The sequence below is a fragment of the Paenibacillus sp. 79R4 genome, assembly GCF_013393165.1.
In the GTDB taxonomy this organism is placed as follows: Bacteria; Bacillota; Bacilli; order Paenibacillales; family Paenibacillaceae; genus Fontibacillus.
In genome coordinates this window covers 288,358-403,700 of sequence record NZ_QJOT01000001.1, presented here as the reverse complement: position 1 = coordinate 403,700, position 115,343 = coordinate 288,358, and the positions used below count along the sequence as shown (strand labels likewise).

Here is a 115,343-nt window from a genome sequence, read left to right as displayed (position 1 = left end):
AAAGTTGCGGGCAACGTTTAATGCCCCCGACAGGCTGGCCGCCGCACAGAATTGATCGGGTTTGCGCATAGCAAGCTTAAAGGCTCCGTAACCTCCCATCGATAACCCCGCTGCAAAGGTATCCTCCCGCCGGTTCGAAATCGGAAAGAAAGAGCGGCAAACCTGCGGCAGCTCCTCGCTGATAAAGGTCCAGTAACGAGGGCCTTCGGCCATATCCGTATAGAAGCTCAAACCCGCCTGCGGCATAACAACGATCAGCCCCATCGAGGATGCATACCGTTCGATCGATGTGCGGCGCACCCAAGTGCTGTCATCATCCGACATGCCATGAAGCAAATATAACACCGGGTAAAGTACGGTCTGGGCAGTTTCCGCCCTGCCTGTCTGGGAAAACCCGGGTTCAGGCAAAATAACCGACATCGACGTCGTGATTCCCAGCACCTCCGAAAAAAATCGGCATTGAAGATAAGCCATAAAAATCCCTCCTTAAAATTATCAGTGAATCGATCAACACAAACCGGCTTGGCGCAGCCCTCCGCTGTTATACCAATTCACCTGCACCTGGCTGTCCAGACATGCTGAATCTGTGCACGCGGTGCCGCGCCCGCTTGTTCCTTTGTACAAGCTTAGGGAAGTGCCCTTTAATGTCCTTGATTGAGGGCAAGCGAAGTGGGGTTTGCACCTTCCGGCTTAATCCTTCAAATGCTCCGCCAGAAAGGAGAGCGTCAGATCAAAGCATTCCCGGGCCTCTGCAGAGTCCAGCTTAAATTGATATTCATGGGAAACCGCCCCATGATCTAATGAATAAAACAGGGATGTCACGGGAACTCCCTGCAACTTCAGCTTCTGTTCCAACTCCCGGCCATGCTTCTCGAAAGAACCTGTATTTCCGTCCGTAATAAAGGTGGGCGGATAGTCGCGCGTCACATAATTCACTGTGGACGCTTGCTCGGCTTTTGCTCCCTCTCTCCAATTCCGCTCGCCGATATAAGCCCACCCGATTTGCTTGAGAAAGAAGTTCTCCAGTCTTCCTGTCACATCCGCTAATCTCTTCACATTATAAGGACCGCAATAGAGCACGGCCGCCTTAAGCTGATCCTTGGCAATAACCGGCGTTATACCCATGCTTTTTGCTAACTTGGGATGGGTCTGTACAGCCAAAAACTGGGAGGCTATTTGGGCGCCGGCGGAATCCCCACCTATGACCAGGCGATCCAGGTCCAAGGCAGATAATTGCGGGGCAATCGCATTCAGATATTCATATACCTCGCCGAATTGAATGATGGGAGCAGGATATTTCGCTTCGGGGGCCACTTCGTAGTTGATGCTAACCACGGTATATCCCTGGCTCGCCATCATAGTGCACCAATATGCCGTTCCCGACTTGTCCCCAGTCACGAACGCACCGCCGTGAGCCCATAAGAGGGTTGGATTTTTCCCCTTGCTCTCCTTGGGATAGTAAATATCCAGCGTATTGGACTTGAATTTTGAGGGATATGTCAAATCGCGTTGTACTTCGACCCGAGCTTCATATTCTTCGTAATTGTCGGGTGCAATGGCCGGCCCCGGGTCCGGTTGATGACGAAACCAATAAATAAATGGAGCGGGAGAAATATTGAGGAGGAGAAAAATTCCAAGTAATAGCACAACAAGAGCGAGAACGCCCCACCTGACCAGTTTCATCTCTTGCTTCCCTCCTGCTTGTTCATAGTGTCCATATTTTATGCTTTTAGGGCAAGGATGTCTGCTATTTATCCGACCCAATCCTTGTCGTTTTACGACTTTATAGAATTTCCCCACAAAAAAGGCGATCTCTTCGTCCCAGCATGAACGAACAAATCGCCTCTCTCCTATTCCCGTAGGCCGTAGCGCCTCCCAGGTTTTATCCTCATAAATTCAGCATCCGTTTTATATCGGCCACCTCTCGATCATCAGGCTCCTGCCCACCGTACCTGACCCGGTAATAAAGCGTGACTAACGGCTCTATAGCGAACTTGTGAGTCGCCTGCTGCCCAGGCTTCCCTCGTTGATCCTTCTTCTCATTATCATGATGGCGCAGCATATCCCGAGCCATTTCCAGCGGAGTAAGCCCAGGCTTTAATTCGCAGCCTTCGCTGCGCCTGGCTAAGAGGTAACGCCGATACAAGAAACGTACTCTCTCCTGATTGCTATGCATATCCTCATAACGCTCCTGACGTCGTCCGAACCGGGACAAGGCCGTCCGCCAATTGCCCAATCTCTGCTTTCTCTCTTCCCAGGAGAAGATCGAGGTCTCCTCGTCACGGTATCCCTTTTTCTCCCCGCTCAGGTCCTGTCTGCGCAACAAGGCAAGTATGCGGTCGATGCTGCGCTTCCAGAAACCTCCGGCGTTTTTATATAACCAGTAGAGCGCAAAGCCAATTATAGCTGCGATCACGGCTCCGCCAATTACATAGAAGAGGATATCCAGAATCTGGGATAGCAAACCCGGTTTCTGCACTTCTCCCGGGAAGAACATCGCCGGCGGCTCGTGAACCTCCTCCGGTTCCAGCTCCTTTGGCTCTCCGGGTGAGCGCGTGAGCCAAGCGACAATATATCTTACGAGGTTCAATAGCAGATTACCGATCCAACGCCCGGCTCCCGCAGCCAGCAAGACGACAAATCCGAGGATAATAACTATAAAAAGCCTATTATGTCGACGCAAGCCCCTTGGCAGTGGAGAATGGTCGGACAACGTTGTATAACGCAAGTATTCATGATTGGTAATGAACAATGCAATCGCCAGGCAGCCTACCCCAAACCAAGTGATCAGGCCAAGCTCTCCGCGCAGCAGAGCGAGGCGGGAATAGGCGATACCGGCTACAAAATACAGCGCAACCCCATACCAGTACAGCTTGGCCAAACCGGCTCGAGCGGTGGCGGTCATACCTTGCAACGCAAATAGCGCCGCACAGAACCCGACCAAGGGAGAGAAGACCGCTGTCCCATTTAATAAAAAGACAGCCGCACCAAGCGCGCCGATCAGAATAGCGGCTCCAAGCTTTTTCCACAATACAGGGACATAGCTGCGAACCGCTGCCCCGAGAAAAGAAACAAACGGCAGGATCACCAGCCAGCCTAAGGGCAGATACTGCGGACTTAATACAATAATTCCGGCAAGGTAGATCGGCATTAGCACGACCATCTCACCCAGGCAGGACAAGCATAATTTCAATGTTTTTGTAATGTAAGCGTTACCCGTGTTTTGCATTTAGAAATGCCCTCCATCGTCATTGCCATCCTATTGGCGTCAAATGGGTTCTTCAAGCTAAATCATAGCACAGCTATGGACTTCCAAACAATGACATAGGGCTCTGCCTCATATGAGGAAGAGCCCCGGATACTAAATTGCTGTAATTTTACTATAATCCTGAAGACTCGGCGCAAATGGCTGCCCTCTCTTCTTCCTGGTCCCATACTCATGCACGGTCATGGCCCGCAGCCCCTCTTCCAGTGAGTACGACGGGGACCAGCCAAGCAGGTTCCTGGCCTTCTCATTACTCAGTATACTGCGATCGATATCCCCCGACTTCTGAGGCATAAATTGAACGGAAAGGCTATGCTCGCATAGCTGCTGCAAGATTCCACTTAGCTCCAGCAGGGAAAGCCCTACCCCACTGCTTATGTTGAAAATCTGTTGTGAACCAGCGCCCAGCGCTAGTGTATTCGCAAAGGCTACATCCCGAACATAGACGAAATCCCGGGTCTGGTGCCCATCACCATATATAATCATCGGCATTCCTCCGGCCATCCGCTCAATAAAAGCCGTCACCACACCGTCCTGACCGGTTCGATGCTCACGCACTCCATATACATTCGCATAGCGAAGAATAGTATAATCAAGATGATACTGCTCCGAAAATGAACGGATATAACTCTCTGCTGCATATTTCGACAACCCATAGAAAGATTGCGGGTTAAGATCACATTTTTCCTCGATCGGATAAATACCGGGGTTCCCGTATACCGCTGCCGAAGAGGCAAACACCATTTTCCTCACCTTGTACCGGACACACATGCGAAGAACATTAATCGTCCCCACAATATTCACTTCAGCATCCAGATGAGGATTCTCGAAGGAGCGGGGCACGCTAACCTGGGCGGCCAGATGAATACAATAATCGGGCTCCTCCTTGGCGAAAATTTGCTCCAGCTCTTCCGACACAATATCGGCCTCATAGTAGGTAACCGACTGGTCATAGGGCAGCTTATGATCGCCTCGCCGCTGATCGACTACAATGACCTGATACCCCTGTTCGAGCAACTGGCTTACAGTGTGGCGGCCAATGAACCCTGCTCCCCCGGTAACTAACACCTTCATCTTCTTCTACTCTCCCATTCTTCATAAAATCCGTCTCAACACTTTATGAATGAGAGGATTAAATTATGCTTTACCCACATATTCATAGTTCAGATTCAATCTTTTATAGATAGGCGAAGGAGATTAGTAATTATGACATTTAAAATATACCGGAGAGGCCCCTTACTGAAGCGAAATTTATATAAATCAAGGTTTTTAATATACTTGTTGCTCTTTGCTCTTTCGGCCATTGCCGTTCTTGCTATAGTCTCTCCTTATCGCAGTACAACCATTAATATTAAGCAGGCTGGAGCCCATGGAGACGGTATCCGTGACGACAGCGCTGTATTCATTCGCGTTCTTCATCAGGCTGTCGGACGCAGAGGCCCGACGCGGATCATAGTTCCTGCAGGAACCTATCTGCTTAATGTGAGGGCCCCGCTTGAGCTATCCAGCAAAACCCGCCTTATTGGAGAAGACAAGCCTGTATTAAAATTTAGCGTCCTGCCTTCAGAAGCCTTTGGATATGAAGCAATCCGCATCTCTGGTCAAGATGTGCTTGTTGATGGTATCGATCTGGATGGATCAGGCCGCTTCATCCGCGGCATCGGTATTCATCCCGGGTCAGCGGACGTCACGATCGCCAACTCGGTCATTCGAAATATGAGACAAGCAGCCGATCCGCAAAGCCCGCTCTATTCGGCGGTCGTCTCCGGCATCATGATCTACGGCGATACTGAGGACATTAAGGTGCTCACCTCGCTTATCACGGACATCAGCGCGAGGCACTTGCAGCCGGTTGCCCGGGGGATCATGGTCTGGAACGGATCAGGTGCGTCTCCAGCCAGGCGTGTAACCATCTCTGGCAACGAGATCTCACATATTGCTCCACGCGAGGATGCAGACGGCATCTTCTTCGATGTCCCCCCTAATCCGGCGGAGCTGTCCGGGTCGATCATTGAGAACAACCGGATTCATCATGCCGCCAAAAGAGGGATCAAAATATCCGCTCCCGGAGTCGTCGTGCAGAACAACCACATCACTAACCCTTATTCAGGGAATAATCATTATTTATTTGACCCCGATCAACCTCTATCGCAGGATATGTATTCGGCCATCTCGATTTATGCCAGCCATGTCACCGTCAGCGGAAATCTCATTGATGGCATAGGGAGCTATTATGCTGCGATTGAAGCAGATTTTGAAAATCTGGACCGGATCGTGATTGAGAACAATCGGATCGATGGAGAACAAACGGAGCAAGCGGAGGAAATGACGACAGGAATTCGCCTTGGAGCTTTGAATCGCTCTAGCGTTCGCGGCAACATCATTCGGCATGCAGGAACATCCATTCATGTCATAGGTCAGCATGCGGAGTATGATAACCATGGTCTTGAGAGCATGTTAACCGACAATGATGCAGCTGATAATACAAACAAAACAACACCTGCCAACCCTAAATAGATTAATTAGGGAGACAGGTGCTTCTTTTTTCAGAATCATGTCATTAGAAGGCAACTATCCATTTATTTGACGACAATATTTATCGCTCTGGGCGGAATGACGATCTTCGCTTTGCCCGCCGTGATATTGTTGCCAATACAGGTAATATTCTTCTGTACATATCCGCTTAGATACGTAGTAAGATCAATTCCCGTGCCTTTCCTCACGACAATAGAGTTGCCCTGGATCACTCCCTGATCGGCATTCTGCCATGTCCAGACGCCTCTCTCCCCGTTGCTGATATTGTTGTTCAGCAGCTGGAAGCCGCGAATATTTCCCAAGCGAATCGCCGTAGTCCCCGCGATACTGCTCCTGTCCCCCATACTGATCGAATTGCCCTGGATCAATGTGTTCTCGATCAGATCGCCGGCACTTACCTCAATCGCGGCGTAGAAGCTGCCAACCCCGCTAATGATATTATTCGCAACCACATTGTTGCTTCCATAGATGCTTATTGCCGAATACATATCAGGGGCAAACGTGCCTTTCTTCGTGCCTTTATAATAGTTGTTATTCAGGAACGGATTCTCAATTTGATTGCTCTGGACTTGCATCCCCAGAGCATAGACCTTGATCGCTCTTTTACTGCAGTAAGTGAAGCGGTTGTTGGCAATCACACTTCCGGTATTCTCACCTTGGTTATTATCCATCGCCGGGTCCTCGTAATAAATGCCATCCCCGTCATCCGCCGGACTAATATGGTGGATATAGCAGCCCGATATTAATATTTTCTTGCCGATTTTCTCCGTACTGCCCCATGTCGTCGTCACGAAGATTCCCCTTGCGATCAGACTTCCTTGAGAGACATTAATAGCTGAAATGTTATAAATCTCCGTGTTTGAGATTGTAATCGAATTCGTATTGCCATAGATTACGATTCCGGACACCACCCCGGCGTAATAATCGCTTTTTCTATCGGTACTGTGCGTAGCATTGGCTACAGAGGAGTTGTTAATCACAATATTGGAGCTGCCCCCGCCTATAGCCAGCACCCGATTCACGCGATTATTCCCATCCAGCGATACGTTGTTAATATTGATATTGCTTCCCTGTACCCGGATCATATCCCAGCCGAACCCGCTGGAAGCGGCCTTAATGACCGATGTCTTGCCATTGCCGATAATGGAAGTATTCGTCCCTATCGACAGTGTCCTGGCCGGGTCAATGATATACACCCCGTCCGGGAAATAAACCGTATCCTTGCTTTGGGCTGCCTGCTGCAGTGCTCTCTGAATGACTGCCGTATCATCCGTCTTTCCATCTCCCCGCGCCCCTGCTCTTTTTACGTCAATCACGTTAATCTCCTCCCGCTAATACACGTAATAACGAGCACTGCTGCATATTGAGCCGCGAACATATCTTTAGCTTTATTTAATAACGGGAGATAAAATGGAACAATCGGCATCTGACCTGCAGGTTGGCCTAACTATTGTGGAGATTATTTGACATTAGCTCGATTTCAGCCACAATTGGGCAGGATTGCTATCCATATTTTAGAGAAATCGGTACATTTCGTACTGCTGGATCGGATCCCTCTGAAATCCTAAATGCTGCAGGAATCCATGCAATCCGGCATTATTGGAGAACGATATCTGGAGCCGTGTTAAAGCTAATTCACGAACGGCGCTGTTCAGCAGCATTGGGGCTATTCCGCGTCCCCGCTCGTTCTTGTCAACCATCAACAAGCTGATCCGCCCCTGACGGGTAATAGCCATAACAGCGGCGGGATTGCCTTTTATCAAAGCCCCATAAAATACATATTTGTCCGAGCGACAAATATAATCGAGATCATTTTGCCAATTCAGATGGAAATATTCCCGGCCTTGGACTGCCTCCACGAACCGATGACTGTCAAGCTGTGCGATATTGGCCATGCCATGACCTGAGGCCTCCATTTGCGTTGCTGCAGTCAAGCCGGATAAGTTGGTCAGCGTATAATAAGACAAATCATACAGCCTCTGATATCCATGCCGGTTATAGAAGGCTATCGCCCGATCATTCCCCTGAATGACCTCTAAATATAACTGACGGCAGCCTTGATCAACGGCCTCCTGATGATGCAGCCGCAACAACTCCTTGCTTATCCCATGTCCACGCAAATCAGGACGGACGGCAAGCGCACCGCAGCGCATCGTCCGGATCCCTTCATACAGCTTGATCCCTCCAAGTATGATGCCAACTGCTTCACTCCCGGACATCGCGACAAAAGAATGCTCTCGCGCATTTCCTTCCTGATCGAAGAAGTGGGCGAAAAACTGTTCCATGGTAAGGTCAAGCTTCACGACATAGTCGACGAATCCAGCTTGAAAAGCGGAGAACAATACTTTCCTGTCCTGTTCTGTACCGCGATAATATTGGAGCATCCCCTTACCTCCTATTAAAAAGTCACTGATCTCGGTTGAGCCTGTAGGAATAGCACCGCATCATTCATGCGGCATTAGCAACCTGCTCCCAAGCTCCCTTCCTCAAGTTATGAAACCGCCGGCACTTCCTTCCCTATCTCGGGAATCTCCATCCATTCGACACCGTTCCCCCGCTGCAGCAGCTGGTCGGCGGCCATCCTCAGCTTCTCGCCCTGATGACAGGAGATCAGCAAATAATCGGTATCCACCGGATTTTCGTTCAACAACTCCTCCAGCAGGGTCGACATCGAGACGGTCCGATCCAGAACAAGCCTGGCCAGCGTTGACAGCAAGAGTTCAAACTGATCGGCTGCCGCAGAAGGTTCAATTCTGACCGATTCTCTGGGGCCATAGATCAGATGGCCATTGCAGATCAATCCCGTCTCGACCCCGCTGCGCAGCGCTTGATCGGCCACCGTAGCAGCGTATCTGATGCCCCGTTCTATCCGGGCCGGGTCATTAATATTTCGCCACATCGTATCGCTGTCCTCCAGATTAAGACAAATCATAAGCCGATGATCAGCTGTATAATCGCGCTTATGAACCTGCAGCGCACCGGTACGTGCCGTCGCCTTCCAATTGATCGATCCCATAGCGTCGCCGGGGCGATATTCGCGAATTCCCGAAGTCAAGAACGGATCCTCCACGATCCAGCGTCGTACAGCAAGCTCTCCAATCCAGCTATGATTTGGCAGCGGCAGCTCCTGCAAATCTAGGATTTGCGGATATACAAGCAGCTCCAGATTCAGCGGAAATTTCTGCGCCTTGGAGATCAGACCAAGCGGATCACCTGTCGTCAGCGTAGCCGAATCCAGATGGAAGAGGCCGCGCCGCGAGCATATAACCTGATGATGTCTCTTAATTCGACGATACGAACGAAGATAGAACAGACTGATATGATTCTGATAGATGTCCCCGGAGTAGATGTCCAGGTTGGCCTGATCCCCAAACCGGAGCCCGGATTGAATGCTCGACTCCAGCCGCAGCCAAGGCAGCGGCAGCCATTTCGCGTTGGAGATCACCTCCACCATTTCCACCGTATCCCCTTCGAATACGGCGTCCTTGGTGAAGTAGCGCGTATAGCTCAACCCTCGCATCGCCCTGCGTTGATAAATCATGGCCAACAATCCGATTAGAACGGAAGCGCTAACAATTAACCAGGTTAATTGCATGTCAACCACCTACTTCCCTCTTCCTGTCAGTACATCCTCCGCAGGAACCTCCACTTCGCCGAGCACTTGCCGCACGATAACATCGCTTTGTCGATCATCCGGACGGAGTCCGTGGCGAACGAGTAATCGATGGGCCAGCACCGGCTCGGCAACTCGCTTGATATCGTCCGGAGTTACATAATCCCGGCCTTGCAGCAAAGCGATTCCCTGCGCGGCACGCATCAGAGCAGTACTGGCGCGCGGGCTGGCACCAAGCCTCACATCAGGATGCTTCCGCGTTGCCTCCGCAATGCGAACGATATAGCCCAGCAAATCCTTAGACACGCTGATTCCTGCCACAAAGCGCTGGACAGCAGCGACCTCGGCACCTGCAGCTACCGGAATAAGCTCTTCCAGCGGATTCTTCACCTGGAAGCGTTGCAGAATATCCACGCCTTCCTCATGCGTAGGGTAACCGACCTCAATCCGCATCAGAAAGCGGTCAAGCTGCGCCTCAGGAAGTGGAAATGTCCCTTGATTATCGACCGGGTTCTGTGTGGCCATTACGAAAAACGGACTGGACAGCTCATGGGTCAGACCGTCTATCGTCACCTGGCGCTCCTCCATACATTCCAGCAGGCTGGATTGGGTTCGCGGCGTCGCCCGGTTAATCTCGTCCGCCAGCAGCACCTCCGTGAACACAGGTCCCGGCCTGAATTCAAATTCACTTGTCTTCTGATTATAGAAATTAATCCCGCTTAGATCAGAGGGCAATAAATCAGGAGTAAATTGGATTCTCTTGAACTGCCCGTCCAGGGAACGGGCCAAAGCCTTGGCCAGCAATGTCTTGCCCGTGCCGGGCACATCCTCCAACAACACATGTCCATTGCCGAACAGAGAGGACAGCAACAACTCAATGACCTCTTCCTTCCCCACGATCACTTCACTAATATTGGTATGAATTCGCTTCGATATCGATACCGCTTCCTGCAAGTCCATAGTTCCACCGCCTTAATAACTAGATTAGGATTACAATAGAATAGTTTAGTTATGTAAATTTTTTCTTCTATATATCATACCAAAAAGCCCGCTGCGATTATAGCGGGCCTTCCGATGAATATTGGGCTTACACTCTGGCTTCGATGCCGCTTAGGATGGTACGCTCCAGCGGGAGCAAACTGCCCTCGGCTGCAGCTTCCTGATAAATATCCTGAAGCTGGTCGCGCAGCTCCTTCGCCTCGGCCAAATAAGCGATCGATTGCTTCATGGAAGTGGAATAACGGTTCTTAAACGTTAGAACGGCATCTGCAAACTTCTCATCCGTCCCTTCGGCGATCGCGAGCTGATATACATCGAGGATCTGATCTCCTTCGCGCACCGGGAAGTGCTCATGGGGAGCCGTACTGTCGAATATAGCAACCCCCAGCTCCGGGAAGATCAGCATATCCAGGCTATTCGGATCAAAGCCGCAATGATAGATTTCCGTATCAATGCCCTTCTGCTCAGCGGAAGCAGCCAGACTTTTAAATAGAGTCGATTTGCCGGAACCCGGACGACCCTTTACATAAATGCGTGTCTGTAAACGATCTGTCAGATTAGGCACGAAATCGATAGCTCCTCTCCAGGTCGCCGCACCGAGGAAGCGATGGACGATTTGCGACTTTTTGCCCGCTCTTACAGGTTGTAAATACTGCTCCGACCATTCGGTTGCCAGCGTATTCATCGCCTCGCGATCCAGATGATCAATAAAAATCTTCTCCCATTCATCATGAATACGCAGCGTCTTTAAAAACGTATCATATGCCTGCTCATAAGCTATGTCGATCTGCCCCTGCAATCGTTCAATCTCTTCGGAAGAAGCCTCCAGCTTACCTGTATCAAGTACGGAACAAAGGTCGATATATCTGATGTCCGCTCCGGCCGGCTCCGCATCTGCCGACCAGGCATCCCCATCGACGATCCCAAACGACAGATTCGTAACGATAATCCCCTCCAGGGATTCGTGGTCCAGAGGCTGATGAATTCTATGCAGGTTGAAGCCGCGCTGCTCTAATGCCGCTGCAATCCGCCCCATCATCGCCTCCGTTCCCCCAGGAAAGCCTTGCAGCACGTAAATGGTGCTGAGTCCCTGAAATACCGAATCCGCCAAGCTGACTAATCCTTGCGCTGTATTTCCCCGCATAAAATAATGAAGATCCTGCTCTGCCATTTCCAGTTCTGCCCCTTTCTCTTTGCCGAAAATCAATACCCTACACTTTATGCATCAGGTTACGACTGTGTGTTAGCCTATGACTTCCGAAAAAATTCGCGACAAGGAACCCGAGATGAAGCTCTACCTATAGGCATCGCAGGTTTGCTTGAACTGACCGGCAGAACCTGCGCATAGCTGGATCACAGCTTCAGCCATCGCTGCAGATCCACAACGGAATGAAGAGCATATTGCTTCTGCACCAGAAAGCCCGCCTGAAAGATGATCAAAGCCGGCACACTGGAGACTTCCCAATCCTGCGCCAAACCTGGCGCATAGTTGATATTTATTTTAGATACAGGAATCGTTCCGCCAGCTCCAAGAACAATCCCCAGCATTCTCTCCGCAAGCCTACAAGTCCCACAAAGTGGTGTATAGAACAGTACCGCCTCTCTGGAACCGGCCTGCTCCCATCTACCCCTCAGTTCTTTTGCTGAAATCTCCTGCAGTGCCATAGCCATATTAGCAACTCCTTAAAGAACATTATGAAGATCCAATTGCCCAATTCGTTCTCGTGATTTTGCCCGTAGCAGAGCTTAGCTGCTGCCACCCCGCTTGCGGTAACTGCTCGGCGATATTCCAGTGACCCTCTTAAACACACGGGAGAAATAGAACATGTCTTGATATCCTAACGCCTCGGCAAGCTCCTTTACGCTCCTTTCCGTGTTCAACAGTTGATTTTTCGCCTCGGCAATTTTTAGCCGATGAATAAATTCATTGAGCGGATAGCCGCTGTACTCGTGGACAATTCGCCGCAGTGTAGATACGGATATATGATGGCGGTCTGCAATATCCTCCGGCTTCTGCTGCACATAGACAGAACGGGCAAGGTCTTCAATAACTTTTAGCGTCAATGTCCCGCGGTGGCCGGCCTGGGTCTGCTCAATCTGCACCACAAGCTCGTACAAGAACAGCTCCAGCATCATGGCTGCCCTGTCCAGGTTGCCCGGCTGGTTGCTGTCAATCAGCATAAGCATCATCTCCATCCGGTGCAGCAATGCCTCATCAGCAACACCGTGCTTCACCTGTTCAGGGTTATTGAGCCAATTCTGCAGCCATTCATCAACCCGTTCGCCGTATACTGTGAAATAGTATTCATCCCAGAAGCCCCCTTGATGGGGACCATAACTAAATACAGCCCCGGGATACAGACAAAACCAGGAGCCGGGGACTACTTTCTGCCTTTCTCCCTCATTAACTTGATAAAATCCCTCTCCGCCCGTTATCATGACAAACGCCCAATGAGCGAATACAGAATTCATTCTTTGCAGCGTCCTCCCGGGCAAATGCCCAGCGCTATGGAAGGCCAATGATTTAAGTTTTAGCTTGCTTGGATCCACGAGCGGCTCATAGGTGCGAATCGGGTATGGGCTGATCATATAATCCATATATTTTGTCATCCTGAACATTCTCCCTTACAAATTCTTATGATAGATTGTAGGTAATTGAACAAATAAACCATGCCGCTGTGAATGAAGTACATAATATTGTAGCAAATTCGCTGCGGGGATGAAAGGATGTAAGCGTAAACAATGAAACAGGTAAAAATCGGTCTCATCGGCTGCGGCTCCATCTCTGAATGTCATTTGAACGCCTATCAAGCAAATCCTCATGTCCAGCTATATGCTGTTTGTGATCTGAATGAGGAACGGGCTAAAAAAGCAGCAGAAAAGTATAATGTACCTCATGTCTATACCGATTATCGCGATCTGTTGGCTAACTCGGAAATAGACGCTGTCAGCATTTGTACCTGGAACAATTCCCATGCAGAGATCAGCATCGCGGCTCTTGAAGCCGGTAAGAATGTACTCTGCGAGAAGCCGCTCTGCAAAACTGTAGACGAGGCTCTTCGCGTACAGGAAGCCGTACATCGCACTGGCAAGACGCTGCAGGTCGGCTATGTCCGCCGCCATGCTTCCAATATTGAAGTACTGAAACGGTTCATCGATGCCGGCGATCTGGGTGAAGTTTATTTTGCCAAAGCCAGCTTGATCCGCAGAATTGGCAATCCCGGTGGCTGGTTCTCCGATATTGAACGCTCCGGCGGTGGGCCGCTGATCGATATCGGCGTACACGTTATAGACCTATGCTGGTACCTGATGGGCAAACCAAAGGTTAAATCGGTTACTGGTAATACGTATCGCAAGGTAGGCAACCGCTCCAATGTTCTGAACTATGATTTCTATAAAGCAGCGGACTATGATGCTTCCCATAACACGGTTGAAGATATGGCCAACACCTTGATCCGCTTTGAGAATGGAGCTTCCCTGATGGTTGATGTCAGCTTCAATCTCCATGCGACACAGGATTCGCAATCGATCAGCATCTACGGCGATAAAGGCGGCGCAGAGCTTGAACCACAGCTGAAGATCACCACCGAGCGACATAATACGATGATTAATATCGATCCGCAGATCACATATCCAGGATTCGACTTCCAAGGGGCTTTCAACCGTGAAGTGGACCATTTTGTAGAATGCTGTCTGGGGAACACCGAGACGATCTGCCCTGTAGAGGATGGAACTCAACTGATTCAAATTCTGAATGCCATCTATCAATCGGCCGCAGAAGGAAAAGAAATTCAATTCTAAGTTCATAGAGTGTTTTGATTTTCGCTCAAGCGTCAGAACGAGTCCTGCTGTGAGCAACACAAGAGAATAAAGCTCGGCTGGTCGTTCTGATGCCTTCGGCAGCCTACAAATATCAAGGAGTGTGAATCCAGGTGAAATTGACGAACAAAATCGGTGTTATTGTAGACAGCTTCGGAATCGGCGTTCGTGAAGGCTTGAAGAAAGCAAAGGAAGTTGGGGCGGAAGGCGTACAAATCTACGCGGTATCGGGCGAGATGGACCCGGATCAGCTTAGTCCAGCCCAACGTAAGGAATTGCGTCAATATATCGCAGACCTGGGGCTGGAGATCTCGGCGCTTTGCGGTGATCTGGCCGGACATGGCTTCCAGGATGCAGCCGCCAACCCGGCAAAAGTCGAGAAATCGAAAAGAATTCTCGACCTGGCTATGGACCTCGGCACCAACGTGGTGACCACTCATATCGGGATTGTCCCGGAAGATCGCAATGGACCAATTTACACGGCAATGCAAGAAGCCTGTGAAGAGCTGGGCGTCTATGCGAACAGCTTGAACGCTTACTTCGCTATCGAGACCGGGCCCGAACCGGCAGCCCATCTGAAGAGCTTCTTGGACACGCTTAGCACCCGCGGCGTCTCCGTCAACTTTGACCCTGCCAATATGGTTATGGTCACAGGGGACGACCCGGTAGAAGGCGTCAAGACGCTCAAGGATTACATCGTGCATACGCATGTCAAAGACGGACATCGTCTCCGTCTTGTCGATCCTAAGGACGTCTATGGCTATCTTGGCTATGATGCTATGAATCATCAGAAGATTGCCGAAATGGCCAGCTCCGGTGCTGCCTTCGAAGAAGTTCCGCTCGGGGAAGGCAAAGTGGATTTCCCTGCCTACTTCGCCGCTCTGCAGGAGATCGGCTATAAAGGCTACCTGACGATCGAGAGAGAAGTCGGAGATAACCCTGCCGCGGACATCGAGAAGGCTGTTAAGTTCATTAAAGCTTACCGCAACTAGATTATAATGCGAGTTCAAAAAGTTCGGTTTTCAGCAACGGGAAGGTTGGATGAGGCTAGAGACTCGAACAACCTCTTATAGCAAAAGGAGTGACTTGTCATGAAACTGGGAATTAGCTCTTATAGTTTATATCAGGCCATGGAAGCAGGGGCTATGGATATACTGAGTGTCATTGATTGGGTAAAGGAGATTGGAGCCGAGCATATCGAGATCGTTCCTCTGGGGTTCAACTTGGCAGACAATCCTCAATTAGCAGATCAAATCGTGGAACGTGCCGCAAAGGCAGGAATCGAGATTTCCAACTACGCCATCGGCGCCAACTTTATTACAGATACGGAGGAGGCCTACGAGGCTGAGATCGAGCGAGTGTTAAAGGAAGTGGATGTCGCTCACCGGCTTGGCGTTAAGTTAATGCGCCATGACGTCGCTTCCCGTCCTGACACCTCGATCGTGAACTTCAATTCCGATCTGGAGCGAATCGCAAACGCCTGCCGTAAAATCGCTGATTATGCCAAGGGCTTTGGCATTACAACTAGCGTTGAGAACCATGGCTACTACGTTCAAGCCAGCGACCGGGTTCAAACGCTGGTGCATACTGTGGGCCGGGACAACTATAAAACAACGCTCGATATCGGCAACTTCGTCTGTGTTGATGAAGATCCGATCCGCGCGGTCAAAAATAATATCAGCATCGCCTCCATGGTGCATGTGAAGGACTTCTATATCCGTCCTGCCGACCGCAACCCGGGAGAGGGCTGGTTTCCGAGTGCAGCAGGCCGTTACCTGCGCGGAGCCATTGCCGGACAAGGAGACCTCGACGTGCCGGCCCTGCTCGGTATCGTCAAGAGCTCGGGCTACGACGGATACCTGTCGATCGAATATGAGGGTATGGAAGATTGCAGACGCGGAGCGAAGATTGCCTTCGATAATGTAAAGCGTATCTGGAACGAACTGTAGTCATAGAGAAAGGGGCAGCCCCGGTCGTTGACTCGCCGTATTTTCCAAAGTTAGCTCTTTGGCGGCGGGTTCGACTTAGGGCTGCCCCTTTTTTTTATTTGGTCTGAGCCGTATTCATCAGATCTTGGATTGGTCGCAGCTCGCGATTCACGTCATACGGATAACGATTCAACACCTGCAGCAATAGCTTATGCAGCTTGCCGTTATTATCGATTTGCTGCAGAAGTTCTTCCATTTTCGCAATAAGCTGTTTATATTCCTGAATATGATCCGCACCGTATACCTCGAATTCGAAGAAGGAATTGCCGAACACCGTTGCCCGCTTCACGCCCTGGAATTTAACATAACGCGCCTGCTTCGCATCAAAGGTAATTATATCGAGATTGCCCTTGGACTGGATCACGCCGTCTTTATCGCCGGATACGCTGGTCCAGTGGGTCTTGTCCGTGGACACCAGCAGCTTGAATTTCTCGGCATAAGCCGCTTGCCAGCGGATAATGACCTTGCTGATATCCTTTGTATCACCCAAATCAACCATAAACCAGGCATCATCTACATAAGCGCTGGACCATCTGGAGGTTGGGGAGACATCCCCGTCAACCGCCATATCCGGCGAGTAATACGGAAATTCGGTAGCGGAAGATTCCGCCTTTTGATGCAAGGCCAGATTATCGCTGTTCTGCAAATCGATCGCCTTGTTGTAAATCATGACATTATCCAATACACCCTTAAATGCGTTCGTTGCGCTGCCGATCCGGAGCGTTGGCAGGACAAGCGTATTCATTTTAGGATAGGTCTCTTCCAGCCGTTCTACATACTCGTCTATATTAACAAATAAAGTCACACCTTTATTGTCGCCCTTGAAGGTCAGGTGCGTCCATTTCCCCTCCGGAACAGAGTAGTTAAACGTGCTGTCATAATGCTCCTTCGTAAAGCCCAGCTTGCCTGTATTTCCCTGCTTCAGCTTCAGCGTTCCTACGGGGGATTCCATCAGAACCGCATCGGCCGGGTTGCCTGGATCGGGCTTAATCCACATGGAGGCTGTCCAGTCAAAGCCAACCGCTTCGATCGGAGTTTCAATATAGCTTTTCCCCCCATTCAGCCGGACGCCATTTTCATATTTTCCCTGTGTTATATCAACATTCACGCCGTTGCCATCATAATGGTTGCCGGAGGCATCCTCCAAACCTTTTTCGAACAAATATTGTATAACGCTGTTCTCATCATTGTTGACGGCAACCGTATGCGACAGATTGGCATTTGGCGCATCGCCGATCTTCTTCTTCCGCTGCTCGAACCGTTCGAAGGATCTGTCATCCCTTGTTCCGGTCCACATTTTCTCTGCTACAACCTGAATGCCCGGAAGCATACGATCATGTGAATCATCCATCGACAGTCCATTGACTTCGGAAGCATCATTCCATAAGCAGAACATGCCGCCTTTGACGTGGGGATGGCCGAGTGGCAGCGTCGTTGTCTCCCATTTGACCGGCTCCCATTCATTATATAGGAACTGGGTATTCAGATAGTTCCCGTATAAGGTCGGAACGATGTACATATAAGTGTTCTGGGCATTGATGACATCATAGCCAAGATCCACCGCTTGCTGCGGAGCGCCATAAGGTTCGTGCCAGATATCCATCGTGGCATCCGTACTGATCGGCGTCATTCCGTTATATTGCGTCAGTCCGCCCCATAAATGAGGGCGTTTGCCTTTGCTGTTAATATGCTTGATGAGGGTATCCATGTACCCGCGGAAAACCTCGGTATCACCATTATATTCATCCGTGCCAATGTTGATATCAGGCCCGATGAAGGTCGGGTCATTACCGTCCAAGTATTCATCCAGCAAGGACTTGACGAACTGAACCGTCTCCGGCTTGGTGATATCAAGCATGTTGTCGTCCCCTGACGACGGATTACCCAATGCCGGGTTATAAGTAGTAAATACACGGGAGTGCCCCGGCGTATCGATCTCCGGAATAATGTTTACGCCATACTCCACCCCCATGAGCTGCAAATCTTTGAATTCCTGCTTCGTATAATGGCCGTTTGAGCTAGCCAGTCCTGGATAAGTGCTGCTCTCCAGCCGGAAAGCGGCTCTTGTGCCGTCTTTGAATGGCGTGCCAACACTATCGTTCAAATGAATCTGGAACGTGTTCATCTTGTACCAGGACAGCAGCTTCACATAACTTTTCAGAAAGTCCATCGTATAGAATTTGCGTGCCACATCGATCATAAGCCCGCGCTGCTCGTATTTGGGGTAATCCCTTGCCTCGCCGCGCGGGATGGTCCGATCCGGATGCTGCTTAATAATCTGCAAGGCCGTTCTTGTGCCGAAAAAGACGCCTTGGGCAGTAGATGAAGTCATGGAGACGTAATCCTCAACCCGGAACAAATTCCCCTCATCGCCAAGCCATGTCAGGGAAGGATCAATTGATAAGTACAGATCGCCTTTCTTCGGCTCTCCATACTCAACCTTAAGATCGAATCCGGTAATATCCTGCAGATCCTGGCGCGTCAATTCAGCGGCATTCTGCAGAATATCCTGGTCCTTCGCATCCACAACGATCCGCGATGACTTCGTCAGTGTATAATCCCCCTTGTTGCCGTACCATTCTCGCAGCGAGGGGATCACGTCAGGCTCGGCATTCCGATCCGCTGTTTGTTTATGCCGTCCCGGAACTATAAGGGGGATATTCTCGGAGAGCAGCTTGCGGTCCGGATTTTTCTTATCCGTAACCTGGATGAGCAGATTGACCTTGGCATCCACTAAGGGCTCGTGAATATTGCCTTCCAGATCAATTACAGGCAGTCGGTCGCTGCCATATAAGGCAACCTCATAATCTTCAGGAACATGGGCCGCAGACCAATCAAGCTTCGTCTGTCCGGCAGCTACCGTAAGCGCAGCTGTTACGCTGTCCACAATGGTCCGCAGATCATGCAATTGATACACTTCGAATTCATAAAAAGAGTATCCATACAACGTGCCTTCAACCGGAGCCCGCTTGACCCCCTGGAACTTTACGTATCTTGCCTTGAGCAGCGGAAAATCAACCGTCTCTACGCCGCCCTTGCTTGTGATGATGCCGCCGTCCGCTCTTGCATTCTTCCAATGCTTGGCATCATCTGATACGAGAATCTTGTAGCTTTCCGCCGGCGTCTGCCAACGGATAACGACGCGGTCGATCTCCTTCTTCGCACCGAGGTCCACGTAGAACCACTGATCATCCTTGTAAGGGGATGACCATCTGGTATTCCCCTTCCCATCAACAGCCAGCTCCGGCTTCAAAGCATCCACTTCATTTCCCGAGGCGAAGACCGGCTTGTTCAAGGCCAGATTCGTCTGCGAGGACGAACCCTTCACAGCTTGCTTGGAAGCAGGCTGGGCATGGACGGTTGCCGACGGAGCTACAGGTGCCAAAATCATAGCCAACACCAGCATGGTTGAAATGGCCTTCCAAATGATTTTCTTCATAGTCCCTCCATATGCTTTTGGATTTGATGAAACAGTTTTGCTTGACATGGATGCAGGAAAAAACCATTTTACCTTAAAAAGATGGATGAATAATCCACCTTTATCTTATAACAGGGATTTTTTCGCTGACAATATACATCTCTTTACATCGCAAAAAACCGCCTGTACACCAGACGGTTAGACGGCACTATAATTATGTACGAAAATAGGCTGCTAAAAGTTAACAGGGTCGGCTGCTTCCTGTTTCATAATTAACAGTCAACCCTGCTCCTATACCTGGAATAATCTAGACCAATCCCGGAAACTTCAGCGAAATGACCGCCCCGCCTTTGCTGCCATTGCCGGCCTGAATGAATCCCCCGCAGCGCTCCACAATCGCACGCGAGATGGCGAGCCCTAGCCCGGACTCGCCGTCCTTGCCTTTGACAAAGCGATGGAACAGATACGGCAGCAATTCCTCCGGTATGCCCGGTCCGTCATCGCTAACATTGATGATGATCTGCCCCTTGCATAACTCGGCATGAATATAGATATGATGCTGCGCATAACGCACGGCATTGGAGACCACATTGAGCATCGCCTGCAGCAGCTTATCGCGGTCCGCGCACAGCTTGACTGCTCCAAGACTCCCGTATTCCGTATGAAGCGCAAGCTCCTGCCTGACCAGCAGAGGATTCAGGCGCTCTACGGTCTCCGTCAACAGTTCCTCCAGCGAGATCTCCTCGCTTCTGAATACATCCTCTTCGCTATCCAGCTTAGCCAAAAGCGTCATCTCGGTAACAAGCTTCTTAAGTCGGGCGCTCTCATCCATAATGATGTCCAGCCCTTTCCGGACATTCTCTCCCTCAAAGACGCCGTCGCGAATCCCCTCCGCATAACCGGAAATAGACATTAGCGGCGTTTTTAATTCATGGGATGCATTTTGAAAGAACTGCTTCTGGACTTGATTGAAGTGGTTCAGCTCGGTGGCCATTTCATGCACCGATTGAGCGACCGAACCGATCTCCCCTCCCGCCTTAATGAGGGCCACATCCGTGAATTGACGTTGTTTGACTTTATTCAGTTCATTGCGAAGCCGGATCAGCGGGTTAATCAGCCTTTTTGTGATAAAGATGCTAAGTAGCAGCATGGCGACACCAGCAGCGCCGAAAATAATAAGCAATCGCTTCAGCAAGGCCTGCTCAATCGTCTGGACCTTGCTAATTGGGGTGTACAACGTTAGTTTTCCTTGAGGCGTTAATTTTTCTACCGAAATGAAGTTCTTATCCGATCCGGCCTGGATGCTCTGAACGCTGGAAGCCATGTTGGTTGTAACCGCAGCCAGTGTCTCCACTTTCTTGGTTGTATAGGTGATTGGAGACGCCGCAATCACACTGCCCGTCTGGTCAGTCAGAACAGCGCTAATGTCCGGGGAAGGAGCCGTCATTGGAAGCTCAGTCGGCAATTTTCTCATCGAGACGTCGGTGACCTGGGGATAATCCTCCTTAAGTATAGCTGTCATTTCAATACTCATCGCTTTCAAGTCTTCCCTTTGCGCTCCGATCAGGTGATCCAGCAATACATAGTGAATGACAATTCCAGCAACTGACAATACCAGCACCAGCGCAATACCAAAAGCCAAATTGATCTGATGTACGAGTTTCATTACGCCCTTCCACCTCCATCATGTCTCATCCGGTAACCGTGTCCCCATATCGCTTCGATGGGAAGGTCTCCGATTTTTTTGCGCACCCGTTTGAGCAAATGGTCCACTGCCCGATCGCTGCCGAAGTAATCATCCCCCCATACATAAGCCAGCAATTCATCGCGTGTAAAAGCGCGGTTCGGATTGTCGGCAAACACCCGCAGCATCGCAAACTCCTTGCTGGTCAGGTCCACTTCTTCCCCGTCCCAAAAAGCCCGTCGCTCATCCGGCAGCAACAGCAGCCGGCCAAGCTCAATCTGTACAGGCGGAGATGGGATTGCCGACTCCTCAAGCTGATTTAACTTGTACCAGCGCTGGAGCTGTCTTTTGACCCGGGCTACCAGCTCGCGCGGGCTGAACGGCTTGACCAAATAGTCGTCGCTGCCGAGCTCCAGGCCCAGGATCTTATCGACTTCGCTATCCCGTGCAGAAATCATTATAATAGGCACTTCCGCTTCGTTGCGGATGCGTCTGCAAAATTCATATCCGTCCATGCCAGGCAGCATAATATCCAGTACCCATAAATCAGGAGGATGGCCTCTCCATAGATCCCAGGCCTCCTCCGCACTGCTTAAGCCGATGGTACGGTAATTCTCCTTCTGTAAATAGGCCTCTACCAAATTTCGAATATTTAAATCGTCATCGACGACGGCAATCACATATTGATGATTCATTTTCATGTCCTCCAGCAGTTTCTCCTATATCAGTATAACAACGAATTCCGCTCGACAGCGTACCTGCCATCGTTTTTCCACAAATTCACCAATCGGCTGACATAGACGTTTCTTACACTAATACATGCAAGCGCCGATGGGATACCCAGCGGGGCAATATCACTTCAGCTATAGGAGAATAAACGGTGCCAAAAAACAGACGGAATTCAACTCGAAAAATAACGGCAACTATGAAAAAGGCGTGCCTGGTGACCGGTTTTATGCTGATATGCTGGTTCGTATTTTTAGCCTGTTCCAGGGCTGCGATACTGACCTATGACGTGATATGGGGAGGTTTTGGCTATTAGCAGAAATACAGAGAGGGCCCTACTGCTCAAGACAAACCGAACCAAGGCTTCCGCAAATCTACGGATGCTTGCAACAACTAACTTTTAAAGGAGTGTTCACTCATGAACCTGCAAAATGTAATTAAAAAAACCGTACTTTCCGCCGTTATGTTATCCGCAGCCGCTGTCCCGGGAATCACCCATGCTGCAGACAACGCTGCAAAAACAGTAATCCCTAGTGTGAAAACACAGGCGGCCACGATGTTAAGCATGGATGGCAAATCGCAAAACATCACCATTGCCAAAATAGCTGATCCGCTGGAGCTGGCCAAGCAATACGCTCCCGATACGGTGGAGGATTGGAAGCAAGCGCTGGAACAGTTAGGGAAAAATACCGTTGCTACAAAAACCATCGAAGCGAAGCAAGTAAAAAGCCTGTCTGAAATAAAAGTAGGCGACAAGGAGCAAGCCAAAACATTACCTGGACAAGCCTCGGTCGCTGTATTCGTCTCGAAGGACAAGGCCACTGTAGCGGAGGATGCCTTCTCGAAGGGCTGGGCCGCCCTGGCCAAGGCGGAAGAATCCAAGGATGCTGCCGCTATTCGAGAAGCGCTGGACGGACTGTTAGAGCAGCTCAAACTGGTTAACGCCGAGCGGGATGCAGCGGGAAAATAAGAGGTTCTACAGTTCGTTGAACCGATGCACTGGCACATAAAATAAAGCAAACTGCAGCATAAAATTAAAACAGGGCCGGCCCCGTCATATTCCATGACGAAGAGCCAGCCCTGTTCTATTTTTTGTATATAAAAATATTAAGCTTCAGTCTCCAAAGGATACTCTTCCATATAGCTAAGCAGCTCATCCACTGTTGTGAAGGCAAGTCCGGTTACTGTGTCCGCACAGCCATAGTAGATGGCGATCCGGCCGGTTTCTGCATCGGTCAAGGCTGCACAAGGGAAGGTTACGTTCGGAACATCGCCTACGCACTCATACAATTCCTCAGGCCCGAGAATATAGTTGCGGGAACGCGCCAGTACTTTCCAAGGCTCGTTAATATCCAGCAACGCACAGCCCACGCGGTATACGAAGCCGTTCGCCGTATTGATAACGCCGTGGTAGATCAAGAGCCAGCCTTTATCGGTCTCAATCGGAACGGGTCCTGGGCCAATTTTCTTGGATTGCCAAGCAGAGGCATCCCCGTTTACTGTACCCATTACATAACGGTGTTTGCCCCAGAAAGTAAGGTCAGGACTTACACTGTAGAAAATATCTCCGAATGGAGTATGTCCGGTATCGCTCGGGCGGCTGACCATAGCGTAATAATCGCCAATTTTGCGCGGGAACAATACGCCGTTGCGGTTATATGGCAAGAAAGCATTCTCTAATTGATGGAAGGTTTTAAAATCGGTCGTATAAGCAATGCCGATCGTAGGACCATGATATCCATTACACCAGGTGATATAATAACGGTCATCAATCTTGCAGACCCGTGGATCATAGCGATACTCACGCTTGGTTACTTCTTCATCACCTTCAAATTGAATCGGTTCATGATTGATCTCCCAATTCACGCCATCTTTACTGAAGCCGGCGAAAATATCCATACTGACGGATCTGGAGTCACAACGGAATACACCGGCGAAGCCATCTTCAAAAGGCACTACAGCCGAGTTGAACACACTGTTGGAGTTCGGAATCGCATTCCGCGGAATGATCGGATTGGCCGAATAGCGCCATACTGGAGAGTTGCTGCCAGCAGGCTTGTCCTGCCAAGGGATGTTCGTCAGTTTTTCGCCAATAATTCTGCTCATTTTAATTCTCCTTTTCAGTTAACGATAAGTATTAAGTAATGATAAATCATACTCAAGAGCACTTTCGCACTCCGAATTGTAAGTGACGAAAGCCTAATTTGCAATTGAAGAATCACGACATCGCGTCGCGGTTCATCCAGCTGCTTGCGGCTTTTTAAGCCGTTGCTGCGTTTATCTCCGGTTTACAGGATGCCTTCCTTCATGGCCCGATATACGAGCTGAGAGAAGAGGCTGTTCGACCAAGCGAACCACTTCCGTGTAAAGATCGTTGGATCATCGACATGGAAACCTTCGTGCATAAATCCGGTATCCGCATCAGTGCTCTCCAGCATCGCGATCATTGCGAGCTTCTCTTCCTTCGTCTGCGCCGTGATTCCCTGCATGGACAACGCCATATGCCATACGTAATTCTCCGGGGTATGCGGGCTGCCGATGCCTTTAGCTGCTTTTCCTTCAAAATAGAACGGATTCTCTTTGCTCAGTGCAAAACGTCTCGTATTCTGATAGATCGGGTCATCAGCCGTTACGTATCCGAGATACGGAATGGAGATCAGGCCTGGTGTACCCGCATCATCCATCAGGCAGTAGTTGCCAAAGCCATCCGTCTCATAGGCATAGATCGGGCCAAACTCCGGATGACGATAAATCCCGTACAGCTTAATGCCGTAGTCTACCTCGAACTCCAGCTCTTTCAGCTCAGCCAGGAAGTCCATATCGCGGAATACCCACTCGGCAAACTCCTGCATCTGCCGCAGGGCTACAACTGCAAACATATTGCCTGGAATGTTGTAATGGAAGTCACAAGCATCGTCGCTCGAACGGAAGCCGGACCAGATCATTCCCGTATAGTTGACCGGCATGCCAAGCCCCTTGTTGCGCAGCGAATCTTCCGGGATTCCATTGTTACGGGTAAAGCGATAAGGCGAATTCTCAAAATGATGCTGTTCCGTCTTGAAGACTTCTACGATCTTTCTCATCGCTGCTTTGAAGCCGGCATCAAAGATGTCCGTCTGCTCCGTCTCTTTCCAATACGTATAAGCCAAGCGTACAACAAAGCACAGAGAATCGATCTCGAATTTGCGCTCCCATACCCATGGGGACATATCGGTCTCATCCGTCGTATTCCAATGCCAATCATTTGCGGATTCATTGAAAGCATTCGCATACGGATCAATATGAATATATTGAATATGGCGTTTGATTAACCCGCTGATGATACGCTGCAGATCTTCATCCTGCTTGGCAAAGGGGACGTACTGAATGACCTGCTCAACCGAGTCGCGCAGCCAGGAAGCCGGAATGTCACCGGTAATAACAAAGGTCGTTCCGTCCTCCATCAGCTTGGTCGTCGTCTCCAGCGTATTCGGGAAGCAGTTTTTGAACAATTGCAACAGCTTCGGACGGTGAGCCAGCTTCACCTCTGCTTCGGCTAATACATCCTTGATTGCCGCCGGGAGCTCCAGCTTAGGCATCGGTATTTTCGGGAGTCTGAATTGCTCCATGTCGTCACGCTCCTATAGTCTAAAATAAATGGTATTAGTTAATTAATCCGTATCCGCTTCATCCTCCCGTACCCATAAGTCAGCGCTTAGCGTGTCATTGACATGCCTGCCGACCAGAATACGGAATTGCCCCGGTTCAACTATCAGCTTATAGTCTTGTCCGATATATTGCAATTGTTCGGCACCAACTGTAAACTCGACTGTTCTGCTCTCACCCGGCGCCAGCTTGATCTTACGGAAGCCCTTCAGCTCCCTGGCCGGTCTTGTAACAGCGCTAACCACATCAGAAATATACATTTGGACAACTTCTGCACCTTCACGGTCGCCGACATTAGCAACCTCCACACGAACCGTCGCTTCTCCATCCGCAGGGATTGTCCGGGGTTCCACCGTAAGATTGCTGTAGCTGAACTCCGTATAGCTAAGCCCGTAACCAAACGGATAACGTGGCTGCGAATCGTCCTCCAGATAACGCTTGCCTCTGGAACGTTTGCCATGATAATAAACCGGTAGCTGTCCGACATGCTTCGGCACGGAAATGGTTAACCGTCCCGAAGGGTTCACATCCCCAAACAGAATATCAGCTATGGCATGTCCTCCTTCTTGACCCGGGTACCAGGCCTCCAGAATCGCATGCGCATGGTCTTCAATCCACGGCTCTGCAATCGGACGACCGTTAATATAGACAACGATGACAGGCTTGCCAAGCTTATATACTTCTTGAATCAGTTCAAGCTGTACACCTGATAATTCGAGAGACATACGGTCGATCCCTTCACCGCAATCCATATCGCTCCAGGAGTGTTCCGTCACCTTGGAGGCTCCTGTCTTCAGATCGATCGTGCCCTCGCCAAAGTCGCGTGCACTGGAACCGCCAACAACCATAACAACCGTATCGGCTTGGCCGGCCATTTCAAGCGCATTGTCAAAGCCCTCTCTCGATTCATCCTTAATCCGGCAGCCCGGAGCATAAAGCACGCGCTCTGGCTCAGCCGAGAGCTTGCTGCGGATTCCGCCCAGCACGGTTGTTACATTCGTTGCCGGTTGAGGAGAAGTGTAGTCTCCAAGCTGGTTATAGCCCATATCGGCATTGGGGCCGATTACGGCGATCCGGCCGGACTTTTTCGACAGCGGAAGCACCTGGGCTTCATTCTTCAGCAGAATGATTCCCTCTTCAGCAAGCCTTCGGGCGAGGTTCACATGCTCCTCACACCCTATGACTCGAGCCGCGCGCTCAGGATCCGCATATGGCGCATCGAATAAACCGAGCTTGAACTTCAAATCAAGCACCCGGCGAACCGCAGCGTCGACAATCGCTTCGTCCAGCTTGCCCTGGCGCACGGCTTCAAGCAGATGATGACCGAACATTTCACCGGACATCTCCATATCAATACCGGCGCGAATAGCCTGAACCGCCGCATCCATTCCGTTCTCTGCGGTATCATGACCTGCGGCCACCATATCGATCGCGCCGCAGTCGGTAATAACCATGCCTTCAAAACCCCACTCTGTGCGGAGGATATCCTGCAATAGCTCATGATTTGTTGTACAAGGAATACCGTCAATTTCATTGTAAGCCGGCATGATTGAGGCTGCGCCCGCCTTCACCGCTTTCTTGAACGGAAGCAGATCCACCTCCAGCAGTTCACGCTTGCCCATATGCACCGGCCCTGCGTTTCTGCCGCCTTCCGAGCTGCCATAGCCGACGAAATGCTTCAAGGTTGCAGCTACGCTATCCTCCTGATCCAGCGACTGGCCTTGCAGCCCTTCCACCGAGGCCACCGCAAGCTCGCTGATGAGATAGGCATCCTCGCCGAAGCATTCCTCCGTCCGCCCCCAGCGCGGATCACGAACTACATCCAGCACGGGCGAATAAGTCGCTGCCCCGCCCTGGCTGCGCGTCTCGCGAGCCACAGCGCGGCACATCTCGCGATAAAGCTCCACATTCCAGGTGCTGCCCAGGGTGAGCGGCACAGGAAATACGGTAGCTCCTATCGCCATATGGCCATGTGAGCATTCCTCGCCAATCAGGATCGGAATCCCTAAGCGGGAATGTTCAATAGCATAACGCTGAATTTCATTAACCGCGGCTGCGCCGGCTTCTGGCGATAACCCGCTCTCCAGCGTAACACCGGTCCACGGGTCAGCGCGGAGCACGCCGTACAGGGAGCCTATTCCACCGTTTGCAACCTGCTTCTTGAAGGCTTCAGTCAGCTCGATTCTACCGTCCTTATGTTCATAGACCTGCCAGCCGAAAGGTTGAACCAACTGCCCGATCTTCTCTTCAAGTGTCATCAGACTCAGCAAATGCTGCGCCCGTTCTGAGTCAGAATAGCTACGATCCTTATAGATCACTATCTCCGCACTCTCCTTCCAGAGGTGTTCAAAAGGCCTGCTGTGCTGAACACCGCCTTTTTGAACTCACATTTTATGAAGAGGTTAGCTTATTCTTTAACGGCCCCTACTGTAAGACCTTGGATGAAATAACGTTGGAAGAACGGATACGCGAAAATAATCGGCAGCGTGGCCAGAACGACCATCGCCATCCGTGAAGTATCCTGAGGCAGCGATCTCATAGCTTCGAGACTGAGCGAGCTGTTCTGAGCATTTTGCATAATGAACTGCATGCTTGTCTCAATCCGCATCAACATCGACTGCAATGGCACCAGATTCGGATTGTCGATGTAGAGAAGTGCGTTGAACCAGTCATTCCAGTAACCGAGGGTACTGAACAAACCGATGGTCGCAAGACCTGGCAAAGACAATGGGAGAACGAGCTTGATAAAGATACGGAACTCGCCCGCGCCATCAATTTTACCCGATTCGATAATTGCATCCGGCACGCTTGTCGCATAGAACGTCCGCAGAATCATAATGTAAAAGGCGTTCACGGCGAGCGGCAGAATCAGCGCCCAGACCGTATCCTTAAGTCCCATCAGCTGCGTTACGATAATGTAGGTCGGTACAAGACCGCCGTTGAACAGCATCGTAAAGAATGCAAAGAAGGAGAAGAAATTGCGGTAACGGAAGCTCTTTCTGGAGATTGCATAAGCATAAAATGCCATGAACAATAAAGCTATGACTGTACCCACCACGGTGACGAAGATCGTTACCCCGTATGAACGAAGCAAAGTATCGCCCATATCGAACATGTAGCGGTAAGCCCCCAGGCTCCATTTCTCCGGAATTAATCGGTAGCCATTTTGGGCCAGTGTTCCTTCATCCGTCAAGGAGATGATAACCACGAACAGAAAAGGGAAGACGCAAAGGATAGCAAAAATCCCGGCAATCAGGTTAAAGGTTATATTCATCGGTGTGGATAGATTGTGAAAATCGCGTTCTTTCTTTCGTTGAGACACTATGCTCACTCCCTTGCAATATATTTAGAACAAGGCGTTATCCTTGTCGTATTTGCGTACGATATAGTTCGATGTCATGACGAGAATGAAACCTACGACGGATTGATACAAGCCTGCCGCAGCACTCATGCCAATTTCACCTGTTGTTTTCAGTCCACGATATACATAAGTGTCAATAACGTTCGTTACCCCGTACAATGTACCGGAGTCTCTTGGTACTTGATAGAACAGACCAAAGTCTGCATAGAATATTTTCCCGATCGCCAGCAAAGTCATAATGGTAATGATCGGTTTCAGCAGAGGCAATGTGATCGCGCGAATTTGTTGCATTTTGCTGGCTCCGTCGATCATTGCTGCTTCATAGAGAGATCTGTCGATCCCCATAATCGATGCCAAATATACAACGCTGTTATAACCTACCGCTTTCCATAGGTATACCAACACCAAAATTAACGGCCAATACTTTGATTCCGAATACCACTGAACTGGAGGAATTCCTAACGAATTGAACAACCCGTTCAGCAAACCGCGGTCCGAGCTAAGAAAACTGAATGTGAAATAACCGACGATGACCCATGACAGAAAGTATGGGAGGAACATGCCGGTTTGATATACTTTTGATAGCCGTTTATTCGTAATTTCCGACAAAATAACAGCCAACGCTACAGAGAAAATTAAGCCTAAAAAGATAAATACAATGTTGTACAGCAGCGTGTTCCTTGTGATGATTAACGCATCATTCGTACTGAACAGGAACTTGAAGTTCTGCCATCCAACCCACTTGCTGTTAACGATACTGGCCCAGAAGCCGTCCCGATCAAAGCGATATTCCTTAAATGCAATTACCGTACCGAACATCGGCAGGTATGAGAAGAAAAGGAACCAGAGCGCCGCGGGGAGCACCATGAGCAGCATCATTCTATTCTTGACGATATTCTGGAAAAATTCGCCGACCCTTTTCACGTTTTATCCCTCCTGAATGTAATGAAATAAAATACCTGTTGATAGACAGTCGGCCCTAGACAACTATTTAAAAACGGCCGTACGTTTGAATCAAAAAAAGATCGGGCATAGGCAAATCACCCGCCCGATCTTCTCCTTTAGAGGTTCAACCTCTTATTCAAGCTATTACTTACCAGCGCTTGCTTTCCACTCATCGATTTGCTTCTGAGCTTCAGCGATGATCTTATCAAGACCAGCGGCTTTGAACTTCTCAATCGCTTTAGGAAGGTATTGATCCGGATCCACTGTACCTGTCATCAATGCAGCCCAGTATTCTTCCTTCACGTTTTGAACTGCAGCCAGCTCAGTAGTTACCTTCGAAGTATCAAAGTTGAATCCAAGCAATGGAGCTTTGATACCCGTGTCATTAAACTTCTTGAATTGTTCCCACTTGTCAGCAGGGTCACCCTCGTTCAAGTAAGTGATCATGATGTTGCCAAGGGAGAAAGTAGGCATGTCGTAGTTCTTGGATGCATCCAGGTTCTTCATAACGTTGTCGCCAACTTTTTCGTAATGAACCCCTTCAAGACCGGAGTCAACCATATTGCGAAGCACTGGATCTGTATTCAGAAGGTTCAGGAATTCCATGGCTTTCTCAGGGTATTTCGAGTTAGCCGAGATCGCTTGCATGGAGCCCATTACCGACCAGTTATAGATGTAAGGATCGCCAGCTGGTGTAGATACTACAGGGTATCCGTAACTTGCGGACCAGAGGTTATCAGCAAAAGGCTGTGTGCTGGCACGGTCCATAAACCATTTACCGGATTTCATCAGATCATCTGTAGATGTTGTTGTCGCTGCTTCTGGAGAAATATAACCTGCTTGATAGAACTTGTGCATCGTTTTCAAAGTATCTTTCAATTCAGGACTTTCCAGAATGTTAACGACTTTATAGTCCTTCGTGTCCATTGCAACTGCCATCGGCAATTTTTCAATGATGTAGTCATATGGAATCAAAGGCATATAGGTCTTGTCCATTGCAAAAGGAGTAATGTTGGATTCGTTCTCCTTGATCGTCTTCAACAATGGCTCAAGACTTTCCAAGGAGCGTACACTGGACATGTCCAATTTGTACTTGTCCAAAAATTCTTTATTAAAACGCCATACTTCCTGCGCTGGCAGTTCTTTATTAGCTGGAATTCCGTAGTTATGTCCGTCTACCTTGGAACCTTCCAGGAATGCAGGATCAAGTGTCTTCACAATGTCTTGACCATGAGTCTTCAACAGATCATCAAGCTCCATAAACGCGCCTTTACGTGCGTTTTGTACATAATCAAATGCCCACGAGCTGGTAAACATGATGTCCATCGGTTCGCCGGATGCAGCCATAACCTGCATTTTTTGCGTATAGTCACCGAAGTCGATCTGTTTCATTTTGACAGTGACATTGATCTTCTCTTTCGTATATTTGCTGACTTCTTCCATAACTTTATCTGTATCTTTTTGCGGCGTACCGATCGTGTACCAGAGTAATTCGACAGGTTTTTCACCTTTGCCGTCCCCAGACGCGCCATTGTTTGCCGCATTCTTGCCACCGCAGGCACTAACGAGCAGTGTAAGTGCCATCAGCGAGGCCAACATTAGAGAGAATTTTTTTCTTTTGGAACTCATTGTTGAATACCCTCCTTTTTAATTAACCTTGACTATTTATCTGTTCTGTATTCAAGGACTACCTTAACTTTAAATTATGAAAGCATTTTCAAATAGAAGTGAAAATAAATAAATCCATGTACAAAATAAAGAAAAAGGCCTGCAGGCGATATTCGCTAGCTAAGCCCTTTATATTCTGTCGGTGAAATGCCGACGTATTTGCGAAATTGTTTGTAGAAATATCCGGTTTCCCAGTAGCCAACCCCCCGGGCAATTTCTTGTACCTTCATGGGGCTATGCTTCAGCAATTCCTTGGCCTTCTCAATCCGGTACCAATTAATATAGTCGGTAAAGGACTGATTTACTTCCTTATGGAACAGTTGACCAAGATAGACCGGATGGATATTGTACAGGGCCCCAAGTGTCTTCAGCGAAATGTCCTCGTTGTAGGACTGATCGATATAATGGAGCACCTGCTGAACGACCGGACTCTTCATATCATTGGTTAATGATTCAACCGTAATCCCGGCAACCTCATGCATGATTTGTACCAGCTCCTCAATGGAGGCGGTTGTACGGATTCTCGCGAACTGATCCTTGTAAAGATCGGGTTCCTCGTCATGCCTGATCTCCTCCAGTTGCATCTTGAAGCGGATAATCCATTCCATAGCCAATTCCTGAAGAATTTCGGGCGATATACCTTGCATCTGCCGCAGCACTCCGAAATCTTCATCTATGCGGGCGATTAGCCCGGCCTTATCCTTCGCCATAATCAATTTGGAATATTCGTTCCAATTCATTGGAATACTGCGTTCGGCATGATCCTGATGACCCTTCAACTGATCATAATGCAAAATATTCCGCTCCGGATAGATCATAAAGTATTCCTGTGCTTTCTTGGCATGTGTATAGCTCAGGAAGGGCTCTGCCTCCATTTCCTGGGCACTGCCAATCGACATCCTGAGCGGTCGGTAAGACAACAGAACACTCATCAATTGATGATTCGTTAGTTCGATCTCCTCCAGGCCTTGCTCCAGTTCATCGAAGTTGTACACTAGTACAATATTCCCCTCTACATCACGAAACGGGATCACTCCCTCTTTCCCCCACAATTGATGGAGCACGGCCTCAAACAACGACTGGCTCAATTCCTTGCTCCGCAACAGCGATACCAGGACGTAACGCTTGTCCAAGCGAATTCCCAACAGGTCAGCGCGTTCCTGGAATTCCGGAGGCTTGATTTGATTCCTTACCCAGCGGTACATAATATTGTCCTTCAGGATGAGGATACTCTGTTCATTAAGATCGACGAAAGGACTTTTGGAGGCATTCAATTTCTCAGCGACGGTGTTCAGTGTAGCTTTGAACTCCTCCAGGTTGATTGGCTTCAGCAAATAATTCTCGATGCCAAGCATCATGCCTTCCTTTAAATAATCAAACTCGTTAAAACCACTCAGGACAATCACTTTAAGCTCTGGATGCAATTCGCGAGCCTGACGGATGAGATCAAGCCCATTCATCTTGGGCATAGAAATGTCAGTGACAAGTATATCGGCAGGGATATGCTTCAGCGCTTCCAGCGCCTCAAGTCCATTCCCGGCCTGTCCGACAATCTCCATATCGAGCTCCGCCCAATCTACAATATCGTATAGACCTTCAATAATAAATGGTTCATCATCGACTATGAACACCTTGTACATCGTCTGTTCCATCCTCCCCCAGATCAGGGAACAATACGGTGACCACCGTTCCTCTTCCCAGATCACTCTTGATATCTACACCGTACGGAGCTCCGTACAACAATTTTAACCGTTCATGTATGCTGCGCAGCCCAAACGAGCCTGAATACTCATCCGGATTCACGAGGGCATCTTTAATTTGTCCCAAGCGATCCGGAGGGATACCCTGCCCGTTATCCTTGATCTCAACACACAGATATTCCTCTATTTTCGCAACCTGAATCATAAGCTTATTATCGGTTCCATCCGTCCGCATCCCATGCAGGATATAATTTTCGATAATCGGCTGTAAAGACATTTTCAGCAAAGTTCTGCTCATCAGCTGTTTATCGCAAATAATCTCGTAGGAGAATTTATCCTTATAGCGAATTCGGAACAGCTCCAGGTACATGCGGCAGGCCTCAAGCTCATCCTTCAGGGTGTAGCGAGGCTTCTGCTGAACATAGTTCTTGAACAGCATGGACAGGCTGTAGATCATCTCCCCTACATCCGCCGCCCCCTGGGAGACCGCGCGCATGCGAATGACTTCGAGCGTATTATAGAGAAAATGAGGATTCACCCTTGCTTCAAGCGCAGCAATCTCCGTATGCTTCTGCTTAATCTCCGCTTTATAGACCCGGTCAATATACAAGTTCAGATCCACCAGCATCTCGTTGAAGCTCTTGGCAATCTGTCCGATCTCATCGTCCTTCGTCTCCTCAATTCTCGCATCCAGGTCTCCGTTCTTCACCTTGCGCGTAAATTGAATAATACTGTGGGTCCGTCTGGCGAAATTCATAATAAACAACGTGGATATCAGGATCGCGAACAGGATGCAGACCGAACTGACCAGAATAATTGTATTGCGAACTCCACGATAGGTGGCGGCGAGCTCATTTTTAGGGATCAGACTGAGTACGGTATAACCTCCCTGAGTGTCCGTCAGCTTGATAATCGAATCCCCTTGCTCCGTTACATCATTGTCGTAGACTATGTTGATCTGCTCCACATGTGGATATCTATTCCCATAGTAGCTGCCATCCGTATCGAAAATGACATCACCGCTACCGGACAATACAACGATGCGCCCCTTGATTTCCTCCCTGTAATTCTCAATGCTGTTCCATATTTTTTCCGAGTTGAAATAGACCTCTAATTGGCCGATATTGCGCAGTGTAATATTATTGTTAATCGGTATGCGCACGGAAAACATCGGTGACTCCGGCATTTCAATCGTCTTTCTTACCCACACATTAGGTGTAGAAACCTTCGAATTCTCTCCGGTATACATCGCATCGGGAACGAGGGATTTCGCCGCATTGGTGCCGATGATTTTAAAATTCGCTTTGTTATACACATACAACTGCTGCAAGGAAGCGCTATATAACATCAGGGTCGCGATATCCGGATCATCCTCGAACCGATTTCTGAATATTTGCACGGTATCGCTGGTGGAACTGCTATTATTGCGATTCAGCCTGTATTCGATGTACTCTTTGTACGGATGCTCCAGGAAATAAGCGGTGTTGAAAGCCAAATCAGCGTCCCTATAGGTATCACGCATCATGTTCTGCACAGATTCATATTTATTGTTGATATATTTATTGATGTTCTGCACTGCGCTGCGCTGAATGCCGAGCTGCCGCTCTACCGCAGCGTCCGCCATGGAGCGGAACATCAGATATGAGAAGATGATAATAGTTACGATCGTAATCGTCGAAAAGAGAAATATGATCTTCAGAAACAATTTATCTTTGAAATATTTGCGGTAAATCTTCATGAATCATCAATGTCCTCCTTCGATCTATACGCCACGATCCGGTTAAAGCCGGCAGAATTATCATAACCGTTATCCTATACATAGAACAAGCGCCCGCCTTCAGGATCTACTGAAGTGCGGGCGCTGCACTGGTATATAATATATATTCGATTAACCGCGGAATTCCTGCAAACCTTGATTCAGTTCGCGGGTCGCTGAGTAAACTTGCTGATACAGCTTGAAGAGGCGGGCGTAAGTGTCCACATTGGCAGGAATCGGTTCATATATTTTGCCATATCCGCTAAACTGATCGGCGCATTCCTTAAGGCTGTCGAACCAGCCGCTGCCTACAGCCGCCATCATCGCAGCGCCCATAGCCGGACCTTGCTCGTTCTTGAGCGAGACGACCGGTGTATTGAAGATATCCGCCTGCATTTGCAGCCATACCGGATTTTTCGCTCCACCGCCGATGGAAATGATCCGTCTGGTACTGATTCCCGCCTGACGGAAGAGCTCAAGCGATTCAGCCAGCGAGAATGTGATGCCTTCCATCACAGCACGGGCCATATGCTCGCGGCGATGCGTACCGGACAGACCGATGAAGCTGGCCCGAATCGCGCTGTCGGCGTGCGGCGTGCGCTCACCAACCAGGTAAGGTGTGAACAACAAACCGTCCGCACCCGGCGGCAGATCAGCAACCGGCTTCAGCATCTCGTCAAAGCTAAGCTCTGAAGCAAGTGAATCCTTAAACCAGCTTAAGGAGTAACCTGCGGCCAACGTAACGCCCATGGCATAGAAAGCGCCCGGATGCGCATGATTAAAGAAATGCACTTTCCCTGCGAAATCCTTGTTCTTGTCTTCTTCATAAGTCAGTACAACGCCGGAGGTACCAATGCTGCACATCGCATCGCCCTCACGAACGATCCCCGCGCCAACAGCTCCGCAAGCGTTATCGGCTCCACCGCCAAATACACGCGTCTTCTCGGACAAACCGCTCAGCTTGGCGAACTCAGGCAGAATCGTACCTGTATCCTCCGAGCTGCCGACAATCGGCGGACAGAATCCTTCCGGCAAATGGAAGGCCTGAATAATTTCTTCAGACCATTTGCCTTCCGGAACGTTAAGCATCAACGTACCTGCTGCATCGGAGATTTCCATCTGTACACTCCCCGTCATGCGGTAGCGCAAATAATCCTTCGGCAGCACAAAGCGGGCTGCCTTTGCGAACAGTTCTGGCTCATGCTTCTGCACCCACAGCACCTTCGGAAGGGTAAAGCCTTCCAGTGCCGCATTGCGGGTAATCTTTAACAATCCGTCACCAAGCTTCTGCTCAATCTCGCGGCATTCCTTCGTCGTGCGCGTATCATTCCATAAAATCGCGTTGCGCAGCACGTTGTTCTGTTCATCAAGCAGCACAAGGCCGTGCATTTGCCCGGAGAAGGATACCCCTTCAATGTCCTCCGGAGATATGCCGGATTCCTGCAGCAATTGCTGCAAACCGGAGACCGTTCCGTTCACCCATTCTTCCGGATTTTGCTCGCTGTAGCCAGGACGTTCGTGAATAAGCGGATAAGAGGCGGTTGCTTCGCCTCGGATCTCCCCCTGCTGATCCACCAGCAAGGTCTTCACGGAGCTCGTGCCAAGATCGATACCGATTACGTACTTCATCTCGTATGTCTCCCTTCAATTCATCTAGGGTTCTTACTATTAACAAGGTCGGTGTTTAGCACCGAAGCTTTACTTCAGTTGAATGAAGCCAGGGTCTGAGGAGCGTAGCGTACGTTTTGGGTACGTGAGCCCTGAGATGTTTCCGCAAGAGACATGACTTCGCAAGCATCTGTTTAGGCCTGGCTCAATTCAGAATTAAATACCGTTACTTCTTGATTCACTTCGTGATTAAAAGCAAACCTACAAAAAGGGACGACCCAGCGTCCCTTTTTGTGTTGTGCTATTGCATCATCTATATCACCGGCCTGATCATACTTGTTCAATGCCGGCGGCTATTATTTGGTTCCGAAAATATATTCGTTCAGACGAGCCTTCAACAGCTCCAGATGATTCGATTTGTTCACGATGTGGCTGTGCTCAAGAGCATAGGCTTCCAAGGTCTTGAAGTTTGCTTTGCCGGATACAATATCGGCACCGACGCCTGTCTTGAAGCTTGCATAACGATCAGCCAGCAGGTTCTCGAAGAATTTGTCGTCGATCATTTTGCCGGCGACTTTCAAGCCTTTAGCAAAGGTATCCATACCAGCGATATGCGCATAGAACAAATCTTCAGGTTCGAAGGAAGTACGCCTTACCTTCGCGTCGAAGTTCACGCCGCCGGAGCCAATACCGCCATTTTCCAAGATTTCATACATCGCAAGCGTTACAGCATACAAATCTGTAGGGAATTCGTCAGTATCCCAGCCGAGCAGCATGTCGCCTTGGTTCGCATCGATCGAACCAAGCATATTGTTGATGCGAGCTACGCGCAGCTCATGCTCAAATGTATGACCTGCCAAGGTAGCATGGTTCGCTTCAAGGTTTAGTTTGAAATGTTTGTCCAAGCCGTATTTTTGCAAGAAAGAAATCGTCGTTGCTGCATCGAAGTCATATTGGTGTTTGGTTGGCTCTTTCGGCTTAGGCTCAATCAGGAATTGACCAGTAAATCCGATTTCCTTCGCATAATCAACAGCCATATGGAAGAATCTTGCCAGGTTATCCAGCTCGAAGCCCATATCCGTATTGAGCAAGGACTCATAACCTTCGCGGCCGCCCCAGAATACATAGTTCTCAGCGCCCAGCTCAAGCGCAGTTTCCAGACCCTTCTTCACTTGCGCTGCTGCATAAGCAAATACGTCTGCATTGTTAGTAGTAGCAGCACCATGAACATAACGCGGATTGGAGAACATATTAGCTGTGTTCCAAAGCAGCTTAACGCCTGTGGAATTCATGCCTTCTTTAATTTTAGCGACAATTACATCAAGATTCTCGTTAGACTCTTTCAGTGTTGCGCCTTCAGGAGCCACGTCAACATCATGGAAACAGAAGTAAGGAGCGCCCAATTTCTCGATGAATTCGAAGTTCACTTCAACGCGAGCTTTCGCCAGATCAAGACCGGATACAGTCTCCCATGGGCGAACCATGTTTGCTTGACCAAATGGATCGCTGCCGTTCATCGTCAATGTATGCCAGTAAGCTACTGCAAAACGAAGATGTTCTTTCATAGTTTTGCCGAGCACAACTTCATTTTCGTTATAGTGTTTGAATGCCAACGGGTTGTCGGAACCTGCGCCTTCATACTGAATTTTGCTAATATTCTTAAAATAACTCACGCTAAAATCCTCCCTAAATTAGAGTTTTTTGAAAGCATTTACACCCTATCTGCGAAAGGTATGATTGCCTTTACACCTAGATCGTATCATGTTCGACTTAGTTTGTCTAGTAAACTAACTAAGAAAAGTGTAAATGTGTAATATTCACGTTTTAATTGATTCTGCACATCGTAAACTAGGCCTTTACGCGGAAGGCTTGTAGGTAAACTGTGGGCAAGTGAAACTCGGCTAATTGTCGATGGAAAATAAAAAAAGACCCTGCTTGTTCATAATAGCAGGGTCTTTATCGATACTTTCGGATTGCATTGCGGTGCTTCCACTAAAGTAATTATATACTATCCCAATTATTGATACGGGGGCGATTGCTAGGGTTATTAAAAAACAAAGGCTTGTGATATGATGACAAGCAATATGAACAGAACCAAAATCGCTGCAGTTGAAGTCCCCAATCCACCGCCACATGATCCTCCACCAAGAAATTCACCCATGTGTGCTTACCTCCTTGTATTTAGAGTACACACCATCCTATTCAATCTTTTACAATACAGATTGGACATCTTCCCCTATGATAAAGTCTATTTATTAGATACTCGTACTACAAATTCTACCCACCGCCATCAGATTTGGTTCAATTACTGATAACAACTGTTGTGTCCAACAGTCCTAGCGCGATGCTGCCATCGTAAGCAGATCCTGCTTCATCAGATCGGTTAAATCGAACAATCCCGGCCGGTGTCCAAGAAGTCGAAGCAAGAACAGTACCGGGGATACAATTCCGCCATCTGTTTATTCATCGCTCTTTACCTCCGTGATATTTTTTATTAACCGATTGATTACGATGGCTGTTTCCTCTCTCGTGATCGGCGCGCCCGGCCTTGTCCCATCAAAATAGCCGTTTGCCGCAGCTTCGCCCCAAGCCGCTGCCGCCCATGGGCTTACTTGGTTAATGTCCCGCTCTGCCATTTTCGGCGCCTCCTTTACAGGTGTATTAAATAACTCCTGTTCAGCTTTGCGCCGCCTGACCAGTCCAGCCAGCACATTACCGCCAGCCTTGTTGTACTTGGTCAGATTGTCCGCAATCTGCGCGATGCTGCGGCCTTTGCAAAGAGACAGCAAGTTCCCTGGTCCGCAGTTGTAACAAAAACTAACCAGCACATCAAACTGGTTTTGATTAAGCTGCGTGATCACAGGTACATATGCCGGATTGTTAACGTACACTTCATATTTAGCCAGATCAGCCATTAGCATACGATCTGCCTGCGCCTGAGTGATGATCATTCCCTGCCTCACATCAGGTCCATAATGCCCCAACCAATGGTCCAATACTGCTCCGTGCCGACTGGCTTGTACGCCGCTAAGCGGCAGCCCTCAAAGTTTTTGATCAGCTTAATGCCCGCTTCTGATATTTTTCGCATCTTATATCACTCCCTCTAGTAAAATATGCTAGATTGCCACTAGCCTGCTTGTACTCACGCCCCGCTTTGCAACTTATTTACTGACTCTCTCCAAACCTTGGGTAGTTTGTTACAAAACGTCCCTTCATTTTCCTGCCAGCAGCTAAAGATCCATCCATCGTCTTCTCGTAGACTTTTATGACATGCGCTGTTATATCTTCTTAATAGAGAAGAAGCCATCCTTCTTAGTCTCAATAATCTTCTCCAGCAGCAATGATTGTTCTATTCTCCCTGGAATACTCCATATGAATACATTCAGCTGAAATATAATAGGATGTCACATGGGTGACGAGGCTCTGTTTTCCAAAATGTTATTTCACCACATCTTGCGAAGATTGTAGTAGAATGAAAAATGGTTTTATTTGCAACTATGCCCTGGCAGAATGTGAATGGCCGTATTCAAAAAAAATCCATATCGTTCAGTCGAGTATAGAAAATCGCTTCTCACGGGCTTTTTCAACCGACCTGCTATGAGGATGGATTGAAGGGGTAAGAAAGACATGACAACATTACGGAAGCTGTTCACCAATTACTGGAGTCCATATGTCGCGATTGGTATTGCAGGCGTACTCAGCGCTCTGTACTTCGGAATTACCAATACGGTATGGGCCGTTACCGGCGAGTTCACTCGCTTTGGAGGACATATTCTCCAACTCTTCGGCGTTGATATTTCCGACTGGGCTTACTTCGACCTGATACAGATGAAGGGATCAACTTTCGATCGTACGGACGGATGGATTGTCTGGGGCATGTTCATCGGCGCGCTGATTATGATTTTGCTCAGCAACAATTTCAAGATTCGCATGCCCAGGCAGAAGCGCCGCTTGGTGCAGGGCCTGATTGGCGGCATTATTGCAGGTGTGGGTGCAAGACTGGCGCTGGGCTGTAATCTGGCCGCCTTCTTCACGGGCGTACCCCAATTCTCATTTCATGCCTGGATCTTCATGGCGGCTACAGCCATCGGCACGTATGTTGGCGTGAAGATTGTCAACACGAGGTGGTGGAAGGGCAAGCCTATTCTGCAAAAAGGGAACGCGGCCCCCGCCGTGCGCAGGTCGAAAAAGGTGCAGCCTTATATCGGCGGGCTTGTTGCGCTGCTCTACGCAGGACTTATCGTGTATTTCTTCCTTCATGGCAAGACGATGCTTGGTGTAGCGGCCATCTTTGGAGCTGCCTTTGGCATCCTGATTGAACGAGGACAGATCTGCTTTACTTCCGCATTTCGCGATCTGTGGATTAGCGGACGTGCCACGATGACGAAGGCGATTATCCTCGGGATGGCGATCAGCTCTGTCCTGACGCTCATTGTCATTCTTGTAAACGGCGTCGATCCGATTACGAAGATAGCCGCGCCAAGCACCTTCATCGGCGGCCTATTGTTCGGCATCGGAATCGTACTTGCCGGCGGCTGCGAGACCGGCATGATGTATCGCTTAATGGAAGGACAAGTGATCTTCCTGCCCGTATTTATTGGCAACATCATCGGAGCCACCTTCCTTGCCTACGCTTGGGATCATCTTGGCGTATTCGACTTGTTCGTGAAGAGCGGAGCAAAAATCAATCTGATCTCCGTCATGGGACCGGCATGGGCCCTTATCGCCACGCTCGTATTGCTTGCCATCGGATATATCGTAGCAAGCTACTGGCAAAAAAATTACCGCTTCGGCGTTGGCTTCAAAAAAGGAGGTGCAAACAAATGACCATTGATTTCACATTGGATCTTAGAGGGGAACCTTGTCCGTATCCTGTCATCTATTCATTAGAAACGTTGCAGGACATGAAGAAAGGCCAGGTATTACAAGTCATTGCAGATTGTCCGGCTGCCTTCAAGAACGTCCCGGAAGAGGTCGTCAAGCATGGCTATACCCTTGTGCAGGAGCCTGTAAAAAACGGCCAGGAACTGATCTTCTACATTCAAGCGTAATTTTATTAGCATATGTTCAAAGGAGCTGATCCACAGGCAGCTTGCCTGCTTGCCAGGTCAGCTCCTTTTCTTAACGTATTATTGTGTATAATTAAAAGTAGTTAATTTGTTTGTTAAACTAACTAAGTTGTTTATTTTTATTTCTCGCCTTGTGTTATTATAGTATCATGTTCAATAATTTCTGGAGGATTAATGATGAAAATTACGGGCGACCAGCAGTTAATCAAGAAAATGAACAAGACGATCGTCCTGGATACGATCAGACAGCGGCAACCGTTATCAAGAGCGGATATCTCATCGGTGATCGGACTTAATAAAGCGACGGTCTCCTCGCTTGTGTCCGAACTGATCGAGAGCCAGCTGGTCTCCGAGATCGGACCGGGTGAATCCAGCGGGGGACGTAAACCTACCCTGCTCCTGTTCAATCGTAGCGCGGGATTCGCCATCGGTGTGGATATCCGCGTAAATGATCTGCTGGCTGTCCTCGTAGATATGGAAGGCCATGTGATCCGTGAGAAGACAGTTCCACTGGAGGACTACTCTCCAGGCAAAGTGCTTGATCAAATTCGCAAGACAATTCGCATGCTGATGAGAAGGCTGCCTGCTACACCTTACGGGGTTGTTGGCATCGGCATTGGCGTTCCTGGCCTGGTTGACGGGAAGAGCCAGGTCATCTCTGCTCCTAATCTTGGCTGGGATAATGTCAATCTATATGAAGCGCTAAGCGCTGAATTCGGGTCTAATATTCATATTGATAACGAAGCCAACGCCGGGGCAATCGGGGAGAAATTGTACGGCGCAGGCCGTGACTCCAAGGATTTAATCTATTTAAGCATCGGAATCGGTATTGGATCGGGCATCATCGTTGGTGGGGATTTATACCGTGGCACCTCCAACTTTTCGGGCGAGGTAGGCCATATGACCGTTGCTGAAAATGGACCGTTGTGCCGCTGCGGCAATCGGGGATGCTGGGAGACGCTTGCCTCCGAGAAGGCTTTGCTTGACCAAGCGGAAACGCTCTGGCAGGATCACGCTCCAAGTCTGGAGGAGATTCTCAAGGAAGCTGAGCAAGGGAATGGGCAGGTCCTGGCCCTACTTGAACGGATTGGCTCCCAGCTTGGCGTCGGCCTTGCTAATCTGGTGAATATTCTCAACCCGGAGTTCATTGTGATTGGCAACCGACTCTCACTGGCCGGCGACTATTTGCGGCAAGCGATGTTAAGTACGCTGGGCAAGCGCAGCCTGTCCTATCATCGCAAGCAGACTCACGTCGATTTTGCCAAATTAGGTATCCGCTCTACTGCGTTAGGAGCTGCCTCCCTGCCGATTACTGCATTTCTGGCAGAGCCGGATGGAAGCATCACGGAAGCCGCAATGAATCCCTAACAAGTCATACTAAAGTTATCTAATGGCTACAGAACTTTCCTGACCTACCAATAAACAAATCCGGTCCACTGGGGTGTAATTCCCAGTGGACCTTTTCGTTTGCCCTCATTATCCATACAATAGAGGTATAGCCCATTGAATACTCAATGGAAATATCTATACAAGGAGCATGTCCACATGTCTGAACCGCTAAATATTCTGGTCACTTTGAACTCTAACTACGTGAAGCCTCTGCGAGTGATGCTCTACTCTTTATTCCTTAATAATAAGGGAGAGCAGTTTACGGTTTATGTCATGCATTCAAGCTTAAAGCGCCAGGAGATCGAGGGGTTGCGCCGGTTATGTGCTGAACAAGGGAACGGCAGCATGCTGGAGGAGATTGAAGTCGATGACCATAGCTTCGCCGCAGCCCCTACCCTACTCCATTACACGAAGGAAATGTATTACCGCCTGCTCGCCTTTCGCTTCCTGCCGGACCCTATGGAACGAATCCTCTACCTGGATCCGGATATTCTGGTGCTGAACTCTGTCAGGGAGCTTTACGAAACCGATCTGGAGCATTATTTGTATGCCGCTGCTTCCCATGACCTGATCTCTATTAAAGAAATCAACAAGCTTAGGTTAAACCCTTATAAAATTGAGTCTTATTACAATTCCGGAGTACTGTTGATGAATTTGAAGCTGCAAAAAAAGCTGGTTAGCGAGGAGGAAATCTACGACTTCGTTGAGAATAATCGCACCAAGCTGATTATGCCGGATCAGGATATTATCAATGCGCTGTATGCCAAACGAATCAAAAACATCGATGAGAAGCTGTACAATTATGATGCGAGATACTTCCGCTATTACAAAATTACGAGCAACGGGGAATGGGATATGGAGTATGTGATCAACCATACCGTTTTCCTACATTTCTGCGGCAAAAGAAAACCCTGGAAGAAAGACTATAGCGGCAAGTTCCATGCACTGTACAAATATATGGAGAGGTTATGTGATGCTACCAACTCACATTAAGCTGCTGCACGTAGGTATAAAAAGGCCGGTGACATCACCGTCACCAGCCCTAACTTCCTATTCGTCCTTCCCCTTCTCCACCGCATCCAGAAAGGGCTTGTTCACGAAATAATACATAAAGCCCATCAGCAGTACGCCGCCGATTAAATTGCCGATCGTTACCGGAACGAGGTTGTGGATAACCCCATAGAAGGAGATCGTTCCTGGATGGTTCAGCACAAGCGCAATCGCAAAGGTACACATATTGGCAATACTGTGCTCATAGCCGGATATGAAGAAGCAGAACACGAACAGCATCATCGCAAACATCTTGGCTCCGTCGCCTTTGAGCGACATCGGAATGAAGAAAGCCAGACAGACAAGCCAGTTACATAGAATAGCCCGGAAGAACAGCTCGATCGCCGAGGTGTTCATCTTATGCTCAACAACATTCAGCAGGAAGCTATTCACTGAAGCATCGGTAAACAGACCTGTCAAAAAAATAAGCAAGGCGAACGCGGCCGCTCCCATAATATTTCCTACATAACTGAATACCCATAGCTTACCGACCTCAGACCATTGCAATTTCTTGCGCAAGGCCGCGTAAGTATAATAGAACGTATTGCCGGTGAATAAATCCCCTCCGCCATAAGCGATCAAAATGATAGCCGCGCCGAACGTAATCGCCGCCATCGGATAGGTGAACGGGGAGTTCTCCATATAGAAGAAGTTTCCGGTCTTAAAAGCAACAATCACTCCGAATCCGATGAACATACTTGCCAGCATGGCCCTGGCGATGTAGCGCAATGGGCTCTGCCGAAAGATCCTATATTTCTTTAAGGCCAGCTCCTCAACCTTCAATAGCGATTCTGTCTCCATAAACCCTCCAAGTATGTTATTTCCCTCATTTTCCATGATTTCTGGACAAAGTCAAGTCAAGTATTACGATTCTGTGAACCATTTATGCACTTTCCAGAAACATATACGCCAATTGACGAAATCCCCCATTTATGTGTATATTAAACGAAACTGCAATACGATCAAACTTACGATGGAAGCACCCGTAAGCTTGGCTCTTGATGAGCCTGGCCTGCGGGTGCTTTTTGGCGTGTACGTGTATATGTATAGATGTTGATGACTCGTATTGCGGCAATCTGATTAAGGAGAGATGCTCTATGTTAAACCCTCTTAGAACTGGCATAACTGTACTGGTGTTCGTCATTCTCATTGCCGCGGGAATCACCACCTTGTCCCCACCGGGACAGGCCTCCGCTGCCGCCTTCGAGTTCACCGACTCGATCAACGCTCAACTCGGCGCAACCGCAGATAAAGCTGGCAAGAACGGGGCCAAGCTCCGCAAGCAATACACGGATTTCAAGAGCAGCCGGACGCAGATAGCAAGTCTGGATGACCGAACCTCGGCCCTGCATTACGACAATGAGAGCAAGGCAACGGCTGTCCGCAAGGCCATTAGCAATATCGATTCAAGCAAGATCAGCAAGCTGGAGGAGCAGGTCAAGACAACCAAATCGAAATACCAGCCCCTATACACCTCGTATACTTCATTGAATAAGCAGGTAGCTGCCGCCAATAAATTGAAGGACAAATCCCTTTACAAGGTATTGAAGGCACAAGCTGAAGGAATGAAGCTGGTGGTCGACATCACCAAGCAGGACCTCAAGTCGAAGGAGGCCGCTTTGAAGACCGCCAAAGCAGAAAGAACAAAGAAACAGAAGCAAATCCGTAGTATCCTGTCGGAAATCGATGCCGTAAAGACGAAGATCAAAGCTGAGAAAAGCGCTGTCTCCACCCCCAACAAACAGCTAACCACCGAGTGGTCCAATTTCAAAGCTGCGGTAAAGAAAAATGACGCTGATCGAACGATGGATATCCTGGCCAGACTACTTACTCTATCCGCTCAAATCAATACGAAGAAGCAAAACATATATAATCACGAGTCAAAAATATCTTCGATCATCCAGCGAGCCAACAGTATGCTGCCCTAAACTCCCACTTATTGCAAAGAGGCCTCGGAAACTTAAATTCCCGAGGCCTCTTTCCCTATCCAATATATCTCTATCCCCGCCTTAAGGCATAGGGTCTCTCCCTGAATCGCTGTACCGTAGCAGGTTGTGAGCATGTTACCACCATATGGATTGCCGGATAAATGAAGTATGTCACATCATACAGCGGGCTTTTTTTGCACCACTTTTTGTCCCTTAACCGAAAAATGAGTACATCAATACGAAATCTGAAGCATTATCCTCACTCCGTTATCCAATTACAATGAAAGTATATTTAGCGAAAGTGCTTTCAAACAAGATACTGCATAACTTGGAGGTTACTATGGAAATGCAAAAGTCTACACCGCCCACAGCCATGATAGATTCGAATATATCACCACCAACGGCAAGGCAGAAATGGCTGAAGAAACTTGTATCTCAAAGACATATTCAAATTATGGCTTTGCTCGGAATCGCATGGATGATCATCTTCAACTACATCCCCATGTACGGCGTTGTTATCGCATTTAAGGACTATGACATTATCAGAACGATTTCCGAAGCACCCTGGGTCGGACTGGAGCACTTCAAGGAGTTCTTGTCGGATGAGAACTTTGGCTACGTGATGAAGAACACTTTGGGAATCAGCTTGATTAAACTGATGACCTTCCCGCTTCCGATCATATTCGCGCTCTTCCTGAATGAGGTGCGCAACCTGCGGTTCAAGCGGGCGATTCAGACTATTTCGTATCTTCCCCACTTCCTGTCCTGGGTTGTACTCGGTGGAATCCTGGCTACTTGGCTGTCGGATGTAGGGATCATTAACGATATCCTGATGGCCCTGCATTTGATAGATCAGCCAATTTCCTACCTGGCTGAGCCAAAATATTTCTGGACGATTGTGATTACATCGGATATTTGGAAGGAGCTTGGCTGGTCAGCGATTATTTATCTGGCAGCGATCACAGGGATTTCGCCTGAAATGTATGAAGCAGCAACCATCGACGGTGCCGGACGCTTCCAGAAGATGTGGTATGTTACTCTTCCGGCAATTAAAGGCACAATCAGTATCCTGTTTATACTAGCCGTCAGTGGTGTTCTGAACTCCAACTTTGATCAGATTCTCGTATTGCGCAACTCTCTGAACGACAGCGCAAGTAATGTTATAGATTACTACGTCTACTATACAGGGATTTCCCAAGGCCGTTACTCGTTCTCAGCGGCGATCGGATTGTTCAAATCCGTTATTGCGCTCACACTGCTGCTGATTGCAAACCAAGTATCCAAAAAACTCAACGATACTTCGTTATTTTAGGCCAAGGAGGAACTGCACATGTCTTTCATAAAACGTAAAACCATAGGCGAAGCCATTTTTGATATTATTAATAATCTGGGGATGCTGCTGATCTGCTTCGTTACCCTGTATCCGATCTGGTATGTCCTGATCAATGCCTTCAACGATGGCAAGGACGCTATGCTGGGCGGCATCTACTGGTGGCCACGGGTATTTAGCCTGGAGAACTTCAAGGCCGTATTCGACAACCCCGGTATTACGACAGCCATGCTGCTGACCGTTGCCAAGACTCTCGTGGGGGTGGGAGCTCACGTCTTCTTCACCGCTATGGTAGCTTACGCATTCTCACGCAGAGAGTTGATTTTCGGAAGGTTCTATATCTTCCTGGGAACGATCACGATGATCTTCTCGGGAGGCCTCATTCCCACTTATTTATTGATTCGCGATTTGCATATGCTCGATACATTTGCGGTATTTATTATTCCGGTGCTGTTCAGCTTCTTTGACCTCATCATCTTTATGACCTTCTTCCGGGAAATTCCCGACGGACTGGATGAGGCGGCTCGAATCGACGGGGCCAACGACTGGACGATTCTTCTAAGAATCGTGCTCCCGGTGTCGATGCCTGTTATTGCTACCATCGCCCTGTTCCACGGGGTATACCAATGGAATGACTATTTTGCCGGGATTATCTACATTAATAAAGAGTCGCTGCAACCGATCCAGACCTTCCTTTACCGGGTAGTCGCTCAATCCAGCTCGAATATTATGACTACCGCCTTGCAGGGAAGCGCCGTAACCAAGACGGTCACCTCGCAATCGGTGAAGCTGGCGACGATGGTTGTAACTACGCTTCCAATCGTATTTGCTTATCCATTCCTGCAGCGCTATTTCGTCAAAGGAATGATGATCGGCTCTATCAAGGGATAAGCCCTCATTTACAGTAACTCCTCCAGGCCGCTTAACCGCGGCTTTGGAGTTGCACAATATAGCACTAATCAAATTGAGAAAAGGGGTTAAAAAGCATGGGCATGAAAAGAAAGTCCAAAAAAGTGATAATGCTTCTAATGGCATGTATCATGGTTCTGTCCTTGGCGGCTTGTTCCGGTAAAGGAAATAATACCGCTAAAAAAGAAAACGCTAACAATACTCCAGCGAACACATCTACGTCTGACAAACCAGCTCCATCCGCAGACGAGCCAGGTTGGAAGTCAGACACCTCTCCGATTACGTTTGACTGGTATTTGAACTTCGCCTGGTTCCCTAATAAATGGGGGGTTGATCCGACTTCCCAGTATGTCACTAAAAAGACAGGCGTTGATATTAACTTCATCGTTCCGGCCGGTAACGAAAACGAAAAGCTGAATACACTGATTGCTTCCGGCAAGCTGCCTGACTTCATTACGCTCGGCTGGTGGGAAGATGGCGTGAAGAAGATGATCGAAGGCGGGCTCGTACTTCCGCTCAACGAATTGGCAGAACAATACGACCCTTACTTCTTTAAAGTATCCGACCCTGACAAGCTGGGCTGGTACACCCAAGACGATGGCAACGTGTACGGTTATCCGAACTCTTCCTCGTCCCCTAAAGACTATGAACAATTTGGCGATACTTATGTATCCAACCAGACGTTTGTAGTACGCAAGGATATCTACGAGGCGATCGGCAGTCCAGACATGCGCACGCCGGAAGGCTTCCTGTCTGCCCTGAAGGCTGCCAAGGAGAAGTTTCCGGAAATCGACGGTCAACCGATCATTCCGTTAGGACTGCATGAGTTCATCCAGACAGGAAACGACTCCCTGGAAGGTTATATCCAGAACTTCCTGGCGATCCCGCGGGAAAAAGACGGTCAACTGTATGAGCGTGAACGTGATCCAGAATATATCAAATGGATGAAAGTGCTGCGTCAAGCGAACCAGGACGGCTTGCTGGCGAAAGATATCTTCATCGACAAACGTGCTCAAATGGAAGAAAAAATCGCTCAAGGCCGTTACTTCGCCATGCTGTATCAACGTACGGACTTTGCGGCCCAACTCGGCACCTTGTACCAGCAAGATCCTAACAAAATTTATATCGCCGTCGACGGTCCTGCAAATGCTAACCTGGATGCGCCAACCTTGAACGGCCCAAGTATTGCCGGCTGGACTTTGACCCTGATCTCTAAAGATGTGAAGGACAAAGAGCGCGCCATTAAATTCCTTAGCTACCTGAACAGTGAAGAAGGACAGAAAGACCTTTATCTTGGTGAAAAAGGCGTGAGCTATGATACAATTGACGGGAAGGATCAATTCCTGCCTGAAGCATTTGATCTGATGAACAAAGATCGCTCTGCCTTTGATAAGCAGTACGGTTCCTCCTTCACCTTCTGGATGATGCAAAATACGAATATTACCCAGCAATGGGCACCGGAATCGGTTGAACCATATAAACAATTGGAAGATTGGACTCGCGGCAAAGCGAAGAGCTTCTCTGAATTCGATGAGCTTGATCCGCTTGCCAACTCGGAAGAAGGCATTATCAATACCAAGATTAAGGATCTACGCGGCAAGACATTGCCTAAATTGCTTATGGCAAGTTCCGAAACCGAATTCGATAAAATTTGGGATGATTATATTAAAAAGCAAGATGACCTTGGCTATGCCAAAGTACAGGCATACAAACAAGTGAAATATGAAGAAAATAAGAAGAAGCTCGGCATGTAACTATAGCCCTGCCCAAAACGCCCGCTTATCGCGGGCTTTTGGGTGTCTATAAAGGAGTCGGCTAGCTATGATGAGGGAGAAGCGCTTGCGAGCGATTTGGGATTCATTAATGTATTGGATCGGACGCCGTTCTCTGCAGAGCCGCCTGATCGCTGCCTATATTTTTATCATTTTAGGGCCCTGTTTGCTGGTGTCCTTCTATTCTTATAAAGCAATCAACAATATGTATTTGCGCGATGCTCAGGACAAGAGCATGTCCCTGCTGGAAATGGAGCAATTGCATATTGATACGCAAATTGAATCCATGGTTCGGGCAGCACAGGTCGCTTATGACGATCCGGATGTGAAGGATTACCTCGCTAATACCAACGCTCCGGATACCGATGAACTTGTAAACTTTAACAACTACAGCTTCAAGAATTTGACTCGTATTCAGTACTATAATCCCAATGTGGCACATCTTCGCCTGTTCTCCAGCAGCGATATTGTGGAAATATGGCCGATCTTCTTCCGCGAATACCGTGTAGCCGATGAACCATGGTATAAGAAGGCTGTGCAAATGAAGGGCACGGAGTCCTGGTCTTTCCAATACAAGGATCCGGATCTGATGGAACGGTACATAGGGCAAACGCCCGCGCTTACGCCGAAAGTGTCGCTGCTTCGTGAATTGAGTATCCCTGCAGGGCATCATGTCGGCATGGTCCAAGTTGATATGCTGCTGGAGAACTTCAGTCCAAGGACTTACTCCGTCATGCAGGATAGTAAATCGCAGATGCTGCTTGTGGACAGCGAAGCACAGACGTTCACACGGGAGAAGGATTCTTTTCTGAAAGCTAACCCGGAAATGGAAAGCATGATTAAGGAGCGCCTTCAGCGATATCAGGACACGGGAGAATGGGATGTTCGTTATAAAGAGAACGGTAAACAGTTTCTGCTATTGCACCAGCGAATTGAACGAATTAATGCCAATCTGATTAATATCGTATCTATGGAGGGTGTGATCCAGGATATATCCCGTACCCGCAATCTCCTCATCGGAGCCAATATCGTTTTTATTACGCTGGTCACCCTGATCGCTTATATTCTGAATGCCTTTATCCTGAAAAATCTTCGCCTATTAACGGAGGAGATGAAAAAGGTACGGCGTGGAGAAGCTTACAGCGGAATCTCTATTCGCGGCGGTGGCGAGGTCGGAGAGCTCGCACATCATTTCTCCAAGCTGATGAATACGATTAATACATTGGTCGCTCAAGCGGTATACAAGCAAGCGCTAACGAAGGAAGCGGAGCTGCGCTCGCTTCATAATCAGATTGACGCCCACTTTTTATTTAATACTTTGGAAAACATAAAAATGCTAGCCGAAATTGAGAATCAACGAACGATTTCGGATTCGTTAACCTCCCTTGGGGGGATGATGCGATATAACTTCAAATGGTCTGGAGAATACGCAAAGCTGCGCGATGAAATCCGACATATTGAGAATTACACGAAAGTGATGAACATCCGGTTTGACGAACCGATTCTTCTCAAGCTCAATATTCCTGAAGAAGCTCTGGAGATGGAGATGCTCAAGATGTCCCTGCAGCCGATTGTTGAAAACGCCGTAAAACATGCCTGGATCGGAGAAGAGTCCGATAAACAGATTTCGATTCAAGTGCATGATTGGCAGAATCACGATGTGCAAATTATAGTCACGGACAATGGCATTGGAATGCACGCAGAGGATTTATCCGTCTTAAATCAGGAATTGCAGTCTATAGGGATGAATGATAAACTTTTCCGAAGTTCCGGACCAGAGGCAAATCGTAATGGAATTGGCCTGCGAAATGTTCAGGAGCGTATCCGGTTATATTACGGTAACGAATACGGTCTTAGGGTATTCAGCGAGTATGGTCAATTTACAACGGTTGTCATGTCCTTGCCGAAGGTACTGTTAACAGGGAGGGTAGGCACGAATGACAAATTTGATGATCGTCGATGATGAGAAAAATATCCGCTTGGGCCTGAAAACAATGATTGAACGCGAATTTCCGGACCAGTTTGCATTGTTTACGGCTACTCAGGGCGCGGAGGCGCTCGAGCTATATCGGGAACATGGCGCGGAGATTATTATTACGGATATCCGGATGCCGGTTATGGATGGAATCACTTTAATTGAGAAATTATCGGCAGAACCTCTGCCAGCGAGTCAAAATGAGCGGCCGCTAATCATTATTTTAAGCGGGTACGAGGATTTTGAATATGCTAAAGCAGCGATCAGGTATCAGGCAATCGATTACCTGCTCAAGCCGATTCACAGGGATGAGTTATTTACTGCGCTGCGCCAATGTAAGGACCAACTGGCAAGACGCTCCCTCATTGCCGAGCAGATGGCTATTACTGAGGGTTATCGGCTGCAGGTTCAATTGGTACGCTTGCAGGATTTGTTGATGCAGCGCGATTTGTCGAAGGATGAGATCCGGTTGTGGAGCAAAGAGATCGACTTTGATCAGTATTCCCTGCCCTTCTCGGTCGCTGTCTTAACCTATAAATACGAAGATGGCAGCCGGATCAAGAAGGAAGGGTTGAAGGCCCTTGCCGAGGATCTGTTTGGAAGCGTAGAAGGCCAGCTAAACGCCTCTCTACTGGATCGTGAAGGAAGAGTGGTGCTCATAGGTGGACCGCAGCAGAAATTTGCCGACATGTCGCTTTTGGCCAGCAGTAAAGGGCTTAATGGCTTATTAATCGGCGTTAGCGAAGAAGGAAATCGATTGGAGGATCTCGCCAAATGCTACTGCCAAGCAAGCGAGTCCCTGAATTATTCCTTTATCTATCCCAAGACTCGTCTGATCTGGTACGCTGAGCTTCCAAAGGAACGACTGTTTTACGCTATACCCATGGAGGATATTCGCAAACTGGGCAACATTCTCGGTACAGGCCGAGAGAAAGAGATCAGCCCCCTCTTGCATCAAATTTTCCGGATCGATCAATTGGCAGGGATTGATACTCAATATCTGGAGGCGGTCAGCAAGCAAATCAATGAACAGGTCCTTGATGAGGTCTTCCGAATATACGGAGAAGCATCTGTGGAAGTGATCAAGCTGTATCGCAAGGTTGGCGACCTTTCTAATTTCGACCATTTTCACAATTATTTCAGATCGTTGGAGCAGCTTTTATCCAGCCTGGACAAATATATCAAGGAGATCCGATCGGCTCATACCGAACATGGGGATATGAAGGAAGCGGTAGCTTTTATTGAAGCAAATTATCATCGTCCGCTGAATATGGCTATGGTGAGCAATCATGTATCTCTAAATTATTCCTATTTTAGCGAAGCATTTAAAACTTTTACCGGGGAAAGCTTCGTGACTTACTTGAAGAAGGTACGCATTCGCAAGGCGAAGGAATTAATCGGAAATGGCTCGCTGAAGATAGCCGAGATCAGTGAAGCGGTTGGATTTGAAAATACGAGGCACTTCTCCCGAGTATTCAAGGAATTAGAGGGCATCTCCCCTTTTGAGTACCGAGGCAAGCTGTTTGTAGAGAGTGAGCGGTTTACCCCACAGGAAAATACGGGTAACGAAGATTAATAAGAGTGGTCTGCGGTTTCACGCTGAATGCGCGAAATCGCTTTTTTGTGTTCCTCTGGGAACTAGTACTTATCTACTGCATTTACAAACTGTTCAGAACAATCGAACTACGTATGGCTCCGAATATGGTAATATCATCTTAGACAATACATAATTTCGCTGGGGAATGATCAGCTCTGCCATTGATTTCCTTTCGGTCCAGCATGTATGATGTGGAAGAGAGGTGCTCCCAACCGAACATCGTCCGAAAGAGTCAATTTCAAGACCATCCTGATTATTTAACCAATGCGATTCATACTATGAAATTGGTTCTTCATACATATTTCATTACGGTCTGTTAGGGGGTATTAGTATGGACCAAGCGTCAGAATATACGCATATTGAGTCAATTATCAATTCCTCGGCCCTGCTGCGATCCATCGATATGATGGGTGTTGGGATAGCTATTACGGACCCTAGGCTTAAGGACAATCCCTTAGTATATGTCAACCAGGGATTTGAGAAGATTACTGGATACAAACGCGAAGAAGTACTTATGCGCAACTCCCGCTTTCTGCAGGGGGATGAGACAGACAAGCGTCATCTGGGAGTGATTCGACAAGCGATCAAGGAAGGCCGGGCGGATACGGTAACGATTAAGAACTACCGCAAGGACGGATCCACGTTCTGGAATCAGTTTATTATAAGCCCGATTTTGAATCCCGACGGAGAATTAATCTATTTTATCGGCTTGCAGTTCGATGTAACGGAGGAAATCGAAGATCGCAATGCCTCCAAACAGAGAATTCGTCAGCTTACATATTTTGACTCTGTCACCGATCTGCTGACGATGAGCCGGTTCAGTACGGTGATGAAAGCCAGCCTGGAGCAGACCAAGGCTGAGCAGAAGACAGCGGCCGTGCTTAGAGTAAACCTGAATCGCTTTCGTTACATAAATGAGAGCTATGGAGAGCGTGCCGGCAATGAACTGCTCAAGGGAGTCGGGGATCGCATGCGCGCTACCTTTCCGGAAGGAACACCGATATGCCGCAGCTTCGCCGATGAGTTCATCATCCTGTTATCCGGCCTGTCTGATCCGTTGCAAATACATAAAATGGCCTGCGAGCTATGCGAGGCGCTTAGACATTCCTATCTCGTCAATGGGGAGAAAATTCATGTCGGATTCGGCATGGGGATCAGCCTCTTCCCGGATGACGGAACCGATGTAACCCAGCTGTTGAAGCATGCGGAGTTAGCGATGAAGGAAGCGAAGCTGGCTTCGGTACAGGAACCGCATTACTTTGATTATTACTTGATGGATAAGCTGCTGGAGAGAGTTAAAATCGAGAAAAAATTACCGGAAGCCTTGGAGAACGGTGAATTTGAGTTATATTACCAGCCCAAAGTCGATTCATCCAGCCTGGTTTTGACCGGCTATGAAGCTCTTATTCGTTGGAATGACTCTGATCACGGGCGAATCCTGCCCTCTGCCTTCATCCCTGTGGCAGAAGACACCGGGTTTATTGTACAGCTTGGAGAATGGGTATTGCGTGAAGCCTGTCGAACGAACAAAGCCTGGCAGGAAGCCGGCTATCCGAAGTTGCCGATCTCTGTTAATGTCTCGGCGATTCAATTTCGGCATCCCAGATTTGTACATATCGTAGAGGCCGCGCTGGAGCAGACCGGATTAGACCCGCAGTACCTCGAGCTGGAAGTTACCGAGTCGATTCTGAATGATCCGGTAATTATCAAGAATAAGCTGGACTACCTGAAGGAACGGGGGATATCACTATCCATCGACGACTTCGGTACAGGTTATTCCTCGATCTATTACTTAAAAGAACTGCCCCTCCAGGTGCTTAAGATCGATCGAACCTTCATCACGCAAACTCCAGAGGATCCGAGAGATACGGCTCTGCTCCTATCCATAATTCAGCTTGGCAAATCGCTGGGTTTAACGGTGCTCGCTGAAGGGGTCGAGACGGAAGAACAGCTCAAGTTCCTCCAGGCTCATGGCTGTGATCAAATACAGGGTTACTATTATAGTCCGCCATTAAGCAAGGAAAAGTTAGAAGCCTTGCTATATAAAGAAACGTTGTCTCTAAAATAGCGCCGCGCTGCACGAAGCGTGGCTTAATTGAAAGCAAAGAGAGCTGAGGGTATCCCCTTCAGCTCTCTCTTAATTTATCAGACGGCTTCACTAGCAATATTATTGCGGGTTCTCATTGCTCATCCAGCTGTCTACTTGCAGCGTCTCATAGTAATCCTCGCGTTCAGACAATTGATGAAGCTTCTCCTCGGCCTCGGCCCGGGATGCAAAGCCGCCGATCGCCAGCACGAACTTACCGCTCTTCGTCTTGATGACCGAACTTCCATCCTGAGCATACTGCTCATCCAGCATACCAAGCGATTCACCCTGCTCCATCTCCTGGCTGCGAACATAGAATACTTCGTGAGGCTCTGCCTGCTTGGCAGCACCAAATAGCTTCAATTGAATATAACCAGGCTCCTTGTACTCGGACACAGAGTAATCGATATGATCCTTAAGCTCAACGACGAAGCGGATTGCAGAGTCATCGAGAACCACATTGGTATATACGTCCTTCACATTGGAGAGAGAACGAATATCCTGCTCCAATCTCTGCAAGTCCAGGTCACGCACGCCGTTGAAGTTAAAGATTAACCGATTCGGCGCCTCCTTGTAGTCCACCGTATATGCCGGTACGCTTGCGGTTTGCTCTCCATCGACGGTGAAGTGGATATCCAGCGCATTCTCTTGAACGGAGGTGCTTACCTTGGCCCCATCCGTACGCTCTCCTCCGCCTCCAACCTGCAGAACCTTGACGATCGATCCTACAACGGGCACATCGGATAAGGCCATAGCTACACCGGGTACATTAACGGCGATCATCAACGCAGCGCATGCTGCAACAAGCGTGGATGTTCCACGAATCATTCTTCGGTTTCTTTGGTGAGCCCGCCCGCGCTGTGTCGCCTTTTCTATAACGTCAGAGAGCTGGGATGGAATTTCTATATTTTCATAGCGTTCTTTTCCAGTCATAGCGCATCTACCTCTTCCTTGATTAATTGTCTCTTCAGCTTATCCAGGATCCGATAGAGTCTCGTCTTCACCGTGCTCTCCGGCATCGACAAAACCTCGGCCATATCCTTGAATCGCTGATCTTCAAAATATTTCAAAATAATAAAGGCCTTATCCTCCGGCTTAAGACGATCCAGCGCCTCATAAAGATCCCATCTGTCCTCCAATGGAACCGGGTCCTCCTTGGCGGAGAATTCCACTACGCTGTCTTCCATATAAGTATATTTCTTGTGCCGTCTCATATGGTCCATAGCGCAGTTAATGACAATTCGACTGATCCAGGTCTCAAAATACTGCGGATTATCCAATCTTCTGTACGCGAGATAAGCCTTATAGGTCGCCTCTGAGACGATCTCCAGCGCCTCCTGCTCATTCTTCACATAACAGTAGGCAAAGCGATACAGCTTCTCCTTGCACGCTCCGACCCGTTCGCTGAACTGTTGCTCCGTCATTTGTGCTGTTTCTTTATTCAGTTGGTTCACCCCCAGTTGGTTCGCAAATCCTTTGCTTGTTACAAGCTTGGCTTGCTAATGTGCTCGTTAGACTATGAAGGCACAGAAAAAGTTTCAAAATTTCTTTCATTTTTTTCTGTACGCGCTGAAAAGATACAAAAAAGGCCCCCCATAGAATTGATATTCGTTCTCCGGGAGGCTCCAGTTCTTATAAGGATAGGCCTTAATGTCCTTGCTGCGCCTTCTCATATTGTTTCTTTGCTTTATAAGCGAAAATCACATATACCAGAATAAATATCGGTAGAATCACCCAACTAAAGCCGCGGAGAAGGGCGAATGGTGTCTCGAATAGAAATGCTCTCCAGAAATGCGCCCCGCTCAGCTCCCAAAGTCCCGGCGTATAGTAGAGAAGCTTAGGCTTAACAAAAGCAGTGATGTTAATCGCACCCGTGGATATTAACACTGCTAGCAAAGGAATGAAGCAGCCAGCCAGTGACAGCCACATTTCCGAAAGCCGTTTGTAGCGCGCCGCTTTGGAGTCCACATCCGAGAATATATCTTCGTCTCCTTGGTCCATCACTTGCTTGAAATATTGAGCTCCCGAGCTCTTCGTCCCAGCGATATGCTTCCAGCCACTGTCCTCAAATAACATCCGATAATCCTCGAAATCTTGTCTATTCTTAAAGGTGCGATAATCAATCCGGTAGTTGGCATCCTCGGGGGATCCTAGCACGAATTCATAGCTATAGGCTTTATTCACGAGCTGATATCCTGAATGAGCCATCTCGTTCAGCCACTTCTCTTCACGGTCAAAATCGGTAAAAAACTTATATTTCTTCATATTGCTCCCCCCTTTCCCTATCCATAATCATCCCTGTCATCTCAATCATATGACGCATGCGGGCATAATCCTGAAGCAGAATATCGCGGCCTAGTTCGGTAATAACATAGACCTTGCGGCGGCTATCCTCGCTGCGTACGGGTTGGATCAGCTTCTGCTTCAGCAGATTGTCCACCGCCCCATATAATGTTCCGGCTGCCATATGTACCTGACCGGCGCTCAGCTCATCCACCTTCTGAATAATTAAATATCCATGGGCCGGCTCAAGCAAAGCCAGCAGTATATAATAAACCGTCTCTGTCAGCGGTAAATTTTTATCCCGTCTCATATTTTGTTGCCCTCCTTATTCAGTATCGCTATATATCGTATAACTGTATAGTTACACTATATACAGTTTGACTGTATAATGCAAGAAATAAAATTAGCTTTTCTAACAATGACTGTGTTCACACTAAAAAGAGGGCTATCCCGTGTAGTCTTGACGACCCACCGTGACAGCCCTGCTGCTTCCCGATTTACTTCCCTTGCCTCTGCACCTTCTGCAATGCACTCCATGAGGCCCGAACAATTCCCTGCTCTTCAATCACCTGCTGGACTTCCGGGTCCCGGAACAGCTCATAATCCCATTGCCGCTTCTCCCACTCGTGGTGGACCGCCTTAAGCTCCTCGCTCGCAATTGCCGGGTGAATCAGAATTTCCGATACCCCGGGCTGCAAATTCCGCAGCACTTCAATCATGCTCTGTTTATAGCTATCATATGTCTCCCCCGGTAATTTCCCGAAGGGCAGACCAATCAAATGGTCCAGAATTACGACGCCCATCCGATCGGCCAGAGCCGTAACCTGATTTGCCACTTCTATCGCCTCGGAAGGCACTTTCTCCATATTCGGAAGCGCTCTTGGCATGCGGAAGGGAAGCCCGTACCAGGCGCAAATTTCAAAGACAACATCCAGGAATTGCTTGCCGGTCGCCAATCCATACAGGCTGCCCATATGATTATCAAGATGCGTCGGATGGACGCCCATCGCCAGCGCAGCTTCAATTTGATTGACGATTTCCAGGCGTACCTGCTCCGGTTCTGCCTGCTCTTCAAACGTTTTGCAGTCCGTCGGAAAGTACCCTTCCTTCGTGACCAGGGATCTTACATCGCCATTTCTTGTCACAGGCCCCCATTTATAACCACTCCATTCGCTGGTAAAGGTCAAGTGCACCCCGACATCATACTCACTATGATTTGCGCTCCAGACCGCAGCCTCCTTCGCCCATCCACAGGGCATCATAATCGTCGATGAAGAGATGACCTCCTCCTGGAACAGCCGCTGAACTGCCAGATTCTCCGAATGACACATCCCGTAATCATCCGCATTTACAATTAACAACTTTGCATCATCTTCGTACCCCAAGCTGTGATTCAAACTCATCCTGCATTCTCCTCCCGCCCATAACCTCATCATTCCAAAATTATAAATTATAGCGCTTACAAAATAAGAATCACTCTTTCGGGTGATTCACCCGAGAGTGTCTACTGCGTATCTCTGACCATCCCTGCAAACAGGGCTACTCTATACATATGAAATAACCTTTTCCCAATTTCCTCAATTCGGATGATTTCGCTTATTCCTCAAATGATTTGTTGTACCTACCTCAACCACTGATCAAAAAACTTCTCATACCCTTGCTTCATCACTGTAGAGGAAAATTTACCAAAAGCGTACTCTCGATTATGTACGGAAGTCTGCAATGGCAGAGCCGTCGCCATATTAACCAGCTCAAACCAGTTCTGCTCGTTGCCGGCAAAGGCATGCCGCGAGCTAATGTGATCATAGCAAGGGTGCTCAGGTTTGACCACCATCTTTCCCATCGCCAGCGCCTCGGTTAACGGCATCGCAAACGTATCAAATCGGGAACAGCTCCAATACACCTTGGCCGAATTCATCAGTTCGAATACTTCCGCCTGGGTCAGAGCAAATTTAAGCTTCACATTGTGTGGAATATCGTATTTCTTCATACTTTCCTTGTAGCGCATCCCGCCGAATACCATATAAACCTCTTTATCCGGATTCTGTCTGGCATATTCCAGCACAAGATCGGGGCGACGATTCTCTTCATCCCGGCCGATCCATAATACGCGATTAGCAACGACAGCGTTCGGGTCGTAATACCGATGGGCTAATTCCTCACTAAAGCCGATGGGAATCACATCCACATCGCTAACGCCAAATACCGTATCCAGCTGGCGCTTCAGAAAGTCTGTCTGTACAACCGCCTTGTCAACGATGCTATAGAAGGGCTTCATCATCTCATATCCAGTTAGGGCTGGATCAGGGAAGCTATGCGGAAACAGCACACTATTCTTCAGGAACATCTTCAGGAAGGTGAACCCGGATACCGTATAGATCACATGCTCGATGCGCTCTGCGTAAATCTGATCGAGCACAATATCGTAATTGACCAGATCGCCCTTCTCATGCTCATAGCCCGGAATCCAATCATGGCCGCTGACATGCCGCTCAGGAGAAATAAAGACGATCTCGACTCCCAGCTGTTGGGCGATATTTCGCAGCCTTTCGGCGAATACCCTGGGTCCCTGCGCCTCCGCAAATTGAATTTTGCGCATCACTAAACCGACTTTCTTCATGAATCCATGTCCACCTTATCCTAAATTTTGCTGCTATAGCCTGTCTCTTTATTGTACAACTACTTGATTGCCGTATGCCAGTCTATGCCGTTTATACATAGAATCAGCTTTGGAATAACTGAATCTATGTTATGTACAACAAGAAGGGACTCCTTCTTATGGCCCATGAAGCACCATTGAGGAGTCCCCTTTGTGAAGAAATTATTTTAGCCTATCTCTTAAGGTTGAGGGTTAGGCTCTTGAGTTGGAGCAGTAGGAGTGGCTACGTCTATTTGAAACGATGAGGATAAAGCTGCCTTTTTAGCATTTTTACCATCCGGTTTCGAAAGAACATAGAGCCTGTAAGAACCAGGTGTCGTCACATTAATCTTAATAGCTCCACCTGTAAATTCTTTAGGAACTGTCGTAGACGGATTAACCGAGTTAAGGTTGTTTAGATTAAAATCCGTTATATTGCTCGGCACTGCATATATCTCGTAACTATCGATATACGCCTTCTTATCCGGCGTTTTAACTGTGACTGTGATTCCATCAACGGTCGTGGAAGCATCTGTAATCGTAGCTGAATCTACAGCAACATCATCCGGATTTGGCAAGAGGGATACCGCGTTAGATTTTGCTGACAATGCTGTGACTCCTGTCTTCGCTACAGTTAGTACTTTAGCAACATAAGAAGTTCCGATTTCAATAGTATTTCCAGAGGCATCTTTTGGAGTCATCAAGGTTTGCACAACATCATTATTATTGGGTTTAATTATGGAGTACCAAGTTTCATTTTTAATGCTTTCGGCACTCTGTTGATTGAAAGTATCAGCCCAACCCTCTGGAATTAGAAACACTCTATACTCTTGTACTACAGTTAGATCATCCTTAACTTTCTTAAAACTGACCTCAATATCACTATAGCTGTTTTTATTTCCTTTAACATCCAGCTTTAGCTGTCCTACTGTATCAACTTTTGCATTATTAACCAATTTAGTAATATCGGAAGGAGCGGACAAGTTATACATCCCCTTAGAGCTTCCCGTACCTATTGATAATACGTACACCCGATATTCTTTATCATTTGCAATTGGATTTCCGTCCGTATCCCTATCGCCATTTCTCAAGTTCAGACTATACTGACCTTTAGTTACATCAATATAATAAGAAGCTTTAGTGGCGGCATTCACATCAAAGCCGTTCGCTTTTGACGCAGGAACAACCAGAATCCGATAATTACCAATATTCGATTCGTCGGAAGCCTTCGTGAATGTTACCTGCAAATCCCGGCCATCTCCATAATCACCAACATCGCTTGCTCTGACATTGCTTACCGCTTGAACCGCTTTATTCTTAGCAAGCGCAATTACGGATGAAGCTGAGGACAATACGTTAGCATTGGAGGAATTTCCGTTTGCAACAGTCAATACATAGATGCGGTAGTTAGTTCCTTCAGTAACATAATTACCGCGCACATCCCTGGCCCCATCAAGGGTCCTTGTTACCGTTCTATTCCCGCCTCTGCCCTCAATGGTGTAATAAGAGCTGCTATTGGCTTGCGACAGGCTGAAGCTACTGTAATAAGAAGTAGGTACAACCAGAATTCGATATTGATTGATATTCGATTCATCGGAAGGCTTCGTGAAAGATACCTGCAGATCTCTGCCATCCCCATAATCATTCACATCAGCGACAGTCAGGTTCGATACAGCTTGCACATTGTAATTCTTGCCAAGTGTAATCGTGGACGATGGCGAGGACAGCGCATTGCTGCCGGAATAATTGCCATAACCTACGGAGAGAACATAAATACGGTAGCTGACGCCTTCCCTGATGTAATTGCCGCGCACATCGCGGGCAGATGATGAGAGCGCCTGCCCATAAGTGTAATTCCCCGTCTTGTTCACCTGCGTATAATAAGAGCTGGATACGTTATTCGCATCCGACAGACTGAAGCTGCTGTAATTCGCAGTTGGGACAACCATGATCCGATAGTGACTAATATTGGACTCATCGGATGCCTTGTTGAATGAAACGTAGAGATCACGACCGTCTCCATAATCATTCACATCACTGGCGTAAAGATTCGATACTGTACCTACATTGTTGCTGTACAGGGTAATTGCATTGGAAGCGGACGATAACACGTTATTCCCTGAGTTCTTAGCTACAGCCATAACAAATACGCGATAGCTGACTCCATTTTGAATGTTATACCCATCTGTATCCCGGGCTCCGGATGAGAGAATCTGGGTAATATTGTACCCCGTCTTGTTCACTTGCGTGTAATAGGAGCTGGACAGGCTATTCGCCTTCGTTAATGTGAAGTTGGAATAGTTGTTGGCTCTTACAACAAAGATGCGGTAGGCGCTAATATTCGACTCATCCGATACTTTGTTGAAGCCCACCCGCAGGTCGCGTCCGTCCCCATAGTCATTAACATCATCCACTTGAGTAACAACTGGCGTCGACACGGTATTCGGATTAAGTGTTACCGATGATGAAGCTGAAGACAGCTTATTAACGGCGGAATTGCTGTTGCTCACAGACAGCACGAACGCGGTATAAGGAACGCCGTTCTTAATGTAATCGCCGGAGGTATCACGTGCCGAGGAAGACAGCGTGCCTGTCATCGTGCTGCCGTTGCTCCCCGATTTATATACTGTCGTATAATAGCTGCTGGATAAATTATTTGCCGTAGTAAGACTGAAATTGTTAGCATCTTTAGTCTTGACGATAAACACACGGTAATTGGAAATATTGCTGTCATTTTGCGGACGAGTGAAGCTAACCGAGACATCGCGTCCATCGCCGAAATCGCTAATATCGCTTATCTTCACATTGGTTACTTCCGCAACCGAAGACATATTCACCAGAGTAATCTTCGGGGAAGGATTTGATAACACGCTGGCATAGGAACCTTTTCCAACCGCAAGCACATAAACCACATAAGGCTGGTCATTTCTAATGTAGTCTCCGTCTACATCGCGTGAACTCTGTGACAAAGCCACCGCACGATCCGAATTTGCAGTCGACACCGTCGTATAATTCGAAGCGGAGACATTCAGAGCAGACGCCAGATTGAAGCTTTTTGAAGCCTTCACAACCAGGACGCGGTAATGATCAACCAGTGACTCCGTAGACGATTTGGAGAAGCTAATCTCCAGGTCACGGCCATCTCCCTGATTACCCACATCCCGTACAGATACATAGCTTACTGGAGAAATACTGTTATTGCTCGGAGTGTCAGACTTAATAGATACGATCTGATCCTTGGAGTTCCAGCCTACATCCTGACCAAGCGCTTCACTAACGAAGCGGACCGGCACCATCGTTCTGCCTCTCAATGTCTGCGCTGGCACGTCAAGCGTAACAGTCTGATCATTAATGGTAGCTACCTTCGATTTAATCTTGAGGACGATCGTTGTATCTCCTTTAATCCCTGTAACGGTTTGACTCTTTTGATTCCAATACACTCTTGCATCCAATGCCTCAAAAATTGCTCTAAGCGGCAGCATCACACGTCCTTGAACCATTACCGGTGGTACATCGGTCTTCAATTGAACCCCATCCACATAAATCGTAATGGCCTTGGCCGCTTGTGCGGTCGCTGGCTGCAGCAATAACGGTACAACAAGTATTGCTGCAAGCAGCATAGTCCATATCTTCTTCAAAAATTCCACCCTCCCTCATGCCCTTCAGTTCACTCCGGCATGATAATTATCATCGTCTAATTTAACGCAGCAACAGGCATAAAAGTTTCTTCTTTTTCCCTTGTAAAGAAAATTTAACCGAGCAGGTACAACCTTGAAACTATTCGGCCTGATTTGGCGCGCTAATTATGTCTTTTTTGCAATTAAAATAATAAATGAAACCTTCCGCTCTTCCCCGACGTATTATTCTTAGTACAAGAACACCTCTAGTAGAACGAAATTGGAGAGGATTACATTTCTATGATTATAAAACGAATCGTTATAGTAGGGACGATGGCTTGCTTTATTACATTGGGTTCAGGCCTATCGGGACAAACTGCTGCAGCAGCCAAAGCGCTGGCTCTGATTCCAGCCAAGCAAGCTGACCAGAATAATAGCAACTCCAAACAGAAGAAAAGCGACCCCCTTATTGATGCAATAGGTATAGCTAATAGCGAGGATCATACAGATGGATTATACGAAGCACTGGCAGCAGGCAACTCTCTTGCCGACATCGCCCTATCCAATCAGAAGGATATAGAGTCGGTCATCCGCCTGCAGGTATCCCAGCTGCAAGAACAGCTGGATCAGAGGTTGGTCGATGGCCATATCTCTATAGAGGCTTATCAACAGCAGTCACAGGAGCTTGTCGCGATTATAAGCGAAAGCGTTGCCAAGAAGTACCATATATTCTAATTTGAATTTGTCTATTACACAAGCCCCGCAGAAGCCTGCGGGGCTTGTGTGTGGAATAGTATGCTGGTCAGAGGAGGATTGTACAATTATCCCCTCTTGGGCAGCAGCTTCACATACTGATCGGACAAACCCATCAGCTTCATAATATATTCGTAGTCACTGCGATACTTCGAGAAATCGGCGACTGGTTTAAGCGTCTTGAGCGAGACAGCGGAGCCATCATCAAAGCCTTGACCCGGAACGAACATGATATCGTCATTGAAGAAAGAACCGGTCGGCAAATAATATCGCATACCGATGACATTGCGGTCAATATTAAGCAAATCTTGGCCTAACGCGGTAAAACCCTCATCCTGTAAAGAGATGCCCAGCAAATTCAATGCTGTGGGCATAATGTCGACCTGACCGCCAACACGTTCTGAACGGATACCTGGCTGCTGTCCGGGAATATGCATAATGAGCGGAATATTGAACCGGCTCACCCGATCATCATAAGCGATGCCCAGCTTCTGCTCAATCTCGCCAGCGCTCGTATCACTCGGCTGCACTCCGAAGTGGTCCCCATAGATAACGAGCATCGTGTCGTCCCACATGCCAGCCTCTTTTAACTGGTCTATCAACTGTCCTATTGCGTAATCCGTATAATTCATCGCCGTAATATAATTTCCCAGATTCGTTCCTTCGATATCTGCCGGAAGCTGAATCCGTCTCTTGTCTTCAGGGACAATAAAAGGAGAATGACTGGATGTCGTCACGAATTGAGCATAAAATGGCTTGCCTTCGTTATGAATCTCCTTCAGCTTCTCTACGCCTACCCGATACATCTCCTCATCCGAAGCGCCAAAATCGTTAAAATGATCATTTTCGTAATAAGGCTTGTCGTAATACTTATCAAAATGAAGCGCCGGATATAATTTGTTCCGGTCCCAGAATGTTACGTCATTGATATGGAACGTATTTGCCACATAACCATGCTTCTGCAGCAACCGGGGCAGACTTGGCAATTCGCGGTTCCCATACCCTGTAGACATCGCTACGGCCGCTGTTGGATAAATCGAGGTATTCGACATGAACTCCGCATCCGATGTATTGCCTTGTCCGATCTGCTGATAGACGTAAGGGAAATAGATCCCTTCCTTAGCGAGTCCATTCAGTACCGGTGTTACTTCCTGATCACCAACCTTCAGCTGAATCGGGAAATTCTGAAAAGACTCCATCTGAATGACAATCAGATTCTTTCCTTTGGCCGCACCAAAGTATTGGGGAGTCCCCGATGCCTTCTGATCACGGTAGGGATACGTGTTCTGCAAAGCGTGAATCTCGCCAGTTGTCTCCTCCAGATTCCCCTCCTGGATCATTCTCTCCTCTTTCTGATTACGGAGAGCAGCATCGATCTGATAGTTCAAGAATCCGATCTTCTCGCCCCGGACTAATTCGTTATCGATATCTTTGCCGGTACGAACATATAACACCGATGTACCGACACAGAGGACTAATCCGGCAGCTACCCCAATGATCCAGCCGCGGTTTCTGCCGCCTGAATCACGACGCTCCATAGAGAAGTGGAGTCTGCGACTCCGGCGATTGGAGACTATCTTGCAAACGATATACACGATCAATAACAACGCAAAATCAACAAAATACAAAAACTGCTCCGGCCGCAGCAGCGCGTTGACACTGCCCCGAATCTGCGGAACCTGATTCAATTCACCTAACACAGCATAGGTAGGAATCGTCCCGAAGTGGGCGAAATATAAAGTAGCTGCGAACAGCATAAGGGAAAATATGAAATTAAAGCTAGTATATACGATCCCTTTTCTCTTAATAGGGAACAATAAGTCAACAAGACAAAGAAGAGCCAATGCAGACAGCGCCTCGGCAGGCAGTCCCCCCAGATGAACTCCATTATAGAAGAAATAACGCATCAGGCCGATTTTTAACAATATGAGCAGGAACGTAGCAGCAAATTTCCAGCGGTTCATAATTCGGTAATTTTCCATCCTCATTTCATCTCTTTCTAGTATTGGTCAAGTCAACATTATAACAGCAATGAGCAAGATTATCTAACTTGAACCGAATGGCAAATACCGCCTCCAAAGTCGGGAATAAAAAAAGAGGCTGAACTATTCAGCCCCTCACATAAGTTTATGCATTATTCCACTGCGTGATTTAGAAGCTAAGGATGGAATACCTCCGCTGGTGCTGCTTAAATAAAGTCTGCCATAGACATCACTGTAACGTGGCCCGGAACCCCCTCAATAAATGGCCTCTCTTGATTACTGCGTCGATAAAATTGTACGGTTATTGGCACCCCAGGGATCAAGTCGAAGAAATTGTCTGAGAAGATTCCCTCTTCCTGTGCGGATAGCCATACCTGCCTGGCCAACGAATCGCTCTCCAGAGTGAAGGAGGTTCCATTGGTCCCCGGAACTTCACATATCGTAATGAGTGGCTGCGACAGTTCAATATCCCTGAATCCGGCAAAATAAAATAGATTGCTCGCCAGCAGTTCATGCTCCCTCTCCAGACGAATCGACAGAACAACCTGCTGTGGGTCACTCGACTGAAGCAGCGACTCTCTCGCCATGGATTTGATCTGTACGGAGGAATCCGGCTCCAATGCAACGGCCTCATCATTTTCATACAACACCCTTCCATAAAAATCGAACAACTGCAGCCGCAATCTGGCCGATATCTGATCTCTGAGATCATTTACCGCATAGATCGCAATTTCTCCTTCTGGCGCTTCCAATACGGACAGTATAATATCGCGATAGCTTCTCTGTACCTCATATTGCAGCGCCTTCCAGCGTCCATAATAATCCATTCCCGCCCAGGAGGCGACAGGCCAGCAATCATTCATCTGCCAATACAACGTCCCCATGCAGTAAGGCTTATTTCTGCGATGAGCTTCAATCGCCGTCTTAATCGCTTGAGCCTGTAGAATCTGACTCATGTAGAGAAAAGATTTGAAGTCCTTCGGATCAGGCAGATACTGCTCCATATACTCCTTGATCAGCCGGTTGCCGCTGCTGTTCTTCTGATGGGCAAGCATAACGTCCGATTCCAGTTCAAGCTGCTCCTCCGGAGCGTAACTAAGAACGGATTTAAGCTCGGGAAAAGATTGAAACCCATACTCACTCATAAATCGGCCTATATAACGGTTGTAATTGTCAAACGGTTCTACCGAATGCCATACTCCCCAGTAATGGATATCCCCTTCACCGGATAATGTATTGGCATGCTGATTCTCATCCCGACTCAAGCTGCGGAGCGGAGAGGACGGCCAATAGGCGATGTTGTGGGCCAAACGGGATACCGTCTCCGGCAGTATACGATGAAATAGGGCTTCATAGCTCGTCCATAGCTTCTCACGCTGGTTCCTGTCATAATGCTGCTTCCAGCCCCAACCGCTCTCTTCAATATATTGAGCCCAGGCTGAATCAATCTCATTATTCCCGCACCATAGAGCAATGCAAGGATGGTTGCGCAGGCGCCGGATATTGTATTCTGCTTCCATAGAGATGTTATGCAGGAAGGACTCATCCCCCGGATACATGCTGCAAGCGAACATGAAATCCTGCCAGACAAGCAAACCGTATTCATCACACAGCTCATAAAATAGATCCTCTTCATAAAATCCGCCGCCCCAGACACGCAGCATATTCATATGGCTGGCTGCGGCCGTTGCAATCTCATGACGATAGCGTTCATTCGTTATTTCCGGAATGAAGCTGTCATTGGGAATATGGTTGGCCCCCTTCGCAAACACGGGAATACCATTCAGTTCGAAATAAAAAGAGGCTCCTGCCTGATCGCGTTCGCGCACAAGGCGAATCGTCCGCAGCCCCGTCTTAACCTGCTTCGCAGACATAAGACGATCCTGCTCCAGAAGCTCCGCCTTAAAAGTATACATGGAAGGTTGGCCAAGACCTCGGCACCACCATAGATCGGGCTTGCTGATCTGCATATCCAGCTTAATGACCTGCGAACCGGATATGAGCGTCACTTCTCTGGCCCATACTGTACCGTTAGAGGAGACTTGCAGCCTCCCTGTCCAGTCAACGGGACTATGAATCTCTATCTCAGCCGTTAGATCAGCTACTTGTGCAGTTATTTGATTCTGACAGATATAGAGCTCAGTGATCTTCGGCGCCGACCAGCCTTCTAATCTAACCTCGCGCCAAATTCCACAAGTTACGAAGCGAGGCCCCCAATCCCATCCGTAATGATACGGAGCCTTCCTTGCGAACACACTGAGCTTATGATCCTCCAATCCACCTAGCTGAGATTGATCATTGGGAGCCGGCATCTCCATGCCCAGCTTATGCAATGAACCCTGATCTCTGGTGATCGGAGAATGAAATACAACTCTGACCTGGTTATCGCCAGCATGAACATAATCCTTCACATCAACCCGCCAAGCGCGGAACATATTATCGGCGAACAGGATAGGCTGCCCGTTTACATAAACATCGGCGTAAGTATCCAACCCTTCAAATACAAGCTCCAGCTGCCCCATCCCGACCCATGACTCGGACAGCCTTATCGTTGCTTCGTATTCCCAATCCTTCTTGTCGATCCACTGCAATTCGTGTTCATTGACCCCATAGAATGGATCATTAATAATGCCATGCCGCAGCAAATCTGTATGTACCGTCCCCGGCACCTTGGCCTGCCGCCACTCCTCTTCATCGCATGCTTTGAATTTCCAGTTGCTCAAGACAATCTGCTGGTTCATATTTCCCTCCATGAAGTAAACGTAATTAATTCGTTTGTTATCTAACGGAAGCAATTTGTTATATATTTGTTATTATATTTATACAACAAAACAAACGAAATAACTATAATCAGCAGTTTGATATATAATAAAACTGGCAGAGGCAAAGGTATCTGCAAGCCTATATCGAATATAGAAGAACGCTGATTTTCTTTTATGATTACTATAGTTAGGAGACTGCACCAGTGAACAAGAAGAGTAAAACTTTAAAGATTGAATCGCCCAGAATAGCTCCGGATGAACTCGCTCTATTAGAGCTCTCTGGAGTCCATTCCAACGACAATTATGAAATAGGACGGGTCCAAGATGGTGTAATAGAGGATCAGGAGGCTAACAAGGCAACTTTTGATAAGGTGAAATTTAAAAATGTACTATTTTCCAACACCTCATTAACCGGTATCGAACTAACGGATGTCATCTTTGAGAAATGCGATTTGTCGAATATAGACTTTAGCGGCGCCATCATCCATCGGACCGAATTCAGAGATTGCAAAATGATGGGCATGAACCTGGCAGATGCAACATTGAGAAATGTCCTATTCGACCATTGTATGGCGGATTACGCAAATTTCAGATTCTCCAATATGAAGCAAGTCCTTATACAAGAAAGCTTCTTACGCAAGGCCGACTTCGGCTATTCCAAATGGCAGAAAATACAATTTTACCAAGCGGATATCGATCAAGCTCAACTCTCCGACATCGACTTGAATGGAATCGATCTGAGCGATTGCTCCTTTAACGGACTGGGCGTTAATGTGGAAAATCTGCGTGGCTGTATCATTACCCGTGAACAAGCCTATGTGTTTGCCAATTTATTCGGCCTCGTCATTAAGGAATGACTGCGGGTCCAACTTGTAGACGAGTGCCTCGTAAGGTCTCATCACAAAGCTATCATTCAGACGCCTGTTGTCCTGTTCATAATTGGATAGAACGATATCTCGCTGATATGCGCCCAGTTCCTGCGGTATATTGAATTCCGGATTGTTTCCGTAGAAATTAAGGACGATCAAATATATCTCATCTCCCAGAGAGCGAGTGTATGCGAATATCTCCGGATGCTTATCCATATAGCTGCCGTATTTGCCGTATATCAGCGTTTCGCTTGATTTACGCAAAGCGATTATTTTTTTATAGTAATTCAGGATAGAATCAGGATCTGTCAACTGCTGCTCCACATTAATGCAATGGTAGTCAGGATTGACGCGAATCCAGGGGACCACACCGGAAAATCCGCCATGCGGGGAATCCCTCCACTGCATCGGCGTTCTCGCATTGTCACGCGCCCGATATCGAATCCTGCGCATGGTCTCTTCAATATCCTGACCATCCATCAGCCGCTCGCGGTAGAAGTTATATATCTCTACATCCCTATACTCGTTCAGGTTATGAAAATGAACATTGGTCATGCCGATTTCCTGCCCTTGATAAATAAAAGGAGTACCCTGCATCAACATGTAGAAGGTGGCCAGCATTTTGGCAGATTCCTTGTGGTACTTAACGGGATCGCCAAACCGGGACACGCTGCGAGGTTGATCATGATTCTCCAAATATAGAGCATTCCAGCCGACCCCATCCAGGCCAATTTGCCACTTCTGCATGATCTGCTTCAGCTTAGCTAGACTCCACGGTCCGCAATCCCAGCGTCCCTCCGCTCCAAAATCAAGACTGACATGCTCGAATTGAAAGATCATATTGAATGCGCCATTCTTCTCGCCAATCCACTTATCCGCCTCCGAGATTGGCGTTCCGCTTGCTTCTCCAACCGTCATAATATCGTAATCAGCGAAGGCCTTCCGCTTGAATTGCTGCAGAAATTCATGAATTCCTTCCACATTACGATGACCAACCATCGCATCAACATAACGCAAATGCCTGGGATTCGGCATGTCCGGCAGCCCCGGCAGCTTCTTGATATGTGTGATCGCATCTACTCGAAAGCCGTCGATCCCCTTATCCAGCCACCAGCGAATCATAGAGATTAATTCCTGGCGCACCAGCGGATTTTCCATATTAAGATCAGGCTGCTTTACAGAATACAGATGCAAGTAATATTGCTCCGTAAGCCCATCGTATTCCCATGCAGACCCATTAAACATCGATTCCCAGTTATTCGGTTCTGCCCCGACCTTGCCATCGCGCCAAATATAATAATTCCGTTTAGGGTTATCCCGAGAAGAACGGGATTCTATGAACCAGGGATGCTCATCCGATGTATGATTCAGGACCAGATCCATAATAAGCCTGATGCCCCTTCGATGGCACTCCTCCAGCAGCTCATCGAAATCATCCATCGTCCCGAACTCATCCAAAATATCGTAATAATCACTAATATCATAACCATTATCATCATTCGGAGATTTATATATAGGGCAAATCCAGATGACATTAATTCCGAGATCCTCCAAATAATCGAGTTTGGAAATAACCCCTTGCAGATCGCCGATACCGTCTCCATTGGAATCCATAAAGCTGCGAGGATAGATTTGGTAGGCCACAGCCTCTTTCCACCATACTTTTTGCATTTCGTGCCTCCATAATTGCAAACATTAGCCGATAATATTAATGTAGATCCTTAGAGCCAAGTTGAACGTTCCTGAACATACACTTTAATATTCTGCCCAATGCAAAATGTATAGAAACTTCTGCAGGTTCGCATTCCTGACAAAACAAAAAAGAAGCCATTTCGCTCAAGCAATCGGCTTCTTCTTCTGAGAGTCATAATACCTAACCTTATTATATTTATTTATCAATTCATCGAGTTCTATAGATTGTTCAAGCACACGCTTGTCCAACAAACCATATTGCGCTGCCAGCCGGTTTAATTCCTCTCGTTCCTGCTCAATAATAGTACTTATAGTCTCTCTTCTAATCACTGTCAATCACCCTATGTTATATTTTAGGGTGTGTTGCTAAATAATGCATATTGATCGTTTGTGCATACAATAAAAAATTCCATTTATGGTTAAAAAAATAAAGAATCGGCTCAAGCTGAGCCGATTCTTCTTATAATCCAACATTAATCCTAGTAACCAGCGCCATGAGTGAACGTTGTGATAACCCCTCCAACAACAACGCTAACGGAGAGAATGTGCATAGTCATCCATACTAAACTCTTCTTCATTGTCCCACGCCTCCTCACATAGTTTAATATAAGCTTTTTGTTGCTCCTCAGTTGTGTAGTCTCTGTAGAATTCATATAATATCATGCTGTTCGCCATCATGCTCTTACTGTTAATCTGAATAGAGTACTTCAGGCAATCCAGGGTATTCTTGATGCCCTCAGACAGCATCTTTTTCCGAAAACAGTAAATCGCATATTTCTGAAAAAATAAGGAACAGCGGAATGTATGAACTTGTTCTTTGTAAACAAACTCTCGGGAGTTACTATCCTCCTGACTTTGTTTACTAATGTGGAGGAAAAACTTAATCTCATCCGAAAACTGCTGCAGATGCTCGTCCACGAAAAACTTATGCCTATTTGCTGATTCCAGCAAGGTAATCAATCCTTCCAATACCTCGCTTGGATTCTCCTTCAAGAATTGAATGTATTCAGGGATTCTCGATACCTTCCCTTCCTTTACATCTATAGAGAGCAAATTAGCACGTGCGAACATTTTGTATCTTTCTACATCTACCGCCATATTCTGATCCGAGCTTTCGAACCAACTAAGATCAGCGTATTTAGCAATCCACTTTCTGGATTCAGTAAACATTCTTCGAAACTCATAACAGGCACCCTTATAGAGATAGCCTATACCATAATAATAAACCAATGATCGGGAAGGCTTGAAATCCGGCTTCTCCCAACGACGCTTGGTATAAAAAATCTCCGTCAGGTTACATAATTCATCCGTATACTTCTCGACTTCCTCCCAATCTTTATTCACATAGTACAATTCTACCAGCATGACTAATCCATCAAGAACCAGCGCCTCCGGTAGTCTGTGGCGGTAAGGAATAAATTGGGCAGCAGCAGTAAAATTCCTGTGGTTATCCTTTTGATAGATTTGAAACAACCTGAAGTAACTGATAGCTAGACGTTCGCTATGACTTGACCTTTCACTCTCGATCACACAAACATAAAGAAGAATAGCTGCCTCTTTCAGACCTTGTTCAAACATGATTTCCGCCGTTTCAAAAATGCCTGCCACCTGCTTAATATCTTCAATGAGGAGTTCAAGCACCTTTTGAATACAATCATGTCTCCGAAGCTCCGCGCAACGAAGCAAAAAGGGACGTAATCTACGCCAATGAGGAGCGGTCGAAGCAAAGCTCTCATCCACGTACATCTCATAAAAGCTGCCCTCCGGAAGGTTCATAACATCGGTAATCAGATCCAATTGTCCAATCGATATCGATCTGTTCCCGTTGATGATTCCGCTTAGGGTACCCACATTAATTCCGGATAGCTCAGCAAATTGATGAAGTGTTATCCCCTCCTTCTTGATGTAACTTTCTAATTCTGCGCGAATCGTGACGGTGGAAATCAAAAAGGATTCACCCCCTTATGGAAGTAATGCCTAGCCATAAATCCATAATATTGAAAAAAAACTATAATTTAATATTAAGGCTAATTTTGACATCGGTCAATTAAAAAAATCACGTTTTCGTCAATTTTTCCCAAATATTAAAGGTTTTTGTCTGTTTTTTATTGTCGAAAAAAGCTTGCTCTCTATTAAAATAACAAAAGAACCGATGCCACGTCATTACAACGATCACACCGATTCTTGTAAACTCCGTGGTTCAACGAGTCCGCATTCCAGCGTGAGCCCATTTTGATTCAGTTCGGATCAAACGCGGCGCTAGAGGAGCTCAGCTGCCGCAGCGTTGGACTCCACTTGCGCCGGGTTTTTGCAGCCCGGAATTACGGCAGATACGACCGGATTCTTAAGACACCAGGCCAATGCCCACTGTGCCATATCAACACCCTGAGGAACCTCATTGCGACGAATTTCTTCTACCTCTTCCAGCTTACGGCGAGTGTTGTCCGGATCATGGCGATGACGTACGTCCGTATTATCGAACACAGCACCTGGTTTGTACTTCCCGCTCAAATAACCGCTGGCCAACGGTACACGTGCAAGCACGCCCAAATTCTGCTTCTCGCAGGACGGGAAAACACGCTCTTCCGGTTTCCGATCCAAGCGGTTATATACGACCTGAATCACTTGCGAATTTACTTTGGTGGATTGTTCAGTCTGATGCAGATTGTCATTGCTGCCGATCGAGGTGCCCAAATGACGCACTTTACCGGCCTGTACTTGCTTGTCCAGCATCGTCCATAGATCATCATTATCGAACACCTGATCCGGACCCGAATGGAACTGATACAAATCTACATAATCTGTATTTAATGCTTTTAGAGAAGCATCGAGCTGCTTGAGAACACCGGCGGCATCGAATACATCTGTACGGGTAAAGCGCTCGTGGAAGCGATGTCCGAACTTCGTAGCAATCACCCAATCCTCACGCTTACGTCGGCCGATATAATGGCCAATAAAGGTTTCCGACAAATGGTCGCCATAGCACTCCGCCGTATCAATCAGATTAATCCCAAGCTCCTGGCCTTTATCGAGAATCGCATCCACCTCATCCTGAGTAAATTGAATTCCCCATTCTCCACCGAACTGCCAGGTTCCGATGCCGATGACGGATACGTCCAATCCTGTCTTACCAAGTGTACGATATTTCATATTACCCCTCCTGAGTGAATACCGATTTTCCAGAGCATATCGACTCTACTGGATCATACCGCAAATAACCTTATTTTTCTATATCTGTAGTTTAGAAAATCACGTCTATTTCTATACATTTAGACAGGATAATCCCCGCAAGCAAAACAGGATTGCCTATTGGCAATCCCGTTGCTTCTATTTTCACACTCTAACAAAACTGGGTAACGTTATTTAGCCAATAGTAGGTGCTAAAAAAATTTAACGAAACTAGGTATCGCTATTGAAGATAATTAGCTGTTAAAAGGCTATATTTCTGTCAAATAACGATATAACGTTTCGCTAGATTTGAAATGCGGCAGTTAGTGTGGAAATAACGATCTATGGTTTCGTTAGCCTCGGCCAAGCTGTGTTTCACTTGCTGCGATATAAACCTCAATCTGGCGATCCATGCATTCAGGCATGCTCCATCCCTCTGGCAGCCGATTTGTAATGACCCCGGAAACTTGGCATAGCTGAATAATCGTAAACAAAGCCGATTTCTGAAGCTTGCTGTCATCAAACACTGCGAAAACCTGACTGGAGCGTTCAATAAGCTGCTGGGCGATCCGCGACTCCATCTCGGAATGCATCGTAAATCCGTGCTCCCGAGATACCCCATCTACACCAAGGAACATCTTCGTAATGTTGATTTTGCCAACTACACTCTCAGCCAGCGGCCCGATTAATTCATAGCTCTTCGTGCGCATAACTCCGCCTGTCACGACCACTTGAATCTCTTCCGCATCAACCAGTTCGGCAGCGATATTAACCGCATTGGTAACAATCGTAATATTGCGATGCTTCTTCAGCTCCTTGGCGATTAAGAACGTCGTCGTGCCACCGGTAAGACCGATTACATCGCCTTCCTCAACTAATGAAGCCGCCATTTGGGCAATTCGTTCCTTATCCTGAAGATGGGAGAAGCGCTTATCAGCAAAGGACACCTCGGAAGCCATCGTACGGTCTCCATCATAGATGGCACCGCCAATCGTACGGATAATCTCTCCCGATTTCTCCAGAGAGTCAAGATCACGTCTTGCCGTTGCTTCCGAACAGCCTGTGGCTTCGATGATTTCCTGGATCGATATTTTCCCGCTCACTTTGATCAGTTCCAGAATCTTCGCTCTGCGAAGTCCGGTCTTAGAAATTTCCATAGCCTTCTCCTCTAATACACTTATGGTCCGTCAACAATTCTAACCTAATTTTGGAGGATGAAGGACAAGAATGCAAGCGGCAACTTACAACGGCTTAACCTTCACTTGCTGAAGGTACTGCTTAAATACATCATCCTCAATATGCCCCGCCTTCTCCGACATTGCGTTTGCCGCAGCCGCAGCCGTTGCGATGCGCAGCCTCTCCATCGGGGCATCCCCGCGCGCCTCCGAGAATGCCATGCCAGCTACAAAGGAATCTCCACAGCCGACTGTATTCACCGCCTGAATCGAAGGCGAAATAATGCGGAATACTTGCCCGTCGATAACGGCAATCGTTCCTCGCTCCCCCAATGTGACACAGACCTGCGATACCCCTTCATCGAACAGTGTCTTAGCCGCTTCGATGGTTTCATTTTCGGTTAAGTTCACTTTACCAAGCCAGACAGCTAGTTCATGCTCATTGGGCTTCACAAAATGCGGCTTCGCCTCGATTCCGGCACTAAGCGCAATCCCGCTTGTATCCAGGTATGCACGCGCTCCGGCTTCCTTCACAATACCGATCAATTCCGCATACAGCTCAGCCGGGGCACCGGGGGGCAAGCTTCCCGATAGAACAACGATACTTGACTTTCTCGCCAGCTCAAGCAGAATTTGCTTGAGCTGTGCGATTTGCCCCCGTCCAACCGCCGGGCCTTGTTCCAGCAGCTCTGTGGAGAGCCCATTAGCCTCATCCATAATATTTAGACATATACGTGATTCCCCAGTGGCAGCAATGAATGCTGTATCAATTCCTCTAGCTTGCATCCCGGTCTCAATAAATGCTCCATTGTTGCCAGCGATAAGGCCCGATGCTGTCACCTCTCCGCCCAATAACCGTATCACCTTGGCTACATTATTTCCTTTCCCGCCCGGTTCAGCAACCTGTCGGGCAACCCGGTGGACTTCACCAGGAATGAACGAGGGGACATAATAGGTTTTGTCAATCGCCGCATTCAAGGTGACCGTGGTGATCATTTCAAAGTTCCCGCCTTGCCGATGCATCCGCATAATTCCATCTTCTCAATCGCCAGACGTTTCACGGCTTCTTTTGCCGGAACCATATATTTGCGAGGATCATTCTCTTCAGGGGACTTAGCGAAAACTTCCTTGATCGCATCCGAGAACGCAATTCTCAGTTCTGTCGCTACGTTCATCTTGGACATGCCAAGTGAGACTGCCTTGCGTACCTGCTCCGCCGGAATACCTGATCCGCCATGAAGTACGAGAGGTACCTCTACCTTCTCAGCAATCTTGGCAATTCTCTCAAAATCGATGTTAGGCTCCCCTTTGTAAATCCCATGCGCTGTACCGATTGCCGGCGCCAATGTCAGCACCTTCGTCCGTTCAATGAACAGCTGGCAATCATCCGGATCAGCCAGCATTGCATCGCGCTCATCGACAACAATATCATCTTCTACACCGCCAACCTTGCCAAGCTCAGCTTCCACATTCACACCTGCTGCGGCAGCAACCTCCATGACACTAAGCGTACGCTGTATATTTTCTTCAAAAGGAAGCATCGAAGCATCGATCATTACCGAGGTATAACCCGCCCGAATACATTGAATAATGGTGGCGAAATCCGTGCAGTGATCGAGGTGCAGAGCGATAGGCAAGCCGGTCTGATCCGCTGCAACCTTAGCTGCAGCTGCAATATATTCAGGTCCTAAATGCTTAACCGTCCCTACCGTTGATTGAATAATCAAGGGAGAATTGGTCTCGTTGGCAGCCTCGACAACAGCCTGCAGCATTTCCAAAGTATGAACATTAAAAGCGGTAATCGCATAACCGTTCTCTCTCGCTTGCTGAAGCATGGAAGTAGATGAAATAAGTGACATAATAAGTCCTCCTAAATATATGATTGAATTGGTTTGTATTGATGTGATTAGGCCTAGACGTTATTGCGGTTAAGCGCCCATAGAGCACTTCCGATAATGCCGGCATGGTCATTCAGCTCAGCCGGCTTAATGACAAACTGACCGATATAATCCTGAAGCAGCAGACGATCGAGCTCCTGTCTTATCGGGGCAAATAACGCTTCACCAGCCAGTGCTCCGCCTCCGCCAATCACGATGGCATCCGGCGAGAGCAACGGCACAGCCCAGGCCAATGCCTTGGCAAATGTCCTGCCCGTCTGGGCCAGAACATCCTGAGCCAGGGCATCGCCGGCATTGCTGGCTTGGGATACAGCGCTCGCCGATATGTCCTTCGGATCGGGGAACCATTCCTGAAGCAGGCTCGCCTCTCCCTTGGCAATCCGGTCCCGCGCCTGTCTGGCGATGCCAGTCGCCGACACAATCGTCTCCAGGCAGCCTATCCGGCCGCAGTTGCACGGGAAATCCACATGCTCTACAGGCACATGCCCGATCTCCCCGGAGATATAACGATGTCCATAATACAAGCTACCGTTCTGCACAAAAGCCGAAGCCAATCCTGTACCGATCGTAACCCCGTATACATAGTCATAACCTCTGCCTGCTCCAGCTACCGCTTCCCCGTAGACATACATGCGCACATCATTATCGATATAGACCGGCTTGCCGATAAGCTCGCTTAACCTGGCAGCGACAGGAATGTCGCGCCAATTCAGATTGACCGCTCTCATACTGACGCCCTGTACCGGGTCTACCAGTCCGGGAATTCCCATTCCCACCGCGATACATTGCTCTCCGGGTATGCCGGCCTCTTCTATTAATTGTTCAATCGACTTGCCGATTTTCACCAGGATGGCCTGAGGACCCTCATGCACGGCGGTGGGGTATTTCCGCTGGGCGACGATGCTCCCGTCCCCAGCAACTAATCCACAGACGATGTTGGTTCCCCCGACATCGACTCCGATGGCGTATCTCATGATGAACTCCGCTCCCTTCAACACTTCATTTGCTAACGGCTTGTTGCATCGTAGACCCGATGGCCTTGAACATAGGTCTGATAGATTTGGAACTCCTCATCGATGATGACGATGTCTGCATCTTTGCCCAGTTCGATCGTTCCCTTCCGATCCTGTACGCCAATCTGGGTAGCCGGATGAAGGGTCAGCGCAGGAACAATGTCAGCAATCTCCTTGCCGGTAAAGGCTGCAGTTCTGGATAACGCATCAATCATCGTTAGCGAGCTTCCCGCCAAACTTCCTAAAGATCCGTCATCCAGCTTCAGATGAACCTGTCCGTTGTGCATCAATACCGGGAGCTTGCCGAGCAAGTACTCTCCATTGGGGCAGCCGGCGGCGCACATGCTGTCCGTAATCATGATCACCTTGCCCTCTGGCTTAATGTCGAACACCCATTTGACTAAATCTGGATGAACATGATGGCCATCGCAGATCAGCTCTACCGCTAATTCATCCAACATAAGCGCCGCCCCGGCAACACCGGGTTCCCGATGATGCAGCGGGCGCATGCCATTGAACAGATGCGTGACCTGCGTCGCTCCCCACTCCACAGCCTTCTTCATCGTCAGGTAATCCGCATCCGTATGAGCCAGCGAGACCGTGACCCCTCTATTAACCGCGTGGACAATCACTTCCTCCGCAGAATGCAGCTCAGGAGCAATGGCCATCAGCTTGATCTGCCCCTGGGAAGCGGACCAAAAGCTCTCAAATTCCTCAATAGACGGTTCACGAAGATCATCCGGGTTCTGGGCTCCGCACCTTGTCTGATTTAGAAATGGCCCTTCCAAATGAATTCCCAGAAGATGAGCGCCATCCGGCTCACGTTCAGTGTCCTGGACCGCTACGGCCGCTGCCTCCAGTGCAGAGATGATCTCCTCATGCGAAGCGGTCAACGTTGTTGCCAATAAGGAAGTAGTGCCTCTCGAAGCATGGAAACGACACATCCCATACAGCTCATCAGCGCTTCCCTTCATCACGTCATATCCTCCGCCGCCATGTACATGCAGATCGATGAAACCAGGTAGCAGCATCCTTCCTCCCGCATCAAGCTGTATCCATGGCTCTTCGGCGATGACCACTTGTCCGCTGCTCTCCACTCCACTTCCATCGCCTTGATCTATGCCGACAATCTCTCCATCCTTGATGAATAGACTTCCGTTATTAATCCAGCCACGGGGCGTAAGAATCCGTGCGTGATGAATTTGAATCGAGCTGGACTTCATAGATGAACCCTCCCCATATTATTGACATATATTTTGATTGATTCAATCATTTTATGATTATAATATTCTTGTTTTTGAAGTAAATCAATATGTTTTTGATCATAAATTGAGTTTATATTGAATATTATGATATATATTTAACTTTATGATCATAAATTTATATTATTTTGATTGAAATAATCATTTTATTGATATAAACTGTCCTCATACGATATGAATGATCATTCGAATTCATTTATAGGAGGTTTAAGCTATGAGCTTGACTTATAGTGAAATCAAACAGCAATACGCTGCCCTGCAACAAACCTATGACTACATGATGAACCAAAGACAACATATTATTGACTTCGTTCAAGCCCGGACTATCACTTCAATCACCTTCGTCGGTTGTGGTTCAAGCTATTGTCTTAGCCGCTCCGCTGCGATGTCCGTCACCTTGCGGGCCGGCTTGCCTGCTTATGCACTGGCCGGGGGCGACCTCATGCTGAATTATGAGCAATATCGCCCTATGCTGAAAAATACATTGCTCGTCGCCCCTTCACGTTCCGGCAGCACCAGTGAAGTTGTCGAAGCCGTTCGTCTGCTTCGTGAGGGCAGCGACAGCAATCTTCCGGTATTATCCTTATCCTGCGTCAGCGATTCACCGCTCTCAAAGCAGGCCAATTTTGCCTTGGAGCTGCCTTGGGCATTCGACCATAGTGTCTGCCAGACCCGGACAGTGACCAATCTGTACATGGCTAACCTGCTGCTTGGCGCGTTCTTAGGCGAGGATGAAAAGCTAATTGAGGATCTTCAGACCGCAATTCATCAGGGAGAAGCTTATATGAACACCGTAGAGGACAACATACGCAGCGCAGCCGATTTCAACTGGTCCAACGCGGTTCTATTGGCCGATGGAGAACTGCAAGGCCTCGCTTCTGAAGGGGCTATCGCTTTGACGGAGATTGCCAAGATTCAAGCTCATTCCTTCCATCTGCTTGATGTACGGCATGGTCCGATGGTTACTGTAGGGGAAGACACTTTGGTAATCGCCGCACTCTCCGAGCAAGGAGCGGAGCATCAGAGCAAGCTCATGCGCGATATTAAGAACCGAGGTGCAAAAATTATCGCTTTCGCAGACCAGGCAGAGGTCATTCCTTCGGAATATGTTGACCTTGCCGTCGTCTCCGAGAACAGGCTCGATCCAGCGGCGCGCGGTATTCCATTCATCTTCATCCCGCAGATTGTGGCCCTGAGTAAAGCCGAACAGTTAGGTATCGATCCCGATCAGCCAGATGGGCTGGTTGCCTGGGTTAAGCTATAATTGAACGAATTTCCGAGGAAAATTTAATATGCAAAGAAGCAGGCCGGGGATGGGAATTCCCAGGGCCTGCTTTTTATTTTTCCGGGCATATGATCACTCTTGAACTATAGTTTACAGGTCACTCTCATTGGCAATAATGATTGCTAATATAACGTAAGAGGGTGAACAGCCGTGCGCATGCGTAAAAGAAAAAGCCTTCGTCAAATCAATTCGTCCTCCGCAGCAGATGAGCAGAAATCGGCCGAATCGCCGGGTATGCAAGAGGCTGTCAAGACTCCGGAGAAACAGAACCATCAAGGGGATTCGGCAACGAAAAATGCAAAAGGGGATAGCCCGGGTCTGGGTCATCAACAAATGGAGGATGCCCAAGGCAACCAACAAACACTGGATATCATGGAAGCAGAGAATGGGCAGGATACCCAAGAAGCTCAAGCCAATCCCGCATCGCAGGATACGCAGCATCAGCGGCAGAACAAGCCCGCAAATGAAAACTATGAAAAGAAGCAAAACAATGGAAATACTAACGATAGAAATCATCAAAACCATACAAGCAGCAATGACAATAAGGATGAAAATAATAAAACCAGTGAAAAGAAGGGCGGTAATGACAGCAATAGCAGCGGGAATCTAAATGGGGGCAGCCTCAGCCATCCAAGCGGTGATAATAGCGGAACTGGCAATGACAGCAATAATACCAGCAGCGATAGTAATCGCAATAAAAATAGCAATGACAGCAACAGCAGCGATAGTAACAACAGTAACGGAAACAATGACAGTAGTGGCGGCGATAACAACGATAATAACAACGCCACCCCCAGCGGCAGTGGCAACAATAATAGCGGTAATGTTAATGACAAGATGCAACCGGTACAGCAACAACAAAACCAACAGCAGAACCAGCAGGGGAAGCAACAAAGTAACCAACAGACAAGCCAGCAATCCGAGTCAGATCATGAAATAGAAACGGACCTGGATTCTAAGCTCCCGCCAATCGATAAAAGTCTCGAAAAAAACATCAAGTACATTGAAACGACGCTTGGAAACAGCACTGATCTGATTATTAGGAAATTCCCTCTTGGCCTGGCTAATGACCGGCTCATTGCCGTTCTATTCATCGACGGGTTATGCGACGGCTCTGTCGTAAATGACTTCATTATGGAACCGTTAATGCAGCCGGAAGGGAATATGCTGGCTCAGCTTGATAAAAAGAAAATGGATACTTCTAATGTGATCCAGCTCATTAAAGATCGTGCGCTCACTTTCAGCGACATTCATGACCTGTCAGATTTCAATACCCTGTTCCACTCTCTGATGTCCGGGGACGCTATTCTGTTCATAGATGGAGAAACGTCTGTGATTGCAGCAAGCATCCGCGGTTGGAGAGACCGCGGTGTGACCGAGACCTCTTCGGAGAATGTCGTCCGCGGATCGCGCGAAGGGTTCTCCGAATCGCTGCGCACCAACACTGCGCTGGTGCGGCGTAGAATCAAGGACCCCTCGCTTTGGCTGGAATCGCGGCAAATTGGCCATGTCTCACGGACCGATGTAGCCATTATGTACATTAAAGGTCTCGTTAGCGAGCAGATCGTACAGGAAGTTCATTCCCGACTGGACAATATCAACATCGATTCGATCCTTGAGAGCGGTTATATCGAAGAATTGATTCAAGATGAGACACTAACGCCTTTTCCAACTGTCTATTACACGGAACGGCCTGATGTCATTGCCGCCGAGTTACTGGAGGGGAAAATCGCCATCTTAGTTGATGGTACGCCGATTGTGCTTGCCGTACCGGCGCCCTTCGTCTCCTTCATGCATGCGGCGGAGGATTATTACCAGCGGGCAGATATCAGCAGCTTCATCCGGATTTTAAGGTATGTAGGTCTCGTTATCTCTCTGTTGAGCCCGTCCTTCTATATTGCAGTGACGACTTTTCATCAAGAGATGATTCCGACCCAATTATTAATGAGCTTGGCTGCACAGCGGGAAGCGGTACCTTTTCCGGCATTTATCGAAGCGCTTATGATGGAGCTCACCTTCGAGATCCTGCGCGAGGCCGGCGTACGGATGCCTAAATATATCGGAGCAGCAGTCTCGATTGTGGGCACGCTGGTTATAGGTCAAGCGGCAGTTCAAGCCGGGTTTATCTCCGCTGCTATGGTCATCGTTGTGTCCCTCACAGCGATCTCCAGCTTTGTACTGCCTTCCTATAACATGTCCATTGCCTTCCGCATGCTGCGCTTCCCTCTCATGGGATTGGCAGCTTCATTTGGGCTGGTGGGCATATTTGTCGGATGTACAACAATAATTCTTCATCTATGCAGCCTGCGCACCTTTGGCGTTCCTTATATGACACCATTCGGGCCGATGATTCCTAGCGACAACAAGGATACTCTCTTGCGCTTCCCGCATCGCTTTATGATTAAGCGTCCACGGCTTATTAATCAGAAGAATATTCAACGGGAGACTCCCGGTTCGGGACAGAATCCTCCGAAGCCAAGATAGAAAGGTGGCCCGACCAAGGCTATGAAGAGATTTACAGCTTGCCTGTTCCTGCTTCTCATGGCGTCTACACTTTTGACAGGATGCTGGAACCGCCGCGAATTAAATGAACTTGCCATCGCTGTTGGACTTGGACTGGACAAGGACGGAGATGGATACCAGGTATCTGTTCAGGTCGTGAATCCCAGCGAGGTATCCAGTGGCAAAGGAGGAGGCGAATCCCCGGCCACCCTATATACAGCCAAAGGGCATACGGTCTCTGAGGCTATCCGTAGAATCAGCAACATTAGTCCGCGGAAAATATATGTCTCGCAACTCAGAATGGCGCTGCTTGGACAATCCTTGGCGGACACCGGCGTTGCCGAAGCGCTCGATTTTCTGCTGCGGGACCATGAGTTGAGAACTGACTTCTATTTAGCAGTCGTAAAAAATGCTTCCGCAGAGGACGCGCTCAAGATTATGACTCCCTTGCAGAAGATTCCCGCGAATAAATTGTTCGCCTCATTGGAGACTTCGGAGCAAACCTGGGCTCCCAGCCTGACAGAAACGTTAAACGAGATGATCAGCGATCTGCTTAGTGACGGCAAACAACCCGTACTCCCCGGAATTCGCATTCTAGGCGATCCCGAGATCGGTGCGAAGAAGCAAAATATTGAAGGAATCGATACGCCAACCCAGCTGAAATTCACAGGGATCGCCGCATTTAAACGCGATAAGGTAGTGGGCTGGCTGACGGAGGACCAGAGCAAGGGCTACAATTTCATCCGCGGCAATATCAAAAATACAATGGAACACGCTAAATGCCCGGACGGAGGCAAACTCTCCTTCGAGGTTATCAACTCCAAGACCAAATCTCACGGCAAAGTGATACAAGGCAAGCCGCAAATCGATATTGATGTGAAAATCAGTGGAAATATCGCGGATGTGGAGTGCAAGAATCTGAATCTGCTAAATGTCGAGACAATCGAAATGATTGAACACCTGCTTAACGAACGGATTAAATCAATTATGGAAGATTCTATTCATACGGTTCAGCAAAATTTTGGCGCGGATATCTTCGGCTTCGGAGAAGTTGTCCACCGTTCTAATCCGCGGGCATGGAAGGAACTAAGACATGACTGGGATGAACGATACTTCCGTACCCTGCCTGTAAACATCAAGGTATCTGTCAAAATACAACGACTTGGTACAACCAAGGATTCTTTTCTGAAAAACATGAAGGAGTAATCAGCCATGCTCTACAGTGTAATCATTCTTGGGGTGACCAGCCTGATCATACGGTTTGATGTCCCCTCATTAGTTAAGAGCAAATATACCAAAGAGCTGTGGGTGTTCTCCATTCTCTTGCTCATTGGCATCACCATGAATGTCATCGCAAATGTGTTACAGAATGTCCCTACGCCGCTTAAAGCGCTGACATTCATCCTCGATCCGCTCAATCATCTGCTAGAGAATATTGGGCTAATTCAGACGGAGAGGTGAAATATGAACAAATACAGCCAAGCCAACATATCTTCGCGGCAGTTGACGACCTTAACCACCTTCTTCACCATAGGCAGCGGCATACTTATCGTCCCCTCCAGCGTGACTTCCATAGCGAAGCAGGATGCGTGGATTGCTTGCCTGGTTGGACTGAGCCTCGGAATCGCAATACTGTCCATGTATAATTTATTGACGAAGTTTTATCCCAAACTAAACCTGGTGCAGATCATGGAGACTCTATTTGGTAAATGGCTGGGCAAAACGCTCGCTTTACTGGTAGTAATAACATTATTTCTGACGGGTCCATCCCCCGCGCTCTATTTTACCGGTAATTTTGTGACGACACAGATCATGCCAGAAACACCAACACAGGCTATCAACATCCTGTTTATTGTTGTCATCATCATGGGTGTGAGACTTGGGGTCGAGACCCTCGCCCGTTCCTCTGAGCTGATGTTCTTCCCATTCATCGTCCTCTTCATCTCATTCGTTATACTGATCCTGAATCAGACTCAGACGGAAAATATTCTTCCGCTGATGGAGAATGGAATGAGACCGATCTGGCCTGCCTCGCTGGATTTTCTGGCAACCGTCTTGCTGCCGCATATTTCCTTGCTTATGATTCACTCATCTGCAGTTAAGCAGCCTACGGAGGCGCGGCGGGCTCTGCTTATAGGCAGTATTATCGGGGGATTGGCAATCACCCTGATCGTTGCTCTGGGATTGCTCGTTTTTGGACCGAATATTATCTCCAGCAGTATGTATCCGAGCTATCTGTTAGCGCAAAAAATAAACATCGGCAATTTCCTGCAGCGGATCGAGGTTATTATGGGGATCATGTGGTATACGACATTGTTCTTCAGAGTCTCCATCTATTTATATTTCTCGGCCCTTGGTCTGACTTATATATTTAACCTGCGGGACTACCGTCCTCTGGTCATGCCGCTGGGAATGATTCTGGTGAGCTTGTCGGAGATAATCTACCCCAATGTCTCCTACCAGCAAAGCTGGGACAGTACGACATGGATATCCTATACAGTGGCCGTATCCGTGTTCCTGCCATTCATCATGCTGATGACCCATATGATTCGTAATATGGGAGCAAAAGGAGCCGCTGCATCGCCGTCCAACTCATCGGGCCCATCGAATTCATTCGAGACACAAGGCTCATCGGGTGCGTCCAATTCACAAGGCTCATCGAATTCATCGGGTTCGACGGGTTCGTCCGTCATCTCGGGAACCGGTATAGCTCTCTCATTGGATTTGTCGAACTCGTCCGGATCATCTGGATCGTCTGACTCACCGGGTTCATCCAAGCCATCGAATGCATCGAAGGCGTCAGACTCTTCAAACACAGCGAATGCATCAGGCGACTCTTCGAATGGATCAAAGCCTTCAGATTCATCAGACTCGTCAAATTCATCAGATTCAGGTTCCTCCAATTCGTCCAAATCCTCGGATTTATCGGACTTGTCGAATTAGCTCAACCTTTTCCACTCGCAGACTTATAGAGCAAAAGTGGCCGTTTACCCGGTTGGTTCAGGCAAACGGCCGCTTCTGTTACTTCAGGAACCTCTTTACAAGTCCTAATTTTTTATCATTGTAAGGCGGGAACAGGAAGCTTGGATTCATCCATGTCGACCTGCCCAGCACGCTCTTCTTATGCGAGAAGGCATCGAAGCTATGTCGTCCATGATAGGCTCCCATCCCGGAAGAACCCACTCCCCCGAATGGGAGATAGGGACTGACCAAGTGCATAATCGTATCGTTCACACAACCCCCGCCAAAGGATACCGTACTCATTACCCGTTGTTCAATCTGTTTATCATTCGTGAACAAATACAAAGCCAGCGGCTTCGGCCTGGAGTTCACCGCCTCAATTACCTGGTCCAGATTATCGTACTCCAGCACCGGCAGGATCGGCCCGAATATCTCACCCTCCATCACCTTATCGCTCCAGTCCACTTGCTCAATCAGCGTCGGCGAAATATACAGATCATCCCGGTTCGTCTGTCCGCCAGCTGCGATGACAGCCCCTTCCAGCAGCCCGTTCAAACGCTCCCAATGGGCAAGGTTGACGATACGTCCATAATCAGGACTCCGCTGCGGCTCCGTTCCGTAGAAGGAAGTGATACATGTCTTCATCTTCGCAATCAGCTCTGCACGGACATCCTTATGAACAAGCACGTAGTCAGGGGCTACGCAGGTTTGCCCTGTGTTTAGATATTTGCCCCATACGATTCTCTGTGCCGCTACATCCAGATTTACGTTCTTATCAACAATACACGGGCTTTTGCCTCCAAGCTCCAATACAACCGGGGTGAGATGCTCAGCGGCGGCCTTCATCACAATCTTGCCGACCCGTACGCTTCCCGTGAAGAAGATCATATCAAAGGGCGCCTGCAGCAATGTAGAAGTAGTCTCTTGTCCCCCCTGAATGACCCGCACATAGGACTCATCATAGCACTCGCCAATCAATTTGGAGATGACCGCCGAGACATGCGGCGTAAATTCCGAAGGCTTGACGACCGCGCAATTCCCGGCGGCAATCGCCCCAACTAGCGGGTCCATCACCAGCATGAACGGATAATTGAACGGTCCGATGATTAAGGCCGAGCCATACGGCTCTGAATATATACAGCTTCGGGAACCCAAATGAACGAGCGGGTTGCGGACACGCTCCGGCTTCATCCAGTGATGCAGGTGCTTCATTACATATCCGATACTGTCATAGAGGTACCCGATTTCCGTCGAATAAGCCTCGAACTCCGGCTTGTGCAAATCCTGATGCAACGCTTGAATAATCTCGCGCTCATGCTGCTGAACAGACCGCTTCAACGCCCGCAGCTGCTGTAGCCTGAACTCCAGCGATCCGGTCTTTCCCCCGTTAATGCTGCTCTTCTGCTGCTTAAGCCATTGTCTAATCGTATCAGGATCTAACTCTGCCATTTTGCTCACTGCCCCTTCATTATCTCTTATTACTAACCATACACCGATTTGTACTACAGGGGCAATCCTTTCAAACCGGCGGCTCAGACGCATGAATATATTCAGCGAATAAGGTAGGTACAACGTATGAATAGGTAGAGCGAATGGCCTGCCTTCGCAATCTGCTTTGGACATACGGACATGCGCTTGTTAGAATGAAGGGAACATGGACCGGAGGTGCAGGGAGAGAGAGATGGGAATGAAGGTAATTATCGTAGACGATGAAAGCCTTGCTATACTTAAAATGGAGAAGTTGCTGAAGGAACAGACCGTGGTCCAGAATATAGAGATTATCGGTTCCTATATGAATCCCCACGAAGCGCTCGAAACAGCCCAACGGCAAGTTCTGCAGCTGGCTTTCCTGGATATTGAAATGCCGGAGATCGATGGCTTTGAATTGGCTAATCAACTGCTGAATATCCAGCCGCATATTCAAATCGTATTTACTACCGCTTTTCAGGAATATGCCTTGAAGGCATTTGAGATCAACGCGCTCGACTATTTGCTGAAGCCTGTGAACCAGGACAGACTAGTTATCACCCTACAACGTATAGCCTCTTCCTTACAGGTCTCCGCTGACGCAAAAAACGTCGGGTCGACCCAGCTTAATTGCTTGCAGAGTATCCATTACATTGACGCTAATGGGGCAACGCAGCATTTTGCCTGGAGAACCTTAAAAGCACCGGAGTTATTCGCTTATTTGCTCTATCACCATGATAAGACCGTGTCCAAGCAAGACTTGATCGACTTGCTATGGCCCGAATACGATATTGAGAAGTCAACTGCGCAACTACATACAGCAATCTATCAGATTCGCAAGGTGCTTAAGGAAGCCAGGATTGAGCTTGAGATTAAGTACAAGGATAGCGGGTACAGTCTGTTGCTCGGGAACCAGCGACTGGATGTTGAGGTCTGGAAAGCCCAGGTCAGTCAAGCTCCGCCAGTCACAGCCGAGACTCTGGATCAGCATTTATTAATTATGGGACTGTACAAAGGGGATTATCTCGCCGATCATCGCTATGTATGGGCCGAATACGAGCAGGAACGTCTTCGCTTAGTCTGGCTGGCTCATATTAAACAGATCGCAGAGTTTTACTTGCAGCGGTCCATGTATAATGAAGCGATATCATTATACCAGCGAATCATAGATAAATTGCCCCATATGGAGGATGGATATTTTGGACTGATGCAAATCTATTCGACATTAAATCATCCGGTTGAAGTCAGGAAGCTGTTCCAGATGCTCACCGACAGGCTGCAGGATGAATTCGATGTTGCCCCGAGCCAAGCGCTAATCGATTGGTATTCGAAATATAGCAGATGAATATAGCAAATGGATTTGAATTAGAGCGATATGCTTCCCTGGCGGGAAGCATATCGCTCTTGTTTTTTATATAAAGCCGATATTTAGAAAATATTCAGTGACCTATCTTATAGTAGCTTGGATAAGTATCGACCTGAATCGACATTGTTTTGGGGTACCTCATTTCCTGTAGGCTTAATCCACGAAGATCATCTCTGCTGCTTACTGGGAGACGGGTCCGGTAAGGGAGGTAGATTGTGAAATTATCGAGATACTTAGCCTTAGCATGAGTCAGAACCTACAAATTAAGGAGAGGTGAAATCACTTAGTCATGAAGAAGTTCAAACGACCATTATTTTTATTCCTAGCTATGATTCTACTGCTCAACATCGTACTCCCTTCTTCCATTACTCGCGCTGAGGGCGAAACCGAAGATGTAATAGTTAATCAAGAGAGTGTGACAGATGATGTGTATGGCAAGACCGCGCTCCTTGGCACCGGAGTTGAGATTACAGAGAATCTGATTACAGGGGTTAAAATTTACAACCAACAACCCCTTATTGAAAATGACGGTTCAATCACAGTACAAGGTGAAGAAATTCAGAATATTCGGCCTAAACCTTCCGATGAAGTAGCGATTATCTATGACTGGTCCTTGCCGGATGATCGGCATGCCTATGATGATGGATCGACCTACAGCTTTTATCTTCCTGAAGAGTTCGCTATACCGTATGAGCTAAAGGGAGACTTGACCGGAGGTGTTGGGAAATACGTTGTTTCTGAGAACAAGCAAGTCACCTTTACATTTAATGATCAAATTCGTGGACAACAGCTGCATGGGCAATTTTTCGTATGGCTGTCTTTTGATCAATCCAAGCTTGGAGAAAGTCTGCAGCATAAGATTGACTTCAGTTCAGTCGGACAGCAAGATATTACGGTCAATTTCGCCAACAGCGCCATAAATATGCTCAAGAAATCAGGCGTCGCCAACAAACACAATTTTAACTCCGATGAAATCGAGTGGACGATTGAGTTCAACCAGGCAGAGAAAGAGATCAAAGATGCCAAACTCACGGATAATCCTGGGGATGGCTTGGAGATCAAAGGTAACATTACGATCACCGAGATGGAAGTTCTCTTAAATGGGGATTTAAAACCAACAAATCATGTAAGAACGGAAACAGCCTTTCCTATCGATCTAGGGGATATCAATAAAGCCTATAAGGTAACGTATAAGACAAGCGTTAAAGCTCCCACAGAGGGAAACTTTAAGAACCGGGAATTCAAAAACACAGCCACGCTTACCGGAGATAATGGATACTCGGAAGGTATGCCAAGCAGCGTATATATCAGCTTCAATGAACCGCTGAATAAGAAAGTGGGAAAGGCCGAAAGCAAGGACCTCCCCTCCGGAGGCTCCCTGTGGATCGTCGATTGGTCGATCGAATACAACTATAACCAGCAGAAGATAAGCCAGCCGATTCTTGAGGACTCTTTTGGACCATCCAACGGCGTCCACTTTAAACTGGCTAATGACAAAGTGAATGTGTACAAAGTGAACATTGATAGCAATGGCAGCGCTACTCGTGATGCTCTAATCAACGCTAGCGAATGCGATTTAGTTATCCTGAAGGACGCCTCCGGGTTCGAAACAGGCTTCACTTTGGAGTTCCATAACGAAATCACCGAGGCCTATGTCATCGAATATCAGACGGAAATCACAGAGCGTATATACAGCGGTCAAGATGTCAACAACTCCGTGACTTTTGGAACCCTAACAAAATCAGATCATAAATGGCTTAATGAACGGATTTTCAAAAAGAACGTAATACGCGAGGATTTTAACAAAAAGGAAATTGAATGGCAGCTCATTCTCAATGAGGATAAGTTCGAAATGGCCGAAGTCAAGATCCAGGACGATTACGCGGGCAGACATATGAAGCTGCTCCAGGATAGCATCAGAGTGGATGGCCAGAAGCTTGCGGTTTCCGCCTTTGAGCTGGAACCAGGAAATTATAGTGAAGGATTTACACTCAAACTAAAAAGTGGAGAAACGATCAAAGATCCAGTTATCATCACCTATGCAACATCATTTGATCCTAAGGCGGGCAAACCGGCAGAAGGGCTTTATAAAAACAAAGCCACAATGACATGGAAAGATCTTAATGGCCAAAAAAGCCTTGTAAAAGAAGCCTATGTAAAACCGGAGGACTATACCAACAATAATGGTAGAAAAACAGGCGAATATAGCGCTAAGGACAAAGCGATCACTTGGACGATTATTGCCAACTACAATCTATTTGATGTGAAGGATGCGATCATCACCGACGCCTTAAAAGGCGATCAGATGTATATCGATAATTCCTTCGAGGTTCATAAGCTCACTCTAAATCCGGCAAATAATCAGATCAGCTTAGGCGATCCCGTTACAAACTATGAGCTTAAATTAGCCGATGATCGTAAAAGCTTCGAGTTGAAGCTTGGTGGTATCGGCGAAGTGGCCTATCAAATTAAGTACAAAACGAGTCTTGATGGCGACTTCAATATTATAGGGGAGTATTCCAATCATGCAGTACTATTTGACGGAACTCGGGAGCTCTTTAGTCAGGATGGCAAGGTAACGCCTAAACACGGAGGGGAACTGCTCTATAAAACAGGAGCCCAAGTCGGCAAAACTGATAGAGCCCAGTGGACAGTTACTTTGAACCCTAGCCAATCTTATATTCCAGCGGGTTCCGAATTAACCGATACCTTATCTGACAACCAAATTTTATTAGTAGATTCTCTAAAACTGTATGAAGCGGCCCTTCCTGCCAACAACTCGGGTAATATACCAAAAGGAGCTCAGCTTAATAAAGATGGCAACAACGACAATGACTTCTTTAAGCTGCAGGCTGAGGGCAACAGCATTACTCTCACATTCAAGAAGGAATTAAGGACCACATTTATTCTCGAATATGAATCATTTATCAATGCGGATAGTGGGCAGAGAATCAAAAATAAAGCTGAATTTTCCGGGAAAACAGCCTCAGTGATCGGTGAGGGAAATGTAGAAGGGATTAAAGTCTCTCTCGCCGGAGCAGGTGGTGGCGCCTCCACCGGTACAGGGAAACTGAAGGTTCTGAAGCTGGATGATTTGAACCATCCCATTAAAGAGGTTGTATTCGAGTTATGGAACGCATCGGGAACTACTTTGCTTGAGACACTTACTACTAATGAGAACGGTCAAGCCGAGACATCCAGGAATTATCGACTCAACAGCACAGATGGATTGCCTTATATATTAAAAGAGGTTTCCACCCCTAGCGGTTATATTAAAGACACGGAATATGCTGCCGGGAAAACAATCTACTTCAAAGACTCTGACGAGCCATTTACGGTTATTAATGAAATTATTCGTCAAGGGTTCGAATTAACAAAGGTAGACCAGGCAGATCCGGGCAAAACCTTAAAAGGGGCAAAATTCGTATTAAATCAAATCACTAGCACTTTTCCAAATGGTACTCCTATCGATGTTTTAGAAACGGATGATAGCGGAAAGATTGCTAAAGGTGATTTGGAGCCAGGGAAATATCAACTGATTGAAACCAAGGCTCCGGAATTTTATGAATTAGATTCGACACCTGTCACCTTCGATATCGTGGAGAATCAAACCTCAATTAAAATACTAGAGAAAACCAACGAATGGGGTTCCAACGGGAAACTGATCGTAACCAAGGTGAATGCCAAAGATCAGTCGGCCATTGAAGGCGTCGAATTCGAGCTTCGTGACAGCTCGGATGCGCTTGTGGGTCAAGGGGTAACCAATGAGAACGGACTCCTTGTGTTTGAGAATCTGAAATACGGCAGCTATACGCTGATCGAGACCAAGGCCGACGGCTTTGTCATTGAACAGGCCGAGACTGCGGTATCGATCATTCAGCCAGAGACAACCCAGACGATTGAAAATAAGGAGAACGACCGCTCCGTTAAGTTAACCAAATATGACTCAGGCAAAAACCTTAAGCTTCAGGGCGCTGTGTTTGAGTTATGGGAGCAATCGATTCTCTTTGATCCGGAAGGGAACTATTTATATCAAAAAGTTGCCGACATTGACGAGTCCAAATTGATTACGGACAAGAACGGGGAACTTCTCTTGGAGGACCTGAAGCCGAATAAATATCAGTTCATCGAAGTTAAAGCACCAGCAGGGTACCTCTTGGATAAGACACCAGTACCATTTGAAATTACGGATAAACAGATTGAAACTGTGTTCCTAGAAAAGACAAATCAAAGAATCCCATCCACCGGTGGCGGAAATGGCGGTGGTGGCGGTGGCGGTAATCCTCCAGTAAATCCGAATCCTGAGCCTTCAGTAGATCCGGACAAGGAAGTGGATCCTGGTGAGACTCCGGATCCAACCGAGCCGGAAGGACCAAAGCCGGGAACCGAGGAGCCTAAGCCTGAACCTGAGAAGACAACTAAGCCAACGGATAAGGTGCCAGCTACAAATAAGACGCCAATCAAAGGAAAGATTGAAGTTCCTAAGAACAGCACGCCGAAAATTAGCGAGAAACCTAAAAATGGTAAAGTTACGGTGGACGCCAAAGGAAATTGGGTGTACACGCCGGATAAAGGCTACACAGGCCCGGACTCCTTTAAGATCAAGGTCGCAGATGCGCTAGGCAACGAAGTGGAATATGCAGTAGACGTCGATGTCCTGCCTAGTGCGGACGGGGCGTCAACGAAAGGGAACTCCGGGAAGATGCTTCCTAAGACGGGTGAATCCAGTCTTCTCCCTATCCAATTGACGGGTCTGGCCCTAATAGCACTTGGTGTGGTTCTGTATTTCTTGCGAAAGAGACAATTGCAGCATAAATAAGAATAGCAGGCACTATGCCTAAAAAGGAAAAGAACCAGCAGCCGCAAGGGCGCTGGTTCTTTTGATCTCTATACTTCCTGAATCTGAATTAGATTTGTTGTTCCTGCCTGGCCTAAAGGCAGCCCTGCTGACAAGACGACAGTATCCCCCGTTTGTACAAATCCGGTTTTCAGGGCATGTTCGGTCACCGTTTGAAACATTTCGTCCGTAGTAAAAACCTTCTCACTTAAATAGGGGAACACCCCGGAGAGCAAGCAGAGCTTGACCAGCACATGCGGATGATGCGTAATCGCCAAAATCGGGGCTTTAGGCCGATATTTGGACACCATCTGAGCTGTATAGCCGCTCTCGGTAGAAGTAATGATCACCTTCGCCTCCAGTTCCAGGGATGCGCTAACTGCACTCTGACTAATCACCTCGGTGATCGTCTTGGTATGGCGCAGACGCCGCTTAATGAACTGGCTGCGGTAATCAATAACCGATTCGGCTTTGCGCGCTACAGCTGCCATCGTGTTTACCGATTGCACCGGATATTTGCCTGCTGCTGATTCGCCCGAGAGCATAACGACATCCGCTCCTTGCAGGACCGCATTAAAGACGTCGCTCACTTCGGCCCGGGTCGGTCGTGGATTTGATTGCATCGAATCCAGCATTTGCGTAGCCACAATAACCGGTTTGCCCACTAGATTGCATTTTTCAATAATATCTCGCTGCATGATGGGCACATCTTCAATCGGAACCTCTACACCGAGATCTCCGCGAGCCACCATAATTCCATCCGAGGCCTCGATAATATCATCTATATCGTCGATCCCTTCGTTGTTCTCGATCTTGGATATAATCTGTACATGTCCAGCGTTATTCTCTTGAAGAATAGCCCGAACCTTCCGGATATCATCGCCATTTCTTACGAATGACACAGCGATGATCTCAATTTTCTGCTCCAATCCAAAATGAATATGGCGAATATCCCGCTCCGTTACACCCGGTAATGTCGTCTTCACCCCAGGCAGGTTCACTCCCTTTGTGGGCTTAAGTGTACCGCCATTAATGATCTTACAGTGGATTTCAGTTCCTTCTACAGAAGCGACATGAAGTTCAATCAAACCATCATCAATCAGGATACGATCACCCACTTGAACCACATCCGTCATGTCCGGATAATTCACTGAAATTCGTCGGTTATCCCCTTGGATCACTTCCGTTGTCAACGTCAACTCCTCACCAGCGACAAGCTGACAGGATGGCTCTCGCAACTTGCCGATGCGTATCTCCGGCCCTTTAATATCCAGCATTAGCGGAATATATGTATTCGTCTCCTGAGCTGCCTGTCGTATATTGCGGATGCGCCCCGCATGCTCCTCGAAGTCTCCGTGGGCCATGTTCAGCCGTCCTACCGTCATTCCTGCACGAATCATTTCTTTTAACGTTTCCGGCGATTCGCAAGCAGGTCCTAACGTACAAACAATTTTTGTTCTTAGCATCATCGATCTCCCTTTTAGAAGTTATACAAAAAGTCAGCCTTATGCCTAGCTTCATTCCGCCCTCTAGGTGCTGTAAATCGGCCCTTTTTCAACATAATTCTTGCTGTAAATTCTCTATTTCAGGGTTCCGACATTTATCTCCCTATTTTCTGAATTTTCTAATATTAGAGTTGCCTAAAGAACGGCCCCCTATTCTATCCCACTGCAGTTCAAGAATGATTTGAGATGACTAAAAAGTAAGATCATAATATAATATGTGGAATAATATGGTATGTAAAAACTGCACTATATAATAAGGAGAAAATCATGAGGATAAAAAGGATTACCTTCGTTGGCTGCTGCCTCTTACTGTCTATAAGCGCACTACTTGCCTCCTGTTCGAATCATAGCAAGGACGCAATTCAACAAACCGATACTCCTGTCATTTCTTACAACGTGGAGAATTCTCTGTATGCTGCATATCAAGAAGAGGCTGCAGATGAGCAAAAGGTCAATGACATGATGCTGCAAATCGCAAATGTGGATTGGAAGGTCTATGGGGAGCTTCGAAATAGCGAGTATCCGCTTGTTATAGAAACACTGGAGTATTTATATAATCATCTTGCTTTAATTAAGCCCGAGCACTATTCAAATCTGGTATTAGCTACAACGAATTTGGATGGGGCAGCAAGTGAACAATATGCAGCAATTGTAGGAGAGTTATTCTTAAATCATAAAAGTGAATTTCTCGATACATTGACTGGAATGACTGACAAGAAACATCGCAGCTCAATCATCTCGAAGATCGCGTACAATCTAAGCTATAAAGACCCTAAAGAAATAAAGCAAGAAATAACGGTATGGCAGACCCGCAGTAAACACAACTCGAAGGAAAATGAAGTTATCGCTGAAATAATTGAAGCGGTGGAAAATCCTTATTGATCAGCTTAGGCCCGGCTGAATTCAAGATTCGATGCCGGGTCACTTCCTGCTTCACTTCGTGTTAGATGCAGAATTTTTAAGTTATCGAGCCGGGCTGATGAATTTCTATAAGCAAGAAAACCTGCCATTAAGCCGTGGTCTCTCATCCTTGGTTTGGCTCAATCAGGTTTTCTTAATAAAAGCGGACTTTTTGAACTACCTCTATCAGGAGATGGTCATAACCTCGTATTTCTCCGACAACTCCATGAAATACCCCATACTGGACACTTTCCCGGCCACTAGCTTATCGTGAATTTTATAGTAGTCAACGCAGGTCCCGCAAGCAAGTACAGGGACCCCCTTGTCCTCAAGCTCCTTCAAATGCAGGGATGCGAAGGATTGCTCCGTTAATGCCAGCACCCCCCGATTCACACAAAATACCGCTGCCGGCAAAGCCTCGCGCTGCTTCAGCAGATTAACATAAGTCTCTAGCAACTGCGCCCCAAGTTCCTTATCTCCATCGCCAAGACTATCTGTCGTAAGAAAAATAACTTTGTTGTTCATGCTCTTCATCCCTTCAAAATGCCTGTCTATAATATAATAAGCATATACTTTATCGTTAATCCAGGAAATATGATTTCTCATGGGCATCTTGGATATCAGTTTTTAACTCTGATTTATCTACCTTATGCCATAGATATCCCAGCAAAATTTGCGAAATAATAGAGGTCTCATCCATTGATAATTTAGTTCTAGTGTTAGTTTACCCAGTCAAAATCGCCCCTTGGCATCAAGCTGCATTTTGCACAATGCCACTGGCTAAAGCATAACCTTGGTCAACCTTCTCTTTGGCTTCTTCATAAGTGAGTTCTTATCTTTGTTGCGTTCGATATAAAATTATCATTAACTGGATTGTTATCTGAAATATCACTCGGAGACTGTAGCGTCATAGATTTAAGTTGTGAAGTTAATTCGTACATTTTCATTTATACTTTCCTCCAGTAAATCAGATTTCGGGATAAAAACTAACAATGAACTTGTATTCCAGCTTGCCACCTTTTCGAGCGGATGGTATATTACGACCATATTATATAGAGAGATTTCTGTGGATAGGAGAAACGAATGAATGGACTATAAAATCGCCTTTTTTGATATTGATGGTACGCTAGTGAACGATGAGAAGAAGATTCCGCAGGATACCATTGAGGCGATCGCCGAGGTCAAACGACGTGGAGTTGAACCGGTTATCGCTACGGGCAGAGCGCCGTATTTCTTTGAGAAGCTGGCCCAGCAGTTAGCCATTGATTCCTATGTTAGTCTGAACGGCGGCTATGTTGTATACCGCGGACAACCGATCTATCAACACCCGATCCCCCGTACCGATATAGAAGCGCTGGTTAAGCTCTCAACGGAGCATCGCCATTCCCTAGTCTTTGAGGGGAATTCTGCCTTCTATGCGAATAGCGAGATTGATCCTTCTGTTCAAACTTCCGTGCAATCACTAAAGGTTGATCTACCGGGCTATGACCCTGGCTTCTGGACTAAAGAGGACATCTATCAAATATTCCTCCACTGCGAGGAAAGCGACGAATATTTGTATCAAGAGCATATTCCCGGACTGCGTTATATCCGTTGGCATAAATCCGCTATGGACGTCCTGCCCGTTGACTCATCCAAGGCTATTGGAATCAACGCAATGCTTCGCCTGTTAGACCTGGCCCCTGAGGAATCTATCGCCTTCGGCGATGGCCTGAACGATAAAGAAATGCTAGCTTCGGTAGGCCTCGGCATCGCGATGGGGAATGCCCATCAGGAGCTGATCCCGTATGCGAATTATGTAACTACCCATGTTGATCAAGGCGGCATCCTCAACGGTCTGAAGTACGCGCAAATTTTGTGAACAGTAGCACGGGGCGTCCTTACATGCAGATTCCCTGGACTGCCCTGTGCTGTGATCTTCCCCTGACCAAAACTGCAAAAATGCAGTTATTTGTGACGATTATCGCTAATTTCGATAAATTGATGCAATAACGCAGGTATTTTCTCTAAAACCACCCTTTTAACAAACCTTCGGGTCAAATAACTGCATTTTTGCAGGAATATAGTCAGCTAAGTTGTGCGGCAAACGAAAAAAGATGTACTTTTGCAGTTTGGGGCTGCTTCAGTGATAGTGGTCTGCATACAATGGGAAGCTTGTTCAAAGGGATTGGCCCTAGCCATCCCCTTTATTCAATTTATCTAGTATGTAAAATTATTAATAACCTATGTCTCGAATTTCTACTTAGCAGCTGGTTTAGGTCTCCTATTTGTGGGTTTCCACTGTCCCCAAGCTTTTAGCTTCTGTTCAATAATCCCACCATGCCAATATTCTACTTTGAATCTTCCAGCTTCTTTCTTTGCGTCAGAGGTTAAATCTGAAGTTGTAATCAATAAACTAAGAATACAATCATGATTTCGCTTCGCAGCAACTAATTCACGGACAATTTGAACCTTCACCTTATTATGATCTGCATAGCATTTAGCTTGGACAGCCGTTTTCTCTCCCCTTTGATCCCGAATAACCAGATCTACCCCACCATCTCTGCCTCCAACGCCAACTTCATTTACTGTATATCCTTGACCACGAAAATATAGTGCAAGCAAACGTTCGAATTCCGCCCCATTCAGTTCACTTAAATGTCTAGTCAGAATAACTTCATCAGGCCGACAGGTCATTGACGAGCGCTGGACTCTGCCCGAACCTTCCTTAATAACATTCTGCTTTGAACTGCTTGCTCGTTTATTTGTGTTCGTTACTTTTCTTTGACGTTTTGTTTTCTTATTACTGCTACTAGCTGCTAATCTGTCATTTATTACGGATAAAACAATAACGCCGAAAATGCCTACTACGGCCCAATTCATTTCTTGAAACCAAATGATTTCTCCCATACAACACCTCTACCCCTTATACTCTCTACCAAAAAAAGGAATCTTATATTCTCCATATACAATATTCGACAATATCGTAATAGTTCCTGTTCGTGAATTAATACGTCATCTTGAACAAGCGTATAAGAAAAGGGAATGTCCCCAAAGTCTAATCAGACTCAGAGACACTCCCTTTTCCTATATTAATCTATTCGTGCATCTTTCCCCTACTTCGTTACACGAACCACAACGGTCTCGCTGGAGGTGAGGCCTGCGGCGTTCACCAGTTCAGCACGGTATTCGTAGGTCCCGATTGCCTTATTTGTTACCGTGGTGGCTGCTCGCTGGGCAGAAGGTGTGTTGAGCGATAGTGCTTGCGTATCGATCAATACCCCATTTTCATAAAGGCGATACTCGGCACCATTCGTGCCCCACCACATGTTCATCGATACTATATAGTTGCCGTCGCCATCCCAGTTGTCGTGCGACAGAACCGCTTTGCCAGGCGTGGCATCGGTAACTACGACGATCAGCGGCTGGGACTTTGTAATACCTTGTGAATTAATTAGCTCTGCCGTGTAAACGTAAGTTCCGTTTGGTCTGCCGGCCATATCCACGCTCACAAACTGAGCCGACGGGGAGCCATCCTTTAATTCTTTTGTACCGATCAGTATGCCATTCTCATACAGCTTGAACTCCGTACCGTTATTGCCCCACCACAAATTCATGGTGATCTTATAATTTCCATCCCGCAGTCCATTAGCATGTCCACTCGTGTCGGACAATACAGGAGTCCCTGGAGCCCCGTTTGCAAGCGGCTTACCCACTTGGAAAGCAACGCTCTTCTCCGTTCCATTGCCAGCCAAGTCTACTACTGCAAACTTCACAGTATGAGCGCCCACCCCAAGGTCCTTCGCGTATATGGTTTGTCCATTTTCAATTTCTTTTCCATCTACCCACAACTGCTGCACGGCTACCCCGGAGCCTGTATCCGAGCTGGCCAGCTCAAACTTCAGCACGTCCTGCTCCAGTACATCGCCCACAGCTTTTCCCGATTGAGTCAGGACAGCCGAAGGTGCAGTCCAATCTACCTTGACTTCAATCGATTTAGCTTCTTCTACAAAGCCATTCTTACCGACCGAATAATAACGAACTGTGTTGATTCCTTCAGCGATTGACACAGGCCCCGTATAGACAGCTTCTGTTCCATCATTAATTGCATATTTCGTAGTAACTTCGCCGGCCCCCTCATTATCAGTGGCCAGAGTGAGCATCACTTCCCGATTGAACCAGCCGTGATCATTAGGCATCTCGGACAGTGTCGCCGAAGTTACTGGCGCTGCAGCAGCTTCTGCAAGAGAGATATCGCTCGCTCCGCGCAGCTTCAATTGATATACGCCTTTAAAAATAGAGGAAATCCCCCGCATATTTACGGTTTGACCTTCCTTATAAGGAAAATCCGTCAGCTGAATGCCTGTTCTTGCATCGACGCGAACATGATTGCTGATACCGTCGCTCACCGCATCAAATTCAAACGATCCTGCCGGTGAAGCGGTGATGATGTTATGGATCGTTGCTTTTTTCAATTCAACCAGTTGTCCTTGATTGTCAGCACTAACGGAAGCAGTCTGCTTCGGCAGAGGCAATTCTGCTGTGCCCGCCTTTTCGATCGCAATCGGATCGGACAACTCTAGCTCCGTATTATACAACGCTAGGGGAGCGGTAACCTTGATCACATCCCCCTGATGGAATCCGCTGGTGCTCTGGAATACGTATATCCCTCCGGTCTCATCCTGCATGTAGAAGGCTTGTCCTCCATACACACCCGGTTCAGTCGTAACCGTCCCTTGCAGCGTAACGAGGCTTCCTTCCGACTTGCTTCTCGCTTCCGCGATCGTGCTCAATGCCGGAATCCCGTTAGGATCACCTTCCTCCGGAAGTGGTTCGGCAGGTACATCTGCCAATGATACCGACGTAGTCAGCAGATTGTTGCCATTTTGTCTTAGACGAAGGCTTGCAGCCCCAGCTGTACCCGGCTTAATGCGAACCGTCAGATCTTTATATCCACGGCCTTGGCTGTTCGAAGTTACACTAAAGGTCTCGCTATATCCGTAAGCGGCTGGCCAGCTTCCATTTGCATTTTGAACCTTGGCCACCTGTGTACCGCCAGTCAGATAAATCCCGACACTCAAGCCTGACACCGAGGAGTTGGCCGGCAGATGATCTACCGCAACGCGGACTTGGAAATCCTGTGCGTTCGGAAGAACCGTTTGATGCACGAACGAATAGGTTGCATTTGCCGTTGCCGCCGGCCCACCATACGAACCCGCTTTGAATGTCGATGAATCCCACCACTTATAGCCGGCAGCTGGAGCAGACCAGGGTTCGGCTTGTGGTTCTGTTGAAGCGGCAGGCGTCTCGAATGGCAGCAATTCTGTCTTCGTATCAAGCTGTAGATTGTTCACTTGATCCAGACTCGTAAAGCTCTCCTGCTTCGACAGCCAATCTACCAAGTTCAAGAGCAGCGCTGCATCATCCTGCTCCTTGAAGCCGTCATAAGTCGTCTTCTTGGTCCCCGTCTCTTCACGCAAATATTTCGGAGAGGCATCCTCTACAGCTGAGGAATCCCCAATAAATGCCGCCTTGCCTGTGCCAAGCTTGGATACGGCAACATACGGGCCTTCCGCCTTGCCCCCGCCATTATAGACGCCTTGATCCACCGCACTAGCCCAGGCATCCTTTGTCTTCGGCAAGTAAACAATTCCTTTTGCCTTGTTCGGATCGGTGATCGCCAATGTTGAACCAGCATGCATCGCTACCGTAAATACCCCTTGTGTAATGCCGAAGGCTTGGTCCGGCGCAACGACATCATTGGCCGTGATGTCGCCAAGGGCATTATAGCGGAAGCGTACGCCAAAATTGTCCGCAAGCCAGTCGGAGCTTACAACGCCTTGCATCGCTGCTGAATTTTTCTCCTCTGCGCTCATTCCCTTCGCAGGGTCTTCCCAAGCTCCGCGACGATACCCATTGATGGACTCCGATCCGTCCCAACGATTCTTGTTACGGTCTGCATTATAATGATCGCCAACGAAGAAAATGCTGCCTCCTGCCTCAACGTATTGCTTCATCGCCTGCTGTTCGCTCTGCTTAAATGGAATGTTGGGCTCGGCTACAACGAACACCGAGTAATTGCTCAGATCGCTATAAGTAAATGGCGTAGACTTGCGGAGCTCCTTCACATCATATCCACGATTAGCCAACGCATTGCCAAAATCCGAGAAGCCGCCATCGATAACCCAATCCGCGGCGCCTGCCGTTTGACCATGAGTATTGTCGAAGAGCACCTTTTTTCCGGCGTTCTCATTAATAACCTTCGCCGCAATATACGGTGCAGGATCGCTTGGTCCCTCCGCACGAGCAGATGGAACCTCTTGGCCTAATCCCAATTGAATTGAGAGTGCCAATGACAGGGCAATCCCTGACTTTACCCATTTGGAGATAACTCCATATAATTTGTTCATCATTTCCCTCCGATTGATAATGACTTGTACAACATCTTTATTCTTACATTGGATTATTATAGGAGAACAAAATGATGTTCATATTTATGTAAATTAGGTAAAATTATTGGAGTTAAAACTTTGGCTTTCAGACATTGAAATGAAATGGCATTACATCCGGCGCAAAAAAATCAAGCCACGGAATCATAATCATGATCCGTGGCTTGATCTATGTCTGTCCTGAAGCATAAAGCGTAATCTTCCCTACAAAGGCCGGACATAGCATCGACCTTAGATTCCATCTCAAGCAATTACAGCAAATACTTTCTAAGGAAGTCCAGTTCCTGAGCAAATGCCTGCCGGACACTCTCTTTATCCTTCTGCAAATCAAATAAATGATCCTCACCTGGCAGCGTAATTAACGTATGGGCAACTCCCGTCTGTTCCAGCCGCTCTGCCATCTGAACCGATTGTGTATAAGGCACATCATTGTCCTGATCTCCATGCAAGAGCAGCGTTGGCGGATATTGCGCAGTGACAGCTTCCGCCGGACAAAGTGCTTCCAGCTCCGCTTGATCCCATTGAGGATCCAACCCTGTTACCTCCTGAACCCAGGTGCCTTGTTGTCGGCAATATAAATAAAGACCGAATCTTTGCTGAACAGAAGCTTCCGTGAGTACCTCCCCTGCGATCAATTGATCAGCCAGCTTACGGGGAACGATCGGCTTCTGCAGATAATGCGAGCTCGCCCCGGTGGCCCAAGCTGCCCGGATATCCCCATAACCATAGAAGGAAACAACGGCCTTCAGCTTCGGCTCCCTCGCTCCAGCCAGAAGCGCCAGGTATCCGCCCGCCGAATGACCCACCATACCGATGGAGGACGGCTCAACCCCCAGCTCTGTGGAAGCATTATCCTGCAGCCAGTGAATGGCGTCCAGAACATCCTCGGCAATAGCCGTGAGCCTTGTCTCTGGCGCTAACCGATAATCTATGGAGAATACGTGGAATCCGGCCGTATTATACCGCTCTAACTGATCCTTCGGAATCTCTCCCCTTGAACCAAAGATGAAGCCGCCCCCGTGAATATAGACGACAACGGGCGAGCTTGCTTGGCCGGTACTATAGAAGTCCCCTAATAAACGAACATCCCCAACTGTTTTATAGCAAACCGTTTTCACACTTTCTCCCCTTCCTGCCAGGAATACAATAATAATGTGGCCAACCTATCGAAAAACCTCGGATTTGTATCTCTTATATTACTGGCTTTATGAATCCGGTTCAACAGCCCGTCTATCAGGGCAGGATATCAAAGCGTTGGTGTCGAAAATTAGGAGGTTAGAGCACAACCGTAACGATGTACAACACCTTAAGAAGACCACAACAACCTAAGCTTAATGATCCCCAAATTTGATCCCCCTCTTCTACCAAGATGGGGATTATTTAATGCTTCAAATTCAAGATAACTAATTTTACATAATTCGCTTCAGAAGGAGACGTGAATATGGAATTTAGAGTCGAGCATGTATTAAGAATGAAAGGCTTGCATAAGGCTGAGGTCCTTGGAGGCAAGGCGGGCCTGTCCAATGTAATCCGAGGCATCACGATTATGGAGGCCCCCGACATCGCCGACTGGCTGAAGGGCGGAGAAATGCTGCTGACCAGCCTCTATCCGATTCTCAATTATACGGAGGAAGAGCAGCGTGTGTTTATACAACGCTTGGCGGACAAGGGAGTCAGTGCTCTACTGATCAAAAACCACCGCTTTGTCAAAAGTATTCCGGATGTCATCGTAAAGACGGGGGAAAAGACCGCTCTACCCATTATTCAAATTCCCGAGAGCATTCCTTATGTCGATGTGCTCTATCCGGTGATGGAGGAATTATTTAATACCCAGGTCATGAAGCTTAAATATTTCAAGGATGTGCATGATCGCTTCACGACCCTCTCCTTAACCGACGCCGGGCTGGAGCCTATCATCGCGACATTGCAATCATTGATCGGCAATCCTGTTGCTCTCTATGACCGTAACTTCGCCTGCATGATCTCCGATTCTCTCTCCGCGGTTCCTATCGAGCATGCAGAGTCGGATACCGAGAGAGAAAAAAGCTTCGAGACTAAATTCCCTTATTTCTGGAGAAAGACGCAAATATTAGAGCCGGCAGTCAAGACGGTGGATCAGGTCGTCGTTCCGATCCGAACCGTGAATCGCATCAAGGTGCATCTGGTCGTTACTGAAGCCTTGAAGCCATTGGAAGAGCTTGATTTCATCGCGATAGAAAATGCAGCTACGGCATTATCCCTCGAATTGGTTAAGCAGTTTGCCGTTGCGGAAGTAGAGCGCGAGTTCAAGAACGATATCATCGACGATTTGCTCGCCGGCAAAGCTCAAATGCTGGAGACCGTCTATCATCGGGCTAACCTGATTGGTTGGGATTTGGAGCGTTCTTATGCGGTCCTATTATTTTATGTAAAAGAAGAGTTCTCTTCGCTAGGCGATAAAGAGCTGGATAAGCCCCATAACTCACGCATGCTCAAGAGCAAGGCCTTCACTTATTTGCATGATGCAATTCGCTCCACTTTCTTGGACGGCATCATGCGCAGCCGCAGCGATATGATTATCCTGCTTTTACCGGTGGAATCGTTAAAATCCAAGAGCAAGGACTGGCTAATGTCGACCAAGAAAAAAGCATACAAGATTCAGGAAGCCGTCCACATGAAGACGACAGATATTGTCGTTCAGGTCGGTATGGGCAGTGTGGCGGAGACGGCGATGGATATCTCGGGGAGCTATCAGGAAGCCCAGGAGGCCCTGGAACTCGGGGCCATGCTCTTCGGCGACGAAGCGGTTACTGCCTTTTCCGAGCTTGGCCTGTTCCGGCTGCTCTGCCAATTCCCGGACCCGTCGTTGCTCACCTCCTTCATTCCCGCACCGCTGAGCAAATTAATAGAGAGCAAAAATGCGATCAAAAACGATCTGATTCATACGCTCGAAGTGTTCCTGCAGCATAATCAAAACGCGGCTAAAGCCGCCCAGGATTTGTTCGTCCATTACAAGACCGTCATGTACAGGCTGGAACGAATCAAAGAAATCACTGACATGGACTTCGAAGATCCTGAAGAAATGCTGGAAACCCGAGTGGGCCTGAAGATTCTAAATTTGTTAAAAAAAGAAGGTTTCAACCAAAAAAATTAAATAGGCGCACGCCTGTTTTTTACCCAAAGTGGATAAAACGTCCGTCGGACTTTTATCCACTTCTGTTAATGATCTCATTTTAGGAAGCGTTTACAATTTTCATGTAAGACATAATCCTCACTGATTTTAAGCTCAATACACACTTTTCATCAACCAGAAAGGAACGATGGGCATGACAGAATTAAGCAAAGATATCCTGCAGCTGCTGGAATGGCTCGGATATTTCGGCAATGATCCTGAAGGCGGAGTAACCCGACTGCTCTATACCAAAGAGTGGCTGGAAGCCCAGAAAGCTCTGGAACATTGGATGAATACGGAAGGCTTCGATGTTCACTTCGATGAAGTGGGGAACTTGTTCGGCGGTCTGCAAGGAACGAAGTATCCGCAGGAGACGATCATGACCGGCTCTCATGTCGATACGGTGCGCAACGGAGGTCTGTATGACGGTCAATTCGGAATTGTCGCCGGCCTGCTCGCTCTGAAGCACTTGAAGGAAACCTACGGGCAGCCGCTGCGCAGTCTGCAGCTCGTATCGATGGCGGAGGAAGAAGGAAGCCGATTCCCTTATGCATTTTGGGGCTCCAAAAATATAGCGGGAACCGCCCGACGCGAAGAGGTAGAGAATATCTCTGATTTTGACGGTATTGCATTTGTCGATGCGATGAGAGACTGTGGCTTTCATTTCCGTAATGAGTCAGCACCTCTCCGCCAGGATTTGAAAGCGTTTGTAGAGATTCATATCGAGCAAGGCAGCGTACTGGAAAAGGAAGCGAGGTCGGTCGGAGTTGTGAACAACATCGTTGGACAGCGCAGATTCACCGTGGAGGTGACCGGCGAAGCCAATCATGCGGGTACCACACCGATGGGCTATCGCAAGGATGCCGTTCAGGCCGCCAGCGCCATGATCTGTGACGTCATGAACCGGGCCCGGAAGCATGGCGACCCCTTGGTAGCTACAGTTGGCAAAATCGAGGTCAAACCCAATGTCGTGAATGTCGTACCAGGGCATGCCCTATTCACCTTGGACATCCGCCATACCGCGAAAAGCATGCTGGCTCAATTCACGGAAGAAATCACCGCTGCTTTGCATCAGATCGCAAAGGACCTGAACGTAGGACTTCAAATCGATATGTGGATGGATGCGGACCCTGTGCCGATGGACGCACGCATCGTAGAAGTCATTGAGCAGCAGTGTCAGCGGCTCGGCTTGAATTACAAGCTGATGCACAGCGGAGCAGGCCATGACTCGCAAATCTTAGCAGGCCTGGCCCCAACAGCGATGATCTTCGTACCAAGCAAGGACGGAATCAGCCACAACCCGGCGGAATATACCGATCCCTATGATTTGGCCGAAGGGGTCAAAGCACTGATCGGAACCCTCTATACACTGGCATACGAGGAATAGAACACCACTCAGGCAAGCAGCAGCATCCCGAGCCCCTCACTACTAAGGAGGATACAAGAGATGAATCAACAAGCTTCAACGAAGCCAAAAGGCGGAATGGAGTATTGGAAGAAGATTGTTATCCTATTCTGTCTTGGATGGACGGTCATCTGGATTTACAGAACTGTGCTGAATCCCATCTTACCTGAAATCAAAGTGCAACTCGGAATCGAGTCCGATGCAAGTATGGGCCTTATCTCCAGCTTGTTCTTTCTGGCCTATACCTCCATGCAGATTCCTTCCGGCTTCCTGGCTGATAAATTCGGCAGAAAAATCATGCTGATTCCAGGCTTTTTAATCTTCGCCTTCGGGGCCTTTACGGTCGGAATTGCCCCGTCCCTGTTGTTCCTGCTTGTCGGCAGCTTCCTCGCGGGCCTTGGACAAGGAACCTATTATGGACCGGCATATTCGATCTCCTCTTCCTCTATACCCAATGAGAAACGGAGCTTTTCTACAGCCATTATCAACAGTGGTTCAGCTTTGGGTATGGCAATTGGTTATATCGGCTCCTCATATTTGGTTAAAGGGCTGGGTTGGGATTGGAGACCACTGCTCTTCGTTACAACTGCGCTGATTATCGCTGTCGCCATTGCCTTCGGCAAGGTCATTAAGGATAAGAAACCGGAGCCTGCAGCAAAAGCCGGCCAGGAAAAAGAAGCTGGCGACAAGGCAATACTCAAGACGCTATTTGGCGACATTCGAATGATCTCGGCTTATGTGATCTACTTCGCCATCTGTTATGGCTACTACATGATTGTAACGTGGCTGCCGAGCTATCTGCAGATGGAGAGGGGCTTCCAAGGCGCCGCTATCGGCTTCGCCTCGGCGCTGGTCGCGTTTGCCTCCGTCCCCGGCGCCCTGCTGTTCAGCAAGCTGTCCGACAAATTCAAGAACAGAAAGATTATGGTCGTCATTATTTTACAGATCATTGCTGCGCTAACTCTATATCTGACCGTTGCCATCCAAAGTAATAATTTGCTAATCCTGTTCCTGATTATGTACGGGTTCTTCGGCAAGCTGGCGGTGGACCCGATCATGATCTCCTATGTAGCAGACATCGCGCCTAAGCAAGGCTACAGCACCACATTTGGCGTCTTCAATTTCTTCGGCATGATGTCCTCTGTCATTGCCCCGTTTGTCACGGGAGTGATCTCCGACGCTACGGGAAGCAAGATTCTGGGCTTCTACCTGGCCATCGCCATCATTATTGTCGGCACTACATTCCTGTTCATAGCCAATATGATCAAGCGCACCAAGACGCAAACCAGGCACTAATTTCTCACATTATACTCGATAAAAAAAGGAGAGAATCACAATGGGATACCCAACTGATCTGTTATCTAGCCGCTCTATCATTAAACATGGCAAATATGCCTTAATTACTCCGGAAGGTCTTGTTAATAACGTAGTTCCGGGCTTTGAAAACTGCTCTATTTCTATTTTGGCTACACCGAAGCTTGGCGCAAGCTTTGTAGATTATATAGTAACCATGCATCAAGGAGGCGTTAACAAGGATGGCTTCGGCGGACAAGAGCATATCGAGACCTTCGTCTATGTGCTTGAAGGAAAAGTTAAGGCCTCTGCCAATAACGAGGCTTACACACTGACTAGCGGCGGCTTCCTATACTGCCCTCCGGGAACAGTGATGTGTCTAGAGAACCTGCAGGATGGAGACAGCAAACTGTTTCTCTACAAACAGAAGCATAAACCGCTGAAGGATCTGAAGCCATGGGTCGTAACCGGCAACTCGAATGATATTCCCGAAGTCGATTATGATGGCATGACAGATATGCGGATTCAGGATCTGCTGCCAAAAGAGCTTGCTTTTGATATGAACTTCCATATTCTGACCTTTGATCCCGGCGCTTGTCATCCATTCATCGAGACGCATGTACAGGAACACGGAGCTTATCTGCTCTCTGGAGAAGGAATCTACAATCTGGACAATGAGTGGATCCCTGTCAAGAAAGGCGACTATATCTTCATGGGTCCTTATGTGCAGCAAGCCTGCTACGCCGTCGGCCGTGAGAAGCTGGCTTACGTCTATTCCAAAGACTGCAACCGGGATGCGGACCTCTAAGCTAAGCTTGCCGCATGCCGCGGATGACCTATCCATCTAACCTAACTGAACAGAGGTGTTGAAGTTGAGAGTAAGCCAATCCGAATTAAGTCAACTGATTGCTGTGAAACTGCACCAAGCGGGTTTGTCGAAGGAGCATGCCGACGGAGTGGCAGACGTCCTGGTCCATGCCGATATCCGAGGCATTCATTCCCATGGCGCGATGAGAGTGGAGTATTATGCGGAACGAATCGCCAAAGGTGGAATAAACACAACGCCCCATTTTAAATATGAAGTTACCGGTCCCAGCACGGCTGTATTTGATGGCGACAACGGGGTAGGCCATGTGGCTGCCAAGCAAGCGATGGATGAAGCGATCCAAATGGCAAAAGCCAGCGGCATAGCAGCTGTTGGTGTCCGTAGAATCGGTCATAGCGGTGCCCTGTCCTATTTTGTGCGGCAGGCTGCCAAAGCCGGAATGATTGGCATCTCCGTATGTCAATCCGATCCGATGGTCGTTCCCTTTGGTGGTTCAGAGCCCTATTACGGCACGAACCCGATTGCATTCGCTGCTCCAAGCCATGATGATCGCCTTCTTACCTTGGACATGGCCACAACCGTGCAAGCGTGGGGGAAAATCCTTCACGCCAGATCAAGAAATGAATCGATTCCCGATTCATGGGCCGTGGATAAAGAAGGTCATCCGACAACGGACCCCTTCAAAGTGAATGCCTTGCTTCCCATCGCTGGTCCTAAGGGCTATGGCCTAATGATGATGGTGGATGTGCTGTCAGGTATTTTGCTGGGTCTTCCTTTCGGAAATAAGGTTTCATCGATGTACCACGATTTGACCGAATACCGTAATCTGGGACAGTTCCATCTCGTCATCAATCCTGCATTTTTTACAGACCCTGTTGTATTTAGACAGCATATTTCGCAGACCATGGATGAATTGAACCGGATTAAGCCGGCTCCGGGATTCGGGCAAGTGCTATTTCCGGGACAGAATAATGACCTGATCCAAGAAGAATACGAACAAAATGGCATCGAGATTGTGGATGAGATTTACGAATATCTGGTATCCGATACGGTCCATCGCAATCAATACGACCATAAAGATCCGTTTGCCAAATGATCTGACCGGCAGTCTGTAATACGAAAACTCTATCTGAACGAGAGAGGTGCACAGCTTCATGTTATATTCCATCATTCAAGAGAATTCCTATCAAGATTCCGTTAACCTGATGCTTCTAACGAACAAGATTTCCGCAATGGCAGGGGTGGATCAAGCTTCTATTATGATGGGCACACCGGCGAACAAGGAAATCTTCCAGAATACCGGCATGTATAAGGACGAACTGGAAGCCGCTGGCCCCAATGATATGTGTATCGTAATCCGTACCGATCATGAGGGGAAAGTAGCCGAAGTACTCGCTACCATTGAGGAAGAGCTGAAAAATCAGGCGGTGAGCAGCAGCAAACAGGCCTTTGAATCGGTACGCACCTGGGATAAAGCTATGCAGGCGTTGCCGAATGCCAACCTTGCCTTAATCTCCGTGCCAGGCCAATATGCGGCCGAGGAAGCGGACAAAGCCTTGGACCATGGCCTTCATGCCTTCATATTTAGCGACAATATGGATCTTCAGGACGAACTGCGCCTGAAGCAGAAAGCCCGGGACAAAGGGCTTCTGGTGATGGGTCCTGACTGTGGGACGGGAATTATCTCCAATATTCCAATTGCCTTCGCCAATATCATCCAGGAAGGCAATATCGGTGTTGTAGGTGCTTCCGGCACGGGGATCCAAGAAGTCACCAGCCTGATTGACCGCTTGGGCGGAGGCATCAGCCATGCGATCGGAACCGGAGGACGCGACCTGTCGGATACGATCGGCGCGATCACAATGCTAAGCGCGATTCAAGGGCTGGAGAAGCATAAGGAGACCGAGGTTATCGTAGTCATATCCAAACCGCCGGCAAGGGAAGTGCGGAATCAGGTCGTCCAGCTGCTGCAGCGTCTGTCAAAGCCAGCGGTGGCTATCTTCGTCGGTGAAGAGCCTACGGCTCATGAAGGCAATGTATATTATGCCTCTACCTTAGAGGAGACAGCTATGATTGCCGTAGATCTATCCAAAGACAGAGTCATCCTGACGAATTACAACATGTCGAATGGAAAAATTCCAAAGGTGGCCTTCAAACCGGAGCAAACCTCTATTAAAGGTCTTTACTCCGGCGGTACCCTTGCCTATGAAGCTGCTGTTCTGCTGTCCAAAGGTCTGAATCTCGGGCCGCTTATTCACGACGACGGTTATTTGCTGAGAGCAAACGGTCATGAAGTGATCGACTTGGGCGATGACAAGTATACCCAAGGCAAACCTCACCCGATGATCGATCCGGAGACAAGAATCCAATATATTAAGCAAGCCGCCAGAGATGATTCCACGGCCATCATCCTTCTTGATATCGTACTGGGTTATGGCTCCCATGAGGATATGGCTGGAGCTTTGCTGCCAGTCATGGAGAGCACTCGAAGCGAAGCTATGGCGAGGGGCAAAAACCTGTATTTCGTAGCCGCTGTATGCGGCACGGCGCAGGACCCGCAAAATTATCAGGAGCAAAAATCCAAGCTGGAGCAAGCTGGGGTTATCGTCAAGGACAGCAACAATCGAGCAGTCCGAACCGCACTGGCAATGATGGGAATCCGGCTGCAGGACAATCACAAAGCATCCTTACCTGCAGCCGGAACCAAGCCAGCCCCGTTCCAGGTTTCAGAAGCCATCGCTGAATTGCTCAGCAGCAAGCCAAGAGTCGTCAATATCGGACTTAAGAAATTCGCCAATACAATAAATAGCTACGGCGGACAGACTGTGCAGTACGATTGGCGTCCGATTGCCGGCGGGAATGAAAGAATGCGCAAAATATTGAGCCTTCTCAAATAAAGGACAATTTCCCATTTCAAAATACAACATTAGGAGGATGCAGCATGTACGGACCCTATAGGACAATCGATGAAGCAAATCAGGCGGTTATTCAAAAAATTATAGCCGGCGCGCCCTTCCTGGTAGACGTAGTTCCCGCCAAATCCGTAGTGGAGCAGCTGAACGGGCAAGTACTTCTACATGCAGGGCCACCGATTCAATTCGAGGATATGACTGGCCCAATGCAGGGAGCCTGTGTCGGAGCCTGCCTATTCGAGGGCTGGGCAGAAAATGAAGAGAAGGCGATGGCTCTTCTGAGGCAGGGGGAGATCGACTTCATTCCGTGTCATCATGTGAAAGCCGTGGGCCCTATGGGAGGAATCACCTCCGCGAATATGCCAGTGCTGGTTGTCGAGAACCGCACCGACGGCAATCGTGCCTACTGTACGATGAATGAGGGAATCGGTAAAGTATTGCGCTTCGGCGCTTATTCTGATGAGGTCATCCAACGTCTGAGATGGATGCGGGATGTGCTCGCCCCTGTCCTCTCCAAGGCGTTGTCCCTTATCGACAATGGTCTGAACATTAATGTAATGATCGCTAAAGCCATCACAATGGGCGACGAATTCCATCAACGAAATATTGCCGCTTCGCTCGTATTTTTGAAGGAGATCACTCCTTATATTCTACGGACGAACTTGTCCGAACAAGATAAATCGGCTGTCGTGGAATTCCTGGCTGATACGGATCAGTTCTTCCTAAATATCGCCATGGCGACATCCAAAGCCGTACTTGATGGCGCCAGAACGATTGAGTATGGCACCCTAGTCACCGCAATGTCCCGAAATGGCCAAAACTTCGGCATCCGGATCAGCGGAATGGGTGACGAATGGTTCACCGCGCCTGTAAATACACCGCAGGGCTTATTCTTCACCGGCTATTCCCAGGAGATGGCTAACCCGGATATCGGCGACAGCGCCATTACTGAAGCATTTGGCGTTGGGGGCATGGCCATGGTAGCCGCACCGGGCGTTACCAGATTTGTAGGTGCCGGAGGATTTGATGATGCTTTGGCGACCAGCAATGAAATGACGGAAATCTGTATCGATCATAATCCGAACTTTGCGATTCCAACCTGGAACTTCCAGGGAACCTGCCTCGGGATTGATGCCAGAAAAGTGGTAGAGACCGGAATCACTCCGGTAATTAATACCGGGATCGCCCACAAAGAGCCCGGAGTAGGTCAGATCGGGGCAGGGACCGTTCGGGCACCTTTGGCCTGCTTCGAAAAAGCACTTGAGGCTTATGCCCAGAGGCTGGGGCTCATCTAGCCATCTACAAGGAAGTAACAAGCGGGAGGAGAGCAGAATGGAACCTCTCATACAAGCGAGCGGGGCGTACAGTCTGACTGTCCCCCCTCTCCTTCAAACGGACGAACCGGGTTATGTGCACAGCATTTTTAAAAATGGCTGGAATATTCGCTGCGGGGACAGGCTGATCTTCATCGGCAGCAGGAAAAACGGAGAACTCCCCTTTGGCATCCATCTGGAGGACGAGCTGGTGCCTCGGCTCATCTCCTTACTTCGTATGGGAG

General features: G+C 47.9%; 87 protein-coding genes (2 of these 87 only partly in view). 35 read left to right on the top strand and 52 right to left on the bottom strand.

Features of this window, described 5'->3' with window-relative positions; translation table 11 throughout:
• The 4 genes from DMN77_RS01640 to DMN77_RS01625 all read right to left on the bottom strand — a co-directional run.
• On the bottom strand, positions 1 to 474 hold the 5' portion of the coding sequence (locus DMN77_RS01640) for an alpha/beta hydrolase (protein WP_179013225.1). The gene continues 321 nt to the left of window position 1, outside the view; 474 of the gene's 795 nt are visible here — the first part of the coding sequence; it begins with the start codon at positions 472 to 474; the stop codon falls past the left edge of the window.
• A gap of 216 nt (positions 475 to 690) precedes the next feature.
• Entirely contained in the window at positions 691 to 1,683 is a 993-nt protein-coding gene (locus tag DMN77_RS01635) for an alpha/beta hydrolase (RefSeq protein ID WP_179013223.1), read from the bottom strand.
• 205 nt (positions 1,684 to 1,888) lie between these two features.
• Complete coding sequence (locus DMN77_RS01630; RefSeq protein WP_179013222.1) at positions 1,889 to 3,229, bottom strand: DUF4129 domain-containing protein; 1,341 nt, start codon at positions 3,227 to 3,229, stop codon at positions 1,889 to 1,891.
• A 132-nt stretch (positions 3,230 to 3,361) separates the two neighbouring features.
• Entirely contained in the window at positions 3,362 to 4,339 is a 978-nt protein-coding gene (locus DMN77_RS01625) for an NAD-dependent epimerase/dehydratase family protein (protein WP_069188310.1), read from the bottom strand.
• Positions 4,340 to 4,471: 132 nt separating this feature from the next.
• On the opposite strand from DMN77_RS01625, the gene DMN77_RS01620 reads away from it, so the two are divergent.
• Positions 4,472 to 5,782, top strand: a complete 1,311-nt coding sequence (locus DMN77_RS01620) for a right-handed parallel beta-helix repeat-containing protein (RefSeq protein WP_179013220.1) — start codon at positions 4,472 to 4,474, stop codon at positions 5,780 to 5,782.
• Between the two features lie 62 nt (positions 5,783 to 5,844).
• Here the strand turns inward: DMN77_RS01620 and DMN77_RS24175 are convergent, their stop codons facing one another.
• The 7 genes from DMN77_RS24175 to DMN77_RS01585 form a co-directional block, all read right to left on the bottom strand.
• A complete protein-coding gene (locus DMN77_RS24175; protein ID WP_179013219.1) occupies positions 5,845 to 7,116 on the bottom strand; it encodes a glycosyl hydrolase family 28-related protein in 1,272 nt (423 codons plus the stop codon).
• Positions 7,117 to 7,314: 198 nt separating this feature from the next.
• The gene (locus tag DMN77_RS01610; RefSeq protein ID WP_179013217.1) at positions 7,315 to 8,184 is read right to left on the bottom strand and encodes a GNAT family N-acetyltransferase; all 870 of its coding nucleotides are present in this window, start codon (positions 8,182 to 8,184) and stop codon (positions 7,315 to 7,317) included.
• Between the two features lie 107 nt (positions 8,185 to 8,291).
• Complete coding sequence (locus DMN77_RS01605; RefSeq protein ID WP_068779486.1) at positions 8,292 to 9,395, bottom strand: DUF58 domain-containing protein; 1,104 nt, start codon at positions 9,393 to 9,395, stop codon at positions 8,292 to 8,294.
• A gap of 9 nt (positions 9,396 to 9,404) precedes the next feature.
• Positions 9,405 to 10,373 (bottom strand): AAA family ATPase, encoded by a 969-nt coding sequence (locus DMN77_RS01600; RefSeq protein ID WP_068779424.1) that lies wholly within the window; start codon positions 10,371 to 10,373, stop codon positions 9,405 to 9,407.
• Between the two features lie 127 nt (positions 10,374 to 10,500).
• Positions 10,501 to 11,583 carry a hypothetical protein gene (locus DMN77_RS01595; RefSeq protein WP_068779485.1) on the bottom strand — a complete coding sequence of 361 codons (1,083 nt, stop codon included), beginning with the start codon at positions 11,581 to 11,583 and terminating at the stop codon, positions 10,501 to 10,503.
• Positions 11,584 to 11,765: 182 nt separating this feature from the next.
• Complete coding sequence (locus DMN77_RS01590) at positions 11,766 to 12,083, bottom strand: thioredoxin family protein (protein ID WP_256872186.1); 318 nt, start codon at positions 12,081 to 12,083, stop codon at positions 11,766 to 11,768.
• A 75-nt stretch (positions 12,084 to 12,158) separates the two neighbouring features.
• On the bottom strand, positions 12,159 to 13,022 hold the full coding sequence (locus DMN77_RS01585; protein WP_068779423.1) for a helix-turn-helix domain-containing protein: 864 nt from the start codon (positions 13,020 to 13,022) through the stop codon (positions 12,159 to 12,161).
• A 132-nt stretch (positions 13,023 to 13,154) separates the two neighbouring features.
• On the opposite strand from DMN77_RS01585, the gene DMN77_RS01580 reads away from it, so the two are divergent.
• The 3 genes from DMN77_RS01580 to DMN77_RS01570 all read left to right on the top strand — a co-directional run bounded on the left by DMN77_RS01580 (position 13,155) and on the right by DMN77_RS01570 (position 16,180).
• Positions 13,155 to 14,213, top strand: coding sequence for a Gfo/Idh/MocA family protein (locus tag DMN77_RS01580; protein ID WP_068779422.1), 1,059 nt, complete (start codon positions 13,155 to 13,157; stop codon positions 14,211 to 14,213).
• Positions 14,214 to 14,344: 131 nt separating this feature from the next.
• The gene (locus DMN77_RS01575; RefSeq protein WP_179013215.1) at positions 14,345 to 15,223 is read left to right on the top strand and encodes a sugar phosphate isomerase/epimerase family protein; all 879 of its coding nucleotides are present in this window, start codon (positions 14,345 to 14,347) and stop codon (positions 15,221 to 15,223) included.
• 99 nt (positions 15,224 to 15,322) lie between these two features.
• Positions 15,323 to 16,180: a sugar phosphate isomerase/epimerase family protein gene (locus DMN77_RS01570; RefSeq protein ID WP_068779420.1), complete on the top strand. Its 858-nt coding sequence runs from the start codon at positions 15,323 to 15,325 to the stop codon at positions 16,178 to 16,180.
• Positions 16,181 to 16,274: 94 nt separating this feature from the next.
• Here DMN77_RS01570 and DMN77_RS01565 read toward each other — a convergent pair whose 3' ends face one another.
• The 3 genes from DMN77_RS01565 to DMN77_RS01555 form a co-directional block, all read right to left on the bottom strand.
• Entirely contained in the window at positions 16,275 to 19,658 is a 3,384-nt protein-coding gene (locus tag DMN77_RS01565; protein ID WP_256872185.1) for a discoidin domain-containing protein, read from the bottom strand.
• Between the two features lie 286 nt (positions 19,659 to 19,944).
• Positions 19,945 to 21,303: a sensor histidine kinase gene (locus DMN77_RS01560; protein ID WP_179013212.1), complete on the bottom strand. Its 1,359-nt coding sequence runs from the start codon at positions 21,301 to 21,303 to the stop codon at positions 19,945 to 19,947.
• Entirely contained in the window at positions 21,303 to 22,016 is a 714-nt protein-coding gene (locus DMN77_RS01555; RefSeq protein ID WP_068779418.1) for a response regulator transcription factor, read from the bottom strand. Before DMN77_RS01555 ends, DMN77_RS01560 begins: the two co-directional genes overlap by 1 nt.
• 449 nt (positions 22,017 to 22,465) lie before the next feature.
• Here DMN77_RS01555 and DMN77_RS01550 point away from each other — a divergent pair, with 449 nt between their 5' ends.
• Positions 22,466 to 23,017: a hypothetical protein gene (locus DMN77_RS01550; protein WP_179013211.1), complete on the top strand. Its 552-nt coding sequence runs from the start codon at positions 22,466 to 22,468 to the stop codon at positions 23,015 to 23,017.
• Positions 23,018 to 23,154: 137 nt separating this feature from the next.
• Here the strand turns inward: DMN77_RS01550 and DMN77_RS01545 are convergent, their stop codons facing one another.
• The 13 genes from DMN77_RS01545 to DMN77_RS23700 form a co-directional block, all read right to left on the bottom strand.
• Positions 23,155 to 24,153 (bottom strand): glycoside hydrolase family 130 protein, encoded by a 999-nt coding sequence (locus DMN77_RS01545; protein WP_068779416.1) that lies wholly within the window; start codon positions 24,151 to 24,153, stop codon positions 23,155 to 23,157.
• A gap of 182 nt (positions 24,154 to 24,335) precedes the next feature.
• Positions 24,336 to 25,655, bottom strand: coding sequence for a glycoside hydrolase family 125 protein (locus tag DMN77_RS01540; RefSeq protein WP_068779415.1), 1,320 nt, complete (start codon positions 25,653 to 25,655; stop codon positions 24,336 to 24,338).
• Between the two features lie 42 nt (positions 25,656 to 25,697).
• The gene (locus DMN77_RS01535; RefSeq protein WP_179013310.1) at positions 25,698 to 28,013 is read right to left on the bottom strand and encodes a glycoside hydrolase family 3 N-terminal domain-containing protein; all 2,316 of its coding nucleotides are present in this window, start codon (positions 28,011 to 28,013) and stop codon (positions 25,698 to 25,700) included.
• A gap of 86 nt (positions 28,014 to 28,099) precedes the next feature.
• Entirely contained in the window at positions 28,100 to 28,966 is an 867-nt protein-coding gene (locus tag DMN77_RS01530; protein WP_179013309.1) for a carbohydrate ABC transporter permease, read from the bottom strand.
• Between the two features lie 72 nt (positions 28,967 to 29,038).
• Positions 29,039 to 29,932, bottom strand: a complete 894-nt coding sequence (locus DMN77_RS01525) for an ABC transporter permease (protein WP_179013307.1) — start codon at positions 29,930 to 29,932, stop codon at positions 29,039 to 29,041.
• A gap of 210 nt (positions 29,933 to 30,142) precedes the next feature.
• The gene (locus DMN77_RS01520) at positions 30,143 to 31,627 is read right to left on the bottom strand and encodes an ABC transporter substrate-binding protein (protein WP_068779412.1); all 1,485 of its coding nucleotides are present in this window, start codon (positions 31,625 to 31,627) and stop codon (positions 30,143 to 30,145) included.
• Between the two features lie 155 nt (positions 31,628 to 31,782).
• Complete coding sequence (locus tag DMN77_RS01515; protein WP_068779411.1) at positions 31,783 to 33,306, bottom strand: response regulator transcription factor; 1,524 nt, start codon at positions 33,304 to 33,306, stop codon at positions 31,783 to 31,785.
• A complete protein-coding gene (locus DMN77_RS01510) occupies positions 33,281 to 35,104 on the bottom strand; it encodes a sensor histidine kinase (RefSeq protein WP_068779410.1) in 1,824 nt (607 codons plus the stop codon). Before DMN77_RS01510 ends, DMN77_RS01515 begins: the two co-directional genes overlap by 26 nt.
• 150 nt (positions 35,105 to 35,254) lie before the next feature.
• Positions 35,255 to 36,751 carry a xylulokinase gene (xylB, locus tag DMN77_RS01505; protein WP_179013209.1) on the bottom strand — a complete coding sequence of 499 codons (1,497 nt, stop codon included), beginning with the start codon at positions 36,749 to 36,751 and terminating at the stop codon, positions 35,255 to 35,257.
• 335 nt (positions 36,752 to 37,086) lie between these two features.
• Positions 37,087 to 38,403 (bottom strand): xylose isomerase, encoded by a 1,317-nt coding sequence (gene xylA, locus DMN77_RS01500; RefSeq protein WP_068779408.1) that lies wholly within the window; start codon positions 38,401 to 38,403, stop codon positions 37,087 to 37,089.
• A 374-nt stretch (positions 38,404 to 38,777) separates the two neighbouring features.
• Positions 38,778 to 38,891, bottom strand: coding sequence for a YjcZ family sporulation protein (locus tag DMN77_RS01495; RefSeq protein ID WP_148466538.1), 114 nt, complete (start codon positions 38,889 to 38,891; stop codon positions 38,778 to 38,780).
• A gap of 298 nt (positions 38,892 to 39,189) precedes the next feature.
• Positions 39,190 to 39,681 (bottom strand): lysozyme, encoded by a 492-nt coding sequence (locus tag DMN77_RS23615; protein WP_218652814.1) that lies wholly within the window; start codon positions 39,679 to 39,681, stop codon positions 39,190 to 39,192.
• A gap of 8 nt (positions 39,682 to 39,689) precedes the next feature.
• Positions 39,690 to 39,818, bottom strand: coding sequence for a lysozyme family protein (locus tag DMN77_RS23700; protein ID WP_256872184.1), 129 nt, complete (start codon positions 39,816 to 39,818; stop codon positions 39,690 to 39,692).
• 539 nt (positions 39,819 to 40,357) lie between these two features.
• Between DMN77_RS23700 and yedE the strand changes: the two genes are divergently transcribed.
• From yedE to DMN77_RS01470, 4 genes are all read left to right on the top strand, one after another.
• Positions 40,358 to 41,557: a selenium metabolism membrane protein YedE/FdhT gene (gene yedE, locus DMN77_RS01485; protein WP_179013208.1), complete on the top strand. Its 1,200-nt coding sequence runs from the start codon at positions 40,358 to 40,360 to the stop codon at positions 41,555 to 41,557.
• A complete protein-coding gene (yedF, locus tag DMN77_RS01480) occupies positions 41,554 to 41,781 on the top strand; it encodes a sulfurtransferase-like selenium metabolism protein YedF (protein WP_068779406.1) in 228 nt (75 codons plus the stop codon). The genes yedE and yedF overlap by 4 nt, the downstream gene beginning before the upstream one ends.
• 195 nt (positions 41,782 to 41,976) lie before the next feature.
• On the top strand, positions 41,977 to 43,167 hold the full coding sequence (locus DMN77_RS01475) for an ROK family protein (protein WP_179013306.1): 1,191 nt from the start codon (positions 41,977 to 41,979) through the stop codon (positions 43,165 to 43,167).
• Between the two features lie 177 nt (positions 43,168 to 43,344).
• Positions 43,345 to 44,181, top strand: a complete 837-nt coding sequence (locus tag DMN77_RS01470; RefSeq protein ID WP_068779404.1) for a glycosyltransferase family 8 protein — start codon at positions 43,345 to 43,347, stop codon at positions 44,179 to 44,181.
• 57 nt (positions 44,182 to 44,238) lie between these two features.
• Here the strand turns inward: DMN77_RS01470 and DMN77_RS01465 are convergent, their stop codons facing one another.
• The gene (locus tag DMN77_RS01465) at positions 44,239 to 45,039 is read right to left on the bottom strand and encodes a formate/nitrite transporter family protein (protein WP_179013206.1); all 801 of its coding nucleotides are present in this window, start codon (positions 45,037 to 45,039) and stop codon (positions 44,239 to 44,241) included.
• 296 nt (positions 45,040 to 45,335) lie between these two features.
• On the opposite strand from DMN77_RS01465, the gene DMN77_RS01460 reads away from it, so the two are divergent.
• From DMN77_RS01460 to DMN77_RS01430, 7 genes are all read left to right on the top strand, one after another.
• The gene (locus DMN77_RS01460; RefSeq protein WP_068779402.1) at positions 45,336 to 46,166 is read left to right on the top strand and encodes a hypothetical protein; all 831 of its coding nucleotides are present in this window, start codon (positions 45,336 to 45,338) and stop codon (positions 46,164 to 46,166) included.
• Positions 46,167 to 46,539: 373 nt separating this feature from the next.
• Positions 46,540 to 47,478, top strand: coding sequence for an ABC transporter permease (locus DMN77_RS01455; protein ID WP_068779482.1), 939 nt, complete (start codon positions 46,540 to 46,542; stop codon positions 47,476 to 47,478).
• 18 nt (positions 47,479 to 47,496) lie between these two features.
• Complete coding sequence (locus tag DMN77_RS01450) at positions 47,497 to 48,387, top strand: carbohydrate ABC transporter permease (protein WP_068779401.1); 891 nt, start codon at positions 47,497 to 47,499, stop codon at positions 48,385 to 48,387.
• Between the two features lie 95 nt (positions 48,388 to 48,482).
• Positions 48,483 to 50,159 carry an extracellular solute-binding protein gene (locus tag DMN77_RS01445; protein WP_179013204.1) on the top strand — a complete coding sequence of 559 codons (1,677 nt, stop codon included), beginning with the start codon at positions 48,483 to 48,485 and terminating at the stop codon, positions 50,157 to 50,159.
• A 67-nt stretch (positions 50,160 to 50,226) separates the two neighbouring features.
• The gene (locus DMN77_RS01440) at positions 50,227 to 52,140 is read left to right on the top strand and encodes a cache domain-containing sensor histidine kinase (protein WP_068779399.1); all 1,914 of its coding nucleotides are present in this window, start codon (positions 50,227 to 50,229) and stop codon (positions 52,138 to 52,140) included.
• The gene (locus tag DMN77_RS01435; protein WP_179013203.1) at positions 52,115 to 53,728 is read left to right on the top strand and encodes a response regulator; all 1,614 of its coding nucleotides are present in this window, start codon (positions 52,115 to 52,117) and stop codon (positions 53,726 to 53,728) included. Before DMN77_RS01440 ends, DMN77_RS01435 begins: the two co-directional genes overlap by 26 nt.
• A gap of 352 nt (positions 53,729 to 54,080) precedes the next feature.
• A complete protein-coding gene (locus DMN77_RS01430) occupies positions 54,081 to 55,817 on the top strand; it encodes a putative bifunctional diguanylate cyclase/phosphodiesterase (RefSeq protein ID WP_179013201.1) in 1,737 nt (578 codons plus the stop codon).
• 99 nt (positions 55,818 to 55,916) lie between these two features.
• Here DMN77_RS01430 and DMN77_RS01425 read toward each other — a convergent pair whose 3' ends face one another.
• From DMN77_RS01425 to DMN77_RS01395, 7 genes are all read right to left on the bottom strand, one after another.
• A complete protein-coding gene (locus DMN77_RS01425; protein ID WP_068779396.1) occupies positions 55,917 to 56,768 on the bottom strand; it encodes a DUF4179 domain-containing protein in 852 nt (283 codons plus the stop codon).
• Positions 56,765 to 57,259, bottom strand: a complete 495-nt coding sequence (locus DMN77_RS01420; RefSeq protein WP_179013200.1) for a sigma-70 family RNA polymerase sigma factor — start codon at positions 57,257 to 57,259, stop codon at positions 56,765 to 56,767. Before DMN77_RS01420 ends, DMN77_RS01425 begins: the two co-directional genes overlap by 4 nt.
• 223 nt (positions 57,260 to 57,482) lie before the next feature.
• A complete protein-coding gene (locus tag DMN77_RS01415) occupies positions 57,483 to 58,100 on the bottom strand; it encodes a DUF2812 domain-containing protein (protein ID WP_179013198.1) in 618 nt (205 codons plus the stop codon).
• The gene (locus tag DMN77_RS01410) at positions 58,087 to 58,428 is read right to left on the bottom strand and encodes a PadR family transcriptional regulator (RefSeq protein ID WP_068779393.1); all 342 of its coding nucleotides are present in this window, start codon (positions 58,426 to 58,428) and stop codon (positions 58,087 to 58,089) included. The genes DMN77_RS01415 and DMN77_RS01410 overlap by 14 nt, the downstream gene beginning before the upstream one ends.
• Positions 58,429 to 58,615: 187 nt before the next feature.
• Positions 58,616 to 59,521, bottom strand: a complete 906-nt coding sequence (locus DMN77_RS01405) for a polysaccharide deacetylase family protein (RefSeq protein WP_068779392.1) — start codon at positions 59,519 to 59,521, stop codon at positions 58,616 to 58,618.
• 218 nt (positions 59,522 to 59,739) lie between these two features.
• On the bottom strand, positions 59,740 to 60,738 hold the full coding sequence (locus tag DMN77_RS01400) for a glycosyltransferase (protein ID WP_068779391.1): 999 nt from the start codon (positions 60,736 to 60,738) through the stop codon (positions 59,740 to 59,742).
• 218 nt (positions 60,739 to 60,956) lie between these two features.
• On the bottom strand, positions 60,957 to 64,394 hold the full coding sequence (locus tag DMN77_RS01395) for a copper amine oxidase N-terminal domain-containing protein (protein ID WP_082789979.1): 3,438 nt from the start codon (positions 64,392 to 64,394) through the stop codon (positions 60,957 to 60,959).
• A gap of 279 nt (positions 64,395 to 64,673) precedes the next feature.
• Between DMN77_RS01395 and DMN77_RS01390 the strand changes: the two genes are divergently transcribed.
• Positions 64,674 to 65,108: a hypothetical protein gene (locus DMN77_RS01390; protein WP_179013196.1), complete on the top strand. Its 435-nt coding sequence runs from the start codon at positions 64,674 to 64,676 to the stop codon at positions 65,106 to 65,108.
• 86 nt (positions 65,109 to 65,194) lie between these two features.
• Here the strand turns inward: DMN77_RS01390 and DMN77_RS01385 are convergent, their stop codons facing one another.
• Both DMN77_RS01385 and DMN77_RS01380 read right to left on the bottom strand, forming a co-directional pair.
• Positions 65,195 to 67,108 (bottom strand): LTA synthase family protein, encoded by a 1,914-nt coding sequence (locus DMN77_RS01385; protein WP_179013195.1) that lies wholly within the window; start codon positions 67,106 to 67,108, stop codon positions 65,195 to 65,197.
• Between the two features lie 206 nt (positions 67,109 to 67,314).
• A complete protein-coding gene (locus DMN77_RS01380) occupies positions 67,315 to 69,849 on the bottom strand; it encodes a beta-mannosidase (RefSeq protein ID WP_179013193.1) in 2,535 nt (844 codons plus the stop codon).
• A gap of 224 nt (positions 69,850 to 70,073) precedes the next feature.
• Here DMN77_RS01380 and DMN77_RS01375 point away from each other — a divergent pair, with 224 nt between their 5' ends.
• A complete protein-coding gene (locus tag DMN77_RS01375) occupies positions 70,074 to 70,727 on the top strand; it encodes a pentapeptide repeat-containing protein (RefSeq protein WP_179013192.1) in 654 nt (217 codons plus the stop codon).
• On the opposite strand, the gene DMN77_RS01370 is transcribed toward DMN77_RS01375, so the two are convergent.
• From DMN77_RS01370 to nagA, 9 genes are all read right to left on the bottom strand, one after another.
• Positions 70,701 to 72,410 carry a glycoside hydrolase family 13 protein gene (locus DMN77_RS01370; RefSeq protein WP_179013190.1) on the bottom strand — a complete coding sequence of 570 codons (1,710 nt, stop codon included), beginning with the start codon at positions 72,408 to 72,410 and terminating at the stop codon, positions 70,701 to 70,703. The two genes, DMN77_RS01375 and DMN77_RS01370, sit on opposite strands and share 27 nt — an antisense overlap.
• A gap of 165 nt (positions 72,411 to 72,575) precedes the next feature.
• A complete protein-coding gene (locus DMN77_RS01365; protein ID WP_068779385.1) occupies positions 72,576 to 72,761 on the bottom strand; it encodes an aspartyl-phosphate phosphatase Spo0E family protein in 186 nt (61 codons plus the stop codon).
• A gap of 201 nt (positions 72,762 to 72,962) precedes the next feature.
• A complete protein-coding gene (locus DMN77_RS01360) occupies positions 72,963 to 74,378 on the bottom strand; it encodes a helix-turn-helix domain-containing protein (protein ID WP_179013189.1) in 1,416 nt (471 codons plus the stop codon).
• A gap of 312 nt (positions 74,379 to 74,690) precedes the next feature.
• Positions 74,691 to 75,581 carry an aldo/keto reductase gene (locus tag DMN77_RS01355; RefSeq protein WP_068779383.1) on the bottom strand — a complete coding sequence of 297 codons (891 nt, stop codon included), beginning with the start codon at positions 75,579 to 75,581 and terminating at the stop codon, positions 74,691 to 74,693.
• A 371-nt stretch (positions 75,582 to 75,952) separates the two neighbouring features.
• Positions 75,953 to 76,756 carry a DeoR/GlpR family DNA-binding transcription regulator gene (locus tag DMN77_RS01350; RefSeq protein ID WP_068779382.1) on the bottom strand — a complete coding sequence of 268 codons (804 nt, stop codon included), beginning with the start codon at positions 76,754 to 76,756 and terminating at the stop codon, positions 75,953 to 75,955.
• 84 nt (positions 76,757 to 76,840) lie between these two features.
• Complete coding sequence (locus DMN77_RS01345; RefSeq protein ID WP_082789978.1) at positions 76,841 to 77,803, bottom strand: 1-phosphofructokinase family hexose kinase; 963 nt, start codon at positions 77,801 to 77,803, stop codon at positions 76,841 to 76,843.
• The gene (gene fba / locus DMN77_RS01340; RefSeq protein ID WP_068779380.1) at positions 77,767 to 78,633 is read right to left on the bottom strand and encodes a class II fructose-1,6-bisphosphate aldolase; all 867 of its coding nucleotides are present in this window, start codon (positions 78,631 to 78,633) and stop codon (positions 77,767 to 77,769) included. Before fba ends, DMN77_RS01345 begins: the two co-directional genes overlap by 37 nt.
• Positions 78,634 to 78,686: 53 nt before the next feature.
• Positions 78,687 to 79,646 (bottom strand): ROK family protein, encoded by a 960-nt coding sequence (locus tag DMN77_RS01335; protein ID WP_069188308.1) that lies wholly within the window; start codon positions 79,644 to 79,646, stop codon positions 78,687 to 78,689.
• Between the two features lie 32 nt (positions 79,647 to 79,678).
• The gene (nagA, locus tag DMN77_RS01330; RefSeq protein ID WP_179013187.1) at positions 79,679 to 80,908 is read right to left on the bottom strand and encodes an N-acetylglucosamine-6-phosphate deacetylase; all 1,230 of its coding nucleotides are present in this window, start codon (positions 80,906 to 80,908) and stop codon (positions 79,679 to 79,681) included.
• A gap of 253 nt (positions 80,909 to 81,161) precedes the next feature.
• Between nagA and DMN77_RS01325 the strand changes: the two genes are divergently transcribed.
• The 5 genes from DMN77_RS01325 (at position 81,162) to DMN77_RS01305 (ending at position 87,677) form a co-directional block, all read left to right on the top strand.
• Entirely contained in the window at positions 81,162 to 82,211 is a 1,050-nt protein-coding gene (locus DMN77_RS01325) for an SIS domain-containing protein (RefSeq protein ID WP_179013185.1), read from the top strand.
• An 858-nt stretch (positions 82,212 to 83,069) separates the two neighbouring features.
• Positions 83,070 to 84,716, top strand: a complete 1,647-nt coding sequence (locus DMN77_RS01320; protein WP_179013304.1) for a spore germination protein — start codon at positions 83,070 to 83,072, stop codon at positions 84,714 to 84,716.
• A 21-nt stretch (positions 84,717 to 84,737) separates the two neighbouring features.
• Positions 84,738 to 85,940 (top strand): Ger(x)C family spore germination protein, encoded by a 1,203-nt coding sequence (locus tag DMN77_RS01315; RefSeq protein ID WP_068779377.1) that lies wholly within the window; start codon positions 84,738 to 84,740, stop codon positions 85,938 to 85,940.
• Between the two features lie 6 nt (positions 85,941 to 85,946).
• On the top strand, positions 85,947 to 86,195 hold the full coding sequence (locus DMN77_RS01310) for a hypothetical protein (RefSeq protein WP_068779376.1): 249 nt from the start codon (positions 85,947 to 85,949) through the stop codon (positions 86,193 to 86,195).
• 3 nt (positions 86,196 to 86,198) lie between these two features.
• Entirely contained in the window at positions 86,199 to 87,677 is a 1,479-nt protein-coding gene (locus tag DMN77_RS01305; RefSeq protein ID WP_069188307.1) for a GerAB/ArcD/ProY family transporter, read from the top strand.
• Between the two features lie 78 nt (positions 87,678 to 87,755).
• Here DMN77_RS01305 and DMN77_RS01300 read toward each other — a convergent pair whose 3' ends face one another.
• Positions 87,756 to 89,144 carry an aldehyde dehydrogenase gene (locus tag DMN77_RS01300; protein WP_179013184.1) on the bottom strand — a complete coding sequence of 463 codons (1,389 nt, stop codon included), beginning with the start codon at positions 89,142 to 89,144 and terminating at the stop codon, positions 87,756 to 87,758.
• Positions 89,145 to 89,376: 232 nt separating this feature from the next.
• Here DMN77_RS01300 and DMN77_RS01295 point away from each other — a divergent pair, with 232 nt between their 5' ends.
• Positions 89,377 to 90,507 carry a response regulator gene (locus tag DMN77_RS01295; protein WP_256872183.1) on the top strand — a complete coding sequence of 377 codons (1,131 nt, stop codon included), beginning with the start codon at positions 89,377 to 89,379 and terminating at the stop codon, positions 90,505 to 90,507.
• A 310-nt stretch (positions 90,508 to 90,817) separates the two neighbouring features.
• The gene (locus DMN77_RS01290; protein ID WP_179013183.1) at positions 90,818 to 95,347 is read left to right on the top strand and encodes a collagen binding domain-containing protein; all 4,530 of its coding nucleotides are present in this window, start codon (positions 90,818 to 90,820) and stop codon (positions 95,345 to 95,347) included.
• 68 nt (positions 95,348 to 95,415) lie between these two features.
• Here DMN77_RS01290 and pyk read toward each other — a convergent pair whose 3' ends face one another.
• A complete protein-coding gene (pyk, locus tag DMN77_RS01285; protein WP_068779373.1) occupies positions 95,416 to 96,831 on the bottom strand; it encodes a pyruvate kinase in 1,416 nt (471 codons plus the stop codon).
• Between the two features lie 306 nt (positions 96,832 to 97,137).
• Here pyk and DMN77_RS01280 point away from each other — a divergent pair, with 306 nt between their 5' ends.
• Entirely contained in the window at positions 97,138 to 97,752 is a 615-nt protein-coding gene (locus tag DMN77_RS01280) for a hypothetical protein (RefSeq protein WP_179013181.1), read from the top strand.
• A gap of 204 nt (positions 97,753 to 97,956) precedes the next feature.
• Here the strand turns inward: DMN77_RS01280 and DMN77_RS01275 are convergent, their stop codons facing one another.
• A complete protein-coding gene (locus DMN77_RS01275; RefSeq protein WP_068779478.1) occupies positions 97,957 to 98,295 on the bottom strand; it encodes a DsrE family protein in 339 nt (112 codons plus the stop codon).
• 562 nt (positions 98,296 to 98,857) lie between these two features.
• On the opposite strand from DMN77_RS01275, the gene DMN77_RS01270 reads away from it, so the two are divergent.
• Complete coding sequence (locus tag DMN77_RS01270; RefSeq protein WP_179013179.1) at positions 98,858 to 99,631, top strand: Cof-type HAD-IIB family hydrolase; 774 nt, start codon at positions 98,858 to 98,860, stop codon at positions 99,629 to 99,631.
• A 377-nt stretch (positions 99,632 to 100,008) separates the two neighbouring features.
• Here DMN77_RS01270 and DMN77_RS01265 read toward each other — a convergent pair whose 3' ends face one another.
• The 3 genes from DMN77_RS01265 to DMN77_RS01255 all read right to left on the bottom strand — a co-directional run bounded on the left by DMN77_RS01265 (position 100,009) and on the right by DMN77_RS01255 (position 105,316).
• Positions 100,009 to 100,659, bottom strand: a complete 651-nt coding sequence (locus DMN77_RS01265; protein WP_256872182.1) for a restriction endonuclease — start codon at positions 100,657 to 100,659, stop codon at positions 100,009 to 100,011.
• Between the two features lie 206 nt (positions 100,660 to 100,865).
• On the bottom strand, positions 100,866 to 104,162 hold the full coding sequence (locus DMN77_RS01260; RefSeq protein WP_483874231.1) for an endonuclease: 3,297 nt from the start codon (positions 104,160 to 104,162) through the stop codon (positions 100,866 to 100,868).
• A gap of 287 nt (positions 104,163 to 104,449) precedes the next feature.
• Entirely contained in the window at positions 104,450 to 105,316 is an 867-nt protein-coding gene (locus tag DMN77_RS01255; RefSeq protein ID WP_179013178.1) for an alpha/beta hydrolase, read from the bottom strand.
• A 323-nt stretch (positions 105,317 to 105,639) separates the two neighbouring features.
• Here DMN77_RS01255 and DMN77_RS01250 point away from each other — a divergent pair, with 323 nt between their 5' ends.
• The 8 genes from DMN77_RS01250 to DMN77_RS01215 form a co-directional block, all read left to right on the top strand.
• Positions 105,640 to 107,331 (top strand): PucR family transcriptional regulator, encoded by a 1,692-nt coding sequence (locus DMN77_RS01250; RefSeq protein ID WP_256872181.1) that lies wholly within the window; start codon positions 105,640 to 105,642, stop codon positions 107,329 to 107,331.
• A 172-nt stretch (positions 107,332 to 107,503) separates the two neighbouring features.
• On the top strand, positions 107,504 to 108,736 hold the full coding sequence (gene allC, locus DMN77_RS01245) for an allantoate deiminase (protein WP_179013176.1): 1,233 nt from the start codon (positions 107,504 to 107,506) through the stop codon (positions 108,734 to 108,736).
• 60 nt (positions 108,737 to 108,796) lie between these two features.
• Positions 108,797 to 110,050, top strand: coding sequence for an MFS transporter (locus DMN77_RS01240; protein ID WP_179013174.1), 1,254 nt, complete (start codon positions 108,797 to 108,799; stop codon positions 110,048 to 110,050).
• A gap of 40 nt (positions 110,051 to 110,090) precedes the next feature.
• Entirely contained in the window at positions 110,091 to 110,855 is a 765-nt protein-coding gene (gene allE / locus DMN77_RS01235) for a (S)-ureidoglycine aminohydrolase (protein WP_179013173.1), read from the top strand.
• 64 nt (positions 110,856 to 110,919) lie between these two features.
• A complete protein-coding gene (gene allD / locus DMN77_RS01230; RefSeq protein ID WP_179013171.1) occupies positions 110,920 to 111,969 on the top strand; it encodes an ureidoglycolate dehydrogenase in 1,050 nt (349 codons plus the stop codon).
• 58 nt (positions 111,970 to 112,027) lie between these two features.
• On the top strand, positions 112,028 to 113,770 hold the full coding sequence (gene fdrA / locus DMN77_RS01225) for an acyl-CoA synthetase FdrA (RefSeq protein ID WP_179013170.1): 1,743 nt from the start codon (positions 112,028 to 112,030) through the stop codon (positions 113,768 to 113,770).
• A 44-nt stretch (positions 113,771 to 113,814) separates the two neighbouring features.
• On the top strand, positions 113,815 to 115,080 hold the full coding sequence (locus tag DMN77_RS01220; protein ID WP_179013169.1) for a YlbE family protein: 1,266 nt from the start codon (positions 113,815 to 113,817) through the stop codon (positions 115,078 to 115,080).
• Between the two features lie 37 nt (positions 115,081 to 115,117).
• Positions 115,118 to 115,343, top strand: partial view of an oxamate carbamoyltransferase subunit AllH family protein gene (locus DMN77_RS01215; protein WP_068779360.1) — the start only. Its footprint extends 683 nt past the window's final position; the window shows 226 of its 909 coding nt (coding positions 1–226); it begins with the start codon at positions 115,118 to 115,120; its stop codon lies beyond the right edge, outside the window.

Excerpts from the sequence above, each read along its gene's own strand:
- DMN77_RS01250 (WP_256872181.1), top strand. The coding sequence starts at position 105,640 with ATGGAATTTAGAGTCGAGCATGTATTAAGAATGAAAGGCTTGCATAAG.
- DMN77_RS01550 (WP_179013211.1), top strand. The coding sequence starts at position 22,466 with ATGAACCTGCAAAATGTAATTAAAAAAACCGTACTTTCCGCCGTTATG.
- DMN77_RS01305 (WP_069188307.1), top strand. The coding sequence starts at position 86,199 with ATGAACAAATACAGCCAAGCCAACATATCTTCGCGGCAGTTGACGACC.
- DMN77_RS01530 (WP_179013309.1), bottom strand. The coding sequence starts at position 28,966 with ATGAATATAACCTTTAACCTGATTGCCGGGATTTTTGCTATCCTTTGC.
- DMN77_RS01570 (WP_068779420.1), top strand. The coding sequence starts at position 15,323 with ATGAAACTGGGAATTAGCTCTTATAGTTTATATCAGGCCATGGAAGCA.
- DMN77_RS01220 (WP_179013169.1), top strand. The coding sequence starts at position 113,815 with ATGTACGGACCCTATAGGACAATCGATGAAGCAAATCAGGCGGTTATT.
- DMN77_RS01475 (WP_179013306.1), top strand. The coding sequence starts at position 41,977 with ATGAAAATTACGGGCGACCAGCAGTTAATCAAGAAAATGAACAAGACG.
- DMN77_RS01620 (WP_179013220.1), top strand. The coding sequence starts at position 4,472 with ATGACATTTAAAATATACCGGAGAGGCCCCTTACTGAAGCGAAATTTA.
- DMN77_RS01510 (WP_068779410.1), bottom strand. The coding sequence starts at position 35,104 with ATGAAGATTTACCGCAAATATTTCAAAGATAAATTGTTTCTGAAGATC.
- DMN77_RS01260 (WP_483874231.1), bottom strand. The coding sequence starts at position 104,162 with ATGATGAACAAATTATATGGAGTTATCTCCAAATGGGTAAAGTCAGGG.
- DMN77_RS01560 (WP_179013212.1), bottom strand. The coding sequence starts at position 21,303 with ATGAAACTCGTACATCAGATCAATTTGGCTTTTGGTATTGCGCTGGTG.
- DMN77_RS01295 (WP_256872183.1), top strand. The coding sequence starts at position 89,377 with ATGGGAATGAAGGTAATTATCGTAGACGATGAAAGCCTTGCTATACTT.
- DMN77_RS01345 (WP_082789978.1), bottom strand. The coding sequence starts at position 77,803 with ATGCGGATGCATCGGCAAGGCGGGAACTTTGAAATGATCACCACGGTC.
- DMN77_RS01590 (WP_256872186.1), bottom strand. The coding sequence starts at position 12,083 with ATGGCTATGGCACTGCAGGAGATTTCAGCAAAAGAACTGAGGGGTAGA.
- DMN77_RS01335 (WP_069188308.1), bottom strand. The coding sequence starts at position 79,646 with ATGAGATACGCCATCGGAGTCGATGTCGGGGGAACCAACATCGTCTGT.
- DMN77_RS01400 (WP_068779391.1), bottom strand. The coding sequence starts at position 60,738 with ATGAAGAAAGTCGGTTTAGTGATGCGCAAAATTCAATTTGCGGAGGCG.
- DMN77_RS01420 (WP_179013200.1), bottom strand. The coding sequence starts at position 57,259 with ATGACGGAGCAACAGTTCAGCGAACGGGTCGGAGCGTGCAAGGAGAAG.
- DMN77_RS01315 (WP_068779377.1), top strand. The coding sequence starts at position 84,738 with ATGAAGAGATTTACAGCTTGCCTGTTCCTGCTTCTCATGGCGTCTACA.
- DMN77_RS01380 (WP_179013193.1), bottom strand. The coding sequence starts at position 69,849 with ATGAACCAGCAGATTGTCTTGAGCAACTGGAAATTCAAAGCATGCGAT.
- DMN77_RS01595 (WP_068779485.1), bottom strand. The coding sequence starts at position 11,583 with ATGGCAGAGCAGGATCTTCATTATTTTATGCGGGGAAATACAGCGCAA.
- DMN77_RS01580 (WP_068779422.1), top strand. The coding sequence starts at position 13,155 with ATGAAACAGGTAAAAATCGGTCTCATCGGCTGCGGCTCCATCTCTGAA.
- DMN77_RS01325 (WP_179013185.1), top strand. The coding sequence starts at position 81,162 with ATGAGCTTGACTTATAGTGAAATCAAACAGCAATACGCTGCCCTGCAA.
- DMN77_RS01525 (WP_179013307.1), bottom strand. The coding sequence starts at position 29,932 with ATGATGCTGCTCATGGTGCTCCCCGCGGCGCTCTGGTTCCTTTTCTTC.
- DMN77_RS01610 (WP_179013217.1), bottom strand. The coding sequence starts at position 8,184 with ATGCTCCAATATTATCGCGGTACAGAACAGGACAGGAAAGTATTGTTC.
- DMN77_RS01440 (WP_068779399.1), top strand. The coding sequence starts at position 50,227 with ATGATGAGGGAGAAGCGCTTGCGAGCGATTTGGGATTCATTAATGTAT.
- DMN77_RS01540 (WP_068779415.1), bottom strand. The coding sequence starts at position 25,655 with ATGGAGCAATTCAGACTCCCGAAAATACCGATGCCTAAGCTGGAGCTC.
- nagA (WP_179013187.1), bottom strand. The coding sequence starts at position 80,908 with ATGAAGTCCAGCTCGATTCAAATTCATCACGCACGGATTCTTACGCCC.
- yedF (WP_068779406.1), top strand. The coding sequence starts at position 41,554 with ATGACCATTGATTTCACATTGGATCTTAGAGGGGAACCTTGTCCGTAT.
- allC (WP_179013176.1), top strand. The coding sequence starts at position 107,504 with ATGACAGAATTAAGCAAAGATATCCTGCAGCTGCTGGAATGGCTCGGA.
- DMN77_RS01465 (WP_179013206.1), bottom strand. The coding sequence starts at position 45,039 with ATGGAGACAGAATCGCTATTGAAGGTTGAGGAGCTGGCCTTAAAGAAA.
- DMN77_RS01445 (WP_179013204.1), top strand. The coding sequence starts at position 48,483 with ATGGGCATGAAAAGAAAGTCCAAAAAAGTGATAATGCTTCTAATGGCA.
- allE (WP_179013173.1), top strand. The coding sequence starts at position 110,091 with ATGGGATACCCAACTGATCTGTTATCTAGCCGCTCTATCATTAAACAT.
- DMN77_RS01280 (WP_179013181.1), top strand. The coding sequence starts at position 97,138 with ATGAGGATAAAAAGGATTACCTTCGTTGGCTGCTGCCTCTTACTGTCT.
- DMN77_RS01630 (WP_179013222.1), bottom strand. The coding sequence starts at position 3,229 with ATGCAAAACACGGGTAACGCTTACATTACAAAAACATTGAAATTATGC.
- fba (WP_068779380.1), bottom strand. The coding sequence starts at position 78,633 with ATGTCACTTATTTCATCTACTTCCATGCTTCAGCAAGCGAGAGAGAAC.
- DMN77_RS01495 (WP_148466538.1), bottom strand. The coding sequence starts at position 38,891 with ATGGGTGAATTTCTTGGTGGAGGATCATGTGGCGGTGGATTGGGGACT.
- DMN77_RS01240 (WP_179013174.1), top strand. The coding sequence starts at position 108,797 with ATGAATCAACAAGCTTCAACGAAGCCAAAAGGCGGAATGGAGTATTGG.
- DMN77_RS01355 (WP_068779383.1), bottom strand. The coding sequence starts at position 75,581 with ATGAAATATCGTACACTTGGTAAGACAGGATTGGACGTATCCGTCATC.
- DMN77_RS01455 (WP_068779482.1), top strand. The coding sequence starts at position 46,540 with ATGATAGATTCGAATATATCACCACCAACGGCAAGGCAGAAATGGCTG.
- DMN77_RS01515 (WP_068779411.1), bottom strand. The coding sequence starts at position 33,306 with ATGTACAAGGTGTTCATAGTCGATGATGAACCATTTATTATTGAAGGT.
- DMN77_RS01635 (WP_179013223.1), bottom strand. The coding sequence starts at position 1,683 with ATGAAACTGGTCAGGTGGGGCGTTCTCGCTCTTGTTGTGCTATTACTT.
- DMN77_RS01265 (WP_256872182.1), bottom strand. The coding sequence starts at position 100,659 with ATGGGAGAAATCATTTGGTTTCAAGAAATGAATTGGGCCGTAGTAGGC.
- DMN77_RS01450 (WP_068779401.1), top strand. The coding sequence starts at position 47,497 with ATGTCTTTCATAAAACGTAAAACCATAGGCGAAGCCATTTTTGATATT.
- DMN77_RS23615 (WP_218652814.1), bottom strand. The coding sequence starts at position 39,681 with ATGATCATCACTCAGGCGCAGGCAGATCGTATGCTAATGGCTGATCTG.
- DMN77_RS01605 (WP_068779486.1), bottom strand. The coding sequence starts at position 9,395 with ATGCAATTAACCTGGTTAATTGTTAGCGCTTCCGTTCTAATCGGATTG.
- DMN77_RS01435 (WP_179013203.1), top strand. The coding sequence starts at position 52,115 with ATGACAAATTTGATGATCGTCGATGATGAGAAAAATATCCGCTTGGGC.
- DMN77_RS01585 (WP_068779423.1), bottom strand. The coding sequence starts at position 13,022 with ATGACAAAATATATGGATTATATGATCAGCCCATACCCGATTCGCACC.
- DMN77_RS01425 (WP_068779396.1), bottom strand. The coding sequence starts at position 56,768 with ATGACTGGAAAAGAACGCTATGAAAATATAGAAATTCCATCCCAGCTC.
- DMN77_RS01300 (WP_179013184.1), bottom strand. The coding sequence starts at position 89,144 with ATGGCAGAGTTAGATCCTGATACGATTAGACAATGGCTTAAGCAGCAG.
- DMN77_RS01460 (WP_068779402.1), top strand. The coding sequence starts at position 45,336 with ATGTTAAACCCTCTTAGAACTGGCATAACTGTACTGGTGTTCGTCATT.
- DMN77_RS01290 (WP_179013183.1), top strand. The coding sequence starts at position 90,818 with ATGAAGAAGTTCAAACGACCATTATTTTTATTCCTAGCTATGATTCTA.
- fdrA (WP_179013170.1), top strand. The coding sequence starts at position 112,028 with ATGTTATATTCCATCATTCAAGAGAATTCCTATCAAGATTCCGTTAAC.
- DMN77_RS01405 (WP_068779392.1), bottom strand. The coding sequence starts at position 59,521 with ATGAGTTTGAATCACAGCTTGGGGTACGAAGATGATGCAAAGTTGTTA.
- DMN77_RS01625 (WP_069188310.1), bottom strand. The coding sequence starts at position 4,339 with ATGAAGGTGTTAGTTACCGGGGGAGCAGGGTTCATTGGCCGCCACACT.
- DMN77_RS01385 (WP_179013195.1), bottom strand. The coding sequence starts at position 67,108 with ATGGAAAATTACCGAATTATGAACCGCTGGAAATTTGCTGCTACGTTC.
- DMN77_RS01275 (WP_068779478.1), bottom strand. The coding sequence starts at position 98,295 with ATGAACAACAAAGTTATTTTTCTTACGACAGATAGTCTTGGCGATGGA.
- DMN77_RS01410 (WP_068779393.1), bottom strand. The coding sequence starts at position 58,428 with ATGAGACGGGATAAAAATTTACCGCTGACAGAGACGGTTTATTATATA.
- DMN77_RS01470 (WP_068779404.1), top strand. The coding sequence starts at position 43,345 with ATGTCTGAACCGCTAAATATTCTGGTCACTTTGAACTCTAACTACGTG.
- DMN77_RS01600 (WP_068779424.1), bottom strand. The coding sequence starts at position 10,373 with ATGGACTTGCAGGAAGCGGTATCGATATCGAAGCGAATTCATACCAAT.
- DMN77_RS01520 (WP_068779412.1), bottom strand. The coding sequence starts at position 31,627 with ATGAGTTCCAAAAGAAAAAAATTCTCTCTAATGTTGGCCTCGCTGATG.
- DMN77_RS01370 (WP_179013190.1), bottom strand. The coding sequence starts at position 72,410 with ATGCAAAAAGTATGGTGGAAAGAGGCTGTGGCCTACCAAATCTATCCT.
- DMN77_RS01545 (WP_068779416.1), bottom strand. The coding sequence starts at position 24,153 with ATGAGCAGAATTATTGGCGAAAAACTGACGAACATCCCTTGGCAGGAC.
- DMN77_RS01555 (WP_068779418.1), bottom strand. The coding sequence starts at position 22,016 with ATGAATCATCAATATGTGATTGCCGTCGTCGATGACGATTTAAATATT.
- pyk (WP_068779373.1), bottom strand. The coding sequence starts at position 96,831 with ATGCTAAGAACAAAAATTGTTTGTACGTTAGGACCTGCTTGCGAATCG.
- DMN77_RS01390 (WP_179013196.1), top strand. The coding sequence starts at position 64,674 with ATGATTATAAAACGAATCGTTATAGTAGGGACGATGGCTTGCTTTATT.
- DMN77_RS01415 (WP_179013198.1), bottom strand. The coding sequence starts at position 58,100 with ATGAAGAAATATAAGTTTTTTACCGATTTTGACCGTGAAGAGAAGTGG.
- DMN77_RS01350 (WP_068779382.1), bottom strand. The coding sequence starts at position 76,756 with ATGGAAATTTCTAAGACCGGACTTCGCAGAGCGAAGATTCTGGAACTG.
- DMN77_RS01320 (WP_179013304.1), top strand. The coding sequence starts at position 83,070 with ATGCAACCGGTACAGCAACAACAAAACCAACAGCAGAACCAGCAGGGG.
- xylB (WP_179013209.1), bottom strand. The coding sequence starts at position 36,751 with ATGAAGTACGTAATCGGTATCGATCTTGGCACGAGCTCCGTGAAGACC.
- DMN77_RS23700 (WP_256872184.1), bottom strand. The coding sequence starts at position 39,818 with ATGCGAAAAATATCAGAAGCGGGCATTAAGCTGATCAAAAACTTTGAG.
- yedE (WP_179013208.1), top strand. The coding sequence starts at position 40,358 with ATGACAACATTACGGAAGCTGTTCACCAATTACTGGAGTCCATATGTC.
- DMN77_RS01310 (WP_068779376.1), top strand. The coding sequence starts at position 85,947 with ATGCTCTACAGTGTAATCATTCTTGGGGTGACCAGCCTGATCATACGG.
- DMN77_RS01430 (WP_179013201.1), top strand. The coding sequence starts at position 54,081 with ATGGACCAAGCGTCAGAATATACGCATATTGAGTCAATTATCAATTCC.
- DMN77_RS01270 (WP_179013179.1), top strand. The coding sequence starts at position 98,858 with ATGGACTATAAAATCGCCTTTTTTGATATTGATGGTACGCTAGTGAAC.
- DMN77_RS01565 (WP_256872185.1), bottom strand. The coding sequence starts at position 19,658 with ATGAAGAAAATCATTTGGAAGGCCATTTCAACCATGCTGGTGTTGGCT.